The sequence below is a fragment of the Vibrio sp. EJY3 genome (assembly GCF_000241385.1).
Taxonomy (GTDB): domain Bacteria; phylum Pseudomonadota; class Gammaproteobacteria; order Enterobacterales; family Vibrionaceae; genus Vibrio; species Vibrio natriegens.
This window is the reverse complement of record NC_016613.1, coordinates 2,076,173-2,191,515: the sequence shown is the minus strand read 5'-3', so window position 1 is coordinate 2,191,515 and position 115,343 is coordinate 2,076,173. Positions and strand designations below refer to the sequence as shown.

The 115,343-nt window shown below is 43.9% G+C and carries 108 protein-coding genes and 10 pseudogenes (1 of these 118 cut by a window edge); 83 read left to right on the top strand and 35 right to left on the bottom strand.

What is annotated here, in order from left to right; all coding sequences use genetic code 11:
- From VEJY3_RS09935 to VEJY3_RS09880, 12 genes are all read right to left on the bottom strand, one after another.
- Window positions 1-46, bottom strand: partial view of a site-specific integrase gene (locus tag VEJY3_RS09935; protein WP_014232339.1) — the 5' end (the start) only. It extends 1,190 nt beyond the left edge of the window; the window shows 46 of its 1,236 coding nt (coding positions 1-46); it begins with the start codon at window positions 44-46; its stop codon lies beyond the left edge, outside the window.
- Window positions 46-276, bottom strand: coding sequence for an excisionase family protein (gene xisR, locus VEJY3_RS09930; protein ID WP_014232338.1), 231 nt, complete (start codon window positions 274-276; stop codon window positions 46-48). The genes VEJY3_RS09935 and xisR overlap by 1 nt, the downstream gene beginning before the upstream one ends.
- Before the next feature lie 102 nt (window positions 277-378).
- On the bottom strand, window positions 379-594 hold the full coding sequence (locus VEJY3_RS09925) for a hypothetical protein (RefSeq protein WP_014232337.1): 216 nt from the start codon (window positions 592-594) through the stop codon (window positions 379-381).
- The gene (locus VEJY3_RS09920) at window positions 587-799 is read right to left on the bottom strand and encodes a hypothetical protein (RefSeq protein WP_014232336.1); all 213 of its coding nucleotides are present in this window, start codon (window positions 797-799) and stop codon (window positions 587-589) included. The genes VEJY3_RS09925 and VEJY3_RS09920 overlap by 8 nt, the downstream gene beginning before the upstream one ends.
- Window position 800: 1 nt before the next feature.
- Window positions 801-1,178, bottom strand: a complete 378-nt coding sequence (locus VEJY3_RS09915; protein ID WP_014232335.1) for a hypothetical protein — start codon at window positions 1,176-1,178, stop codon at window positions 801-803.
- Entirely contained in the window at window positions 1,175-1,783 is a 609-nt protein-coding gene (locus tag VEJY3_RS24485; protein WP_148263133.1) for an HNH endonuclease signature motif containing protein, read from the bottom strand. The genes VEJY3_RS09915 and VEJY3_RS24485 overlap by 4 nt, the downstream gene beginning before the upstream one ends.
- Entirely contained in the window at window positions 1,762-1,998 is a 237-nt protein-coding gene (locus VEJY3_RS09905) for a hypothetical protein (protein WP_014232333.1), read from the bottom strand. Before VEJY3_RS09905 ends, VEJY3_RS24485 begins: the two co-directional genes overlap by 22 nt.
- Window positions 1,995-2,369, bottom strand: coding sequence for a hypothetical protein (locus VEJY3_RS09900; RefSeq protein ID WP_014232332.1), 375 nt, complete (start codon window positions 2,367-2,369; stop codon window positions 1,995-1,997). Before VEJY3_RS09900 ends, VEJY3_RS09905 begins: the two co-directional genes overlap by 4 nt.
- A gap of 60 nt (window positions 2,370-2,429) precedes the next feature.
- A complete protein-coding gene (locus VEJY3_RS09895) occupies window positions 2,430-3,248 on the bottom strand; it encodes a DUF2303 family protein (protein WP_014232331.1) in 819 nt (272 codons plus the stop codon).
- A gap of 40 nt (window positions 3,249-3,288) precedes the next feature.
- Complete coding sequence (locus tag VEJY3_RS09890) at window positions 3,289-3,681, bottom strand: hypothetical protein (protein ID WP_014232330.1); 393 nt, start codon at window positions 3,679-3,681, stop codon at window positions 3,289-3,291.
- A gap of 343 nt (window positions 3,682-4,024) precedes the next feature.
- The gene (gene bamE / locus VEJY3_RS09885; RefSeq protein WP_014232329.1) at window positions 4,025-4,408 is read right to left on the bottom strand and encodes an outer membrane protein assembly factor BamE; all 384 of its coding nucleotides are present in this window, start codon (window positions 4,406-4,408) and stop codon (window positions 4,025-4,027) included.
- A gap of 165 nt (window positions 4,409-4,573) precedes the next feature.
- A complete protein-coding gene (locus VEJY3_RS09880; protein WP_014232328.1) occupies window positions 4,574-5,374 on the bottom strand; it encodes a helix-turn-helix transcriptional regulator in 801 nt (266 codons plus the stop codon).
- A 35-nt stretch (window positions 5,375-5,409) separates the two neighbouring features.
- Here VEJY3_RS09880 and VEJY3_RS24780 point away from each other — a divergent pair, with 35 nt between their 5' ends.
- The 14 genes from VEJY3_RS24780 to VEJY3_RS09825 all read left to right on the top strand — a co-directional run bounded on the left by VEJY3_RS24780 (window position 5,410) and on the right by VEJY3_RS09825 (window position 13,270).
- A complete protein-coding gene (locus VEJY3_RS24780; RefSeq protein ID WP_020335501.1) occupies window positions 5,410-5,622 on the top strand; it encodes a hypothetical protein in 213 nt (70 codons plus the stop codon).
- A 31-nt stretch (window positions 5,623-5,653) separates the two neighbouring features.
- A complete protein-coding gene (locus tag VEJY3_RS09875; RefSeq protein WP_014232327.1) occupies window positions 5,654-6,163 on the top strand; it encodes a phage regulatory CII family protein in 510 nt (169 codons plus the stop codon).
- The gene (locus VEJY3_RS25725) at window positions 6,160-6,333 is read left to right on the top strand and encodes a hypothetical protein (RefSeq protein ID WP_158308260.1); all 174 of its coding nucleotides are present in this window, start codon (window positions 6,160-6,162) and stop codon (window positions 6,331-6,333) included. Before VEJY3_RS09875 ends, VEJY3_RS25725 begins: the two co-directional genes overlap by 4 nt.
- Before the next feature lie 197 nt (window positions 6,334-6,530).
- Window positions 6,531-6,704, top strand: coding sequence for a hypothetical protein (locus VEJY3_RS25720; protein WP_086027146.1), 174 nt, complete (start codon window positions 6,531-6,533; stop codon window positions 6,702-6,704).
- On the top strand, window positions 6,704-6,910 hold the full coding sequence (locus VEJY3_RS09870) for a hypothetical protein (RefSeq protein WP_014232326.1): 207 nt from the start codon (window positions 6,704-6,706) through the stop codon (window positions 6,908-6,910). The genes VEJY3_RS25720 and VEJY3_RS09870 overlap by 1 nt, the downstream gene beginning before the upstream one ends.
- Window positions 6,901-7,887, top strand: a complete 987-nt coding sequence (locus VEJY3_RS09865; RefSeq protein ID WP_014232325.1) for a helix-turn-helix domain-containing protein — start codon at window positions 6,901-6,903, stop codon at window positions 7,885-7,887. Before VEJY3_RS09870 ends, VEJY3_RS09865 begins: the two co-directional genes overlap by 10 nt.
- A 166-nt stretch (window positions 7,888-8,053) precedes the next feature.
- Complete coding sequence (locus tag VEJY3_RS09860; RefSeq protein ID WP_014232324.1) at window positions 8,054-8,752, top strand: phage antirepressor KilAC domain-containing protein; 699 nt, start codon at window positions 8,054-8,056, stop codon at window positions 8,750-8,752.
- Complete coding sequence (locus VEJY3_RS09855) at window positions 8,749-8,937, top strand: hypothetical protein (protein WP_014232323.1); 189 nt, start codon at window positions 8,749-8,751, stop codon at window positions 8,935-8,937. Before VEJY3_RS09860 ends, VEJY3_RS09855 begins: the two co-directional genes overlap by 4 nt.
- Window positions 8,934-9,242 (top strand): hypothetical protein, encoded by a 309-nt coding sequence (locus VEJY3_RS09850; protein ID WP_014232322.1) that lies wholly within the window; start codon window positions 8,934-8,936, stop codon window positions 9,240-9,242. The genes VEJY3_RS09855 and VEJY3_RS09850 overlap by 4 nt, the downstream gene beginning before the upstream one ends.
- Window positions 9,239-9,544, top strand: coding sequence for a DUF4406 domain-containing protein (locus VEJY3_RS09845; RefSeq protein ID WP_014232321.1), 306 nt, complete (start codon window positions 9,239-9,241; stop codon window positions 9,542-9,544). Before VEJY3_RS09850 ends, VEJY3_RS09845 begins: the two co-directional genes overlap by 4 nt.
- A gap of 10 nt (window positions 9,545-9,554) precedes the next feature.
- Window positions 9,555-10,526 carry a DUF968 domain-containing protein gene (locus VEJY3_RS09840; protein WP_014232320.1) on the top strand — a complete coding sequence of 324 codons (972 nt, stop codon included), beginning with the start codon at window positions 9,555-9,557 and terminating at the stop codon, window positions 10,524-10,526.
- A gap of 330 nt (window positions 10,527-10,856) precedes the next feature.
- Window positions 10,857-11,705 (top strand): TIGR04255 family protein, encoded by an 849-nt coding sequence (locus tag VEJY3_RS09835; protein WP_014232319.1) that lies wholly within the window; start codon window positions 10,857-10,859, stop codon window positions 11,703-11,705.
- Window positions 11,706-11,716: 11 nt separating this feature from the next.
- Complete coding sequence (locus VEJY3_RS09830; RefSeq protein ID WP_014232318.1) at window positions 11,717-12,370, top strand: hypothetical protein; 654 nt, start codon at window positions 11,717-11,719, stop codon at window positions 12,368-12,370.
- A 9-nt stretch (window positions 12,371-12,379) separates the two neighbouring features.
- Window positions 12,380-13,270, top strand: a complete 891-nt coding sequence (locus VEJY3_RS09825) for a hypothetical protein (RefSeq protein WP_014232317.1) — start codon at window positions 12,380-12,382, stop codon at window positions 13,268-13,270.
- Between the two features lie 25 nt (window positions 13,271-13,295).
- Here the strand turns inward: VEJY3_RS09825 and VEJY3_RS09820 are convergent, their stop codons facing one another.
- Window positions 13,296-13,670: a hypothetical protein gene (locus tag VEJY3_RS09820; RefSeq protein WP_041170240.1), complete on the bottom strand. Its 375-nt coding sequence runs from the start codon at window positions 13,668-13,670 to the stop codon at window positions 13,296-13,298.
- A gap of 105 nt (window positions 13,671-13,775) precedes the next feature.
- Here VEJY3_RS09820 and VEJY3_RS09815 point away from each other — a divergent pair, with 105 nt between their 5' ends.
- From VEJY3_RS09815 to VEJY3_RS09705, 23 genes are all read left to right on the top strand, one after another.
- Window positions 13,776-14,465 (top strand): hypothetical protein, encoded by a 690-nt coding sequence (locus VEJY3_RS09815; protein WP_014232315.1) that lies wholly within the window; start codon window positions 13,776-13,778, stop codon window positions 14,463-14,465.
- Between the two features lie 70 nt (window positions 14,466-14,535).
- On the top strand, window positions 14,536-14,826 hold the full coding sequence (locus VEJY3_RS09810; RefSeq protein WP_014232314.1) for a hypothetical protein: 291 nt from the start codon (window positions 14,536-14,538) through the stop codon (window positions 14,824-14,826).
- Between the two features lie 52 nt (window positions 14,827-14,878).
- The gene (locus VEJY3_RS09805; protein WP_158308259.1) at window positions 14,879-15,166 is read left to right on the top strand and encodes a D-Ala-D-Ala carboxypeptidase family metallohydrolase; all 288 of its coding nucleotides are present in this window, start codon (window positions 14,879-14,881) and stop codon (window positions 15,164-15,166) included.
- A 40-nt stretch (window positions 15,167-15,206) separates the two neighbouring features.
- On the top strand, window positions 15,207-15,470 hold the full coding sequence (locus tag VEJY3_RS09800; protein ID WP_014232312.1) for a hypothetical protein: 264 nt from the start codon (window positions 15,207-15,209) through the stop codon (window positions 15,468-15,470).
- A 111-nt stretch (window positions 15,471-15,581) separates the two neighbouring features.
- Window positions 15,582-15,824: a hypothetical protein gene (locus VEJY3_RS09795; RefSeq protein ID WP_014232310.1), complete on the top strand. Its 243-nt coding sequence runs from the start codon at window positions 15,582-15,584 to the stop codon at window positions 15,822-15,824.
- Between the two features lie 465 nt (window positions 15,825-16,289).
- Window positions 16,290-16,835, top strand: coding sequence for a terminase small subunit (locus tag VEJY3_RS09790; protein WP_014232309.1), 546 nt, complete (start codon window positions 16,290-16,292; stop codon window positions 16,833-16,835).
- The gene (locus VEJY3_RS09785) at window positions 16,810-18,807 is read left to right on the top strand and encodes a phage terminase large subunit family protein (RefSeq protein ID WP_014232308.1); all 1,998 of its coding nucleotides are present in this window, start codon (window positions 16,810-16,812) and stop codon (window positions 18,805-18,807) included. The genes VEJY3_RS09790 and VEJY3_RS09785 overlap by 26 nt, the downstream gene beginning before the upstream one ends.
- On the top strand, window positions 18,804-19,016 hold the full coding sequence (locus tag VEJY3_RS09780) for a hypothetical protein (RefSeq protein ID WP_014232307.1): 213 nt from the start codon (window positions 18,804-18,806) through the stop codon (window positions 19,014-19,016). The genes VEJY3_RS09785 and VEJY3_RS09780 overlap by 4 nt, the downstream gene beginning before the upstream one ends.
- Complete coding sequence (locus VEJY3_RS09775; RefSeq protein ID WP_014232306.1) at window positions 19,013-20,539, top strand: phage portal protein; 1,527 nt, start codon at window positions 19,013-19,015, stop codon at window positions 20,537-20,539. Before VEJY3_RS09780 ends, VEJY3_RS09775 begins: the two co-directional genes overlap by 4 nt.
- Window positions 20,502-22,571, top strand: a complete 2,070-nt coding sequence (locus VEJY3_RS09770) for a ClpP-like prohead protease/major capsid protein fusion protein (RefSeq protein ID WP_014232305.1) — start codon at window positions 20,502-20,504, stop codon at window positions 22,569-22,571. The genes VEJY3_RS09775 and VEJY3_RS09770 overlap by 38 nt, the downstream gene beginning before the upstream one ends.
- A 67-nt stretch (window positions 22,572-22,638) precedes the next feature.
- Window positions 22,639-22,983 (top strand): DUF2190 family protein, encoded by a 345-nt coding sequence (locus tag VEJY3_RS09765; protein WP_014232304.1) that lies wholly within the window; start codon window positions 22,639-22,641, stop codon window positions 22,981-22,983.
- Between the two features lie 41 nt (window positions 22,984-23,024).
- Complete coding sequence (locus VEJY3_RS09760) at window positions 23,025-23,288, top strand: hypothetical protein (protein WP_014232303.1); 264 nt, start codon at window positions 23,025-23,027, stop codon at window positions 23,286-23,288.
- Window positions 23,285-23,920, top strand: coding sequence for a phage tail protein (locus tag VEJY3_RS09755; RefSeq protein ID WP_014232302.1), 636 nt, complete (start codon window positions 23,285-23,287; stop codon window positions 23,918-23,920). The genes VEJY3_RS09760 and VEJY3_RS09755 overlap by 4 nt, the downstream gene beginning before the upstream one ends.
- Window positions 23,917-24,339 (top strand): phage tail terminator protein, encoded by a 423-nt coding sequence (gpU, locus tag VEJY3_RS09750; RefSeq protein ID WP_014232301.1) that lies wholly within the window; start codon window positions 23,917-23,919, stop codon window positions 24,337-24,339. The genes VEJY3_RS09755 and gpU overlap by 4 nt, the downstream gene beginning before the upstream one ends.
- A 3-nt stretch (window positions 24,340-24,342) precedes the next feature.
- Window positions 24,343-24,867 carry a phage tail tube protein gene (locus tag VEJY3_RS09745; RefSeq protein WP_014232300.1) on the top strand — a complete coding sequence of 175 codons (525 nt, stop codon included), beginning with the start codon at window positions 24,343-24,345 and terminating at the stop codon, window positions 24,865-24,867.
- 51 nt (window positions 24,868-24,918) lie between these two features.
- Window positions 24,919-25,347 carry a phage minor tail protein domain-containing protein gene (locus VEJY3_RS09740; RefSeq protein ID WP_014232299.1) on the top strand — a complete coding sequence of 143 codons (429 nt, stop codon included), beginning with the start codon at window positions 24,919-24,921 and terminating at the stop codon, window positions 25,345-25,347.
- Window positions 25,348-25,385: 38 nt separating this feature from the next.
- The gene (locus VEJY3_RS09735) at window positions 25,386-25,688 is read left to right on the top strand and encodes a hypothetical protein (RefSeq protein ID WP_237708163.1); all 303 of its coding nucleotides are present in this window, start codon (window positions 25,386-25,388) and stop codon (window positions 25,686-25,688) included.
- A 72-nt stretch (window positions 25,689-25,760) separates the two neighbouring features.
- Complete coding sequence (locus VEJY3_RS09730) at window positions 25,761-28,112, top strand: phage tail length tape measure family protein (RefSeq protein ID WP_014232297.1); 2,352 nt, start codon at window positions 25,761-25,763, stop codon at window positions 28,110-28,112.
- Window positions 28,102-28,575, top strand: a complete 474-nt coding sequence (locus tag VEJY3_RS09725) for a hypothetical protein (RefSeq protein WP_014232296.1) — start codon at window positions 28,102-28,104, stop codon at window positions 28,573-28,575. Before VEJY3_RS09730 ends, VEJY3_RS09725 begins: the two co-directional genes overlap by 11 nt.
- Window positions 28,575-31,160, top strand: a complete 2,586-nt coding sequence (locus VEJY3_RS09720) for a flagellar biosynthesis, cell-distal portion of basal-body rod (protein WP_014232295.1) — start codon at window positions 28,575-28,577, stop codon at window positions 31,158-31,160. The genes VEJY3_RS09725 and VEJY3_RS09720 overlap by 1 nt, the downstream gene beginning before the upstream one ends.
- A gap of 13 nt (window positions 31,161-31,173) precedes the next feature.
- Window positions 31,174-31,662, top strand: a complete 489-nt coding sequence (locus VEJY3_RS09715; protein ID WP_014232294.1) for a DUF1833 family protein — start codon at window positions 31,174-31,176, stop codon at window positions 31,660-31,662.
- Between the two features lie 18 nt (window positions 31,663-31,680).
- Window positions 31,681-32,103: an NlpC/P60 family protein gene (locus VEJY3_RS09710; RefSeq protein WP_014232293.1), complete on the top strand. Its 423-nt coding sequence runs from the start codon at window positions 31,681-31,683 to the stop codon at window positions 32,101-32,103.
- Window positions 32,078-34,960: a host specificity factor TipJ family phage tail protein gene (locus tag VEJY3_RS09705; protein WP_014232292.1), complete on the top strand. Its 2,883-nt coding sequence runs from the start codon at window positions 32,078-32,080 to the stop codon at window positions 34,958-34,960. The genes VEJY3_RS09710 and VEJY3_RS09705 overlap by 26 nt, the downstream gene beginning before the upstream one ends.
- Window positions 34,961-35,234: 274 nt before the next feature.
- Here VEJY3_RS09705 and VEJY3_RS09700 read toward each other — a convergent pair whose 3' ends face one another.
- Both VEJY3_RS09700 and VEJY3_RS09695 read right to left on the bottom strand, forming a co-directional pair.
- Window positions 35,235-37,142: an acyltransferase family protein gene (locus VEJY3_RS09700; RefSeq protein WP_014232291.1), complete on the bottom strand. Its 1,908-nt coding sequence runs from the start codon at window positions 37,140-37,142 to the stop codon at window positions 35,235-35,237.
- A gap of 294 nt (window positions 37,143-37,436) precedes the next feature.
- The gene (locus VEJY3_RS09695) at window positions 37,437-38,381 is read right to left on the bottom strand and encodes an integron integrase (protein ID WP_041170239.1); all 945 of its coding nucleotides are present in this window, start codon (window positions 38,379-38,381) and stop codon (window positions 37,437-37,439) included.
- Between the two features lie 784 nt (window positions 38,382-39,165).
- Between VEJY3_RS09695 and VEJY3_RS09685 the strand changes: the two genes are divergently transcribed.
- The 9 genes from VEJY3_RS09685 to VEJY3_RS09645 all read left to right on the top strand — a co-directional run bounded on the left by VEJY3_RS09685 (window position 39,166) and on the right by VEJY3_RS09645 (window position 46,464).
- Window positions 39,166-39,546 carry a GFA family protein gene (locus tag VEJY3_RS09685; RefSeq protein WP_014232288.1) on the top strand — a complete coding sequence of 127 codons (381 nt, stop codon included), beginning with the start codon at window positions 39,166-39,168 and terminating at the stop codon, window positions 39,544-39,546.
- Between the two features lie 619 nt (window positions 39,547-40,165).
- Window positions 40,166-40,612, top strand: a complete 447-nt coding sequence (locus VEJY3_RS09680) for a hypothetical protein (RefSeq protein ID WP_014232287.1) — start codon at window positions 40,166-40,168, stop codon at window positions 40,610-40,612.
- Window positions 40,613-41,233: 621 nt separating this feature from the next.
- Window positions 41,234-41,728 carry a DUF695 domain-containing protein gene (locus VEJY3_RS09675; RefSeq protein WP_014232286.1) on the top strand — a complete coding sequence of 165 codons (495 nt, stop codon included), beginning with the start codon at window positions 41,234-41,236 and terminating at the stop codon, window positions 41,726-41,728.
- A 151-nt stretch (window positions 41,729-41,879) separates the two neighbouring features.
- Entirely contained in the window at window positions 41,880-42,239 is a 360-nt protein-coding gene (locus VEJY3_RS09670) for a hypothetical protein (protein ID WP_014232284.1), read from the top strand.
- Window positions 42,240-42,379: 140 nt separating this feature from the next.
- A complete protein-coding gene (locus VEJY3_RS09665; RefSeq protein WP_014232283.1) occupies window positions 42,380-42,934 on the top strand; it encodes a hypothetical protein in 555 nt (184 codons plus the stop codon).
- A 139-nt stretch (window positions 42,935-43,073) separates the two neighbouring features.
- On the top strand, window positions 43,074-43,736 hold the full coding sequence (locus VEJY3_RS09660; protein ID WP_014232282.1) for a hypothetical protein: 663 nt from the start codon (window positions 43,074-43,076) through the stop codon (window positions 43,734-43,736).
- A gap of 195 nt (window positions 43,737-43,931) precedes the next feature.
- The gene (locus tag VEJY3_RS09655) at window positions 43,932-44,174 is read left to right on the top strand and encodes a hypothetical protein (protein WP_014232280.1); all 243 of its coding nucleotides are present in this window, start codon (window positions 43,932-43,934) and stop codon (window positions 44,172-44,174) included.
- Between the two features lie 222 nt (window positions 44,175-44,396).
- Window positions 44,397-45,011 carry a zinc ribbon domain-containing protein gene (locus tag VEJY3_RS09650; RefSeq protein ID WP_014232278.1) on the top strand — a complete coding sequence of 205 codons (615 nt, stop codon included), beginning with the start codon at window positions 44,397-44,399 and terminating at the stop codon, window positions 45,009-45,011.
- A gap of 148 nt (window positions 45,012-45,159) precedes the next feature.
- On the top strand, window positions 45,160-46,464 hold the full coding sequence (locus VEJY3_RS09645; protein ID WP_014232277.1) for an SIR2 family protein: 1,305 nt from the start codon (window positions 45,160-45,162) through the stop codon (window positions 46,462-46,464).
- Window positions 46,465-47,696: 1,232 nt separating this feature from the next.
- Here the strand turns inward: VEJY3_RS09645 and VEJY3_RS09640 are convergent.
- Window positions 47,697-48,551 (bottom strand): YafY family protein, encoded by an 855-nt coding sequence (locus VEJY3_RS09640; RefSeq protein ID WP_014232275.1) that lies wholly within the window; start codon window positions 48,549-48,551, stop codon window positions 47,697-47,699.
- A 116-nt stretch (window positions 48,552-48,667) separates the two neighbouring features.
- Here VEJY3_RS09640 and VEJY3_RS09635 point away from each other — a divergent pair, with 116 nt between their 5' ends.
- From VEJY3_RS09635 to VEJY3_RS09590, 11 genes and pseudogenes are all read left to right on the top strand, one after another.
- Window positions 48,668-52,240, top strand: a complete 3,573-nt coding sequence (locus VEJY3_RS09635; RefSeq protein ID WP_014232274.1) for a hypothetical protein — start codon at window positions 48,668-48,670, stop codon at window positions 52,238-52,240.
- Complete coding sequence (locus VEJY3_RS09630) at window positions 52,222-54,285, top strand: hypothetical protein (RefSeq protein WP_014232273.1); 2,064 nt, start codon at window positions 52,222-52,224, stop codon at window positions 54,283-54,285. Before VEJY3_RS09635 ends, VEJY3_RS09630 begins: the two co-directional genes overlap by 19 nt.
- Before the next feature lie 144 nt (window positions 54,286-54,429).
- Window positions 54,430-54,606 (top strand): annotated as a pseudogene (locus VEJY3_RS25985) (type I restriction-modification system subunit M N-terminal domain-containing protein); the annotation flags it as partial.
- Between the two features lie 477 nt (window positions 54,607-55,083).
- A complete protein-coding gene (locus VEJY3_RS09625; RefSeq protein WP_014232272.1) occupies window positions 55,084-55,860 on the top strand; it encodes an IS110 family transposase in 777 nt (258 codons plus the stop codon).
- A gap of 896 nt (window positions 55,861-56,756) precedes the next feature.
- Window positions 56,757-57,579, top strand: a pseudogene (locus tag VEJY3_RS09620) (IS5 family transposase).
- A gap of 335 nt (window positions 57,580-57,914) precedes the next feature.
- A complete protein-coding gene (locus VEJY3_RS09615) occupies window positions 57,915-60,533 on the top strand; it encodes a hypothetical protein (protein ID WP_014232269.1) in 2,619 nt (872 codons plus the stop codon).
- Window positions 60,534-60,561: 28 nt separating this feature from the next.
- The gene (locus tag VEJY3_RS09610) at window positions 60,562-60,795 is read left to right on the top strand and encodes a hypothetical protein (protein ID WP_014232268.1); all 234 of its coding nucleotides are present in this window, start codon (window positions 60,562-60,564) and stop codon (window positions 60,793-60,795) included.
- A gap of 386 nt (window positions 60,796-61,181) precedes the next feature.
- Window positions 61,182-61,514: a hypothetical protein gene (locus tag VEJY3_RS09605; protein WP_014232267.1), complete on the top strand. Its 333-nt coding sequence runs from the start codon at window positions 61,182-61,184 to the stop codon at window positions 61,512-61,514.
- A gap of 56 nt (window positions 61,515-61,570) precedes the next feature.
- Window positions 61,571-61,831 (top strand): hypothetical protein, encoded by a 261-nt coding sequence (locus tag VEJY3_RS09600; protein WP_041170353.1) that lies wholly within the window; start codon window positions 61,571-61,573, stop codon window positions 61,829-61,831.
- 227 nt (window positions 61,832-62,058) lie between these two features.
- Complete coding sequence (locus VEJY3_RS09595; protein WP_014232265.1) at window positions 62,059-62,499, top strand: hypothetical protein; 441 nt, start codon at window positions 62,059-62,061, stop codon at window positions 62,497-62,499.
- A gap of 409 nt (window positions 62,500-62,908) precedes the next feature.
- A complete protein-coding gene (locus VEJY3_RS09590; RefSeq protein ID WP_014232264.1) occupies window positions 62,909-64,438 on the top strand; it encodes a DUF4041 domain-containing protein in 1,530 nt (509 codons plus the stop codon).
- Window positions 64,439-64,684: 246 nt separating this feature from the next.
- On the opposite strand, the gene VEJY3_RS09585 is transcribed toward VEJY3_RS09590, so the two are convergent.
- Entirely contained in the window at window positions 64,685-65,764 is a 1,080-nt protein-coding gene (locus VEJY3_RS09585; protein WP_041170351.1) for a LacI family DNA-binding transcriptional regulator, read from the bottom strand.
- A gap of 248 nt (window positions 65,765-66,012) precedes the next feature.
- On the opposite strand from VEJY3_RS09585, the gene VEJY3_RS09580 reads away from it, so the two are divergent.
- Together VEJY3_RS09580 and VEJY3_RS09575 are read left to right on the top strand one after the other, a co-directional pair.
- A complete protein-coding gene (locus tag VEJY3_RS09580; RefSeq protein ID WP_014232262.1) occupies window positions 66,013-68,115 on the top strand; it encodes an alpha-galactosidase in 2,103 nt (700 codons plus the stop codon).
- Between the two features lie 115 nt (window positions 68,116-68,230).
- Window positions 68,231-70,000 carry a solute:sodium symporter family transporter gene (locus VEJY3_RS09575; protein WP_014232261.1) on the top strand — a complete coding sequence of 590 codons (1,770 nt, stop codon included), beginning with the start codon at window positions 68,231-68,233 and terminating at the stop codon, window positions 69,998-70,000.
- A gap of 365 nt (window positions 70,001-70,365) precedes the next feature.
- Here the strand turns inward: VEJY3_RS09575 and VEJY3_RS09570 are convergent, their stop codons facing one another.
- The 4 genes from VEJY3_RS09570 to VEJY3_RS09555 all read right to left on the bottom strand — a co-directional run bounded on the left by VEJY3_RS09570 (window position 70,366) and on the right by VEJY3_RS09555 (window position 73,598).
- Window positions 70,366-70,620 carry a helix-turn-helix domain-containing protein gene (locus tag VEJY3_RS09570; RefSeq protein ID WP_014232260.1) on the bottom strand — a complete coding sequence of 85 codons (255 nt, stop codon included), beginning with the start codon at window positions 70,618-70,620 and terminating at the stop codon, window positions 70,366-70,368.
- A 117-nt stretch (window positions 70,621-70,737) separates the two neighbouring features.
- Entirely contained in the window at window positions 70,738-71,016 is a 279-nt protein-coding gene (locus VEJY3_RS25980; RefSeq protein WP_014232259.1) for a hypothetical protein, read from the bottom strand.
- 235 nt (window positions 71,017-71,251) lie between these two features.
- Window positions 71,252-72,757 (bottom strand): relaxase/mobilization nuclease domain-containing protein, encoded by a 1,506-nt coding sequence (locus tag VEJY3_RS09560; RefSeq protein ID WP_014232258.1) that lies wholly within the window; start codon window positions 72,755-72,757, stop codon window positions 71,252-71,254.
- An 88-nt stretch (window positions 72,758-72,845) separates the two neighbouring features.
- A complete protein-coding gene (locus tag VEJY3_RS09555; protein ID WP_014232257.1) occupies window positions 72,846-73,598 on the bottom strand; it encodes a hypothetical protein in 753 nt (250 codons plus the stop codon).
- 797 nt (window positions 73,599-74,395) lie between these two features.
- Between VEJY3_RS09555 and VEJY3_RS09550 the strand changes: the two genes are divergently transcribed.
- From VEJY3_RS09550 to VEJY3_RS09535, 4 genes are all read left to right on the top strand, one after another.
- Window positions 74,396-74,686, top strand: coding sequence for an AlpA family transcriptional regulator (locus VEJY3_RS09550; protein ID WP_014232256.1), 291 nt, complete (start codon window positions 74,396-74,398; stop codon window positions 74,684-74,686).
- A gap of 283 nt (window positions 74,687-74,969) precedes the next feature.
- On the top strand, window positions 74,970-75,617 hold the full coding sequence (locus VEJY3_RS09545) for a hypothetical protein (protein WP_014232255.1): 648 nt from the start codon (window positions 74,970-74,972) through the stop codon (window positions 75,615-75,617).
- Window positions 75,618-75,628: 11 nt separating this feature from the next.
- Complete coding sequence (locus VEJY3_RS09540; protein WP_014232254.1) at window positions 75,629-76,336, top strand: hypothetical protein; 708 nt, start codon at window positions 75,629-75,631, stop codon at window positions 76,334-76,336.
- 379 nt (window positions 76,337-76,715) lie between these two features.
- A complete protein-coding gene (locus tag VEJY3_RS09535; RefSeq protein ID WP_014232253.1) occupies window positions 76,716-77,216 on the top strand; it encodes a hypothetical protein in 501 nt (166 codons plus the stop codon).
- 269 nt (window positions 77,217-77,485) lie between these two features.
- On the opposite strand, the gene VEJY3_RS26195 is transcribed toward VEJY3_RS09535, so the two are convergent.
- Window positions 77,486-77,719, bottom strand: coding sequence for an HD domain-containing phosphohydrolase (locus tag VEJY3_RS26195; protein ID WP_374953216.1), 234 nt, complete (start codon window positions 77,717-77,719; stop codon window positions 77,486-77,488).
- 1,355 nt (window positions 77,720-79,074) lie between these two features.
- Window positions 79,075-79,476: an IS110 family transposase gene (locus VEJY3_RS24730; protein WP_014232251.1), complete on the bottom strand. Its 402-nt coding sequence runs from the start codon at window positions 79,474-79,476 to the stop codon at window positions 79,075-79,077.
- A gap of 815 nt (window positions 79,477-80,291) precedes the next feature.
- On the opposite strand from VEJY3_RS24730, the gene galE reads away from it, so the two are divergent.
- The 4 genes from galE (at window position 80,292) to galM (ending at window position 84,768) form a co-directional block, all read left to right on the top strand.
- Entirely contained in the window at window positions 80,292-81,302 is a 1,011-nt protein-coding gene (galE, locus tag VEJY3_RS09515; RefSeq protein ID WP_014232250.1) for a UDP-glucose 4-epimerase GalE, read from the top strand.
- A 55-nt stretch (window positions 81,303-81,357) separates the two neighbouring features.
- Complete coding sequence (locus VEJY3_RS09510; protein ID WP_041170237.1) at window positions 81,358-82,410, top strand: UDP-glucose--hexose-1-phosphate uridylyltransferase; 1,053 nt, start codon at window positions 81,358-81,360, stop codon at window positions 82,408-82,410.
- A gap of 123 nt (window positions 82,411-82,533) precedes the next feature.
- A complete protein-coding gene (gene galK, locus VEJY3_RS09505) occupies window positions 82,534-83,694 on the top strand; it encodes a galactokinase (protein WP_014232249.1) in 1,161 nt (386 codons plus the stop codon).
- A 9-nt stretch (window positions 83,695-83,703) separates the two neighbouring features.
- Window positions 83,704-84,768: a galactose-1-epimerase gene (gene galM / locus VEJY3_RS09500; protein WP_014232248.1), complete on the top strand. Its 1,065-nt coding sequence runs from the start codon at window positions 83,704-83,706 to the stop codon at window positions 84,766-84,768.
- A 64-nt stretch (window positions 84,769-84,832) separates the two neighbouring features.
- Here galM and VEJY3_RS09495 read toward each other — a convergent pair.
- Window positions 84,833-85,057: pseudogene (locus tag VEJY3_RS09495) on the bottom strand (substrate-binding domain-containing protein); the annotation flags it as partial.
- Between the two features lie 10 nt (window positions 85,058-85,067).
- Here VEJY3_RS09495 and VEJY3_RS25975 point away from each other — a divergent pair.
- Window positions 85,068-85,217 (top strand): annotated as a pseudogene (locus VEJY3_RS25975) (IS3 family transposase); the annotation flags it as partial.
- A 361-nt stretch (window positions 85,218-85,578) separates the two neighbouring features.
- Here VEJY3_RS25975 and VEJY3_RS24725 read toward each other — a convergent pair.
- Window positions 85,579-86,469: pseudogene (locus VEJY3_RS24725) on the bottom strand (DDE-type integrase/transposase/recombinase).
- 384 nt (window positions 86,470-86,853) lie between these two features.
- Here VEJY3_RS24725 and VEJY3_RS09480 point away from each other — a divergent pair.
- Window positions 86,854-87,126 (top strand): annotated as a pseudogene (locus tag VEJY3_RS09480) (putative signal transducing protein); the annotation flags it as partial.
- Between the two features lie 11 nt (window positions 87,127-87,137).
- A pseudogene (locus VEJY3_RS09475) lies at window positions 87,138-87,475 on the top strand (DDE-type integrase/transposase/recombinase); the annotation flags it as partial.
- A 482-nt stretch (window positions 87,476-87,957) separates the two neighbouring features.
- On the opposite strand, the gene VEJY3_RS09470 reads toward VEJY3_RS09475, so the two are convergent.
- Entirely contained in the window at window positions 87,958-90,192 is a 2,235-nt protein-coding gene (locus VEJY3_RS09470) for a beta-galactosidase (RefSeq protein WP_014232242.1), read from the bottom strand.
- Between the two features lie 302 nt (window positions 90,193-90,494).
- Between VEJY3_RS09470 and VEJY3_RS09465 the strand changes: the two genes are divergently transcribed.
- Complete coding sequence (locus tag VEJY3_RS09465; protein ID WP_014232241.1) at window positions 90,495-91,250, top strand: FCD domain-containing protein; 756 nt, start codon at window positions 90,495-90,497, stop codon at window positions 91,248-91,250.
- Window positions 91,251-91,623: 373 nt separating this feature from the next.
- The gene (locus tag VEJY3_RS09460; protein ID WP_014232240.1) at window positions 91,624-92,094 is read left to right on the top strand and encodes a YhcH/YjgK/YiaL family protein; all 471 of its coding nucleotides are present in this window, start codon (window positions 91,624-91,626) and stop codon (window positions 92,092-92,094) included.
- Between the two features lie 204 nt (window positions 92,095-92,298).
- On the opposite strand, the pseudogene VEJY3_RS24720 reads toward VEJY3_RS09460, so the two are convergent.
- The 5 genes and pseudogenes from VEJY3_RS24720 to VEJY3_RS09435 form a co-directional block, all read right to left on the bottom strand.
- Window positions 92,299-93,424: pseudogene (locus VEJY3_RS24720) on the bottom strand (IS3 family transposase).
- A gap of 185 nt (window positions 93,425-93,609) precedes the next feature.
- On the bottom strand, window positions 93,610-95,394 hold the full coding sequence (locus tag VEJY3_RS09450) for a methyl-accepting chemotaxis protein (RefSeq protein WP_014232237.1): 1,785 nt from the start codon (window positions 95,392-95,394) through the stop codon (window positions 93,610-93,612).
- A 192-nt stretch (window positions 95,395-95,586) separates the two neighbouring features.
- Window positions 95,587-96,594, bottom strand: coding sequence for an Ldh family oxidoreductase (locus tag VEJY3_RS09445; RefSeq protein ID WP_014232236.1), 1,008 nt, complete (start codon window positions 96,592-96,594; stop codon window positions 95,587-95,589).
- A gap of 18 nt (window positions 96,595-96,612) precedes the next feature.
- On the bottom strand, window positions 96,613-97,629 hold the full coding sequence (locus VEJY3_RS09440; RefSeq protein WP_014232235.1) for a zinc-binding alcohol dehydrogenase family protein: 1,017 nt from the start codon (window positions 97,627-97,629) through the stop codon (window positions 96,613-96,615).
- A 22-nt stretch (window positions 97,630-97,651) separates the two neighbouring features.
- Entirely contained in the window at window positions 97,652-99,112 is a 1,461-nt protein-coding gene (locus tag VEJY3_RS09435) for a mannitol dehydrogenase family protein (RefSeq protein WP_014232234.1), read from the bottom strand.
- A gap of 375 nt (window positions 99,113-99,487) precedes the next feature.
- Here VEJY3_RS09435 and VEJY3_RS09430 point away from each other — a divergent pair, with 375 nt between their 5' ends.
- The 5 genes and pseudogenes from VEJY3_RS09430 (at window position 99,488) to VEJY3_RS09410 (ending at window position 103,740) form a co-directional block, all read left to right on the top strand.
- Window positions 99,488-100,453, top strand: a complete 966-nt coding sequence (locus VEJY3_RS09430; RefSeq protein ID WP_014232233.1) for a sugar kinase — start codon at window positions 99,488-99,490, stop codon at window positions 100,451-100,453.
- Between the two features lie 11 nt (window positions 100,454-100,464).
- A complete protein-coding gene (locus VEJY3_RS09425; protein WP_014232232.1) occupies window positions 100,465-101,085 on the top strand; it encodes a bifunctional 4-hydroxy-2-oxoglutarate aldolase/2-dehydro-3-deoxy-phosphogluconate aldolase in 621 nt (206 codons plus the stop codon).
- A 14-nt stretch (window positions 101,086-101,099) separates the two neighbouring features.
- Window positions 101,100-102,188 (top strand): 3,6-anhydro-alpha-L-galactonate cycloisomerase, encoded by a 1,089-nt coding sequence (locus VEJY3_RS09420; protein ID WP_014232231.1) that lies wholly within the window; start codon window positions 101,100-101,102, stop codon window positions 102,186-102,188.
- 81 nt (window positions 102,189-102,269) lie between these two features.
- Window positions 102,270-102,656: pseudogene (locus VEJY3_RS09415) on the top strand (VOC family protein).
- 163 nt (window positions 102,657-102,819) lie between these two features.
- Entirely contained in the window at window positions 102,820-103,740 is a 921-nt protein-coding gene (locus VEJY3_RS09410) for a DUF4382 domain-containing protein (RefSeq protein ID WP_014232229.1), read from the top strand.
- Window positions 103,741-103,792: 52 nt separating this feature from the next.
- On the opposite strand, the gene VEJY3_RS09405 is transcribed toward VEJY3_RS09410, so the two are convergent.
- The 4 genes and pseudogenes from VEJY3_RS09405 to VEJY3_RS09390 form a co-directional block, all read right to left on the bottom strand.
- On the bottom strand, window positions 103,793-104,239 hold the full coding sequence (locus tag VEJY3_RS09405; protein ID WP_014232228.1) for an RICIN domain-containing protein: 447 nt from the start codon (window positions 104,237-104,239) through the stop codon (window positions 103,793-103,795).
- A gap of 158 nt (window positions 104,240-104,397) precedes the next feature.
- A pseudogene (locus VEJY3_RS09400) lies at window positions 104,398-104,931 on the bottom strand (dihydrofolate reductase family protein).
- A 103-nt stretch (window positions 104,932-105,034) separates the two neighbouring features.
- Window positions 105,035-106,387: an MATE family efflux transporter gene (locus tag VEJY3_RS09395; RefSeq protein WP_014232226.1), complete on the bottom strand. Its 1,353-nt coding sequence runs from the start codon at window positions 106,385-106,387 to the stop codon at window positions 105,035-105,037.
- 142 nt (window positions 106,388-106,529) lie between these two features.
- Complete coding sequence (locus tag VEJY3_RS09390) at window positions 106,530-107,384, bottom strand: AraC family transcriptional regulator (RefSeq protein ID WP_014232225.1); 855 nt, start codon at window positions 107,382-107,384, stop codon at window positions 106,530-106,532.
- A gap of 187 nt (window positions 107,385-107,571) precedes the next feature.
- On the opposite strand from VEJY3_RS09390, the gene VEJY3_RS09385 reads away from it, so the two are divergent.
- The 6 genes from VEJY3_RS09385 (at window position 107,572) to VEJY3_RS09360 (ending at window position 115,339) form a co-directional block, all read left to right on the top strand.
- Window positions 107,572-109,080 carry an L-fucose/L-arabinose isomerase family protein gene (locus tag VEJY3_RS09385; protein WP_014232224.1) on the top strand — a complete coding sequence of 503 codons (1,509 nt, stop codon included), beginning with the start codon at window positions 107,572-107,574 and terminating at the stop codon, window positions 109,078-109,080.
- Window positions 109,080-110,024: a carbohydrate kinase family protein gene (locus VEJY3_RS09380; protein WP_014232223.1), complete on the top strand. Its 945-nt coding sequence runs from the start codon at window positions 109,080-109,082 to the stop codon at window positions 110,022-110,024. Before VEJY3_RS09385 ends, VEJY3_RS09380 begins: the two co-directional genes overlap by 1 nt.
- A complete protein-coding gene (locus tag VEJY3_RS09375) occupies window positions 110,008-110,826 on the top strand; it encodes a class II fructose-bisphosphate aldolase (RefSeq protein ID WP_014232222.1) in 819 nt (272 codons plus the stop codon). The genes VEJY3_RS09380 and VEJY3_RS09375 overlap by 17 nt, the downstream gene beginning before the upstream one ends.
- Before the next feature lie 130 nt (window positions 110,827-110,956).
- Window positions 110,957-112,552 carry a solute:sodium symporter family transporter gene (locus tag VEJY3_RS09370; protein WP_014232221.1) on the top strand — a complete coding sequence of 532 codons (1,596 nt, stop codon included), beginning with the start codon at window positions 110,957-110,959 and terminating at the stop codon, window positions 112,550-112,552.
- An 80-nt stretch (window positions 112,553-112,632) separates the two neighbouring features.
- A complete protein-coding gene (locus VEJY3_RS09365) occupies window positions 112,633-113,835 on the top strand; it encodes a hypothetical protein (protein ID WP_014232220.1) in 1,203 nt (400 codons plus the stop codon).
- Window positions 113,836-113,860: 25 nt separating this feature from the next.
- Complete coding sequence (locus tag VEJY3_RS09360) at window positions 113,861-115,339, top strand: aldehyde dehydrogenase (RefSeq protein WP_014232219.1); 1,479 nt, start codon at window positions 113,861-113,863, stop codon at window positions 115,337-115,339.
- Window positions 115,340-115,343 lie beyond the last annotated feature (4 nt).

Sequence of the window (115,343 nt, the reverse complement as noted above, 5' to 3'; positions counted from 1 at the left end):
TGCGGATAGACTTACCGCGGATCTCTACACCTTCTGGTGTGTTCATTACGCAACCCTTTCTCTTGCTGAAAACTCATCAATGGCAACACGGTCATACTTAAAACTTTTGCCACCACCACTACTCTTACCGGATGCTTTTTTAAAGTGAACGCCTTCAACCCAACGAAACTGACGATAGTCTTTGATTTCATTGGTAGACATACCCGTCAAATCCATCAAAAGATCTTCTTTCACCCAGCGGCTAGGCTCTAATTGAATCACCGTAAATGTTCTCATCGGTAAACCTCCAATAAATAATGAAAATAAAAGTCCTGCAATGCCCCGTTATCAAGTGATGGGGCATAGGCGAATTACATAAATGAACTAAGGGACGAGAAGTTAGAGCAGGTCTATGGATTGCTCTGCAAAGTCGGTCATAAACTCGGGTGATAGGCTGATATCACTCGGGAACTCTTTACATACCCCGTAGCCGTTGGCTTCGTTCTCTGGTTTGATGAAGGTCAGTTGAATAACTTCACGACCTTGAATAAAGCTGAAGTAGGGGCCTTTTGCTGTCACCGCGCCCAGTTCGGTTTGAAAAGTTGCATTAGCCATGGGTAAGCTCTCCTTTAACGTATTGCAGTGCATGGTTAACACAGCATTGGATGGTGTTTGCTTTGTCGTAAGTACCGTAGTGGTAGTACTGAATGCCACGTTCGATGGCTTCATCCAGCTGGTGGCCAGAGATGCCTTGTGCTTGGAGCTTGTTGGTTAAGTGACGTTTAACAAAGTGTTCGTTTGGCTTTTTGGTTTCTGACATCTCACGCTCTCCACTGCGGTAATAAAACATTCGGCTTGAACGGATGGGCTTTTTTGACAAAGCGGAAGCCTTCGCAATTAGAATCGCCTCTTACAGACGTTTTCTTGTTTGGCACCTTGTCTTTCTCATCCATGGTTAGTTCGTAGTAAGGATAAATAGAGCGAGGTTCAGATTTGATTTTCAGCCCCTTACCACGCAGGTAGTAGATGGCCTTACAAATCAGTTGAGGTTTAACCCCCAAATCACTACTAATCTGATAGGTTGAGTTTCTGCCTGGATGTTCAAGCAAGTACTTTCCCACCGCTTTTGATCTTCCATTACCCTGTATTGAACCAACGATGCGTTGTGCTTCTATATATTGTTCTTTGGTTAGACTCATGCTTGCAGTCCTTGCTTATCTAAAATCTCCTGCTCAAGCCTGGCGATTAAAACCTTGGTTTCTCTTATGCTGAGTGGTGTATTTTTCCAGTCCATTTTGTTTAACCTGGCGTGAACCGCACGGCCAACAATGAACAAGTTTTCTATCGTTGGTGATTTTATTTTTTCAGGCGAATTGTCGTAAAACCGGATCACATGACCATCGGGTATTTTCCCGTGAACGCTCTCCCACAAAACACGATGAGCTAATTCATAGGCATTCGTTCCCATTCTTACTTTCACTAGCAAGTAGCCGTCTTTTACGTCAACACGAGTTGAGCCCAATGGTTTTTCATCGTCTTTCTTGTTGCTGCGAACTCCACCAAATTGAGTCTCAATTGATTTGCCTCTTGCTGGCATGGGCTTGCCTTTGTTGTGCGGCTGTTGGCCTTTAACAAAGTAACCAGTGCGGCCTGCTTTGAATTGATATCGTTTTAGCGAGCCATACATAGTCTTTTTGTTTACTGAGCAATTGAATTTATTGTTGAACTCATCAAGCCAATCCTTTATCGGAGCGTTAGCATAATGCTCCGCCATGAATGCCTTCATTTCTTCTGAGTAATACACAACTGCTCCGGTATCTCTGCGTGACGAAAATCGGTTTTGAATTTTGCAGCATCAAGCATCAATTGAGCGTTGGAAGTGATGTCTTTAGCGATACTTGATAAAGCCTTGGCGCGCCCAACTTCCTCTTTAAGGCGGTCGCCAACTATCTCTTCATCACTTAGCCGTTCTAGCTGAGCAAATAGGTGATCGTTTAAGTCAGTTAACTTGTTCTTCATTCTGTAAACTCCTGGTCGTTGTAGCACTCATCACAAATAAACATGTATTCGCCCGTTTCATCCCATGTGAGCTCAGCTTCTTTTCCGCACTTCTCGCAGTTCTCACACACTTCACAATCGAGTACCTTTCCGATTTCTTTTGCTGCTGCTTCCGGCAGAGTGCAAAGGGTCAGGTCACCTAATGTCAATGTGTAGAATTTCTCACCTGGCACGGTTAACTGCTCGAGATGGATGCTAATAGAGATTGGGTTAGTGGCGGCAAACGTTAAATCACCAGCTTGTAGCCGAACGAATAGGTGCATTGGTCTGCTCTCAGAACTGAGTCGATAACTCGTATCACCCATTTCCCATGTGCACTGTTGTTTTTTCATTACGTCACCTTATTTGATCAACTGAAAAACTGGCGGCAACGTTCGCCACCGCCAACATGATTAGCTGGAGAACGAACCGATAAAGGTATCAATCTCGATCTCGCCTTCTTTAAAGCAAGCTTGAAGTTTGGTTTGGAACTCTTCGCCCATCTCTTCTTCGTGTTGCTCAAGCTTCTTGATGCGTAGAACTAGGATCTCGTTACCGATGGTGCTCATGCGCATTTCAAAGGTGCGTTCTGCTAAACCTAAGTACGGAATACAGGTGAACTTAAACACCGCAGGCATCGGGAACTCTTCTTTAGTACGAACGGCAATGGACTCGTACTCAGATTGGTGATGGCTAAAATCATCCACGTTTGATTCACGGCCAGCTTTCGCTTCGAATTTCATGTTACGAATCGCAGCTGAAGCCACAGAGTTTTCGATTAGCTCACCAGTTGTAGAGAACACCTGAACAAATTCGCTGTAGTCTTCGACCCATTCAGCCAGTTGTTTTTGGTTGTTCTTTTTCTCATCCATATTGATGAGCGCTTTAAATGCAGCCGTTTGGCGCAACACCAATTTTGCTTGGTGCTTACAGTGACCAGGAACAGTTTGAGTACCAAGATCAAAGATAGTGACTGCGGCCATTTGGTCAGCATCAATAAAGCATTGGTTACCTTCGGTTTGGTAGTGCTCGTGATAGCGCACGAACTCGTCGATGTTAGCTGTACGCATTGTGCCGCGGAAATAATTGCGGTTTGGCATGTACTCTTCTAAATCATGCAGATTGAAAGACTGAGGCAGAGCCGCGACAGGGAAACCTGCCTTCTGTAACTGTTCTAAGAACTGTGGGGCATTCGCTGATTCTTGAATCTGTTGGATTGCTGATTTATCCATTTATCTGTTCTCTCTTTAGAGTGATTGCTGGTGGACTGGGTTAGCCGCGTACTTCGCGAAGCTGACCTTCTTCAATAACTGCTTGGCCGTGAATGTCTTCTTTTGGTCGGTCGTAGGTGAGTTTTCCGCCTTTGCCGACGTAGGCGATAGAGGTGTACTGAAAGTCCTCACTCTTGGCACCAAAGCCCGTTTTAGGTTCTTTCACTGACATATTTGCCGTGATTTCTACCATTTCGTTGTTGGTACCCATTGGCTTGAGCTTTAGGTTCAGCTTTACTTCGCCTTGCTTATCGCTGTAAGAAACAGCGCGTGAAACGTTAGAGAGTGCAAGGCCAATAACGTTGGAGATAACGCCGCCATCTAGCTCTTGCATCAATTTAGGAAAGTTGGTTGTACGGTCTTCTATGCTTAGGTTGCCTGCTTCTTGGCTCATGATTTGTTCCTCAAGATTGGTTATCCACACCCTAAAACCCTTGATCTGAAAGGCTTTAGGTTGTGCCCTTAGTAAGGGCATTCCCGTTCCCATCCTTGGATAGTCACTTCCGGTCACCGTTTCACTTTTCGTCGTAAGACAGACATAGGCAGAGACGCTCCGGTGCAGTGGTTATTCGCCCCACCAGCTGCTGGGGTAAGTCGTTGGAATGAGCCAAATGTACCATAAGTACATATTAAGTAAAGAACCAAAAGTACATTTATTTGTATTGGGTACAAAAAAACCGCCCGAAGGCGGCTATCTAAAAAGAGGATTTCTCTAGTGAGTGAACTTATAGTGTTATTTATTCTGACTTTATAGTGACTTCGGTTTTTATAGGGTTACTGTATAATTTTTGTTGCTGCTCGTAGATCTCTTCCATGTCTGGACCCAGGTTTGACTTACCCCATTTTGCCACTTCCCCATCTTTGAACGTCACCACGAGACTGTCACTAGATAGCAATTCATTGTCGAAGGTAGTAAAACCATAGGTTTCAGGATTCCAGTAGACCCAACGTGTGCGACTTTCGGTTACATCGGTTCGTTTCGGCTCGCCAAGAATATTTACCACTTCTTGTTTTGACATGCCAAGCTCAAGCTGAAGTGAGGCTTTGCCGTAATCAACTTTATTTTGTGCGCAGCCAGTAATTAATAAAGCAGCAATAACACTAAAAATTATATTTTTCATATGTATACCGATATCCTAACTATCCAAATTAATTCTCAATAAAAATAGAACTTTAGTATCTCAATATATGCACAAAGATCATCAGGTTTTTGATGCATATGTGATAGTGCTCAACACCAAGAAAGCTATTGTTGCAGATACAAAAAACCGCCCGTAGGCGGTTAGTTACAACATGACTGAATACCAAAAGACTCTTCCGAGTACGACAATATCTGTCGCTTCGTCCTGTGAGTAGCGTTCCTCGGGGTGTTCTTCGGCGTTGTAGCTACGAACCCTTAATCCACCACCTGGTGTTTTGTACAAGAGCTTCACGCGAAGTTCACCTGAGTGATTAATGGCGTACATTTTTCCATCCACGACTCCAGTGCTAGAAGTATCAATCCCGACAGTTGAACCGTCCGGTAATACGGGTTCCATGCTATTTCCCGTTGCTTTTACACATACAGCACACTCTGGCGGAACGTTGTAGCGGCGTAATGTCGATTTAGCAAAACGCAGTTTAAGACCAGTATGTTCACGTTCGGCTACTTCACCGCTGCCAGCTGAAAGGCGAATATCTGCAAAAAATGGCACTTCTACCTCATCATCTGAAAGTGGGGTTTTACGATCCCATGCGTCAATTTCTCCTAAAATTTCCGCATTGGCTTCCGTTGGTTGTTGAGGTTCGTTGGGGTTGGAACCGCTGTGTTGTTTTCCGTACTGCAGCCAGAACAGATCAACTTTGAGGAGGTTCGCTAATTCTTCCATTTTATTTTGGCGCGGCATTGACTCTGCGTTAAGCCATTTGCTTACAGCTTTTGGCGTCACTTTAAGTGCCTTAGCTAAAATAACGCCTCTTCCATGATCTTCTATCCCAGCTTTTGTACAGGCCTGTGCAAGCCTTTGGGCGAAGTTTGAACGCACATTTTCACTATGAACCATAGGTTCAATAGTAAAACTTCTTGATTGTACTTTCAGTTCCGTCATAATATGTACTTATAGTTCATTGTAAGGGCGAAATTATGCTAAAACAGGTTATTACTCAGATAGGTGTACCAAAAGTAGCGCTAGCTTGCTGCGTTAGTAATAGAGCTGTTTATAAATGGTGTGAGAGAGGTGTACTTCCTAGAACGGATTTCACTGGTGAAACCAATTACGCCTCGATCATTTCGGAATTATCTCAAGTGACAGAAACACCCGTCACTAAAGAAGAACTTCTCAACATTCCACGATAGAACAATCTACAGATTGCCAAGGAGGTACTCCATGACCCACACACAAGGCAGGGGGAAATTCCCTCGCTTCTATGAAGGCGTTATTCGTTTTAAGAAACACCATAGCCTGCGCGCTATTGCGTTAAGGCTTGGTTACACAGAAGTGGATTACAGCAACCGACTAAAGAAACGCTTTAACACCAATCAACCGGAATCAAAGTTGTTTGTTGATGATGTTATTGCGTTCACCAAAGAGTCTGGGGACTACAGCATGATCGACGGACTATGCAAAGAAGTAGGGCTGTGCACACCTATGCCGTTTAACTACAACTCCCAGGCAAATCTAAATACCGAGTTTTTGGTTGCTACTAAGGCACTTGGTGAGATGGCCGAGCAACTTAACGTAAACAAGCTTTCTGCCAATGGGGTCAGCCGTTTGTCTTCATCCATTCATACGCTGGTGGCTTCGGCCATGACGATTGGCTATGCCGCTGAAAGCCGCTTTGGTGGTATCAGCATGGCCATGATGTTTGGCGATATGTCTTCGGGAGTCTTGTCATGAATGTGATGGAAACGCTCAACACCATAGAGCAGTTGGTAGAGATCTATCGCAGTTCTATTGCGCTGGAGCAGAACGCCGCAGTTAAGAAACAACTGGAAAAGGAAGCGCTCAAGGCGATTAACGCAAAGACCCAAAGATATTTAGAGCATCTGGAAATGGAAAAGCCCTAACAAGCTGCAACTTGTTAGGGCTGTGAATCAGCAAACGAAGGTCGATTCAATGGAAAGAGTAACACAACAGCGCCATCGCGCAAGAATTAAGGCCGTCTTAGTTTTTGATAACTACGTCTATTTCGTAGCAATTAAACCAGGCGATTGGAGATGGGTAAGTAAACGAACTGTAAGCCGAATGACACAGGAGCAGGGCTATGGAATTAAGTGAGCGTTTAAAGCAGGTTGATCACCTCCGTCGCGCTGCGATGGGGAACGCCAAGTTTAAGGCGAGTGCCAAGCAGCATGAGTCGGCATTAAAACCAAAGTCACGATCTCTGGCAAAGAGCAAACCACGCAGTTCGTTTGCCGACTGGGCAGGGGGTAAGTGATGTCTTTTTCTGCTGCGTATTTTGACTTATCCGGTCGGCAGCTCAGCAGTGGGGAGTTCTCACTGCTGACCAAATCAATCGACACGGCTATTGAAGATGCTATCGCATTAAGTGGTTTTGATGTGGTTTCGTCATCCACCTCGTTTGCTGTGTTGGGTCAAGGTAATAAACGTTTGGTAGTAGGGAAGGCAGAAGCATGTCAGTAAAGGTAATGAGCTACGTTTGGGACATTCCGAGTTTTAAAGGTTCTGATAAGTTGGTAATGCTTTGCCTAGCTGACCATTCGGACGATAGCGGTCTGTGTTGGCCGTCTATCGATACTATTGCTCGTAAGTCTGGTGTTTCACCTACCACAGTAAAATCCACTCTTAAGAAACTGGAAAAGGGTGGATGGCTATTCAAAAAGAACCAATTCAAAAAGGCGGATACAGGTCGCTTAGTCCGTTCGAATAACCAGTACCAATTGCCTGTAATGCTGTTGAAAAAGAAAGCAGATGAACAGACGGATTTTGAACAGTCGAATTTCGTCTGTTCAAAAGTCGAACGTTCGAAACTCGAACAGACGAAACAACCAGAGGGGGTAGGTCAAATTCCGGCTGGGGGTAGGTCGGAATCCGGCTATAAACCACCAATAGATCCACCAATAGAACCATCAAGTAAAGATCTTGCTCCGAGCGAACCGCTCGAAGCAGAACCAGCGTTGTTTGAAATTCCTTTGAACAGGAAAGGGGAGTTTCATGGAGTAACTCAACCGGACATCGACCGCTATTCGGATTTGTTCGGTGCAGTGAATGTTCGTGCTGAACTGAAAAAAATGATCGGTTGGTGCGATGCCAATCCCCGTAAGCGAAAAACCAAACAGGGTATCGAGAAGTTTATTCAAGGTTGGCTTGGCCGTGAGCAAGACAAGGGGCGTTACTTGCCGCCAGAGCAGCAACCGCAGCAAGCCAAATCGGACGGTGACGAGATCAAATCTAAGGTTCGTCAGCTTGAGATGGACATCGACAACGAGAACCAGCACCTGCTGCGCGTGATGAACTATGGCGGGGCTGAACAGGCGATTCAAGCCAGTAAGAACAAAATCAAGCGTCTGTCGGACGAACGCAGGGAATTGTTAGATCAGCTAGCGGAGGTGGATTCAGATGGTGGAGAAGTTAGTTGGCGTGATGGTTTCGCGGCCTAAGGTTTGGGTACCTGGAGAGCTTTGCAGGGAGTTAGGGATTTCTGCTTTGGAGTTAACTCAGTTGATCACCAAGGCTCGCAAGCAGGGTGTGGAAATACATCGGATGTCGGACACGAGAACTGGCAGCACAAACAAGATTTGGATAAGGGCCTAGGGAGACAGGCAAATGTTTGAATTAAGCACAAATACAGAGATGACGATGAGCAGTCGAGAGATTGCTGAGTTGACGGGAAGTCGTCACGATAACGTGAAAATTTCCATGGAAAGAATGAGAAGATCAGGAGTTATATCGTTTACTGCAATGCAGGAACCGACCGTTGGAGGTGGAAAGCCAGCAACCGTTTATCGTGTCGACAAGCGTGATAGCTATGTTGTGGTGGCTCAGTTATCACCTGAGTTTACTGCGGCACTGGTCGATCGCTGGCATGAGCTAGAAAAGCAAACTCAGCTTCAAGTTCCCCAATCATTTGCTGAAGCACTGCAGTTAGCGGCTAACCAAGCCAAGGAACTGGAAGAAAAGAACCAGGCATTAGCTATCGCAGCACCAAAAGCAGAATTTGCTGATGCGATTGCCGGAGCGGATAAAGGCGTGAAGCTTGGTCAGTTTGCAAAAACGGTAGGTTTAGGACCTGTCACTATTTTCCGTGTACTACGAGAGTTAAAGATCTTCATGAGCCGTGGAGACTCTTACAACTTGCCGTATCAAGACTATGTCGAGCGTGGTTACTTTACGGTGAAGCAGGGCACTTACGAAACTAACTCCCAAACCAGAATAAGCCACACAGCATTGATCACCGGAAAGGGTGAGATCTGGCTGCGTAAAAAGCTTCTTGAAACAGGTCATTTAAAGGCGGTGGCAGCGTGAAGATCATTCGAGTATTACCCAATAGCAAAGCGGTCGATGCCTTGTGTATTTGCTATGAGAACAAGCGGGTTTATACCCATGATGGCAAACCGTATTTCGTCACTGATTTGGAGGTGGAAGGCAGAGGCCGTTCTACTCGCTTAATGGCAAAGCTAGAGCCGGTATTTGGAGAGGCAACGGCATGAGCGCATTAGAGCAAACGCTTCTTCTCCAAATCAAAGCATTGGGGTTAGATCTCCCCGAGAAGGAATACCGATTCCATGAGACAAGACGTTGGCGTTTTGATTTTGCTTACCCAGAGCAGCAACTGGCGGTGGAAGTGGAAGGCGGTACCTGGACGGGAGGTCGTCACACTCGCGGCAGTGGTTATGAGAAAGATTGCGAGAAATACAACGAAGCAGCATTACGAGGTTGGTCAGTTCTACGATTCACCGGAAGTATGATCAAAAGCGGCAAGGCAGTACAGACATTAAAGGAAGCGTTATCGTGAAGAAGGTTTACATTGCAGGCCCAATGACGGGATTACCAGAGTTTAACAAGCCAGCGTTCTTTGCGATGGAAGATGAGTTGAAACGCCGTGGGTGTATTGTCATGAACCCCGCTATTCTGCCGGATGGTTTTGAGTGGGAAGAGTACATGCACATTTGTATTCCAATGTTGGCCTGCTGCGACACGGTAGTGTTTTTGGATGGCTGGCAGCTTTCGAAAGGGGCTCGTTTGGAATACGACAAAGCGGTCGAGATGGGTAAGCAGCTGGTTACCAAGCCGTTGCTTGAATCGAAAGTCGCTTAAGGTAGGGAAGATGCTAAAAGTCAGCTTGGATGTGGTCCCGACACTGAATGCCGCGCTCATTCCGCTAAGCCCAAACAAAGAGGCGATTCAACGCTTGCTGGTGGACGGTAAGATCGGGTTAGTTTCTCCCAATCAACGTTTGGCCACAAAGACCGCTGGAGGGTTGTCTTCGGATGACCTCTCTTTGGTGGCGTTCTTCGCTAATGAAGACGTGCAACTGCTTATCGGTAGCACGGCTAAGTATGTTGATACGATTTCAGAGTGTCAGCTAAAGGATGAAGGCTACTGCAATCATAATCTGAAAACTCGAGTAACCGGTGAGGGGGCGATTCGTTTGTGTTGGCATCACGACAACATGGCCGACGACAGTCACCAGGCATTCTCGATAGCCCGAAAGAATACGGTTCGTCACGGTCTGATGGTTGTCTCTCGCCAGCTGCATGGTGAAGTAAGGCGCATCACGGATGTTGATTTATGCTGGTGGGCCGTTCGCAATGACGTGTATTCGCTATTGCCGCAGTCTGTTCTCGATCGTCAGTTCAAACGAGAAGAGGGCAGCAAGCGAGTTGGTGTGCTGGGAAACGTGGATACAGATGCCCGGTATGTATTCGAAGGTCAGCTAGAGCAACTACAACGATTAGCAAAGCCGGTACTGAAACTGGTCATAGATGACGATCCACCAGCCATGTACCTAAGAAAGCCTAAGCCAATCCGTTGGGAGAGCGAGAAATACCTTTCGTTCGTGCGCAAGTTACCTTGCCGAGTGTGTGGCAAGACTGCAGGTATCGCCCATCACCTAATAGGCCATGGAGAAGGAAAGATGGGAAGTAAGGCCTCGGATATGTTCACCATCCCGCTTTGTCATGATCATCACCAAGAGCTACACCGCAATGTGAACGCCTGGGAACGTCAACACGGCGATCAGCTCTGGCATGTGAAGGAGACTATTAACCGAGCGTTGATGGTTGGGGCGTTGGGGTGAGAAGATGCTTCAAACCTGGCATTGACGCCGTTATTTGTTAGTCCCTAGATAGCTGGTCGATACTCTTTAATAATTTTCGGAATCACTCTCGGTTTGAGTTCGTTTAATTCGATTCCACGCAGTCTTCGGGTTTGTCTTTGTATATCAACTCGTAATTACAGATATGCTCCTAAAGCTTGGAGATACAGTTGGATGGTGGTGACTGTTTTCGGTCCTATAGTTGCGTTGCTTTACAAAAAATTTGACATATTTCGTGTTAAAACTTCGTCACTTGGTCTAAGATGACTAAACTTTAAACATGTAAAAAAAATTGTAAAGCGAGTTCGTTTAATGAGTGGATACTTTGAGAAAGCACCGTTAGTTTATGTAGTTGCGAAAATAACGGTAACTGAACTCCCAACCCTACTAGCTGAGCAAATTGTACAGCTTGAGCAGGCTATGTTCGAATGTGACTTGATTCATAAGGCTTATCTCAACACCCCCAAAATAGTTATAGAACAGTCGTCAGTTCGAGAACAAAACCCTGTTAATCGAAAATGTTACATGTCGTCTTCTCGCAGTGAGTCTTTGGTTATTTCAGACGAAACTATAGAGTGGCGAGTAGCTGACTATAAGGACTATAGTTCCTTTAAAACGAGACTCTCAACTGTTCTAGATAAGCTCATTGAAGTAATGAGACCATGGCATAACGTTAGAGTCAGAGAGATTTCATTATCATATGTAGATGTTGTAATTCCTATATCTCACAAATTATCAGATTATTTCTCTGAACTTGTATCATTACCTTTAACATCTCAGAAGTCTTCTCTTGAAACTGATGTCTTGCAACTTGGAAAGTTGGAGTGGCAAAGAGTGGTCAACGAAAGGTTAAAAGTTGAGGTGTCGGTAGAACAATTATCTAAAAAAGTGCGTAAGTATATACCTGATAGTTTGGTTGAACCTTCACAACAGTTTGCTCAACCGTTGAGTTTAAATGGAAATATAGAGCAGTGCACAGATTCACATTATGCTGTGTTGATGACTCAAACCTCGACAATACCGGAAGTAGAAACTAAATTCGAAAGTCTAACTTTAGATATTCTGGATAAAGTACACACTTATGATCGCAGTACATTCAAGTCTATGATTAATCTTCCGTTGTGCAAGGAAGAGTGGGGGTATCGGGAGTTTACGGCTTAGAGATTAACATTATGAATAATTCTTACATGAATACTAGCAATAGCTTTGACGATATCATTGCCAGGAATACTTATCAGACTGAGTTTGAAGATGGGCTAAAAAAGACAGATACGAATACAGTGCAAGTTATTTCAATCGATCAATTTCGTGGTGATTACTTAACGGAGTTTAGGCGTTCAGGCTTCTTTAAAAAATGTGAAGTTATCACAATTAAATGTGAAGGCTATGCTCTTGCTGAATCCGAAAGATTGGAAGAACTTACAAGTTCTTTTCAAGATGTTTTAAGTGTTCGTGACATGATTGAGACAATCAAGTCATCGCTGGGTATAAATTACTCTCAGATGGCTAATATTCTCAAAGTTTCGCGTGTTACGGTATACAACCATTTAAAGGGTGATGGTCCTGTCGAACTATATGAATCTCTTTACGAAGTTGCTAAGGTGGCAGAGGAAAAATATGGTTCAATCTCCCATATTTTGAAAGCTGTCAAGATTGAGGGAAAAACCTTATTAAAGCATTTTGAAGCTGAAGGACCAAATATCAACTTACAAAGATTTTGCTCGCTTATTAAGTTAGCTATGGATAGTCGACCTAATAAGAAAGAAGTAAGAGTATCTCACAAACAACAAGTTGAACGACACATATCAAACACTCGAATTAGGTAGAAAAAGTATATGTCAAATGCAGGCAGCGAGTTGATCATGAAAGGCTTTCGCCAAGGAGTTCATTTTTATGGCAGTAGTCTAACTGCAGATGCGCGAAAGCTTTTGATGGATAGTCGCTCCGAAGCAAGGAAGAGAACTAAGCCTGTTTTAGACAAACAGTTACTACTATTGATTTCGCAAGATTGTGATATCAATAGTGGTTCTGTTAGTAGTGTTGAACTTCTCGTTGGTCGACTCCTTAGACCTCGAGAAATTGGTGACAGTAAATTTTATAACGGCAGAAACTTTCAAAAGCTATATTTACGCATAAATGATCAGCACTGGTGCTTTGAGCTAGCTTTACAAACCACAATTGAAAAAGATGAGTTGTTAACAGGATTTGTGTCAGATGCAGATGGCGACCTCCAAGCTTTAGATGAAGTCAATCAACAGATACTGCTTACTTGGTTAGCTGCGAAGTACACTCGAGCTCCTTTCCCTCATGGGTTTAATACACGTTTCTTACCGTATCTAAGAAATGAAGAACCAAACAACCTGTTTGCTTTGTGTCTAGAAAAAAACGCTTCACATGTTTTAGATTTATTTGCATACGTATCCCCGGAAGATGATGAAGCGGAGTCTTATGAAGTTATATTAGTTTTGGCACTTAAACTAGATGTCCCTGAAATTGTATATACTGAATTAGATCAAGTGATGAGTTCTTTTGTTGAATCACTACATGCTAAATTTTATCCAGCCTTAATAATGAAACAAATTGAAGATACTGCTGGAGAAATTCTAGACAATGTTGAATACGTTCAGAGACCTGAAGATTTCGTAAAGTCAGACGAGCTTAAAATGAGCTCGCTAACATTAAATTACTTATGTTGGCCAGATCAGGGTTCTGAAAATTGTCAGTAAGCAGTAGGTTTATAGGTTTGATTATCTATAGCCAAACCACATTATTCTTGGTGTCTTGGTCAGCGTTCTTGTCCAGGTAGTGCTTTACCTCCCCATCATAAAGCAGGATAAAGCACTTTCCGTTTAGGTACGTTCCTACCAGGTAGTGGTATCTAGGGATGGTATAAACAACTTCGTACCCGTCAACATCAGAGCAGAGTGCAGATACATCCATGATCTTCAGTCGTCTTACACCCACAACGTTGCCCACTTCCATAAAGCCACCAAAAGGGATTGTCTTCCAGTCTCCACTGGCCATTAACACCGATACATTATCTTCGGTGCTGTTGTAGCCGCATGGGCCATCAGGTCCAATTCTGTATATGCGGTGTCCTACCAGGCGTTGAATCGTCTTGTACATTTCAAAAAGGGATTACCATTTAACTGTATATATATACAGTTTATCATTGGTGGTTGAGCTGTCCAATTTGATTGATTCAACATTGTGGTGAGGGGAAATAATATTATGGGTTTGTGTGTAAACATCGAAAAGTGGCAGATGTCAGCGGCGATTGGAATGGCGACGGAGGCTATCCGTGCTAAGTACAACGAAGGTGCTGGTGGCGGTGGTTTTGGCATGGCTGATATTGAAATGGGCTCTAAACTGGATGCCGGTAAGGTGCTTTCTACATTGGAGCAGATTAAGACGGTACACCCTCACTTATCTGATTGGGCGTTCTTTGCCTACGCTTCGCCACTTTGGAACTCTCAAAGTCTGACTCATCGCTTTATTGAGCACCTGCTGAATGATTGGCTCGTGGAGTGCTGTTTTACAGGTATTACTCTACAAGCAAAGGTGGTGAAACGTATCGAAGCTATTCTTCCTTTGGTCGCTGGTGGATTTGCGCTCGAGCAAATGGCTGGTGCTGACGTTCAGTTCGTGGCGGGTGAGGGGCACTATAAGCCAGTAGCGAGTCGAACCGCTATCATCAATGCGCTGGTGGAACATGATTGTGTGGCTAACCAGGTTAACTCCGAAACGTACAAGAAAAAACGCAAGCGTTACTACCAATCTAATTTTGATGTTATCCAACCTCACATTGAGTCCATCAGAACGATATTGTTGGGCTATGACTCATTGTGTCAAAAACTCTTTAGGATTGGGGTTGAAAAACAGAATCTGTCAAATTACTATGCAAATATCCAGTATGGATAAATACACATGAATTCTGAAAGCCGCCTTTTTGGCGGTTTTTTTATGCCTGAAATTTGAGTCGAGAGAGCTGATGTCATTCTGTTTTTCTGAAGTGTGGCTCAAGCTGCACGACTTCAAAGGCCGTTTAATTGCTTACGGTGGAGGCGGTGGCGTTAGCTTTTTCAGTAATGAAGTGGCAGCAAAAGCCCAACAAGCTGCAGAAACGGCTACATCCACACCAGATATTACCCTCGCAAACTTAATCTCTTTGGGGGGCTTAGCTCTGATAGCTGCTCGTTTTATCTTTGATGTTTATGTCTACTTCGACAAGAAACGCGCCAAAGGAGGTGCTCGTGGCACTTGCTCAAACCAAGAACTTTAACCCCAAAACGGATATCAAGTTGAACTGCTCCTGTGGATGTGGGAGCAACAAGGTGAGCCAATCAGCATTAGACCAACTGCAGAAGGTTCGTGATGAGTTTGGTAAGGCTATGGTCGTTCGCTCTGGATTTAGATGTGAAAAGCATCCGAGTGAAGCGCGTAAAGAGAAGCCCGGGCAACACTTCAACGGCGTGGCCTTTGATATCGCTTGCAATAACGGCTTTGATCGACTTCGTCTTGTAGAGATTGCCCGCAAGCATGGCGCGAGAGGGATTGGGATTGCAAAAACCTTTGTTCATCTGGATTGGCGGGAAGGGTTACCCGTAATGTGGACTTACTAACAAGCGGCCAGAACGGTCGCTTTTTTAATGGAGAAAGGAAATGAAAAAACTGTATCAGTTTACGGTCGCAGTGGTGGCTCTGCTGTTTGCGTCTTTCGCTCTGGCGAGTTCGGGAATGATGGAGCCTGACACACCAGCTTGGGCGGTAGCTGCATTTGGCTTTGTCGCAACAGTCGTCGGGGTTGTTGCTCAGATTGATGCGCAAGTGTCTGAAGAGTTCAAACGAAAGTGGCCGTGGTGGTTGCACTTGGTTTGGAATCTGGCCGCAGGCAACTATAAGCACTCACAGAATATCGGCAGTTAGTCGTGGGCTGGGCATCATCCGTCCCGATCCTTGGAGCGCTAATCCTTAAAGTCATTGAGGTTTGGGAGCGTGTTCAACGTGCTAAGGAAATTGAGCATCAGGAGCAAGAATATGAAGATATCAAGCAAGATGCTAAAAGCCGCCATGCTCAGCGGTTTGGTCCTAGTAGTGGGCGGATGCGCGACAAGCCGTGATGTGTTTGCCCCTTCATGCAAGCCAGTCGCCCCTGTTCTTGAGTGGTACGAGCCTGACCAAGGCGGGATTTATTACCCAGAGCGCAGCGTCACTAACCTAATGTTGTACATCGAGCAGCTCAACGACTGCATTGACTACTACCAAGTTAATCCTGGTTAGTTCAACTATCCGGTAATTCCGGATAGTTGCCGAGTGTTCTTACTGGCTGCACTTGTTATCAGTTAAGCCAGCATGTGATAGCGACGAATCCCGCATGCATCCAATAGGAAGGGATAAGGATCGGTTAGCGCCCGATAGTGCATAAGTAGCTAAAAGAATTAGTGACCCAAGGCTACTGGCTGCCTTAAAGCCAGAAACCAACCGGCGCTCCGGCCAACAACCAAACGGCAACTCCAACGCGAAAGCGACTATCGCCACCTAGCCGAGCGCCGACCATCATCCTGTGCCCATTGGAAAGCGGGCCTCCGCGTTAGCTTTCCTATGTGTATCGCGATGATTTCACCAATCACCCTCAATGCATGGCCAAAACCAAAAGGTACTCCCGAGACCCCTCCCCACTACGGGTATGCGGCCTCGCGGTTTTTCACTACATACGAGGATCTTCTGAGTGAGGTTGTTGTTTAAATGTCACTACCAAAAAATGCACCGCGGCCAGAACCACATTGGCTGAAAAAATCCGACATGGCCGCAAGTCTTGGAATTAGTTTCCAAGCCTTTGATAAATGGGGCGTGAAGCCAGTTGCCAAGGTCGGGCGATCGGTCTATTACACGGTGGCCGATGTGGTGCATAACCGCGTCAGTCACGAGATCGAAAAGTATCAACCAAAGATCCTCGAAACCAATTCCGATGATTTTGACGGTAAATCCATCGAATACGAGCGCTTGAGATTAACCAAAGCACAGGCGGATGGCCAAGAGCTCAAGAATGCCAAAGAGCGCCGTGAGGTGATTGAGGCCGAGTTCAATATTTTCTGTTTGTCCAAGGTCTCAGCAGAAGTCGCCAGTATTCTCGATACGGTTCCACTGTCATTCAAACGGCGCTTTCCAGAGTTGGAAGCCAAACACATCGAGCACTTGCGGCGCGACTTAGTCAAGGCTCAGAACATTGCGGCCGATCTGGATTGCCGCATACCGGAATATCTCGATGAATATCTTGCCAGCTCAGATTGATAACCTACGGTCCGCCTTTCGCGCTGGCTTGCGACCGTTGTTTCGTCCGCCGCCAATGACGGCCGTGGAGTGGGCAAACGAAAACTTCTACCTATCCAGCGAATCCTCGTATCAGGAAGGGCGCTGGGAAACGTTGCCGTTTCAGGCCGCGATCATGAACGCGATGGGCAACGATGAGATCCGTACCGTCGATTTCGTCAAGAGTGCCCGTGTTGGTTACTCCAAGATGCTGTTGGCCGTGGCGGGGTATCAGTCCGAACACAAGAAACGCAATATCCTGTTGTATCAGCCGACCGACAGTGCGGCGCAGCGCTTCATGAAGAAGCAGGTTGAAACCGCGATTCGTGACGTCCCGCTTTGGCATAAGCTGGCGCCCTGGTTGGGGAAAAAGCATCGCGACAACACCATTGATGCGAAACGCTTCACACACGGCAAGCAGTTGTGGTGTTTTGGTGGTACCGCGGCCAATAACTATCGTGAGCACTCCGCTGATACGGTCATTTACGATGAGTTGGCGGCGTTCCCGCCGGATGTTGAAGCGGAAGGTTCCCCCACGTTCTTGGGCGATAAGCGTATCGAAGGCGCTGTGTTTCCCAAGTCCATTCGAGGCTCAACGCCAAAAATCAAAGGCGAGTGTCAGATTGAGCGTGCGGCTCAAGAGTCGCCTCACTATCTGCGCTTTCATCTCAAGTGCCCGCATTGCGGCGAGGAGCAATACCTCAAATGGGGCGGACCCGAGGAGCCCTTTGGTATCAAGTGGGACAAGGGGGAACCGACCACGGCTTACTACCAGTGTGAGCACAATGGCTGCGTGATCAGAAACCAAGACCTGATGGATATGCAGGAGTCGTCAGGAGTGTGGCGCTGTGAACGCACCTCCATCTGGACGGTGGATGGCATCGAATGGCATGACGAAACCAACCATGTTATCGATGTTCCAGAGCATGTCAGTTTCCATATCTGGACGGCCTACAGTCCGTTTACCACCTGGCACCGTATTGTTCTTGATTTCCTGAAAGCCAAAGACGATGTGGGCAAGCTGAAAACCTTTGTCAACACTACGTTGGGTGAAACATGGGACAACGAAGTCGGTGAAAAGCTGGAGTGGGAAGACCTGCACCGCCGCCGCGAGTTATACCCCGATGGCAAGATGCCAAATGGCGTGGTGTATGTGACGGGCGGCATTGATACCCAAGACGATCGCTATGAAGGGTATGTCTATGGTTATGGGGCGCATGAAGAGAGTTGGCTGGTTGACCGCTGGATCTTGCATGGTGACCCCGCCAGTGACGAACTGAAAAAGAAAGTCGCCGAGAAAATCCGGCAGCAATACACCCGCTTTGATGGCTGCGTAATGAACGTTAGCCGTTGGTGCTGGGACTCCGGTGGTCACTATACCGATGAAGTCTACAGCATGAGCCGTAAGCTCGGCGCATCCTATGTCATTCCAACCAAAGGCGCGAGTGTTTACGGCAAGCCGATCGCCGATTTCCCGCGAACCCCGTCGAAGAAAGGTGCATCAAAAGGGTGTTATCTGACGATAGTTGGCGCCGACAACGCCAAAGAGCTGATCGTGAATCGATTGCGTGTCGAACCGCAACCTGGTGTTGCGGTGCCTGGCTGCATTCACCTTCCGATGGACGATGAGTTGTGTGGTGAAGCGGAGCTCAAGCAGCTTACCGCCGAGCGCAAAGTGCTCAAGTACAAGAACGGTCGCAAGTCGTATCTGTGGGATGCAGGTAAGCGCCGTAATGAAGCGCTGGACTGTACCGTGCTGGCTCTAGCCGCTTTGCGAATTTCTCAGCAGCGCTTTGGTATCAACCTCGACATCTTAACCGGTGGTCATGGTTCTGCCCCAACAGAGCCTGCACCACCGAAACCAAAACCACCAACGTCCACCACAACGCCACCGACCTCCTCGGCGGGCAACAATTGGCTGGGCGATGTCAATAAACAAGGGGGCTGGTTATGACACTAGCGCAAGTTCAGGCGTTAATTGATGCCTATTACCAAGCCGAAATGGATCTGCTGGCAGGAAAAACCGTCACCTTTCAAGGTCGAACGGTTAGCAGTGAAAACCTCAGCGAAATCCGCAAAGGGCGACATGAGATGGAGCAGCGCAAACAAAGCCTGCTGTCTGGTCAAACTCGCCTGTCACCAAGTCTGGCGAGGTTTGAATGAGTTGGATTGAAAAACTGATCAGCCCGTTCTCGCCAGCATGGGCACTGCAGCGGGTCAAAAGCCGTCAGGAGCTTAATGCCCGATTTTCGGTGATGGGTTATGAAGCCGCCACCAAAGACCGGCTACACAGTGCCAAACGCCAGACTCAATCAGCCAACCAGTCGGTAGCCATGGGCGGGGTGTCACTTAGGGAGCAGGCACGTAAGCTCGATGAAGACCACGATTTGGTGATCGGTATCTTCGACAAGTTGGAAGAGCGCGTCGTCGGGGCGAACGGGATCATGGTAGAGCCTCAGCCAAGGGATACCAATGGCGAGGTGCTGGACTCCTTGGCCAAAGAAATTCGACGCCGCTGGGCTGCGTGGTCATTGAAACCCGAAGTCACCGGTACCTATACCCGCCCCGAGCTCGAACGGATGTTATTTCGCACCGCTGCTCGTGATGGGGAAGTTTTTACCCAGTTGGTTCGTGGCTCAGTCCCCGGGCTGAACCATCCCAATCCGAATGGCACCCCGTTCAGTCTTGAAGCGCTTGAGCCGGATTTCGTGCCGTTTCACATGAATGAGGTAGCAAAGCGGATCATTCAGGGCATTGAGGTGAATCAGTGGCGTCAGCCTCTGGCGTACCACGTGTTTTATGACCATCCGTCTGACAGCTTCGGTATCACCGCCAAAACCAAGCGGGTACTGAAAGAGAACATGCTGCATTTGGCTCACCGCAAGAGACTTCATCAACTACGTGGCATCACGTTGTTGCATGGGGTGATCAAGCGTTTGGGTGATTTGAAGGATTACGAAGAGTCCGAACGGGTGGCGGCCCGTATCGCTGCGGCACTGGCGTTCTTCATCAAGAAGGGCACGCCGGACTTGTATGTGGCACCGCAGGAGCAAACCGCTCCGCGTCAAATTCCGTTTGCCCCAGGGGTCTGCTTTGACGATCTGCAGGCAGGGGAAGAGGTCGGCATGATTGAGTCGAACCGCCCGAACACCCATCTGGCCGAGTTTCGCAATGGCCAGCTGCGCATGGTCGCCAGTGGTACTCGCGGCGCCTATTCGTCGATCGCTCGCGATTACAACGGCACGTACAGTGCCCAGCGTCAGGAGCTGGTTGAAGGCTGGGAGTCGTTTGCCGTACTGCAGCAGTGGTTTGTCGCTCAGCAAGCCCGCCCTGTTTTTCGTGCCTGGCTTGAAATGGAGCTGCTGCGCACCACTGACCCGCTCGATATTCCTGCCAATCTGGATCGCCGCACTTTGTATGATGCGGTCTATTTGGCCCCGGTGATGCCGTGGATTGATCCGAAGAAAGAAACCGACGCCTGGAAAGAACGCATCAAAGGAGGCAACGCCACGGAAGCCATGTGGGTCCGTGCAAGTGGCCACAATCCAGAAGAGGTGAAACGCGCCCGCGTTAAGGAGATTGAAGAAAACCGCAAACAGGGATTGGTGTTTGACACTGATCCGTCAAACAACCAAGGAGCTCAAAGTAATGAACCCCAAACCCCTCAACCTGATGATGATGCCTAAAGCGTCGCTGTCAGCCAGCGCGGCCCCGTCAGAATCGTGGTTCAGTATCAAGGCTGCTGTATCTGGTCATCCCGCTGAGATCTTCATTTATGACGAGATTGGCGGCTGGGGCATGACCGCCCAGCGTTTTTCCGAAGAGCTGCAAGCCAATGAGATTTTTACCGGTGTTGATGTCGATCTGTATCTGCACAGTGGCGGCGGTAACGTTCTGGATGGCTTTGCGATTTACAACATGCTGCGAGGCATTACTGGCTCGCTGAACATTTACATTCAGGGCGTGGCGGCGTCGATTGCCTCCGTCATTGCCTGTGTCCCTAACGCGACCGTGCATATTCCAGAGAATGGTTGGTTTTACCTCCATAACGCTTGGGGTGGGCAGGTTGGCGAAGCCGAAGACATGATCGAGTATGCCGAGTTTCTGGAGCGCAATGTCACTAACATGGTGGCCGCGTACCGAGAGAAATCAGGTTTGTCTGAGGATGACATCCGAGCACTGATGAAAAAGCCAGGTACTTGGCTCGATGGTCAACAAGCTGTTGAGCAGGGCTTTGCAGATGTGCTTACTGAACCGCTGCAGGCTGCAGCATCTATCAATTCTAATCGTCAAAAGGAACTCTTAAATATGCCTAAAAGTCTAAAGGGCTTAATGAAACCGCAGGCGAACACGCCAACGCCTACCACACCTGCGCAGCCGCCAGCGGACCCAACCCCAGCGTCTCCGTCAGCATCGGTACCAAACCCACCTCCTGCTGCGCCATCACCATCCGCAGCGGACATTATGGCGCAGTTCCGTGCTGATGAAACCACCCGCCGAGAAGGCATTCAAAACGTGTTTGCGTTTGCGCCTGGTCGCTTCCCTGACATTGAAGCGTCGTGTATTGCTGACATGAACTGCACCGTGGAGCAAGCCAAAGATAAACTGCTTGAAGCCATGGGCCGCAACACTACACCAAGTGCGGGTATCCACATTCACGCGGACAACGGCAACATTGTCGGTGATTCGGTTTCCAATGCAATTCTCGCGCGTTCGGGCCTTGGTGAACTTGAGCAAGACAACTGCTACAACGGCATGCGTCTCGATGCCTTAGCACGTGCCTCTCTGGTTGATCGCGGCATTGGCATCACAGGCATGAACAACCGCGACATTGTGGGTCTGGCGTTCACGCACTCAAGCAGTGACTTTGGCAATATCCTGATGAACATCGCCAATAAGGCGGTACTAAAAGGCTGGGAAGAGGCGCCGGAGACGTTCCAACGCTGGACACAAAAAGGCACCCTGACCGATTTCCGCTCAACCAAGCGTGTGGGTCTGAACACCTTTGGCAGCCTAGATAAAGTGGATGAGGGCAGCGAGTACAAATACGGCACTATTGGTGACCGTGGTGAAGACATTGTGCTGGCCACGTACGGCAAACTGCTGACGCTGTCTCGTCAGGCAATCATCAACGATGATATGCAGATGCTGACGCGCATTCCGCAGTTAATGGGTCGCTCGGCTCGTCGCACCATCGGTGATCTGGTTTACGCCATTCTGACTGGAACTTACACAATGTCGGACGGCAAGGCGCTGTTCCATGAGGATCACAACAACATCGTCAATTCGTCACTGCCAGATGTCACGACCTTATCAAAAGGTAAGACGTTGATGCGCACCCAGAAAGACGATAAAGCCTCGCTCAACATCATGCCTGGCTTTGTACTGTCGCCAGTGGCGTTGGAAGATAAGCTGAACCAGACCATTCGTTCAACGTCGGTTGAAGGCGCTGGCGCAGATGTGATCAACCCGATCGCGAACTTTGCCGAAGTCATTGGCGAACCGCGTCTGGATGAAAAGAGCGCGAGCACTTTCTACCAGGTGGCGGCGATGGCCTTTGATACGATTGAAGTGGCCTACCTTGATGGTATCGAAGAACCGTACGTTGAGCAGCAATCGGGCTTCACCGTGGATGGCGTGGCGACCAAAGTGCGCATTGATGCCGGTGTGGCGCCATTAGATTTCCGCACGTTCGTGAAACACGACCCAGCAGCATAATTGCTCATCCCTCTCACAAGGTCACCATTCGGTGGCCTTTTCTTTTACTCATGATATGGAAACTCTCATGGCGAAAAATTATATCCAAGATGGTGAGACCATCAAATTTGTGGCCGCGGCTGACGTGCAATCGGGCGATGTGGTTGTTATCGGTGATTTGGTCGCCGTGTCCATCAATGATGTGGCCACCGGTGAAGAGGGTATCGCGCATACCTCAGGCGTGTGGTCATTGCCAAAAGCGACCGCCACTACGTTTGACCAAGGCGTGTCGGTGTATCTGAAGGACGGTGAAATCGGCATTGATGATACTGGCACTTACGCAGGGAAAGCGTGGGCCGCTGGCGTAAATGGTGAGCTGACCGCTGAGGTTAAGCTTGGTGTTGGTAATGTTACCGTTACGGCTGCTGCGTAATGTCTCGCTGGAGCAGAGCGCAATCCCGACTGGATAGGGCTTTGTTTGGCAATGATGGCTTGGCTCAGCCTGCCACGATCGCCGGCATTCCTGTGTCGGTGATCGTCAATGAGGGTGAACTGGTCTTTGATGGGGCGGTGCAAGGCAATCGCCGCACGGTCTCACTCACCAAATCCGACGCCCTCGCCGCTGGCTTAACGCCATCTCGTGGTCAAATGGTGCTGGTGCCTGGCGAGTCGCTGGAGAGTCGGATTGCTCACCCTCCTATTGTCGAACATGGCTTATACATTTTGGTGCTCGAATGACAACCATCAAACCCACGTCTCGGCTTGATCAGGATTTGAAGCAGGCCATCAAGAATCTTGATTCGCTGAACAAGAAAATGGTCCCTGCCGCGTCGGCGATGGCCGTCAACAGAGTAGGGCAAAAAGCAGAATCCCGCGCGGTTCGTCAGGCATCCAAAGAGGTCAAAGTCACCGCCAAAGTGGTGCGTCCTCGCGTGACAGTGGTTAAGCGGGCAAACCCACGGCGTCCCTATCGCGTGGTGCGTATTCGACGTTATGACATCCCTGCGATTTCGATTGGCGAGGTGCGCACTCAAATCCGGCGTAAAAACGGAGGCTATCTGGTGTCGGCCGCTTCTCGTGATCAGCAGGGGCGCTATACCAAGCGGGAGCACAGCGGCAATACCTCGATCCGAGTCGGGCGCCACACGTTCCAAAATGCGTTTGTTAATCAGGTTAAAAGTGGCAACTGGCATGTGATGTATCGCGTCGGTGAAAGTCGCTATCCCATCGGGGTGGCCGCGGTACCCATCAAGGAAAATATCACCAAGGCGATGGAGTACCACACGCGTCAGCTGCTCAATTTTGACATGCCGAAAGAAATGGAGCGCGCCTTGGCGCAGAAGTTCAGACAGGAGTTTAAGCGGCGATGAAAAAGAACTCAGCTATTCGCCATGCGATAGCGGACCATCTCCGAGCCAATATCCCTGACCAGCCGGCACCGGACGGCTCTGGGGTTTGGGTGAAATCGGTCTTTCCGACCTTTTTGGTTTTGGATGACAAAAAGGAAACACCGGCGATTCTGGTGTATTTCGACGATGGCACCCGAGATGACCGTTATTCCGACATGCCAGAGCGGTATGAAGGGAATTTGTTTGTGTCGGTTTATCTCGATGGCACCGCCAGTGATGACGACATCGATGACATTGGCGAGGCAGTCAAAGAGCTTTTGCCGGTAGGAATTCGGTTTCCTGACATTGTCACGTTGTCACGTTCTGGCTTTACCTATGAACGCAGCCCGGACAACAGTTACAGGGCACTGCATATTAATCATCAATATTATTGGGAGTAACCAATGGCAGCAACACATGGCATGATCCCCGTTGCGGGTAAAGGCAATTCGGTCTGGATCTTAAAACAGGGTTCAACGATTGAAGATGCACTTCTGGCAGGTGAGGAAGACGATACCAACTGGGACTTGGCAGGGTATTTGTCCGGTATTACGCCCGTCAATATGACCAAAGAAGTCAATACCGAAATTTACCTGGATAGCACTGACGGCTATGCGAAAAAGTCTACCGGCATGAAAGACGCTGGCGACTTCAGTTTTCAGCTCGGCTATGCCCCTGGCCTTACCGTACAAAAGCGCATTGTTGATATTTACGATGTCGCCAACGGTGAAGCTGAAAAAACGTATTTCCGCGTTAAGTCACCAACGGAAGTGCAGGACAAGTTTGCGGTGAACATCTATTACGGCCCTATCAGCAGCTTGGGTGTGCCAAGTTCTATCGAGAACTCGACCGACATGAAGCGTGACATTACCGTCGCGGTGGAAGGACGCCCGAACCTGGCGGAAGACTTCCTGCACGCAGTAGTTTAATTCCTTACTAGCCGATACGCCGCCCTTTAGTGGCGGCCTATAGGAGACCCAATGAGCTTTCTAAACACCTTGCCACTTTCTATTGGCAAAACCACTTTTTTCATCAGTGAGTTCACCGCCCTCGATCGATTGCATGATCTAGAGTACACGGTAGACCAACCCGAAGAAGAGGCGCCAGGGGAAGACGCCTCAGATAAAGAGAAAATGGCTTACGGCCTGCGTCGTGAGCAAATCATACTTGATCAGGTGTCGCACTCTATTGCGTTATCACTAGCTCATCATCATCGCAGTGAAGATAACAACGTTCATGAATACGCTCATGTTTTAGAGTTGCAAAACACAGTGAAATCACAGTGGCCTAACCGAAAGGTTAACGAGGCTTACGAATTACTCAAAAAGCTCAACGACCCAAACTTTGAGCCAGATGAAGATAGCGAATCGCAAGAACCGCAAGAGCAACCAACGCCGGAAAAGTCTTAGCCGCCGCCTGGGACTTTGCGTTTGACCTAGCCACTGAAATGAAACACTCCAGCCCAACCCGTATGCTGGCTGAGATGCCGCTCTCAGATTACTGGCGCTGGCTTGATCGTCGCAGTAAAGCCGGACTGACTTTTCGTAATGCTGAGATGTTACTGCAGCAACTGAATGCCAGCGTATTGAACGCGTCTGGTCGTTACCAGAATACATTTTCCGCGGCGGACTTTAACCTGCATCCGCGTCAAGAGAAAAGTCAAACACCAATATGTGAGCAATCTGTGTTAAATCAGATTCTTAGTGAACAATCCTCGCTGTCATTTCCTCCTGTTGAACCACATCAATGACAATCCAGGCTATTAACATTTACTAATTGATTATAAAAACCACGTTTCGTCGTGGTTTTTTATGGGAGTAGTATGGCTACAGCACACGTCGCCGATCTTGTCACCACGATGCGTGCTGACACGGCCAAATTCGACAAAGATGTAGAAAACACCAAGAAGCGCCTACGGGGATATACCTCCGAAGCGAAGAAAAGCACCAAGCAAAACAGTTCGCTGTCTGACAGTTTTAAACATGCCTCTGGACAGGCGGCACAGTTACCTGGTCCGCTCGGTTCGATAAGTGGTCAGGTCGACGGCATGATTGGCACGGTGACCAGTTTGGGGTTTGCCTGGACTGCAGCGGGAACGGCTGTGGCCGCGGCTATCGGTGCTTTTGCTGCAGGGTTGCCAACCTTGGCTGAAACTGAACGTCGCATGTTGCAACAAGAACAGCTCATCAAAGCGACCGGATATTCAAGTGGCTATACCGCAACACAGCTTGATGAGCTGGCCCGTTCGGTGGCGATGTCTACTCTGACCAGTACGCAAGAAGCCAGTAAAGCCATTGGCGTGATGTTAACGTTCCGTTCGGTGATGAACGACCAAAACAACACCTTTGAGCGTGCCATCTATATCGCTCAGGACATGGCCAGTGTCATGGGTGGGGATATTACCAGCGCCGCCAAACAGCTGGGTAAAGCGTTAGAGATGCCGTCGACGGGCATGACGGCTCTGAGAGAATCCGGCGTTTCATTTAGTCAGGCTCAAATCGACATGGTGAAGGCCATGGAGGAGTCAGGGCGAGTGGCTGAGGCGCAGGCGTTTATCCTGGATGAGCTCGACAATCAAATCGGTGGCGCTGCAGGCGCGGAAGCCGGTGGTTTGATTGGCACGGTTGACACCTTTGGCCAGCGCGTTGAGGAAGCGTTTGAAGCCTTTGGTACCTGGACGGAAATGAAACCCGTTGTTCAGGACGTGATCAGCGAAATCAATGAGGGCTTAAAAGTCGTTAAAGATTTCTTTGCGCCCACGACGACCGATGAAGCGTTAGACCTGATGTCTGAGCGCGTCAAAATCATGCACGAGATGAACAAGGCCACCAAAGAAGCCGGTGGCCAACAGAATCTTGGCAGTTATTTTGGCTACACCAAAAGCGATTGGTTTAATGACCAGCGCCGACTAACCGAAATCGATGCACGCTTAAAGGAACTGTCAGACGCTCGTGACAAGCGATTAAAAGAAGAGAAAGAGGCACAAGACAAAGCCGAGCAAGCCGCCGCAGAACGTCAGAAACAACGTGACGCCGAAAAAGCCGCGCGTGAGAAGAAACTCGCGGATGAAAAAGCCGAGCGTGAAAGTCAGCGCCGTAAGGCGAAAGAGGACGCCGAAAAAGAGGCGGATGAGAAAGAGCGAGACCGAAAGCAGGCGCAAACTGACAGTTGGTTGGATCAGCTCAACCGCCGAATCCTGAGCGAACAAGACGCCTTAAAAGCGGCGAGGATGGATGAGGTTGACCGTCTCAATGAAGCCTATGAAGAGAAGCTGATCAGCGCTGAAGAGCATGAAGAAGGGATGAATGCGATCAGGCAGCACTATTCCGAGCAGCGCCAAGAAATCATCAAGAAAGAGTTGGAAGAGCAGGAAGAAGCGCAAAAAGGCTTTTGGGATCGCTACTACGAATCCATGCAGGAGTCGGCTTACAACACCGACGAACTGTGGCGACAGACCTTCGACAACTTCACCACCGGCTTTGGTAATGCGTTTGCCTCCGCGATCATGGACAGCCAAAACGCCGGCGATGCGTTTAAGAATATGGCTAAGGGTATGGCGCAATCCATGCTTGCCGCACTCGGTAAGATCATGGCGCAGCGCCTGGTCATGTGGGCACTGGAAAAAACGCTGATGAAAGGCGAGGCTGCAGGCGAGGTCGCTCGTGTCGCATCTGAAGGTTCCTCTGCCTCTATCTTGTCCGGTATTCATGCCTACAGTTCCACGGCTGCCATTCCAATCGTTGGTCCTGCTTTAGCACCAGCGGCAGCGACAGCAGCCGTGGCCGCCACGGCGCCAATGGTTGGCTCTGCCGTTGCCGCTGCCTCTGCTGGCTTTGCTGGCGCGTTTGATAACGGTGGTTATATCCCAGCGGGTCAATGGGGTGTGACGGGCGAATACGGCCCAGAAATCACCCTCGGCCCCAGTCATATCATGGGGCGTAAGCAGACCATGTCGATGCTGCAGGATGCCCGCCAAGGCGACAGTAATTCAGGGCCGGCCAGTGTGGTGGTCAACCTGATTGAAGACGCCAGCCGCGCCGGAACCGTGGAGCAATCGAACGATGGTGACCTGGTTACCTTAGATATTAAGGTTGCCAAGATCCTGCAGTCGTCATCCACGCAAACCTCGCAGGTCATGCAAACCCGATACAGGAATCAACAGTATGGCAGTTAAATTTACTTACCCCAGTATGTTGCCGGTGCCGTTGTTGTCTGGGTATAGCCTCAACCAGCAGTCCAGCGTGATTGCGACCGAGTTCAGCACTGGTCGCACCCGCGCTCGGCAGTTAAAAGACCGCCCGAGCACCATGAAAGCGACCTGGCGCATTGATGAGTCAATGGCCGAGATGTTTGAAAGCGCGCTCGAAAATTGGCTGTTAGGCCGTTGGTTCCTGATCAAAATCAGGCTTCCACGAAGCGAACGCATGCAGGAAGTGGAAGCGCTGATCACCAAAGACCCCAGGGAGAACCGAAAGCCAACCAGTAACCACCTTACCCGCTGGGATTACACCGGCGAATTACTCATTAAACCGTTGCCCCAAATGGATGAAGGCAAATTGCTGGATGCCATGTATGCACCGAAAACCTTTGCTGAGCTGATTGCTCAACTAGAAACCACCATGATGGAGTTACCTTAATGTCTGATTTCCCTGATTTACTTAGTGCTTTTGGAGAAGCTGTTGACGCATTAAAGGTCAAGCTCAGCACTGATTCCGGCACCCGTACCACTTATAATGGCGAAGAAATCAAGTCTATTGCTGCCGATATTGATGCTCAGTACGCCGAGATTAAAGGCACTCTGAATGCATTGACAGAAAACCAGCAATCAGGCGTGGTCATATTTCAAACTTACGCGTTATTGACTGATCATACACCAACCAGTGAACAGGAAACCGGCTCATTTAAAGTGGTCAATGACCCTGATAGCTCGTTAAATGGTTATTACACCTGGGTAAGTGAAACCACGTATACAAAAGATGCCGATTTGGTTACAAATGAGGTTAATGAAGCCAATACCAGTGATGCTGTGAGCGGAAGCGCTGTGGTTAATTACACAGCCAGCATTCGTGCATCGATCCTCGCGCTAAAAGAGGAACAGCTCCAGCGGCTCGGAGTGGATATTGATATAGATCTGGCGGCTGGCAGTGCTCCATCAGCCGGATATTGGGCGTTCAACGAGGTCGCCTCTGGGGACGGTTCGTTAGAAGGGCTAGAGGTTTACGTGTCTGGCGCAGGAACAATCAATATAAGGGTTTATTCAGATACTGATGGACTTTTCACAAAGGTGAGTGAGGTGATCGGCGTAGCCGTACTTGATGGGTTAAACACGCTAACTCCGAGCGACTTTGGTGATATTAGCATTGCAGAAGGGCAATATATAGCAGTCCAAAGTGGTACCGCAACCCTTCAATATTCGAGTGACACCTATTATTCAGGTGGACTGCTCAACTTAGGAATTAATGACAGTATTACCAACACTATCCCTGTTAACGAGATCTATATTCAGGCGAAGTTCACATTGAGCAATATTGTTCAATCCGTTACGTCTGACGCGTTATCTAGCCTAAAAAATTCCGTCAATGAGTTTAGTGGGGAGGCCGGTTCTATATCTCTATCATCAAATCTCGATAAGATATTGATTGTTAGTAACAGTTATAACCAAACTTCCGGGCTAAAAGGAAAATCGCCAACCGCAGTAGCGTCATCTTTGTCTGATTATAATTTCGCTAACATGTCAACCAATGGTGCAACAATGAACCGCAACTCCCAGTGGGTGAGAGAAGACACGGCTGTTAGGGGAGATACCTTTTCTATGTACAATCCAAGTCATGCCATTATTGTTGAGAACCAAAACACAAAAACAACCCAGACAGATGATGAATATATTGAATCGACACAGGAGCTGATAGACGTACTGCTAAGCAGGGGAGTTATTCCTATTATTGTAAGTGAGTGGGCGGCATCAACACAGGCTGGTGTAATGGTTGATGGCGAGGTTAGAAATGTAAGAGCACTAAAGGCATTGGCAGAGAAAAACGGTCTGCTTTTTGTTGATGGCACTACTAAACAATGGTTACTAACTCCTACTACGTATGATGATTTCTGGTATTCCGCTCACCCTAAAACCAGAACCCAATTCATGATTGCGGATGCATTTAGAAACGTGACCAAGCAACTACCATCTCCACGACAAACAATGAAAATTTTCAGAGCCAGGAACTCACCATCATCAATATCTGAGCTGATTTACAGTACCACAGGTGAAAGACACCGATTATTCAAGGAGCTAATGACCAGCCATGAAGCTATTGCCGATATTGATGCGGCAATGTTTGACACTGATGGCGGTAACGGAGCGAGTCTGCAGGTTGTATATGATGAATATGTACGACTTGAGCAAAGCGAAGTGATTGATTCTATGACGGAATATTCCCTAATAGAGAGCACGCTGCCTGTAGTAACGAATAGTGTGTCGTTAACGATAAATGACACGTCAGCAACAGTCTACGTCAGAGTTAAAAGTGACAGTGATGTGTGGTGGGAAGAGTGCTTCTTAGTTAATGGGGTATTTAAAACGCCTAACATTGTTGGTGTAGTTGATTATGATAAGGTGGCCTTCTTGCTGTATAAGTCAGGAGGGGTAGATCTGACAGAAAGTCCCGTTATATCTTGGACAGACGGTGTAACTAAATCGGCAAGAAAGTCATACACGATGATTGCTACAGTTGGAGAGGAGATGTTAACGCAGCCGTTTGTGGTTGATGCTGGTTCGGTGGCATCTAGCTGGATAAATAACGGCTCTCTGCAAGTTGTGATCCCAGACGATGGGCAACTTCCAACCGATTGCTCGGGGTGCGTAGAAGTGACCTCCGTGGCGGCTATTTCTCAGGCGTTCAGTTATACACAACTAGAAGATAGTGTGGATGTTACCATCCGTGTTTGGGCGCGACTGTGGAAGGCACAACACCCGAGCACGTCTAATTTTTCGGAATCAGAAATAAATTATGAAACACCAGACACTGGGACAATTGTTGTTAGACTGAGCGGTACAAGCAGCCCATTGGCCGCCAGCTCGATAATGACAGATGAGGTAGGTCTTCATTGGTGTGAATTAGAATTTCTTGGTTGTTTAAGCGGTCTTACTACGTCCGCGATGGTCACGGTTCAATCAGATAATGATGACATCCAAATAGCTAAAGTATCTGTAAAAAGACGGAATTAGTGTAGGAGTATTTATGTCTCAAGCACTACAACAATACCATGCCAGTGCCGGACCCGACGACAAGCTGATCACCCTGCAACTATCCTCGACCGCCTTTGCTACCCGCTATCTTGTCTCAGCGTTTGAGGATGTCACTGCCGCCCTCGAAGACACCACTATGGTGACTTTCGAGGCGTATGGGTTGTCAGTAAACTTACCTAAGTCTGCCTCCGGCGCTGAAATGGAGCTGCAATTTGGTCTCGATAACGTCACCGGTGAAGCGCGTCAGATGATAGAGGCGGCGCGCCAAGCTGGCGCGGATGTGTATATTACCTTGCGCGAGTACATGGCTTCGGACCTAACGGCGCCCGCTTCCAAACCGATAAAATTCAAAGCCACCAAAGCGGCGACTACGCGCACCAATTGCTCGGTTTCCGCTGGTATCGGCTATCTCAGCAACAGCGCCTGGCCGCGTCCTCGATTTACCGTCGAGTACGCCCCTGGTCTGGCGACCATCTCGTAACGAATCAAAAGGTTTTCTATGAAACCAGAGGAAATTATCAGCACAGCGCTTCGCGTCCCTTATGTGCCCGGTGGTCGCGATCTGGAGGGGTGGGATTGCTATGGCTCTGTGCGTTGGCTCTATCACCAATACACCGGCATCTTAATGCCTGAGTTCCCCGCGATCAGCCACAAAGAGTCCATGAGTACCCAGCGTGCGGCGTGGGCGGTGCATGACCATGTCGAAGAATGTGAATTTCAGCCATTAGCCCTGGCGGCGCAATACAAAGGGCGTCGCTGGGTCCATATTGGTTTGGTGTTGCCTGATCGCCGTATCATCCACGCCTTTGACGACATTAACAAAACTACCACCCATCGCCGCCGTGCGTTCGAAATGCTAGCGCCGGTGACCAAGTATTACCAATGGAAAGATCCCGATGGCCACACTGATTGTTTATCCTGATGCTGCCGATGTGACAGTTCGAGAAGAAAACCAGATTAACGAACCCACATTTAAAGCCTATCTCGACCGTCATGTCCCTGGCTGGGATAAAGGGCCAACGGGACACAAGTTAAAAACGCCTCGCTTTGTGGCCACGATTAATGGCCAGGCATTTAACCTGAAAGACTGGGGCGACAGGGTGTTGATGGGCAGTGACACCATTGATGTTGTGATTCCACCCAAAGGACTGGATCCGGTCTCATGGGCGTTTATCGCCGTCGCGGCGCTGACCGCGGCCTACTCCATTTACACCATGAACAACATGAACCAGCTTGGCTCCAATTCCAGTACGGTACCCACCGGAAAAAACATCTATGACATTAACGTCCAGGTGAATAAAGCGGAATTAATGGGCGTCAGACCAGAGTGGTTTGGCCGTCACCAGTCCGTGCCGAGCTATCTTTGCAGTCCATATAAGTATTACAACGATGACAATGAGCAAGTTCTTGCTCTGATGCTGCATGTCGGGGAAGGGCATTATCAGATCTCATCAACCGGATTAACGATTGCCGGAACGCCCATCAGTCGTTTGAGTGACGATGCGAACTGGCAGATTTTTGAACCTGGCGAGGATGTCACGATTCATGAGGCCCATAGAAATATCTACACGGCGGAAGAGGTCGGCGGGACGGACAGCACCAGCGGTCTGGATTTTATCGGCCCTAGCACATCGGTTTCCTTTGGATCCGAAGATGCCAACATGGCGTTGATACTGAGTGACGACACCGTGCTTGTTCAGTTGCTCATTACACGCACCGTTTATAATGGTGGCGACCGTGATAATGAGACGAGGTCCTACTGGCAAAATAAAAACCTCAGCTGGGCAGATGGCACGACGTTTACCATCACCGGCATTTCATCCACATCAGTATTGGTTGATGACATTGTCGAGATCGTCGACAGCGGTAATGATGAAACGACCGGTGACCCACTGCCAGATAAAATTGTCGGCAAAGGCTTTAGCGTCCTTAGTGTGGGTCAGGAAATCCAGCTTTCCGGCGCTGGCTCGAACGATTCCACCTATACAGTCGCGACCGTCTCCGATACGGAATTAACATTGAAAGACACGGATGGTAATGACGTGACCGGCCTGACGCCAGCGCCAAGTGTAACGGTTAAGATAACGACCACGTCCACGGATGATGGCCTGTACCAGATTGTTTCAACCGATTCTGATTATAAGATGACCGTCATTCGCGTTGGGGATGAGGACTGGACTGGTTTTATTGGCGGTACGTATAGCAACTCGATTTCATTGGATGTAACCAGCGACACGCTGCCAGATTTCCAGTTGGGTCCTTATGTTGGATGCCCAGAGGGTTATTCCACTGATTATATTGAAATTGACATGCTGCGCAGCTCTGGGTGGGGCCACTACGACAGCAAGGGCCGTTTGCAAGATCACACTGTCGATTGGGAAGTTTGGGTCCGTGATGCCGATTTAGGCGAGCTCGATACCTGGCAGGTGTTTCCGTTCACCTATACCGATAAGAGTTTCGATCAGGTTGGCCAAACTCACCCGATCACGCTACCAAGCGCGATACGCCCAGAGGTGATGCTGGTCAGGAAAACCAAATCGTATGATGACACCAAGTACCTGGATAAACTGCAGTGGATGCGTTTAAAGAGTAAACTGCCAACGGCGAGCAGCTACGAGACCAGCACCACTCTGGCCATCTCGATTCGTTCCGATTCCAACCTTTCCTCATCGGCCACTAATAAGTTCAAGGTATTGCAAACCCGAAAACTGCCGGTACCTGATGGGGCGGGCGGCTGGACCGAAGAGCTATACGCTACCCGAGATATTGCCCCTGCAGTGCGCTATATCGTGCACCAGTCTGGCGGATCGGATGATGACATCGATATGGATGAGCTGTTGTGGATGCACGACAACGTCTGGGCACCCAATGAGGAGTATTTCGACGGCGGCTTTGTTGATGACGGCACCATCTACTCGGCATTAAAAACTGTCCTGCAGTCTGGTATGGCTGAGTTTTGTTTCGATATCGGCAAGATCCTGCCTAAGCGCCTGTTTGAGAAAACTGGTGCTGGTCATATCTACACGCCAGACGTCATGCAGGGTGACGGTTTAACCATCACCACTACACTGTATGACCCCGACCAGAACGAGGGCTTGATTGTGTATTACATGGACCCTACCGACTGGACAACCAGCAGCGTCAAGTGCTGGTTAGGCGATAAGAACGCGATCAGTAAATGGGGAGAATTGGAGCTGACCAAAGGCGTCACCTCAAGAACGCGCGCCTGGCGCATTGGCATGCGCATGCTGCGCCGCACTCATGGCGAAAAAATCAATTACTCGTTCACGACGGAAATGGACGCGCTCAACAGTACCTATCTGGACTATGCCGAGTTGTGTGATGACTTGCCGAACTTTGGCCAGTTTGGCGAGGTCGTCGACTGGCAGGTGGTCAGCAATAGCAACGATGAGTTAGTGGCTCAAATTACCGTGGATCGGGATTTAGAATGGACTGTGGGTGAAGCTCACTATATGACCGTCCGACGTCATGATGGCACGGGCAACGGGCCTTTTGTCGCGACGAAAGTGAGTAGCCGCGTGGTCATGCTCAGTGGCCAGCTGGACTTTATCCCCAACCTGACCGGAAAAATAGAGCCGCCGCTTTGGTTGTTTGGTGATGCGACCCGCTATTCAGAGCCAGCGGTGATCACCTCGATAACACCAAGCGCCACTAAAGACACCACCAAATGCAGCGTTAAGGCGACGAACTACGTGGCTGATATGTTTAAAGACGATAACAACCTACCGCCAGCCCCTGGGATTATGTGGTGGGAGTAGCTATCAAGTGAGAAAAGCGCTCCAAAGGGGCGCTTCTTCTTTTAAGTTTATATGTGTGCATAAACAGTAAAATGGAAAATATTGCCCCAGAAAAAGACCCCATATGAAAACTTTCCTTCAGCTAACGCCTCAAAAATCGCCAGAGACTTTTTCTTTTTCACTACCCCAATATTACTTTTGCCTACTTCTCTATTAGAGTGAAAACTGATTCACGGTTGTGATGTTAACTACTCAGAAGTATTTATGACTCACCCACTTATGCTGTTACTCACAGTTAACGTTTATTAGTTATCAAAGAATATAAGTCTAGTTCCTGACCTAAATACTTAGCACCTTCATAAGAAAGGTGACCAGAGTCCCGATAAATGTATTTTCCATTAAAAGATGTCATGCACGTATTTTTTTTGCATAAGAATTCTTCTAATTTAATTAAATTATAATCTTGTTTTAGAGTGTCTAACCATGAATATATTTTCTTTTGATCTTCACTGATATCTTTAAATTGAAAATCACACTGATTTAAACTAATACCTTTAAAGTTGTTTTTCGATAAGCATTTTCCAAAATCATTACCTGTAGCTGGAGGAGGTGTAACTATAACAGGTGTAATATTTAAACTTTTAATAAAATCTAAACCTGAGCGAAAATATTTATCCACATCTTCTTGATTGAATATTACAACTTCGTGGTTAGATAGTATTACACTTCTTCCTGAACCATAGTGGTAACTAAATGGAGAAGACATTACAACGTATTCTATTGATGTATGGTTTTTTTTAATCCAGTTTTTAACTTCGTCATTAAACTCCAAACAACCATCAGAAAAAGAATTATCTTTTCTATTAGGGGAAACACCAAAAAAAGGACCACAAGTACTTTTTGTCATTTGAATTATAGATGCTTTGGGATTTGATGCTATTATTCCCGGTACAAGGTGCATAGCAAATGAATCTCCCCATACTAATATCTTTGGCTCATCTGAAGTTCTACAATCTTGAGAAAGATTAAACTTACCTTCACAAGAACCACTCAATCCAAGGTTAGGAACTAACCTATCTTTTTCCAATTGGTATGAATATTCTTCATTAATACTCCTAATATCAAGTCCATTATTAATATAAACTAACAAAGAAAATGAGGCGGAAAGTAATAGATAGTAAGTATATTTCAGCTTAAGTAAATCAATAGTCCCATTAACTTTAATTAATTTATTGCTCTCAATAAATTTATAGCTGATAAAACCAAATATAACAGAAGAAATTACTCCAAAAATCCACATGCTATTTAAATCTTCAATATAAAGAAGTACGACAATAGGCCAGTGCCATAAATAGATAGAATAAGACCACTTACCTAGGTATTGGAACACTGAGTTATTTGTAATAAAACTTGATTGATGATTAGCTACAATTATCAAGTAAGCACCTAAGACGGGAACTAAAGCAAAGTGACCAGGCCAAGGAACCTCACTTGAAATAAAAATGTATGATGCAAGAATTAACAACAGACCTAGAATCTCAGCGAGTTTCTTTTTCGATCCTGAAATATTCCAAGGGTAAAGAAAAGCCACGCCACCCGCCATCATCTCCCACGCTCTTGTCGGTAGAAGGTAGTAAGCTGGGTTAGTCCACTTCATTGTTGCTATAACACTAAAAAAGAAGCCTATAAGAGTGCCTATAACAACAAGTCGCTTTAAGTACTCTAATGACAAAAAACGTTGTAGTGCCAACAATATAATTGGATAAATGATGTAGAACTGCCACTCAACGGAGAGAGACCACGTATGTAGTAGCCACTTTTCATGAGAAACAGCATCAAAGTATCCAGACTCTCTCCAATAGATAATATTGGAAAGAAAACCTATACTGCTCGCTACGTGTTTACCTAATGCCTTGTAATCTAATGGTATGAGATAAAACCAACCATAAACTAAAAGAACTAAGCATAAAGCCACAAGCGCAGGAATGATTCGGTTAGCTCGGGCTATATAGAACTTAAATAGGTTGAAATCATTATTTTCCAACCCTCTAAAAATTATTCCTGTCATCAAGAAACCAGAAATAACAAAAAACACATCAACTCCAGCAAAACCACCAGGAACCCACTCTGGGTTAAAGTGGAAAAGAACAACAGCAATAACGGCTATCGCTCTCAGACCATTTATGTCATATCTAAAATTCATTACAACCTCTCAAAGCTAAAACTGCGAGTATTGTAAAGATCATGTAAATCAAAGCAATACATGATAGGGATAAATAAGGCTTGTTTTTGAGATGTTCGAAATTAGGTACACGGTGATTATCTAGTCTAGTCGCGATAAATGGGGCAAGTTTGGGGCAATAATGGGGCGAATTAAGGATGAAATTTTGAATATTTAGGGTTGGTTTTGATCAGGTAAGAATTGAGAAGAAGTACTTCTACATGGCGGGGGTTATTTAATGTATTGATTTTAAATGGTTTATTTTAGCTTTACTAATTACAGTTTAATTTTGTGGTTGACACGATGAATCGCAGTATAAATTTGTGTGGTTTTTACATCTGAGTGCCCTAACTGCTCCTGAACTGTTCTGATATCGGCACCTGATTCGAGTAGATGCGTGGCAAAGCTATGTCTTAGCGTATGGCACGTTACCGATTTTTCGATTCCCGCGTCTTTCGCTGAGCGTTTGACGGCTCTTTGTAGAGCACTCTCGTTGATATGATGTCTTCTTAACTGTCCCATTTCTGGGTCAACACTTAGTTTTGCTGACGGAAATAGAAAGTGCCAGTTAAAGTCCAACTGCGCGTTTGGGTATTTACGTTGTAAACCCTCTGAAATATAAACACCTGCGTAGCCAGGCATGTGGCAATCTTTTTGATAATAACTTCGAGCAAGATCCACTTGTGCTTTTAGGGGAGAATGTAGCTCTTTTGCTAATGTCACCGTACGGTTCTTTCCTCCTTTACCTTGCCAGACACGGATTGCACCATAATCATAATCAATGTCCTGAATTCTTAATCTTAGGCACTCCATCAAGCGAAGCCCGGAACCATAGAGTAGAAGTGTTTGAAGCTTGTATTTGGGATCGATATGTTGAATAAATCGACGAATCTCGTCTCGTGTTAACACGACAGGAAGTTTTCTCTCAGTTAGTGACTTTTGAAATCGCATTTCGAGTGAGAGCGGTGTCTGAAAGAAATCTCGGTACAGAAATGCAATTGAACAAAGCGCTAAAGCTTGAGTTTTTACTGCGACTTTATCTTTGACGGCAATGTGACTAAGAAACTGAACTACATGTTCTTCTGACAACTTAGATGGATGTGCAAACTGATGAAAAACGATATAACGTTTGATCCAAAATAGGTAACTTTCAATCGTTTTATTTGAGTAATGGCGCATTAGCATATGCTCTTTTACACTAAGTAAAAATTGGGATTTCATAACGAAATATAACCTGTCTATTTATACAGGTTTGTTAATTTAGCATCACTCAGTTAACTAACCTGCTTTTTGCCGTCTAATTGCGCGCTCGAGCACTCATATTCATACCTCGTTTCTATATTTTTCATAAAGATAAGTGCTAATATTCATAAATATGCTTAAGAGAAATAAGGCGTTGTTACGTCTGAAAGGCTGCAAAAAGCCGTATAGAAAGCGTTAGTACTGGATGGGCATCAACGGTAAAATTTTCGGAGTTTATCGGTTTCTTTTCCTTGTTTTACACCTGGTCAAATGTGCCTTTCACGTTCTTTCCGGTGGCACTATATGTGTTGTGCTTGCTTTGACTTCACCGTTTACGGTTTCTAACTTTCGGGCTATTTCTTTAGTGTGGTTTCTTTGGTGCTGGTAAATTTTCGTCAACACGGAGTTTCTTTGGCGCTGTCGTTTAGTTCTAAAGCCCGTATCCTTTGTTAATTTGAAAACGGCGAAAATAGGGCAGTTAAGCAAGTTTTTGTTCTCGCCAACTTGCATTTTGAGATTGAGTTCTAGTTTAGCAGTTGTCCCTTTAGCTTCAGCGTTTTAAGCCAGAATTTTCGTGCTATATTTCAATATCTTGGCGCGTGCCAAAGGCTTTAGGGGCAGCGTACTAACAAACAATTCAAGAGGGATTCGTAACGCGTGGCATTTTTGCTATGCGTCAGTTTTAGTGATTAAGGCGGTTTGCAGTGGCATCGGTGTTGCGTTACTCACCCCTTAATTGGGCGTTATGTACTAAGGAGGCAGGATGCCAAAAACGTATTCCGGTTCATGTCACTGTGGTCTCATTCAATTCGAAGTTTTAGCCGATATTGACCATCTTCGAGAGTGTAATTGTTCCATCTGTATCCGTAGAGGTGCGCTAAATTTTAGAGTGCCAGCAGAGAATTTGACGGTTCTAACTCCCCTAGAAAATGCAGTTTTATACCAATGGGGTAGTGAGACCGCAGAAGACTACTTTTGCCCTAAATGCGGTATTCTGCCGTTTCGTAAACCTAGCCAATTGACCAAAGCTGAAATCGAGGAAGGCAAAATCCCATTTACTGGTTGGGCTGTAAATGCTCGTTGTCTTAGTGGGTTAAATATCAGTGAAATTCCAATCCTTAAAATAGATGGAGCATCCCTTTGAATACGTACATAACAAGCAATTTAAGAGGGATTCTCAACGCTTGGCACTTTGGCTTCTACTTCAAATTTAGTGGTTACGGTACAATGCGTTAGGTTAGGTGGTGGCGTTGTTCACCCCTTAATTGGGCGTTATGTTTAATTACGTAAAATCAGTTGCTTGCACTCTTTTTTGTTCACGCAGCTTTCAAGTTTTTCCCTTGTCGGCAAGCTAAATTCAGTGGTCGCTGTTTTCAGGACTCCTATTCGTGGGCGCGAAAAATTCAGAGAATTGCCTCATTTAAATCCAGTGTGTTGGCGAGGTGAGTGAAGTGTTCTCAATTTCAATGTTAGAGTTCCAGTTTTCTGTTTTTCACGCTAAAACTCAATGTTAGTAAAATCAAATTTATGAGCTAATTCAGTTTTTTAGCTCCTGATTTTGGTTTTCAAAGCTAAGTCGAGTTAAGCTCTTGGTGTTGTGAAACTTAACCCTTTGAGTCTTAAACATAACAAGGCGTTCAAGTGGGATTCATGCCGCGTGGCATTTTTGGTTTGCAGTGAGTTTTAGTGTGAAAGAGGTCTGCTGAAACTTGGTTTAGGCGGCATTCACCCCTTAACGCAGCGTTAGGCTTACAGAGGAAACTATGAAAATACTGTATTCAGGCGGTCTACAAGTTCGCTCTCACGATGCACAAGAACGCGTGTTAAATGTTAATACCTTCTTAGAGGGTGAATTTGCTTTCCACAACTTGTATCGAGAAGTTAAAGAAAGCGATTTTCCTATTGCTCAGGATTGCTTTGGCGACCAATTCCTTATTCGAGATAATTTGGTAGTTAAGTTGAATGCTGAAACTGGTGAGATTGATGAATTTGGTTGTACCTGGGAGCAATTTTTGGCTTGGGTAGACGAGGACCCAATTGAAAGATTGAATATTCCAAGCGATTTGGAGCTAAAGGTTGGTCAGCTGCTATTCGCTTATCCGCCTTTTTGTACTGTTGAAGGCAACAATGCATCAATAAAAGCAATTGATGGTATTGAGCTAATCAGCTTTCACGCAGATTTTGCAAGGCAGATAAATGGTGAAAGTTAAGCCTAACAAAGCGTTTAAGAGGGATTCTCAACGCTTGGCATTTTTAGTTTGAATCGGTTTAAGTGATTACGGCACAATGGTTTAGGTTAGGTGGTTGGCGTTGTTCACCCCTTAACGCGGCGTTATGCTTAATCACGTAAAATCAGTGGTTTATGATTTTTCTTTGTTCCCCAGGCTTGTTTGTTTCGAGTTTTTCGGCAAGTTGGCTTCAGTGGGCGCTGTTTTCCGGACACTTATTCTTTGGCGCTAAAAACTCTGAGAATTGCCTCAATCAATTCTCGGGCAAGCGCGAGGTTAGGGCGGTTGGCTCAATCAGAAATCCATTTCTAGGTTTTCAAACTTCAAACCAGGTTTGCCAAAATTCCGAGCCTGATTATCAAAACTATGATTCATTTCGGTTTTCTACTTTTTGGCTTTTGTGTGTAAATCAAAGTCGAGTTAATCTTGGTTCTGGTCAAACGTAACCCATTGAAGCTTAAGCATAACAAGGCGTTTAAGCGGGATTCATGCCGCGTGGCATTTTTGGTTTGCAGTGAGTTTTGGTGGTGAAAGTGGCTTGCGGAAGGTTGGTTTATGCGGCATTCACCCCTTAACGCAGCGTTATGTTCTAGGAGGAGTTTCATGTTCGGGAAAATATTTGGCAGGAATAAAGATAAAGCACTGAAAGAAAACGAAGTCCGGATAGTTCTTCCTGAAGAATCTTATACTTTACTTGAGTGGAAAAAAGATGACTTACCATGCGTAGGCATGTTGAACTCTGGACTCAATGGTTTTGAGCATCGCGAAATTTTTGGCTGGCATCTTTCTGTAATAATCGATTTTAATGACTTAACCGAGCATGGAATGCCTTCGGAAAATGAGCAAGCTATCGTTGACCCATTTTGTGATCAATTGGACGAAGAGATTAAAGCGGGTGGTAACGCGATCTTTCTTGTGAGAGAAACATGGAATAACACTCGTCGCGTAGTATGGCGAGTATATGACCCTGAAATTGCGCATCAACACCTTCAGTACATAGTTGACCATTATCGTTATCCACGACAATTTGATTGGCACATGGAACAAGATCTAAAGTGGGAGCAAGCTGATTGGTACTTCAAGCAGTTACGAACATAACAAACTGTTTAAGAGTGATTCGCAACGCGTGGCATTTTTGCTATGCGTTGCGTCTAGTGTTTAAGGTGGCATGCAGGAGCATCGGTATTGCGTTGCTCACACCTTAACAGGGCGTTATGTATCTTCGTGCAACTGAGTAAGGTAATTGGTAATGGATATTTCTCACCTTGATAAGGTTTTGAGCAACAACGGGTATGAATTTGATTTAAGTAATGACAAATTTGTCGTTAAATTAGGTGGCTTCGCCAATAAAGTAAAAATTTCTTGGGACATTAGTCGACAGAGTTATTGTTATTCTTACAGCCAAAAGATTACCCCTTTTCTTGCAACATTTTTTGGTGCATTTACGGTATATAACGTAATGGAGGGGGACCAGATAGGCGCTATACTGAAAGCCGCTATAAGCATTATGTTCTTTCTAATGACGGTGATTACTGAGTTGAAGGTTATTGAGTTGAGAAACTTGGTAAGGAAATCTCATTTGGAGACAATTGAAAGATCCGATACATAACAAACTGTTCAAGAGGGATTCGCAACGCGTGGCATTTTTACTTTGCGTTGGTTTAAGTGTTTAAGGTGGTATGCGGCGACTTTGGTACTGCGTTGCTCACCCCTTAACAGGGCGTTATATTGCTAAAGGAGTATTTAGAAATGGATGTAGATCTAATAATAAAAATAGCGATGCCTATCGTAACTCTGTTCCTTGGCATAGTGATAAATAGGTTTCTGGAAAACAGGGAGAAGTTAATAACTCATCTTGGCTATATTGCCTCACATAAGTTAGCTCCCAAAGAAGATGGTCAAGAGCCAACTATTGTAAACACACACTCTGTAATCCTGCGAAATAGTGGAAATAAAGCCGCGAAAAATGTCCGTGTGGGGCACAATTTCTTACCCGACTTCAATGTATACCCTGACATTGAATATTCGGTAAATGATTTACCTGGAGGCAGCAAAGAACTATTGTTCCCTACGTTAAGCCCTAAAAAAGAAATTACCATTTCATACTTATATTTCCCGCCAGATACATGGGCAGGAATAAACACACACATCGAATCCGATGAGGGTAAAGCTAAAGTTGTTCATGTTTTGCTACAACCACAACCTAAACCAATAGTTTTGAAAGTCATTTGGTTATTAATTATCGTGGGCTTGGTAGCCACAGTTTATGGTGTGGTAGAGCTAATAAAGCAGTTCGCAATATAACAAACGTTTTAAGACGGATTCGCAACGCTCGGCGGTTTTGGTTTGATTTAGCTTTTGTGTTTACGGTGCAATAATTGAGAATTTTGGTAGCGTTGCTCACCACTTAAGCGGGCGTTAAGCATATCTAGAGGATTACGAAATGTATAAACCTGAATTCCTAGAAGAATTACAGTCGACGAAGAGAAATTATTATATTGAATGTCACAATCTAATTAACGAGCTGATTGATATTTCAGAGAAAGTAGGCGGGGATGCTGGAGAGCATCTTAAATTTGGAGTGTCACGTCGACTCAGCATCCTAGCTGAAAGCCTAAATGCATTGTTTGAACTCACCCCACCAGATTTATCTGAATTAGCTGAAAGAGAAAAGCGGAATTTGGCTGACGCACATTTACATGCATTTTTAATTAATGTTAGCGGAATTATAGATAATATGGCATGGTCTATAGTCTACCACTACAAACTTGATGCAGTCGCTAAAAGAAAGCATGAAGTAGGGCTATTCCATACTAAGTTTAAAACTCACCTGCCTCAATTGACCAAGGGCAAGGTTGCTGAATTTAAAGAGTGGTATGACTTCTTAGTAAGCCAGCGGCATCCAACTGCCCATAGGATTCCACCTTATATAATTCCTTACATCGAAACGACAGAAGATGCTGCAAGAGATTTTACACCAATGTATATCCATTCACACAAGGATGGAAAAATAGTTTTCCTCCACTCTCAGTTGATATGTGATCTAGGAGCTGTTTTAGAGCTAACAAAGGTACTGATTTCTGACATACGCGAATCATATGCTTAACAATCTGTTTAAGAGTGATTCGCAACGCGCGGCATTTTTACTATGCGTTGGTTTTAGTGTTTAAGGTGGTATGCGGCGGCTTTGGTATTGCGTTACTCACACCTTAACAGGGCGTTAGCTCTCTTATGAATTTCATCACAAAATCAAAGAGCGTTGTGGGTTACGTTCTCTGTAGCAATCGATTCAGGAGGCATTATGAACACTAGGTTTTGCGAAAAATGTGGGAAGGACACTGAACACAAAGAAACAATGAAGCAAAAACCATCGAAATACGGCAAGTCCAAAAAAGAACAGTTCAAAGCGTTTTTAGATGGCTTCTTTAGTGGTTCCGCCGCTTCTTTACCTGGAGGTGCTTCTTTAGAGTTAACTGATAGGTATGTTGTTTGTACGATTTGTGGCAAAGCAACCATAGAAAATCATGGTCAAGAGTTTCAATAGCTTATGCGACATACAGAGAGCTAACAAAATGTTCAAGAGGGATTCGCAACGCGTGGCATTTTCGCTATGCGTTGGTTTTTGTGTTTAAGGTGGTTTGCAGCAACATCGGTATAGCATTGCTCACCCCTTAACATGGCGTTAAGTGCCAAGTGGCGTATAAACTTTGAAATCTCAATGCAACTGTGTTTATATACAGTTGGTGACTTGAGGTGGAGATTTGGTATGCATTGCTCAAACTGCGGATTGGAACATAGTGAAGAAAGTAATTTTTGTTCCAATTGTGGAACGAAATTAAAAAATGATGATGGAATCAATATCAATACAGGTGATAGCTCCGTTAATGTCGGGCTAAACAGTTCCATAGACAACAGTACGATTAATGTCTATTCGCCTTCACAAGTGGATCAAAAAGAAGTCGCTTATATTGAGCGAAAAAGTGTCAAACCTTTAAGTATCTTTGGGCTTCACTTAAAAACTACGTGGCTCATATATAGCGGAGCAATTTCTTTAGTCGGAAGCTTCGCAAGTATTTTTAGTTTCTGGGGGATAGGCAGTCATTGGATGATGCTGTTGATGCCCTTGGGAGGCTTTGCCTTTATTATGGGGCTCATGTTAAGTCGCCAGAAATTTGCCCATTTTTGGTCGTTTTTAAATTTAGAGTCGGGTGCTGACAAAAGAATTTATAGAACTGTAGTTGAGGGGGATTGCCCAAAATGTACAGGGAAATTGAAACTACGCAGTATTGGCCCAGAAAACAACAAGACTACAGTTGTCCGCTGTACTAGAAATCCTGACCATGTTTGGGGCTTTGATCCTACCGTTTTAGACGATCTATAAGGCACTTAACAAAGCGTTTAAGACAGATTCCCAACGCATGGCATTTTTCATTCCATCGTTGGGTTTTGTGTTTAAGGTGGTAAGGTTTAGGTTCAGTGGTGGCGTTGCTCACTACTTAACGCGGCGTTAGAAAACTATAGGAAGTACAGTGGAACCATATTTTGAATTAGCATTTGCTTTAGAATCGAAATCATTAAGCTTTTTTGTAGGTACTGGGTTTTCTATGTACCTTACTGATGGGGCAGCTCCGAGTTGGCTGAGCCTCTTGAAAGATTGTGCTAAACAAATTGATGGCGGTGATGAGTTAATTGAACAGCTATTTCCTGATAATAAGCCGATTATGCCTTTAGAAGAGTGTGCAAGCATTATACAAGCTAAGATGCACACTAAAGGACTTTGCTTGCATGCAGAGATCGCTAAGGTCATTGATACTATCAAAATTTCAAATTTTGATAAGCCTGCAATAGAGTTTATAAAAAATAATGATGGCTTGAAATTTATGACAACAAATTATGATTTGTTGTTAGAAAAACAAGTTTTAGATGGACTTCCTGTTACATCATATGCAATAGGTTATCCTATTCATAGACAGCCAAAAGGAACGCAGGTTTATCATGTTCATGGTTCAGTTAAGTATCCTAAAAAAATGATAGTAACAGCAGATGATTACTATCGTTTTATCAATAGACCCGATTATTTTTCACATAAAGTTGAAACACTATTTGAAGAAAATACAGTAGTAATAATTGGGTATTCATTGGGTGATATTAACTTTAAATCAATATTGAACAAGTTACGTAGCAATCGTCAACACGACATAAATAGACAACACTTATTTTATTTGTCGAGAAGTGTTGTAGATCAACATATCAAAGATTACTACGACCGTTCATATGGTTTAAGGGTAATAGATGGTGTTGAAGTCGATGAGTTCTTTACGGCACTATCTGAAAAACACAGTGAGATTAGTCCGCGAGTTGATAAATACGAATCACTGTTACTACCGGTATTGGAGAAAAAGAAAAAATTTACTGATGCTTACCTTAAGAAAAGCGACTCGTTTTTTGAAATTCTTGCGCTTTTATCATCGAACGGAATCATTGTCTCACACCAGAGTGTGATGGAAGTTTTACTTGATGTACTTGAGAGAAAGCGAGGATTCACGACAGAATCAGGAGCATGGGAGCAATACGTTCACTTAGCAAAATGGCTTATTCACCTTGGTTCTATCATGGATATATCAGGTACTCCACTTGAGGAGACATACTTAAAAGCTGTAGAACGTTCTTTCAATAATATGTCTAAAAAACGAACTCTAGGTTTGTCGTGGCATGCGTTTAAGGCTTGGAAAAATCATTGGTGTGATTTGACCTATGATAATCGTGTTATGGTCTACAACTATATGATTAAAAAGGGTGTAAACTCTGACGGCAGTGAAGTAATCGAACAATAGTTTCTAACAAAGCGTTTAAGGCAGATTCCCAACGCATGGCATTTTTCATTCCATCGTTGGGTTTTGTGTTTACGGTGATATGGTTAGGTTTCGTGGTGGCGTTGCTCACTACTTAACGCGGCGTTAGTACTGGATTGGCATCAATGGTAAAATTTTCGGAGTTTATCAGTTTCTTTTCCTTGCTTACACCTGGTCAAATGTGCCTTTCACGTTCTTTCCGGTGGCACTGTATGAGTTGTGTTCGCGTTGATTTCACCGTTTACGGTTTCTAACTTTCGGGCTATTTCTCTGGTGCGGGTTCTTTGGTGTGGTTGGTTTTATGAGTCAGAAATGCTTTTCACTGGCGCAGTTGTTTAATCCTGAAGCCCGTATCCTTTGCTAATTTGAAAGCGGTGAAAATAGGTTAGTTAAGCAAGTTTTTCTTCTAGCCAATTTGCGTTTTGAGGTTGAGCTGTAGTTTGGCAGTTGCCCCTTTAGCTTCAGCGTTTTAAGCCAGAAGTTTCGTGCGATATTTCAATATCTTGGTGTATGCCAAAGGCTTTAAGGGCAGCGTACTAACAAACAATTCAAGAGGGATTCGTAACGCGTGGCATTTTTACTATGCGTTAATTTTAGTGATTAAGGCACCGTGCGGTGGCATCGGTGTTGCGTTACTCACCCCTTAATTGGGCGTTAGTTGCCAACGAGGAAAACGCAGCTAAAGCAGAATGTTTAGGGTTAATGTCCTTGTGTTTTTGGTTAGGTTTTCGCATTTCAATTTCTAGTTATTTGGGTTTGTGAAAATCGTGCTTTGGTTCCTTGTGCGGTTTGGGTTTTCTGTTTCAGAAGCCGATTAGTTTGTTGAAAGTCTGCTCTGTTGCATAGTCGTTCCAAAGGTTTATTTTGTGTTCAAAGTCCGTTTTCTACGGCGTTGTAAATTCCAAGTGGTTTCAGTGACAGGCGCTTTGAAACTGCGCCTGATTTGAGTTTTACAAAATACGTAAAGGTCGTGTTGGCAAAGTGCTCATAAACTTCAAATTAAAGCCTTGGATCTGGCAACTAACAAACTGTTCAAGAGGGATTTTTAATTTCCACCTAAGTTTTTGTTTCTTAACGCTTTATGTTTCTTTTGCCACTCGTTGGGGGACATTTAGGGGAACTGCAAAAAATAACTTTAAAATGAGATCTGAATCACGTGTTGTGTCAATAAGTTCGCTCTATTTGTTATCTGAATACAGATAAATTTTTCTTTATCATAGGTAATTTGTTAGCTCAGATAAATTACCTAATACAATTTGTTGACCTTGAGGATTAGACTTCTGCGTGTGTATATCGATGCTATAAGCATCTAGAACATACCGTATTAATGATGCATTTGTAGCGATGCTAAGAACGCCGTCACTCATGGCATAGTCTTTTTCAATTACCTTTTTCTGTTGCTCGTTCAAACGCGGGTCAGGCACAATATCAACATTCACTTTAGTGCTCCAAAGCTTGTCAGCGTGTTTGTCGTAAGTGGCTTGATCGTTAATATCCGGTATCCCATGAATACGGCTTAGCACAAAGTCGCGAAAGCCACCAGCATGTTCACAATAAGCGCGAACATGCCAGCGTAGTGGGGTACAAACTAAGTTATGAGGGGAAATTATGCGCCCCGAGCACTCACCATCTTTTAACGATGTGTAGCAAATGTCGACACGTTGTTTCTCTCGTATCGCCTGTACCAAAGGACGTAATACTTGTGGTGAAATGTTGCGTGTGACTGGGCGTACCATGGTTGTGTTTTCAAAGCCCATATTGAGATCAGCAAATGTTACTGTCATGTCTTCATTACGAGAAAGAATGTGCAGATACTCATCCGCATGACCACTTGTTAACTTGGGAACAAAGCTATCGCTCGGCTTGTAGCCTTTAAGCTGTTTGTCGTAAATCAGGTTGCCAGGTGCTATATCAACTAAGTAAGTATTGATGTCTTTGGAGGCTTGCTGCCGACCAATGCCAAAGCTCTGTATTAAGTGGTTGGTATTTAATCTTCCTTCCCACAAAGCAACAATTTCAATCATTCGGTATCGAAACAGTAGATCCCATCGAATTGGCCATTTAGTCATTTTAGATTCCTGTCTAGTTATTCGACATGTTTATGTATTCAGTATTTACCTGTCGCTAATGACGTCATACTATGGTCTGGTTAATAAAACATCAAGGCCTGCGGGGGTAATGTTGTATGAACGTGTCGATAGAAGAGTTTACTCATTTTGATTTTCAGCTCGTTCCCGATCCATCGCCGCTTGATCTTGTCATTACTGAATCACTCGAAAATTACACTAAACTTAATGGCGCTAAATCTGGTGCTTTGCTTCCATTACCGTTTCAGACCGGAATCGGGAAAACATACACGGCATTAAACTTTTTGCTCCAGCAGATGCTCGTTCAAGTGCAAAATGAATTACAGGAAGAAAAGAGCGGTAGTAGATCCAAGCGTTTACTCTATTACGTTACAGATTCAGTAGATAACGTCGTAAGTGCGAAAGCAGAATTGTTGAAGTTAATTGAGGAACAAACAGTCAAGGGTGAGCCTCGCTTCACTTTAGAACAACAAGACTACCTTAAAGCACAAATAGTCCACCTACCTAACCAGTCAGAGCAGTTGTTGCAATGTTCTGATGCTGTCTTGAATCAAGTATTAGTTGGATTTGACTTGAACGCCGAGCGCGATGTTAAAGCAGAATGGAGCGCTATATCGGGCCTAAGGCATCATGCGAGCAAGCCAGAAGTTAAAGTTTCTTTAAGTCGTCAAGCCGGTTACTTTTACCGCAATTTAGTTGCCCGCTTGCAAAAGAAACAAAAAGGGGCCGATAGAATCTCGCTGAATGGCTCGTTACTGACCTCTGTTGAAGCACTTCTGCCGGGAGAAAAAATCCGCAATGGAAGCGCTCATGTTGTTTTCTTAACGACGAGCAAGTTTCTGAAAGGCTTCCACAATACCCGCTCGCGCTACAGTCCATTACGCGATTTAAGTGGTGCGGTGCTTATCATTGATGAAATTGACAAGCAAAATCAAGTCATCCTTTCCGAACTGTGTAAACAACAAGCGCAGGACTTAATTTGGGCTATAAGAACTCTGAGAGCAAACTTTCGAGATCACCAACTTGAGAGTTCGCCTCGCTACGACAAGATTGAAGACCTGTTTGAACCACTGCGTGAGCGACTCGAAGAGTTTGGCACCAAGTGGAACCTAGCGTTTGCGTTTAATACGGAAGGACCTAACTTGAATGAACGACCTGTTCGGTTGTTTTCAGATAGAAGCTTCACGCATGTAAGCAGTGCCACTCATAAGCTGTCATTAAAATCAGATCTATTGAGGCAGAAAAATCTCATATTTAGTGATGAGAAAGTGGAAGGTTCTCTCATTGAAAAAAATGGGCTTTTAACCCGCTTTGTCAATGAAGCGGATGTTATATACCAGTGGTTTCTTGGCACTATGCGTAAAGCCGTATTTCAGTACTGGGAGAACGTTCGTAGCCTTGAAATTGAAGGGCGCGAAAATAGAAGCCTAGAAGGAACGTTTCAAGAAGCCGTTCAATCCCTGCTGACTCACTTTAACCTACAAGAATTTGAGTCTGCTGTTTACGAGTCTTTTGATACTAGGGGGCTGCGGCAATCAGCAGGTGGACAAGCGAGCAAGTTGAGTTCTAGCAAGAGCTACCATCATACCGGAATGAAACTTGTTGAAGTCGCCCATAATCAGGGGACTCGCGATACCGTAAATTGTAAAGCGTCATTCTTAAATCTTTCACCATCGGGTGTCTTGGCGGATATGGTTGATGCCGGAGCTGTTATTCTCGGTATAAGTGCAACAGCGAGAGCTGATACCGTAATACATAACTTTGATTTTAAGTACTTGAATGAGCGTTTAGGTAAAAAGCTTTTGTCTTTGTCGAGAGAGCAAAAGCAGCGGGTAAATGATTATTATCATAGTAAGCGCAACTATAAAGATAATGGTGTGGTTTTAAAGGTTAAGTATCTTAATAGTCGAGATGCGTTTCTTGATACTTTGTTAGAAGAATATAAGCCGGAGGCTCGCTCAAGCCACTTTACCCTAAATCACCATCTGGGTATTGTTGAGTCAGAGCAGGCATTTGTTCGGAGCTGGCTGTCTAAGCTCTTAGCGAGTATTAAAGCGTTTATGTCAGTTCCTGATAATCGTTATATGCTGTCGCTGTTAAACCGTACTCTTGATACAACACGTCAGGATATTAATGAATTCATCCAGTTTTGCTGTGATAAATGGGCGATAGAATTTAATGTTCCAACCAAGACATATTTTGGCGTGAACGCTGATTGGATGAGGTTAGTTGGCTATGATGAAATTTCCAATCACCTAAACACAGAATCAGGGAAAGTCGTTGTGTTCAGTACATATGCTTCAATGGGTGCTGGTAAAAACCCTGATTATGCAGTCAATTTAGCGTTGGAAGGTGGAAGCCTAATATCCGTTGCCGATGTCACTTATAGCACCCAGCAGCGAAGCGATATAGACAGTATATATCTTGAAAAACCTACTCAGCTAATGTTGTCAGATGATTATTCGCATACTGCTAACCAGCTTTGTCAGTTTCACCAAATCTTATCTTTGCAAGAGAACGGAGAGTTGTCGCCGAAAAGTGCTGAAAGCTGGTGTCGTCAGCAACTTATGGGCATGAGCAGAGAGCGCTCTTTACAACAATATTACCAAACAAGTGACTACCAAAGCGCGGTAAGGAAATACATTGAACAAGCGGTAGGAAGAGCCGGGAGAACGTCTTTGAAACGAAAACAAATTCTCTTGTTTGCTGATTCCGGTTTGAAGGAAATTCTGGCGGAAGAGAGTAGAGAGCCAAGCTTGTTTTCGCACGAATATGTTGCTTTGGTTGATAAAGCGCAATCAGCGAACAAGGCGAAAGTTGAGGATCGAGCTATTCGTCGTTTGTTTAATCTTGCTCAACGAAACAACAAAGACGGTATGCGGTCAATCAAAGCACTAGTTCGTCGTCTACATAATCAACCTGCATCTGATAATGATATTCAAGAGTGGCAAGACATTAGAACTCAGTTACTTCGCTATCCGACGATCGTCTCTCAACCGGAGCGATTTAATCGATTGTACTTACAGTCTATGACCAACGGTTACTACCGTTATCTGGGTAACTTAGATGGTGATCCGAATGCCTTCGAGTTCTTTGATAGAGTGCCTACTGGCGATATGGTTTCTGAGGAAGCATGCAACCTAGCTACGTTAGTTCAGAACCAATATGTGAGGCCGTGGTTTGAACACAAAGGTTTTGCCTGTTCGTGGCAAAAAGAAGCGTATGTGATGACGCCAGTTATGTTTACCAACATTTATAAGGGAGCATTGGGCGAGCAAGCGGTAGAGGCGGTGCTAACAGCATTCGATTTTATCTTTGAAGAAGTTCCACATTCTATTTACGAGCGATTTGATAATAGAGTCAAATTTGCAGGGGTTGAGCAACCGATCTGGCTAGACAGCAAATACTGGAAGCATGAAGGTAATGAAATCAGCGAAGATTACAGTTCGAAAATTTCATTGGTAGAAGAAGAGTTTGGACCTTCGAAGTTTATTTACGTGAATGCGTTAGGGGATACCTCAAAGTCGATTAGATATTTGGACTCGTGCTTCGTAGAAACCTCACCACAGTTAGCTAAAGTTATTGAAATTCCTGCACTAATTAATGATAGCAATGCCGATACCAACCTAACCGCAGTACAGGAGTTGATAAAATGGTTACACAACAGCTAGAGCCTTCCTCACACGGTCCTTTATCAACCTTAGTGGAACAAATATCCATTGACACTGATTGGGTTGATAGAAGCTTCGCAATTTACTGTGTCAGTTATAAAGGAATAGACTTCTCAGAACGACCTAAGCGTTTAGTAACATTAGCGTCTGAAATCTATAAGTCAGGAAGTGTTTATTGCTTAGTCAAAGGTGCCAATAAAGAAGCGTGTTATTGGGTGCTGTTACCAAAGGACGCCAAATTAGACCTCAAAGACACGTCTTTGGCTATCAAACCAGTTAACGCTGCCGAGCTACCTACATGGCAATTGGCCCGTTTACTGATTAAAGCGATACCAAAAGTATTGAGTGGCGCTACGCCAGAGATAAAGCGCTTTGAAAGTGAAGGTTTATATTATCTAGTCAAAAGCAAAAAGTTACCGAAAGGTCACTCAGGCTATGAATTAACGACCGTGGAAATCGATTTAGCGCCATGTGCAGCGCTTGGATTCAAACAAACACTGTCAATGAGTGCCAAAACGTTTTCTCCTTTGTCTTGGTTTACGTTAGAGAACGGAGAGATACAGAAAAAGGCAAAGTTTGCTACACGTTATCAACTTGATGATGTGGGGATGTTGGTTAGCAAATCCATAAAGGGAGACTACATCAAGAAGCCGCTTTACTCTAATGCGAAAAATCGAATTCAGGCGATTGATATAACCAAAGAATCTTATAGTGGTTTTCAACTATCTAAGGTCGGTATTCTTGAGCAGTTCATGCAAGATCTTAAGCAAGCTTATGGCGATTCAGTTTCAGTGAAGTTGCAGCGGATTCCCGGAGAAAAGCACAGGTTTGTTTCAGATACGATTGTCAAAAATCACTATGTAGGGCTGTTTGATACGTTGAAAGAGCATCGTTTGGTGATCTGTGATTTAACCAAAAACAAAGATACTGATGCTGCACTAACCTTGCTTCATGGTATCGAGCATCTTGATATAGACGCAGAAATAGCTGAAGTTCCGATTCGTGGGGCACTGAATATCCTAATTGTTGGCAATAAAGACACCTATAAGTCTGCTGAAGAAGACCCGTATCAGGGTTATCGTAGAAAGTACCAAAACACAGTTTTCCAGTCGTGTTACCCAGAGCGCTTATGGAACCGTCAAGGCCAGCCAAACCGACACGTGGTGGAAGTGCTGTTAAAAGAACTGCTTATCAAGCTAGAAGTCCATACAAGAAAGCATTTGATTGAGTACCCAAGCGGGCCTGAAGGATGTATATATTACATGCCTCAGCGACCGAAAAGCGAGTCTTCAGAGGTCCGAGATGGGCCGTGGCCAGTGTATGCGTCTAAGTTAGTTGGTGGTGAATGGCAATATACACAAGCGACTCAAGAGGAACTTGAAGATATTGAACTCGATTTAGGTAATGATAAATGGCAAGTATTTCAAGGATTTCAACGTCCCCCTTTTATTTATTGGCCGGAGACGGGGGACTATGCCATTTTTATTGATACTGGTATTCAAATGCTGCCGGAATTTGAAGCTGTTGCAGAGCGGTTACGTGAACTTAAAGAAGGGCGATCACAAGATGTCCCGGTTGCATTGTTGACTCAGTTCATTGAAGAAAACCCAGAGAGTAAAGTTGTAACCAAATTGGGAGCGATATTGTCAGAGTGGGATGACACAGCCCCTCTAACGTTTGATGAGTTTTCGACAATCGCATACAAAAGCAGTGATGAAAAACAATTTTATGATTGGTTGCGTGAACAAGGATTCTTTTTTAAAACATCGATGAGAGGGCAAAGTGAGGGATTCTTTAATGCATCTTTAGGTTTCTTCTATAATCGAGAGCAGGGGATGTACTTTGCTGGTGGTAAAGGCAGTCCACAGAGCAAGATCGAAACTTTTAGTCATTTATACCTGATAAAACATTCGTTTGATGCACTACCTGAAGAGGTAGAGAACTTGTTTGACGTTTATCATTTAAGACATCGTCTACCAACCGTAACGCCTTATCCATTTAAGCATTTACGTGAGCATATTGAGATGCAGTGTTTTAAATCTTGATATGTAGACCAAACCACGGAGCTAGTAGCGAGCAGAAACGCATGTTTTATTCGCTACTAGTGCCAAAAGTCAATAAAATCCTGTCCACTTATCCCTATTATTATTGTTTGAACTTCAAGCAACTATCGCTTTGGGACGAAAATTATGGACTACTCAGTACATAACAAACTCATTTCATTTATTTGGTCAATTACCGACGACTGTCTTCGTAATATTTATGTTCGTGTTTAATACTGCGGCGTTATCTTACCTATGGTGGTGCTGCGCCGTCTGGATACGCTTTTAGAGCCATCAAAAGAAGCGGTATTGGAAGAGGTTCGAACAGTGACTCGGTTCCGCTTCCATAGAAGTTAATTCATATTTTACTAAATTAAAAAGATAACTCGAATTGCCCTTATTCCGTGCTGGCAACTAGGAAGGAATCCTTCGCAGTTGCTTAAATCACCTTCGGCCTTTGTTGAGTAGACGACATCTGTTACCAAGTGTCGTCCCTCTAAGGTGTATGGACTCCCTCTCTCCAAGGAGCTACGGTTGAAGTTGATCAAAACCTAACCAAGAGTCCATACAATGCAGAAATATAACGTTATAGCGATTGATTTGGCAAAAATGTCTTTCAGGCTTGTAAATTAAGCCCACAGGGAAAAGTTATATACAATCGAGAAATAAACAGAACGAAGCTCAAAGAACTTCTAATTAAAGAGAAGCTTTCATTAGTGGTAATGGAATCGTGTTCTAGTGCTCATTATTGGGCGAGATATGCTAAAGCCGCTGGTCATCAAGTCAAAGTGATCAATACTCGTGCGGTTAAGGGATTTCAAACAAAAAACAGATAAGAACGATGCTCTTGCAATTGACACCGCAGCATCTCTTGAGCATATCCATAGCGTTCGAGTTCAATCTGTGGATGATCAAGCAATGCAAGGAATGGAACGAGGCAGAAATTTAGCTCTCACTCACCAGATAGCTCAAAGTAATCATATTCGTGGATTACTGCCAGAATTGGGGGGCATTCTACCCCGAGGGTTAACTTCGTTAAGAGAAGGGATTCCATTTGTTCTTGAAGATGCGGAAAATGGATTACCTGATCAGTTCAGAGCCGTGCTTCTTCGGTTGTGGGAACATTTGCTTATTCAGATAGAACATCTGGATGATCTGACTAAACAGCTAGAGATGGAAATTAAAGACAATGATGTCTGTCAGAAGCTAATAAAACTTGAAGGAATTGGTCCTATAGGGACTTTAGGTCTTGCTCTGCGATTAGGGAAAGGCGAGAACTTCTCAAATGGGAGAAGTGCATCAGCCAGCATAGGCTTAACACCAAAGCAGCATAGCTCTGGCGGTAAAGAACGTATTGGGCATATATCAAAGAAAAGTGCCGACATGCGATTACGTTCAACTCTTTTTCAAGGAGCGCTTTCGGTCATTAGCATGGTAGTGAATCGCCCAGCTAGAACAAATAAAGAACAATGGTTAAAAGCATTAATAGAGAGACGTGGGAAGAAAGTTACTGCGATTGCGTTAGCAAATAAAACCGTACGAACAGCTTACGCTCTTTTAAAGAATGATTCAGCGTAACGGCTAGATAAATTAGCTTGATATACCGAGCATAATCAACACAGAGCTATGGTAAAACATGTAAGACCGACCAATAGAAGCTAGTTGGGTTCTAAGGCACAATGAAGCCGTTCCTAAGAAAACTTAGCCTATTGGTGCGACTACATTTTAGGATGAGGTAGCTCCTCAAGAAAGCCCGTATATAAGAGCGCATCTATACTTATTTTTATTTTTTGTTGATTTGCCGAAGGAGGCCATATAAAAAACCAGCGTGCAACTTTCATCGCACTAGGCTCAATCCTTCACGAAGGCGCCGATTGGCACCCAGCAATTTATAAAGCAGCAGAATCAGGTTCATTCCAAGAGTAACGGCATTGCCCAGGGCTACCACATGAGTAGATTTTTTTGTAAACGGTAAGTGTTATCTTTGTAGGATTTCCTGTCGTGGTTAAGGAAGTGTAAAAAGTAACATTAATTCAACTCATGCGTTCGCCCTGCACCGGTATGTGTTCCCATCCCACCTTTTTCTAGTGTTTTTAAGTTGTTCTAAAAAGTGTAAGTGTGGAAGTGCTCTCAGTCCTTGTGCTGTAAGGCTTCAGGTGCGACAGGAAAAATATTATTTCATATAGAAAAAAGAGAAAAAGTTGTCGCACCCAAAAGAGGAGTGAATAGAAGTGTTAACTGTAAAGCAGTTAACTTTTCCTATTCTGTTTGTTCTCTTTGTCTTGAGTAACTAATCATAAATAGTTCATATTTATTTTTAATGAGTTTAGGAAATGGCTTTTATCCATTTTTAAGCATTAATTTGCCTTTAAGCCTTGTAATGTAATGACTGAGGGGCTTTGATGCGTAAATCGATGAAACTAAACCAACAGCTTACGACCTGATCGGCTACATTCATTCAAGTCTGTAGTTTCATGCCAAAACCACTTTACAAAATAAGCAACTGGAAACAATACAACCAATCTCTGATCAACCGTGACCTTCTGATGTTGTGGATTGACGAAGAAGCGATAAGTTCGAGGAAGCAAGAGAAACAGAACAAGTCAGTGATTTAGCCATCGCAACCGCTTTCATGGTAAAGTGTATTTTTTCAATGCCACTTCACGCTTCACAAGGATTTATTGATTCCGTTTTTCGACTTGCTCTGGTTCCACTGTGTTCCCCATACTACAGCTGTATCAGCCGCCGAGCCAAAGAGGTTGATGTGAGTTTTAAAACGAAAACCAAAGGACCGCAGCACCTCGCTATCGATGCTAAAGGTCTCAAGGTTTATGGTGAGGGCGAGTAGGAGGTCAAAAAACATGGCACCGATGGCAAACGCAGAGTGTGGCGCAAGTTACATATTGTAGTGGATACAAGTAGTCACGAAATTATTGCCGCCGAACTGAGTTTGTCAACGGTCACTGATGCAGAAGTATTGCCACGCGGCAATCCGTATTAAGCGAGTCGTTGCTCTTATCCCTCCAAGAGAGGAAGCGGCATTCTGGGAACGAGGCCATCCAAGAAACTTAGCGGTTGGTTGTCAAAAGTTATACGGTTCGAACAAGCATTGGAAAGAGCGATGGCTATCACAAACGCTCGCTATCTGAAACAGCGATGTATCGCGTGAAGCAGTTACTTGGAGGACGATTAAGCCTACGAAATTACAACGCACAAGTTGGTGAAACCTACTCAATGGTCAAAGTGTTGAATAAGCTTACTGGGCTTGGTATGCCTAAAACTTGTCGTGTTGGTTGATGCTCACCTGAAATAGGACGATTCAGCTTCAAAAGTGAATTACGCAACATAGCTCATTTCTTTACGTGAATAAAAACAAAAGAAAAAACACAGATAATGGCAAGCAAACATGCAAAGCATTTTGCACTTAATATAACAAACTAATGCTAGATATAAATATATAAAAAACTAATGCTAGATATAAATATATTAAAAGCTTTGAGGAAAATAATATTACCCACATGGTTTTCACTAAATATAAAAAATCAAATAGTATTATAACCTTGTTGTAATGCGAACTTTGTTCGTGCTAAATTATAAAAATAAAGATAATTATAAATATACAAAGGCTTAATATGTACATTCCATTAAAAAATAATGATGATACTATCGTTACTATTATAGTGACAGATAATGCAAATCAAGATGCTGTAGACAGCATTATAAAAAACACAAATCACAAGCTGGTCAGTACAAGCTCAGAGTGCTTATCATCAACAGTAGCTACGATGAAATCAGCCAAGTTAAAGGTAGCTTTAGTTGCTTTTGATTTTTCAATGATGAATGTGCAAAGTGTTGTTGAAACATGTATGTATAATAAAGTTGAGATCAAAGATGTAAACAGCAACAGGATTATAAAAAGAAAAGAAGATGGTATTTTATCTGATGTTCATCTTCTTGCAGATTTCTACGATGAATTCTCAACTGACAAAAACCTTAGCATTCTTGCTAATGCTGTTCGTTCTCTAGTTCCTGTTCATGCTTCAGTTGATGAAGCAATATCTATGCTTTCTTCCATTGCTGATGTTCCATTACAAATCGCAGAAAAAAAACTTAATGCATCAATTTCTACGATTCGCAATGTGGTTAACTCAACAACAAATCTTAACTACTCAACCAAGCTTTCTTCAAAAGAAGAGATGTACGTGAAGGTGTTCAATCGTGCGAATGAACGCGTTGATACTATCGAGTTAATCAAAGCCCAGACTGGTGCTAACAAAACCACTTACGCACAAAAGCTGTGTCGGCTCGCGTACAACAAACAAGTGAAGAGCTGTTCTATAACAACACTAAGAAGTGTTGCTGAACAGTACGCACCTAAAAAAGCTAAGACAGTAGTCGCTCACAGCGAAAAGAGCATCTCTGCATTCGAACAAGCTGATCACTTTAGCTGTACTATGCACTCTCTTCTAAAAGACCATGTTTTCGAATTCGTTAAAAATTGCGGCTACTTCATCTTTGACGAGTGTGAGAAAAACATTCAAGCGCTATTTGAAGAAAGTAATAGTGCTGAAGTTGAGTTTTTGAACCAGAAGCAAAAAGAAACTATTCGTACGCGCTTAAGTGAACTTTTCGAAAAGAAGCAAGCCAGAGTCGTTGCGATGGACGCAGATGCTAGCGATGCCATTTCGCTTCGTTTTCTCAGATCATTTGGTAAAAAGGTCAACGCTTACGATTTAAACTACAGTGAGCCGACTCCTCCTTCGCATGCAAAAACAAGCAAAGGTTCTGAATCTGCATTACAACTTGTAGAACGGGCAAGACCGTTCATTAAGTCAGCAGGCACTTGTCAGCAAAATCCATATTCATCAATCACAACACAAATCGATGACATTGACATGATGGAAGCACGTCTAATTGAGAAAAAGCTAATTGATGATAACGAAAACATGTTTATTGCTTCAGATAATAAAAGGGAAGCCATCAACATGTTGAAAGATTCTGGGTACGTAAAGAAATCTGGTTTCGTTGATGAAAAGGCGGCGCTAAAAGCGAGAATTCTTTTAGTTCATGCTGACAACAAGGGGCAGCCTGAGCAGAAGGCATTTCTTAAAAATCCAAGCGCTGAAATTGTGAAATACAAAACAGTGATCGTAACCCCGTGTGTTCGCGAAGGATTCAACATAACTGCTAACTACTGCAACACTGTTATCGTTCTATGTCATGGGATCTTGCTTCCGATGCCCCTGGTACAAATAAGCAGAAGACTACGCACAGCAACCAACATCATTTTTGCTCTTGATACAGGCAGAAAACCGTCGTTCGGATTTTCGAATTATTTAGAAGATGCAGTAACACTTGAAGAAAGGCTAGAGTCTGAGTTTGCGAAAAGAAGAGATGTATTGCTAAGTGATTTAGCTTTATCTCTTACGCTAACTCTAGAAAACCTCGGCTTTAATCATCAAGCTCCAACTCGTTACAGCGAAGATGAAAAAGCACTGATTAAGAAAGAGCAGAACTCTGTTAAAAAAGCTAACAAGAAGTTCATGCAAGAAGCAATTGCTAGTGCTGAATGTATTGACAGTGAAGCAACTAAGAGATTAGAGCAAAGCACATGTAAATCTGAAGAAACTACTATGTCAGTAGAAAAGAAAAAGGTTGCTGACAAGCTAGCTATTGATGTCAAAGATGTAGATGTCAAAGCAGTTAAGTTCGCTGAGAAATTCAAGAAAGACCATGCAGTTAAAGTTGCTGAAATCATTGCTGACAAGGTTACTGTCAAAGCGAAGCATGATGTTAAACAAACTGTAAAGCAAAAGAATATCGCAGAAGCAATGCAAATCTTTATAGATGCATTGAAGGGCAATATCATTGATGTTGAAGGTAATGAAATCGAACTAGATTTAACGACAGAGTTTGTAATCGCTGATGCAGTTGAAGTGTACAGCTATCTTCATGCTAACAAAGCTAAGTTCAATAAAGCATTTTCTCAGAAAGACAAGATGCGAATCACTGAATCAAAAGTAAAAGCTAATGATAAAGCCACTGCTGAAAAGCGCTTGAGAGCTTTGCTTAAAGCGCTCGGTATAGACAGCCCTCGCTTTGGAAGTACTAACAATAAGCGTTACAAGCACTGTTTACATCCACTTGCAGTACCTTCTCTGAAAGCGCTGGGTTTGCTTGAGAAAGAACAGTCAAGCGAGTTCAAAAGTCTTGAGCAATACGAAGAAGTACTAGTAGATCTATATAAATAAAATAATAATAAAAATAGGAATTAATAAAATGAGAAAAGTAAACGAACTAATGAAAACTCCCCTGTTGACGGGGGAGGATGTATCAAAAATAATGATCGATGAGGGCATGGTTTATCGTGACAGAGCATCTACAACAATGCTCAGCAAGTTGCTCTATTGTACTCCGCGCAACGCGCAGAAAATAATTAGACATGGTTTTAAAGACAGCGGAACTCAAGCTTTATTCTATCTGCAAATGAAAATAGCATGTTCGGATAAATAATTCTCAAAATAACCTTACAATGTCTTGGTTTTACTATATAATCATAGACAAGCAATTAAGTTTTCTTGTTTATAGTTATCTTATCAACCCCAGTAACAACTGGGGTCTTTTTCTGACCTGACCTTATCACTACTCGTCGGGGAATTTTTTATCTTAAATAAATTATCTATTTTAGTTGCATGAGTTTAAGTGAATTAAAAAATGATGATTGACATCAAATCGCCACTTCCCCCTTTTTGTCTTCTTAGTGCATTATTTTAAGTAAAATAAAAACAATCATTAAAAATGCGATATATTATAATTTTCTATTTGAAATTATAATATAATCATATAGTGAGGGAGAATGCTTAAACACCAAAAATTAATAATGAAAATGGGAAATAAAAATGAAAAATTTCAAAGAAACAGAAATCAAAGTTGAAAGCGAAAAAGAACTACTTCTATCTCTTATGTCTAAAGCTGTTGCTGCTCAAAGAGAAAAGCTTCTGCCAAGCGAGTGGGATGTCGATTTCATGGAAGGAGAAAGCGGTTCCGTCAGAAAATTCTTCGAACAGTTAGTGTTTGGTGACGAAGATGTATGTGAGCTAGTTCTAAACGAGTTCATCGATATTCACGAGTTGGACGAGAAGTTTGAACTAACTGATTGCAGCTTCATCGACAAAGCAAGAGACATGCAGCATGATTTGATTAATGAACGGGTCGGGTGCTACTGTTCATAACCCTCCAAGAAGCCCCTCACAGGGGCTTTAATAAAAGAATAATAATAAGGCACAACATGCAACACACTCACGAAGCAATTGAATTTTCAGACAAGTGTCTGTTCAAAGAAAGACATGGATACAACAACTCAGTCATCAACCCTGTCAGCAGTATGATGAAACTGACTGGACTGTCTAGGAACACTGTTCAGCAAGCATTTGCGGGTAAGAAATGCAGTAAACTACAAGTTAAAGTTCTCGAACTTCTTGAAATCATCGTTACTGATGACCAGAAAAAAATTAGAGAGCTTCGAGATATAGCAAGAAAAAACCAGTAACACAAAACTTAAGCCAAAATCCCCATCGGGGCTTTTTCGTTTTCTCGAATTTTATAATCATCAAAGCAGGCAATCTGACAAAATCTTTATTTTATGTATAAGTTAAAATAAAAGCACAAATTAAATTAAAATAATATATTTTATTTGGTTGCTTATATTTAAGATTACAAAATAAACTCTTATAATATAAAATGAATAAATAAAATAATAACAAAAAGGTTTAGGTTATGGTTTACGAAGCAATAGATTTACTTTACAAACAACAAGTTGAATTACAAGCGCAACAGCAAGCTCAGCTAGATAGAATTGAAGTATTAACTAATACTTTTGACGACAAGTTTAAAGTAGAGATGGACGTTGGAAAAGTTCATGTATGGGGCGGTTCGAACAGAAATATAGATATAAAAGTGAGGTCATTAAAGACGGGTGAAATATTAGCTGTTGCTTCTGTGAATGCAGTGAGAGATGACTATAGAGAGCCATTTAGCTGTCCTAAAAATACTGACAGATTACTGATGGGTGGTTTAAGCAGACACGCACCAAAAATCATGCATGATTTTAATGAGTACATGAAAGAGAAAAATATGAACATAGCTTTTAAAAAGTACCTGCTCAACAAAACTGATGAGTACTTGGCAAAGAAGCACAATGAAAAATTCATGCGCTAATAAAAATAAGAAGTGAGAAAGCACTCAAACTTAAAGCTATAATAAAAAGAGAATTTAAAACATGGAAAAACTAATTGAATTTTTAATAGACAGAAAACTAGTAATTCATGAGTTACTAAATTAGAAAAATGGCTAAACTCAGGTTTGTCTAGAGGCTTTCTGATGGGGCATGAAACACGAAAATGCCCCAGTTTCAGTTAGAGTAGGAATTCATTCAACTCCTGCTCATCTGGCTTTTCCATACAAATATTAATAGAAAGCCTAGAAGCATGTTGGCACATGAAGTCAGGATGATTGACTCACATTTTCCGCACACAAATATTTCTATTGTGACATTTGCTTGGTTACACGAGAGTAGATATTAGTTATCTTATCAGTTTCATATTTAATGAGACGGTAGGGGCGGTAAATGGAACAAATTTCACTAACTTACATGCTAATAGGAGCTATAGTAATCTTGCTTGTTGTCGGGCTTTTTTGGGTAAGAAAGTCTTCAAAGCTGAGTCAGAAACTGGCAGTTACAGAAACTCAATTATCAGAGGCAGCAACAACAATCGATGAGTATAAAGAAAAATACTCTCAGATATTTGATATTGAAGCTGAGTGCGAACAAATCAAGGATCAGCTGAAAATTGACAAGAATGAGATAGAAGAAAAAGCGCGTCAAGCCTTACGCGAAATCGAATCCAAGAGAGACGAGGCAATTACGAAACGTCAATCTGTTGAAGAGCAGATCAGTGAACTTCAGGTCGACTACAAAAGTAAGAAAATAACTTATGACTCTTTAACTAAGCAAATCGCCATATTCAGCGAAGATATTGAGCTTATCGAACTCGGATTCTATGAGCCAAAATTCGATTTTGATGCATCTGAAACATTCAAAGAAGAGATCAAGAAATGCAAAGAGTGCCAGAAAACCTTGTTGAGAGAGAAGTCTTCCAGTGGAGCGATACACTGCTACCGTGAATGGACTGTCGACGGTTCTCGAAGCGAAGGCAAGAGAATGACCAACAAGAGTATTCGTCTCACCGCAAGAGCCTTCAATAACGAATGTGAGGCCGCTATTGCCAACTGTACGTGGAAAAACGTTACAAAGATGGAAGAACGTATAAAGAAAGCGTTCGCCGCAATCAATCAGCTAAATGAACCGAATGCTATATCTATTACAGAGCGTTATCTCAAAGAAAAGTTAAAAGAACTCCAATTGACTTACGAATATCGTGAAAAGAAACAACGCGAGAAAGAAGAACAGGCGGAAATCAAAGCACAAATGCGTGAAGAAGCAAGAATAGAGGCAGAGATAAAAAAAGCAGAAGCGGAGGCTATAAAAGAAGAAAAACGTTATCACAAAGCTTTGGATGCTGCGAGAAAAGAGCTTGAAAAAGCTAGCGACGAAATGAAATCAGAACTAGAAAAACAGATTGCACAGTTACAGGCAAACTTAGAGGAAGCAGAGCGCAAGCACCAACGCGCTCAATCAATGGCGGAGCAAACTAAGCAAGGTCATGTTTATGTTATTTCTAACATTGGATCGTTTGGGGAAAATGTCTACAAGATAGGCATGACCCGTCGATTAGAACCAATGGATAGAGTGAAAGAGCTTGGAGATGCTTCAGTACCGTTTACCTTTGATGTACATGCAATGATTCATACTGATGATGCTCCAACTCTAGAGAAGAAGCTTCACGATAAGTTTGATACTCACCGATTGAATATGATTAATCGCCGTAAAGAGTTTTTCAGTGTCTCGCTGGAAGAGATCAAACATGCGGTAAGTGACTTTACCGATCAGTCTGTGGAGTTCATTGAAACAGCGATTGCACAGGACTATTACGAAACACAAGCGATGAACAAACAGCGCCTAGCAAGAGAAGGAAAGTTAGAAGGAGAAGAGTTATCGTCTTCCAGTGTTCTCCCCAAATTTGCTGATGTCTTGTAGAGCGCCTTATAGATTTTACTGAAAGGGGTATACAGTAATTTGAAATGTCCCACTTGGTGACAGCATCTTCAATCTGGCACGATTATGCCCCATTGTTACTTAGAGTAAATACTCATTCATCATACGTTAATGCTTTTTCGCAATAAATTTTCTCATTAAAGTGATCTATTATTGGGCTTAACTGTTGTCAATCCTATATATTAAGAATATACGCTTATTGCGATCTAGGTAGCCTTTCACGTTATTCTAATCATCAAGTAATGATTCGACTTTTCTTAGTAGTTGTTTGATTTTTAGCTTGTTATTTTGATCCATTCTTTTACTCTCAGTACTACTACGACGAACGATAAGCTCAACAGGGATATTTATCTGCCTTAATCGCTGATTATTAGGAGAATGTTGATCTTTTAGGTTGATAGCCTCAATGACGGCTTGTTTGCCAATTGCGGTGAAGTCCTGCTTCACCGTCGTAAGGGGAGGAGTAAAATAAGCACTATCAGTAATGCCATCAAATCCAACAACGGCAACTTGATCAGGAACATCTAGCTGTAATTCATCAAGTGCTCGTAATGCGCCTAGCGCCATCTGGTCACTCGCAACTATCACTGCATCAAACGCAACTTGTTTACCAATTGCCTCTCTTACCGCTAGATAACCGCTGCTCGCCATCCAGTCACCTTGATACTGATAACTTACCACTTTGTTTGCGGCATTTATTTCATGTAGCCAAGTATTGAGTCTGATATTTGAAGCGCTAGACTCCTGAGGTCCGGTAATGAGTAAGAATTGTTCGCGTCCACTCTGGACTAAATGTTTTACTACTTCTGCTGATCCGTGCCTATGCTCGCAGTGAACATAATGAACCGAAGTACCTTCTGGTACGTCAATAAATACTAAATGTAAACTCGGAAATTGCTCGACCAGGAGTTCTGCTTCTTCAGCTGTCAGTGGAACATTAAGAATAATGCAATCAACCTGCTGAGCAATAAGCTCACGCATTGACGTTTGTACATGATTCAGTCCAGATCCTGCAACAACAGAAAATGCCGTCCCGAGACTTAACTCGTTAGCTTTTCTTCTTACACCATTGGCAATAAGTGCGGCACCATGGAGAGCCATATCAAGCGTGATAAGGCCAATATTGGTTGACTTAGCACGGCTTAACATTTGCGCACCCTTGTTCGGTACGTAACCCAGCTGTTTAATCGCTTGGTTTACTTTTGCGCGTGTTTTTTCTGCGACATTATCAGATCCGTTGGTGACACGAGAAACGGTTTGAGTTGATACGCCTGCAAGTTTGGCGACATCTTTAAAAGTTACGTTCACAATCATATCCAGCCATTCAAAACTACTCGCAACATCATAATGAAGTTATCGCTGAGTATCTGTGCGGTTACTCAAAAATGTTTCCGAAAACACTAAATTGTGTTCTCGAAAACAGTAGATCTAAAACAAATTTTAGCGCATTAGAACTGTGTTTTGATCACATTTACTCGCCAGTTTTCTATTAAATTTGTACTTATAGAGCAATATAAGAGTCAAGTAATGTTTACGAAAACAATATTGGGCTTGCTATGAATAATTTTGTACATCTGCAAAGTAAGAAACACAGTTTAATCATTAAAACAGACAGAGTTCCGGAGCTCCTTCACTGGGGAGCAAAGATTGCACAGATTGATGAAGATCTCCTGCTGGCAACAGAACGTCCGATCTCACAAGCACGTTTAGATGTGGATGTGCCGTTGTCGCTTTGCCCTGAATTGGGTAGCGGTCACTTTAATGCGCCTGGCATTGAAGGACATCGTGATGGCTATGACTGGGCTCCGGTATTCAGACTCACTTCGACGCTAGTAAAAGACAATCAAGTGACATTCATGATGAGTGATGATGTTGCTAAGTTGGAACTTGTTGTTGAGTTGAAACTAGATTACGACACGGATGTTGTCCAAAAACGTGTCACAGTAAAAAATATCGGTGACAGAAAATATTATCTTGGGAAGTTGTCGTCAACATTACCGTTACCAAATCATGCAAATGAGTTAATGACTTTCCATGGCCGTTGGTGTCATGAGTTTCAAACGCAACGTCAGCGCTTTGAACACGGTGGATTCATGCAAGAAAACCGTCGTGGACGAACATCTCATGAGAATTTCCCTGGGTTATTTGTCGGTACGAATGGATTTAGTGAGCAGGTTGGTCAGGTGTGGGGATTCCACCTTGCCTGGAGTGGTAATCACCAAATGCGAGCGGACGTGCGTAGTGATGGACGTCGTTTTGTTCAAGCGGGCGAGCTTCTACTCTCCGGGGAATCAATTCTTGAAACGGGTAACGAGTATCAAACGCCTTGGCTGTATGGTTGTTACAGTAATTCCGGTTTGAATGGAATCTCACAACGTTTCCAGCAATTTGTCCGTAACAATATTGTTAAGTTTCCTGTAAAGAAACCACGCCCGGTCCATCTGAATACTTGGGAAGGCATCTACTTTGAGCACAAGCCAGAGTACATCATGCAAATGGCAACGGAAGCGGCTGAAATGGGTGTTGAACGCTTCATTATTGACGACGGTTGGTTTGTTGGGCGTGATGGTGAGCGCGCTGCTCTGGGGGATTGGTACTTAGACGAGCGCAAATACCCAAATGGTCTGGAGCCTGTGATTGAGCATGTTAACCAACAAGGTATGGAATTTGGGCTTTGGGTTGAGCCAGAAATGGTCAGCGAAGATTCTAACCTTTACCGTAATCACCCAGATTGGGTGCTCGGTCTTCAAGGTTATCATCAGCCATCTGGCCGCTGGCAGTATGTTTTGGATCTACAAAATGAAGATTGCTTTAACTACCTGTTTGAGCGTCTTAATGATCTTCTCACCCGATACAACATTACTTACCTGAAGTGGGATATGAACCGTGAACTTGTGCAGCCGGGTCATCAAGGTCGTCCTGCGGTACATGGTCAGACTCAAGCTCTGTACCGTTTAGTGGATGAGCTTAATAAGGCTCATCCGGAAGTAGAGATTGAGTCTTGTTCATCTGGTGGTGGTCGTATTGACTTTGAAATCCTCAAGCGCACACAGCGATTTTGGGCATCAGATTGTAATGATGCGCTGGAGCGTCAAGCTATTCAGAAGGGCATGGGCTACTTCTTCCCGCCAGAAGTAATGGGAGCGCACATTGGCCCTGCTGAGTGCCATTCAACAAATCGACGTCACGCTATCAATATGCGCGGTGTAACGGCTTTGAGTGGCCATATGGGCGTAGAACTCGATCCAGTAAAAGAGCCGAAAGCCGAAAAAGAAGCCTTTTCACGGTATATCGCTCTTCACAAGGAGTACCGTCATCTTCTTCACAGTGGCCGTAGCTTCCGAATCGATCCCGCGGATAAGAATCAGAACATCTATGGGGTCGAGAATGAAAACGAAATGCTCATCACGGTTTGTCAGTTGGCAATGCCAGATCACGCACTGCCTTCTCCTCTTCGTATCAGCTGCTCAGATGTGAATGCAAAGTATCTCGTCAAGCTGGTTGAGATGCCCCAAACCAGTTTCCAATTAATGAAGCAACGTCCTAAATGGTTGGACAAAACTCTAACGCTAGGTGGCGATAACTTGAAAGAAATTGGTTTGAACCTGCCAATTTTAGACCCTGAATCTGCACTGATTGTTCATTTACAAAAAATATAACAAGTGAACAGTAAAACTTAAAAACTATCGGGCAAGGGGGCTGTTACTGGCTAACCTGCACCTTTGCCCTGCGAAGCAATAACATTTAAAATCCGAATAGATTAAGGACAACATTATGCCAATGACAATCCTACTGTCGTTCTTTTTCTTCACAGGCTTTGTGGTGTTTTACACCTGGTCACGTGTGAAGAATCAGAAGAATGACTCAAAAGACGGCTTTTTCCTTGGAGGACGGAGCTTAACGGGTGGGCTTATCGCGAGCTCCCTGATTCTGACAAACCTTTCTGCAACGAGTTTTGTAGGGATGAGCGCCTTATCGTTCAAAGGAAATATGTCTGTGATGGGCTACGAAGTAGCGTCTGGTATTACACTGATCATCATCGCTCTGTTCCTTGTACCACGCTACCTGAAACAAGGCATCACGACGATTCCTGATTTTCTGGAGTCTCGTTATGACCTTTCTGTAAAGCAGTTTGTGACGGTGCTATTCCTATTAAGCTACATCATCAATCTACTACCAAATACCCTTTACGCTGGGGCAATGGTTATTGGCGGTATCTTCGATGTTGAAACAATGTTAGGCATCAATCGCTTCCAGGCTATCCTTCTTATTGCATCTATTATCGGTGTGCTGGGTTTGTTCTATGCAATCTACGGTGGTCTAAAAGCAGTAGTAATTGCAGACACATTAAACGGCGTGGGTCTAATTGTAGGTGGCTTGATGATCCCAATCTTTGGACTGATCGTGCTTGGTGACGGCAGTTTTATGGAAGGATTGGAAGTTATCACAACTAACGCGACAGACAAGCTCCAGGCAGTTGGCGCTGAAGATGATCCAAACGTACCTTTCTCAACCATGTTCACTGGTTTACTTCTCGTCAACCTTTACTACTGGGGGACTGACCAGGCCATCATTCAACGTGCGCTTGGGGCTAAGAACCTTAAAGAGGGCCAAAAAGGTGTGATCTTTGCGGGTGCAATCAAAGTTGTTACACCTTTGTTTTTAATCATTCCGGGTATCATCGCATTCCATATGTTTGGTACTGCGGACGCAGCGGGTCAGAGCTATGAAGCTGATACGATGTACACTCGCTTAGTTAACGAGGTGCTACCTAAACCACTCGTTGGCTTCTTCCTAGCGGCCATGTTTGGTGCCATCTTGTCTACCTTTAATGGTGTACTGAACTCATCTACAACATTATTTACGCTCAATGTTTACAAACCGTTGTTTGATAAAGAGAACAAGCTTTCTGACGAACAGTTAGTAAATAAAGGCCGAGTATTTGGTCTATTCATTGCAATCTTATCGGTTGGTATTGCGCCGTTTATTATGTTTGCGCCAAACGGACTGTTCGATCTGTTACAACGTCTAGCGGGCCTGTTCAGTGTGCCAATTTTCACTATCGTGTTCATGGGATATCTCACTAAGCGTGTGCCGGCAATCGCAGCCAAAGTTTCTCTTGCAGTATTTGTCGTGACTTACGGTATTGTCCAGTTTACTCCGGCAACAATGCACGACAGCCTAGGGCCACTAAAGCCATTGGCAGAGTTACACTTCTTCCATCAGTTAGCGGTACTGTTTGTTATCTGCTGTGCGATTATGTATATCATTGGTAAAATTCGTCCACGTGACACAGACTACGTTCTGCCAGTGAATGAAGCTATGGATATTAAACCTTGGGAGTTCCGCTTCGAAGCCTCTGCGGTAATTCTCTACATGGTACTTGGTGCATACATTACGTTCTCTGACCTGGGGTTGGTAGCCGGAGATACGTCGTTTATGGTGACGTATGCACTATGTGGCATTGTAATTCTGGGCGGAATTTTTGCTCGCATCAAAAAGAAGCAAGCTAAATTGGCGCAATTAGACCCGACACAAGTTTAATGTAGGTAAGTAAAGATTAATTATGTAATAAAAGAGTAGAGTTTAGCTCTTAAGCAACTCTGCTCTTTTTATTAAGTCATTTATGGCAGAGTTGTTTTAGTCTAATTTGGGGTTATTTAAGAATCAAAACACACTTTTCAAAATCAGTTGAAATGTATCTTATGCTAAAGAGCATATCCATCAACGCTGGGCATTAGATGCAAGATTTTGCAATACCTTTAGTAATCCGTATTTTGCTAATTTAGAATAACCACTGACTCATTTTTGTCCAGAGGTGTGCCAGCGCCGATCTCGGCAAACCAGCAGCACTCGATTTCGTTAAGCATGTGACTTCGGTGGATTCCCATGCGTGGGAATGACTTGACTCACCATTTCTCTTCGCCATCATCAACTTTCGAGTAGATGCTTTCGCCTTTCTGAACAATATGCATTTCAAGGTTTAGCGAAGATAAGATGCGAAATAGCGTCTGAATCCTTGTAGTTTCAGGATTAACCTCAAACTTAGAAATGGTGTCCTGTTTAAGACCAACGGGGTCGGCAACTTTTGCTTGCGACAGATTCTTGTGTTTTCTTTCGTCACGCAGATGTATTGCTAACTGCCTTGGTGATGTTATCAACATAACAATTCCTCGTATTTACCCTTTATGGAGGGTAAATACGGTTTTACCCTCGGTCAAGGGTAAAAGGCAACTTTAGCGTGTGAGAATAAGAAAACAGCCCCGATTGGGCTGTTGGTTCTAGTTTATGTTTGCTTCTGCTTTCGCTAAGTATGCAATTAGCTTTTGGGCATCTTCTCCTGCTTTTTTCGGTTTGGGCTTGTAATCGAAAGGCGTTAAAGTACTTGCGTGTGGTGTAAATCTTTTTATGCTCGATGCATCAGAGACTGATGAAATTGCTTTTCTTTTTCCTTTTATAGCTTGTAATTTGTTGCTATCGTCAGGGCTGAACACATAGTCATTGAACAAGACCGCTGGGAACTTGGCGGCATCTAGTCTCGTCTTTATTCTGTATAACACTTGATGTAGCTCTTGCGCTTCTTCAGTGCCATATTTGGCAATGAGGTGTTTTATAGATCGCGGAGAGGGCAGTGCTCGGTAGCTTTATTAATGTTACATGTGTCGCGTTGTTGCTATCATTTATTAACTCAGGGCCTCGGACAATAATGTAAAGCATCTTGTCACTTTTGTTTTTTGAAATCGCGGTAGAGGGGATTTTTTCTGCTTTTGTAGGAACTGTAACGTTATCAGTTAATTAATATGTATTTTCAGCGATATCTTTTGATTTCTTCTTGATGTTACGTCTTCTATTCCGCTTTTTGTTGTCAGTAAAAATACCTTCGTTTTCATAAGCTTTTTCTATTTGTTCAATGGCTTGGTTAATTACTAGCTCCTGATCTTCATGTGTCGCAACAGGGGTTGCTTTCAATTCCCAGTGGTTCTGCTTGCTTAGTTCAAACAAGATTAGAAGCAGATGATAGAAGAATTTACTTAGCGTTTTAGATGCTGAGTATATGCCTTTCTCTTGTTCGTAAATTGCGTGAACGAAAGCTTTGTCGCGTTTGTTGATGCGTTTTCCATGATAAAGCCAAAAGTCGATAGCATCCTCTACCTCTTTTTGATATTGCTTTCTACATGAGATAATGAAGCAGTTAAGCATGTGCTTATCCCATTCCTCGGCTTGCTTCTTTACTTTGTCAGCATGTGTTTCAGCATCTCTTCTTACTGTTTCAAATCTTTGCTCTGCAAAATCTTTCTGCGATTCAAACATTTCTCTAAGGTCATAATTTTCGACTTGTGATTCGTCATAGCTACTTATAATGTTTGCATCACTTTTCAGAACACCAGATTTTATCAAGCCGCCGAGGGTGAACTTGTTACCGCTTCTGAGCTTAGAAGCGGGTATGATGAAGTCATTGTATCTGTACACAATCCCAACGAACTTTTCGTTGCTTCTGTCTTCTTTAAGTATTATTTCGACGCCATTTCTTAGTAGCGCAATTTGATAAAGAGCTAAGCTCGCTTGAGTGGTGTGCTCATCGTTTACGTCCAGTTTCTTTAGCATGTTTGCCCTAGCTTGCACTAGCGCTGGTAGCTCTTTGATGCTTGATTCAACTAAGCGTCTTACCATCAGCTTGACTGAGTGAGAGTACTTGTCAGAAACGACCGCTTCGCCCCTTGCTAGTATCTCTGATGAGTTTTCTAGTTGTCTTAAACCGAATTCCTTTTCTTGTTCACGCATGATTTCTTGTGCAGCTTCAACAGCCATCCAATTGCTGATGACTTTGTTTGTTTCTAGGTCTTGTGTTGATGCTGTTATGTGTACGTGCTGTGAATCAGTATCTGCGTGTCTAAACGCGATGTAGCGTGCGTTTTCGTAACCTAGGTGATTCATAGTCTTTCTTACTGTTTTACGCCACTGCTTGTCTGTGAGGTACTCTCCTTCGTCTATAGAGATGACAAAGTGGCGGAAAGGGTGCTTGACTGTCGGGTTGTGCTTATAGCTGCTTTGCAGTTCAGTGATAGCATCGTGCCAGTCCGCACCTGTAGCCAGCTCACCCATACTAACTGGAATGGATTCGATTTCGTTAGCACAGATGAAGAATGAGTGACCCTCCGATGCAGGAGCATGTTTTGTTTTACCTGCACCGTATTTAATCAGGTTATCTGCGTCTTTTTGTTTAGCGCCGTACTCGATGAGGTTCTGTGCGTCTTTGGCTGTCTGTTGACTTCTTGTGCATTCTAATTCTGTAAATATCATTTTATTGTCTCTTTATTATTATTGTGAGTGAGAAAGTAATAAGTAATGTAGATAAGCCCTCCTTATATTTAAGGAGGGAATTCAGGCTTTATAATTCAGCTTCTTCTAGTATCTTTTGTTTGCATAGCTCATCCAATTGACGCGAAGATAAGTATTTTAAAGCTAGTACTTTAGCTGTTGCTGATGAATGAGAGTCTATTGCTAGCTTGCGCGTAGTATCAATGCTTTCCTTAAGTTCTTTAATGCATTTGCTTAGTTTAACTATCTTAGCGCTGTCAGCATCTTCAATGTCTTCTGCAAGCACCTGAAGTGATTTTGATAGCTCTTTGGTTTCTTTAAAGTACTTCAAATAATCTTCGTCATTGTTCGGACGTGGTTCTACTTGGTTCAAGGCTACATCTCTAAGAAAAGCAGCGTTAGAGCGATAGTTGTGACTTTTCTTGCTGGTTATGAAACGTTTGTACTGCTCTACAGTTATGTGTGTTTTTAATGCAATATTGTATAAGTCTTTAGTTTTTTTACGCTCTTCTTTGAAGCCGTTTTCTACAGCGTCCAGGATGCGAAGTGATTCAGTAACAACATCATCGTTAAAGCTATCTGCATTATTTTTAGCGTAAATACTTTTTACAATGCAATTACAAAAACGCGCATGAGAACTTAGCGTAATTTTAGATGTGCTTGAAAATTGCGGAAGTAGGGAAGGTACAACAACTTGTAATTCTTCTAAGCTGTAATCTGTTTTCTCAATAAGCGCTCTTAGTTTATCTTTATTTTCTCTTTTAGTTTCGATTACTATTTCTCTTATTGTGTTATTTAATTCTTCTTTTAATGATAAGTTCATTTTATTATTTCTCTTTTTATTATTATTATTTTATTTTTATTATTTTATTTTTATTATTTCTCTTTTTATTATTATTTTATTTTTATTATCTTATTTATCTAGTAAGCAACAGCGTGCGACTTAGCGATAACTGCGAAGCATGTTAGCGCAACCGACTGAAGGGGAGGCTAAAGCTACAAACGAACCATTTGGAACAAATAGGGAAGAGCAGTATCCGCTTGTTACTGTTTTTGTTCTATTTGTTTTGATTATAACAATATAATTTATGATATTAAATGTGTTTATTTAAAATAAGCGAAATATATTATTGTATAATACAGAGTTCAACAGAGGAATATGATAAGGAATTTGTCGCATGCGACAGGGAAAGTGCGCGTTACAACATCGAAAATGCCGTTTGCGACAAGGAATTTGCGCCGCACTCTCACTACGTCTCAGCCGCTTTCATCCGCTTTCACTTCGTATCACTGATAGTTAGTAAGTAGTTTTTGGGACAAATGTTATATGGATTAAGTTAAGAAACAATAGCAGAATAAAGTGTGTTCGTGATGGTGGAGTCAAATATAAATAAAGGGTGTACTTATCATGTCTTTATTTTTATCACTTCGACTGATTATATTGTGTGATATTTAATATATGGTATATGTATATTTTGATCGTTGTTAAATATATAGAGTTTGTATATTCCATTTCGTAAAATAAATTCGAAAAAGTGATTGCTTTTGACTTCTAAATACGAATATTATATTTGCAACGGCTCTTGTAGTCATAAGAATAAGAATAAACGGAGGCGTCCAATGGCGCTTATACACCCAATTAATCAACTGAAAATAGAAAAGAAAGTCGATGTATTAAAACGCGTTGGTTTATCCCAAGCCACGCTTCACAGACGTATAAACGATGGCACATTTCCGCCCGCAGTACAACTGGGTCCCAAGGCTGTGGGATTCATGTCGCATGAAGTCGATGCGTTTCTTATTGCATGCGCTTTGGGAGAAGATAAAAAGCGTGTGGTCGCTGAGCTTCTCGCGCAGCGACAAGCGCTAAAGCAAGCGAATCCTTTATTGGAGTACATGAACTTTAACTAATTTATCTTTTAGTTCTGTGCATACGTTGCACAGAGCTTGCTCAACTTCAGTGGTAATTGCAAGATTCCCAACGACTTTGCGCTCAAACCGAGGAGGATAAAAAAACTCTTGACATTAAAGTACAGACTAAGCTAGCTTGATAAAGCTTCCAAATCGCTCTGCTCTTTGAAAGCTCTGAATAATAATATAACAGCAAAAATAATAACGATAAAAACAAGATAAGTGGCTGAAAGCCATCAATAAAAGTTATTACGTTGTCACTCATTATTACTTCGGAGGAAACATGAAAGAGTTTAACGTCTTAAAGAAAAATCGAAAGTATTTTGCTGCATCGCTTGACGGCTACAAGTGCAGAATCTTAATCGATGAACTATCTCAGAATCTCTCAATCGGTACGCAACTGCTGGATGTCGAAGACATCTCCGTTCGTTCAAAGTATGGAACCGACCTAATATTCAAACTTAAATCCTCGGTTGAGGAACAAAATGAGTCTGGTTTTATTACTTTAACCAGTACTTACAATACCTATCTCGTTGATAAATGCCGCGCTCTTGGTGGGCAATGGGATAAGTCCAGCGAGTGTTGGGTGTTTAGTGGCCTTATCGAAGAAAAGGTTGATGAGCTGGCTTGTGTTTTCAATTCTCATCTAGTGCCTGTCGAAGTTACGATTAATGATGACTACGATGTGTACGAAGAAAAGGGGACACTTTGTTGCCTTGGCTACCCAATCGCACGCGCATTTGGGCGTGATTCAGGAGCAAGAGTCGAAGAGGGGGTAGGTGTCGTAGCGGGCGGCTTCACAAGCTGTGGTAGTAAGAAAAATTGGGTGACTCAAGCCAAATCTGGGACAGTGTTTCGCATTGAGGTGGCGGAGAAAGTGCTCACCCATTTTGCTGAAAAAGAGCCTCATTACCACTTTAAAGCTATCTGAAGGTAAGTGATATGAAATGGTTTCCACCGCATCTTGATGACACTGAAGCCATACTCAACAATGCTATTCTTTATAATAACGTTGTTTTGTTGCCAAACACCCCATGGAATGCCGCAACCGCATTTGTCTTGTATGACATATCACAATATGCGGCAACGTTAGGGGTTACCCTTGTTCGTTTACCCTCGATTGACGAGGGGGACGTACCAAGTTTTTGTGATGTAGTTTGGCAAAGGTTTGAGAGAAACACGTGTATCGTAGAGCAGTTTTTGGCAGCGCAGTCCACGCATCGACGAGAGAGTTTAAAAGCACTATTAATTGACAGCAAATTGAATAACGCTTTGGACCTGGGGCTATTTGACGCCTTTCAATTAATCTCTCTATCAAAACAAACCTTACTGTTCCTATTGGAAAGTATTGATGCACTTTTCGTCCCTCAGAATGTCACGTTGTTATCAGGGTTTGAATACTTTTTAATGCAGTCATCCAATACTCGATTGATAAGTGTATACCATGAGAACTTGTTAACCTCATCTCAGTTCACACATCATCAAGATGGTGTTTATCGACTGAATAACTTCAATAATAAAGATCTGGTTAGGCATGCATTAAAGTTTGTCTGTCGTGTCAGTCCACATTTCGAAGTGGTAGAAAGCACGTTAAAAGCACCTCTCAAACAATATCCTAGCTTTGAGGCATTTTTTTCAGCTGTTCAGTAAATGGTTTCGCACCAATGTAAGACGATTGAATAAAGAAGTCCGTGTTGTGTATTTATATCTTCAAAGGGTTTTGTTGATTAAATCAGCTTGAAGAAAAACAAAGCCATATATGTGTATATGACTAAATAAGCGTTTCTAATGGAGCTACACCTTGTTGAAAGCCCCTTGATTAAGAGAGTATGTGTATATCGTTAAACCCCCTGTACTACGGGCGTGAAACATAATTGCGTTAAACTGCTCGACTTCAAGGAAAAATCAGCTTAGTGACCTGCATTTAGGAACCGCTATTTAGATTATAAATAAGCTGAAAAGTAAAATGTCAGTTAAATTAATGTAAACGAATATTTGTTATTTTTTTAAAGAAAACAGGAGTAAGATCATGCCTAACCATATTTATAATATCATCGAGTTTCGTACTAAAGATAAATGCTATGCTAATTCTATTCGCGATTCGATCAGGAATGAAAGTAATGATATGGATTTTAATAAGCTACTTTCCAACTCTTTGAAATCAAATTCTTTTGAAGGGGAAAACAGTGTTATTCATGGTAATGTGGATTGGAATCTTAAAAATTGGGGAACAAAGTGGAATGCATGGGATAGCCAATGTTGCCTCGAAGAAAGAGGTGAATATATTTACGGAAGAATTACATTTTTTACTGCGAATACTACTCCGTACCCAATATTTATTGCATTATCAAAGATGTACCATAAAATCAGATTTAAGGTAAGGTTTGCTGACCAGTATGCTTTTGGCTGCGATTGTGGTTTCCTAGTTTTCCAGAATGGACAGGAGATTGACCGTCATATCTCCCCAAATGAATTTGGTTCAGATGAGCAATACTCGTACTGGGTAGATATAGCAATGAGTGTTTATTAATTTTCCAGCTCAACAGTTGGAAAGCAACCCCCATAATATTTAGAGGTTGCTTACCTCTGTAATTAGATCAAATTGCCAAGCAATACGCAACCCGCCTAGCTCGCTAATGGTAAGTGGCCGATGGTGATGTCAATGAAGTGATCAATATTTCAATGGTGGGGCCGCACACTGGATAATGTTGTAACGGGATCCTCTCGTCTGAGTGCAATATAATATGATAAAATTGACTGCCCCTTCCTAAGTGGATGAAAGTCGAACCTAATTCTGTATCAAATTGTGTCCCCAAATGTGTTTGAAGGATGTCTAATGCTCTCTTTACTCATATGATCGCGATAAGGGCGTTGGTTGGGCATCGCATTAAGCGCGTCACAAAGAGAAACCAGTTTGACCTGTTTGGAGGCTGCGCTGTTGTCTAACCCTTCAGGGTAGCCCTGACCATCGACACGTTCATGATGGAGCAAAATGGAGTCAGCCACAAAATGTGAAAAAGGGTTCTCTTTAATGAGTTCGTAGTCCTGTTTGGGATGGCGTTGAATTGATCTGAACTAATAGCTTTGGACACCTTACTAAGTGAATTATAATCAACTAGTGAGGTAAACATGAGTAACAAGAAAAAGAGTATCGTTCATACGGCAGAATTCAAAACAGAAGCATTAAAGTTAACAGAACGTGTTGGAGTATCGACCGCAGGAAAGTAACTAAACCTCTCACCCTCCCAAATCTATACATGGCGTTGGAAGGTCAATAATACATCTTACAATAGCAAGCGTGAAGCATAAATGGCTGCTGAGATTGCTAAGTTGAAAAGACAACTCGCAGAGCAAGCCGAAGAGCTAGGAATAGTAAAAAAATGTATGGTCTGCTCAGTTTTGCAAGTTAAAGATCATTGTAAGAAGGCGTTTGCATCAATGTATCCGGCCTGTTTGTGAACTGTCTTGTGCTCTAGCCTTGATGGGATCCGCACGGTGTTGTCCTAATAAAGCGCACAGTCATAACAAACTGCTTTTTAGCCAGGCTTCAACATCGTGGGTTTAACGTTTCTGTCATCAGCTCGTTTCTCGCAAAATCTATGGAAAAAGTCGTTATGTTAACGCGGTTATGACGAACCTAAGGCGGGATAAGGCCGATATTCCTGACGAGATACAAAACCTTCCAGCAAATCCTCACGATCTTGTAAGCTAAAGCAGTAAGAACAACATGATAGCAATGTGTCGCTTCGAGTTTTGCTATCCATTGGCCAAGTGCTGACTTGTCTCGCTTCATGTGTATCTTTACTGCCTTAGCTCCTTGTATCACCTGTCGTCGCAGATAGACGTTCCCCCCTTTTGGCTGATACCACCGAGGTTACTCTTCCCTCAGTTGAGTATTGTCTGGGAACCCAACCTAACTATGACGACATATCTCTGCCTCGTTTAAATTGTGTACCAGAACCAACAGCGGCAATTAATCCAGCAGCAACAATAGGACCGATGACTGGATCACTTGGCGATCCATAGCGACAATGAGAAACCTGTTTTTTCCTAAGTCGATACCGTAGATATATACCTCTAAGTTTAACATGGGTGCTCTCCTTGGTTTTGGCTTTCCTTGCTGAGTATAGATATCAGAGGGAGGAGCAGACCATCCCACTAGGCCGCAACCTACTTCGTATATGGAATCCACGGGTTTTACAAGACAAAAATGTGCAATGGATAAGATGCGGTTGTATATTCGGTTTCTTATTGAAGGAGCTATCCTCTAACCTTTGATGTATGCGCACCTACAGTCCTTGTCGCGAAAGAAGCTTTTAATAGTATTACGAAGTAGTTAGGGCCTCAGTAGGCTGGTCTAACCATTGAACATTATTATTTGTAATCTGTTAATTCATATAGCTAAATAGTAATGGCTTTGGCTGATATTCTGTTTCATAGTGGAGCATTGTCCAAGCAGTCCTCATAGTCTTGTTAGCTAAGGCGATACAGGCTCTTTTGAAGTCAACCCTATCGACTATCTTGATAAGCCGTGCCTGCTTCTGGTTTTTTGCGAGTCGGGCAGTCGGTAAATATATGCCATGGCACCAAGGTATAGCATTGAACGGAGGCAAATTGACACCGCCAAATTTATCTATGCCCAGCATCATCACTTTACCGTCTGAACTGTATTGTTTCGGTGTTAGCACAACAAACGCTGAAGCTTGCCGTCCATTGGTAAATTGCGTTCCGTTACCTAAAGTAGCGTAGAGCATGGAAGCTGTTGTTTCACCCACACCTTCCAGTACCATGAACCTTTTACAACGTTCTATTTGCCGAGTTGGAGAGTTCATGGATTTCTGGAGCTTGCTTAATTCATCTTTCAGGTTACGGTATTGCTACCTTAGTATTGACAAGGTTGTGGCCAAGTTTGCTGGCAGAACATCGCTTTCATAGAGTGTCGAAGTGACCAATGCAGCCAGTCCTTTAGTACCGAAACCAGCACGCAAGTTTAAGTGTACAACCGAGAGTAAAAAGTTCTTTCGGCTTCGTCTGCATATTTCACGATTGTGTATAATTTTTTCCTTGTGGGCCTAATTTACAGGTCTGAAAGACATTTTTGCCAAACCGATCGCTATAACATTATATTTCTGCATTGTATGGACTCTTAGTTAGGTTTTGGTCAACTTAAACCGTAGTTCCTCGAGGGGAGGGAGTCCGTACATCTTAGGAGGGTGGCACTCGGTAACGAGTGCTACCGATCCGACAAAGTTATGTTACAAGTACATAACTTTTGATGTTTATAAAGAATATATTTTATGGTAACGGTTACAAATTTAATGGTTGTTTTGTAAGTCACATTTTACCAAACGGAATGATTACTGTTTAATTCTGGTGGTTGAGGATATTTATGTCCGTTGTGTCTACAAATTATCTAAAGTAATTCTATTTTATTTAGTGGAAACGTTTACACTAATTTGAGTTTGATCACGGATCTAAATCGGTTTTGGTTGATAGAATTTTAACCAGTGAAGAATTGGGCGTATCGACTTGGTGTGTATAACGCTGGCTCAGTGAGCATCAGGTCCGGTACCGAGCAGGAAGTAGCAATAGCGGAGAAGCAAAAGTGAAAGTTCTTGTCACAGGTGGTATGGGTTACATCGGTAGTCACACATGCGTTCAGATGATTGAGGCTGGTATGGAGCCCATCATTGTCGATAACTTGTGTAATGCCAAAACAGAAGTATTGAGCCGTATTGAAGCGCTAACTGGAAAACAGCCAGCGTTCTACCAAGGCGATATTCGTGATGAAGTATTTTTGGACTCAGTATTCGCTAAGCATGACATTCAAGCGGTGATCCACTTTGCTGGCCTGAAAGCGGTAGGTGAGTCAGTCGTCAAGCCATTGGAATATTACGATAACAACGTCAATGGTTCATTGGTGTTGGCGCGCAGTATGCGTAAAGCGGGTGTGAAGAGCATCATATTCAGCTCTTCTGCAACCGTCTACGGCGATCCAGAAATCGTTCCGATCACAGAAAACTCATCAACAGGCGCAACCACAAACCCATATGGGCGCAGTAAATACATGGTGGAAGAGTGTTTGAGTGATTTGTTCAATGCAGAAAGGGATTGGAGCATCACTTTGCTGCGTTACTTCAATCCTGTTGGCGCGCATCCATCGGGCACAATGGGCGAAGACCCACAAGGTATTCCAAACAACTTGATGCCGTTCATCGCACAAGTCGCGGTTGGCCGTCGTGAAAAACTCTCGGTATTTGGTAACGACTACCAAACGCCAGACGGTACAGGGGTGCGTGATTACGTCCACGTAATGGACTTGGCTGATGGTCATATTGCGGCATTGAAATCAGTGGGTGAGAAAGAGGGGTTGCACATTTACAACCTAGGTACAGGTAAAGGCTCTAGCGTAATTGAAATGCTGGAAGCTTTCGGTGCTGCTTGCGGTAAACCTGTACCTTACGAGCTATGCCCACGTCGTCCGGGTGATATTGCGGAATGTTGGGCGAGCACAGATAAGGCAGAGCGAGAGCTGGGTTGGAAAGCAATTCGCAGCATTTCTGAAATGACTGCCGATGCTTGGAGTTGGCAATCTAAGAACCCACAAGGTTACTAATTTAAATCCGGTGCAGCGCGTCGGACTAGCAAGAATATTAAGTTGAGTAAGTAAAATGTCGAACGTTGAATTTAACCCAGTGGATCATCCACACCGTCGTTACAACCCACTAACGGGTCAATGGATTTTAGTTTCACCACATCGTGCAAAACGTCCTTGGAGTGGCGCGGATGAGAAAGCTGCGATAGATGAGCTACCAAGCTACGATGAGAACTGCTTCCTGTGCCCGACAAATGAGCGTATTTCTGGCGATGTTAACCCAGATTATCAAGGTACGTACGTGTTCAATAATGATTTTGCTGCTCTGATGGTGGATTCACCAGATGCGCCAGAATCAGAAAGCTCACTATTTAAAACCCAAGGTGTGCGCGGTTTAAGCCGAGTGATTTGTTTCTCTCCAGACCACAGCAAAACCCTACCTGAACTACCCGTGGACAAAATTCGTGGTGTGATTGACACGTGGAACGAGCAAATTGAAGAGCTAGGCAAAGAGTACGTTTGGGTTCAAGCATTTGAGAACAAGGGTGAAACTATGGGCTGTTCTCAACCGCATCCACACGGTCAAATTTGGGCGAACAGCTTCTTACCAAACGAGATTGAACGCAAAGAGCAGAACCTAAAAGCTTACTACCAAGAAAACGGCACTAACCTGCTGGTGGACTATGTGCAGGCAGAGATAAAAGACGGCTCCCGCGTCGTGGTAGAAACCGAACATTGGGTTGCGGTTGTCCCTTATTGGGCGGCGTGGCCATTCGAAACCATGCTGCTACCGAAAACACACATCCGCCGTATGAGCGAGTTAAGTAATGAGCAGCGTGACGACTTGGCTGTCGCTATTAAAAAGCTGACCAGCCGTTATGACAATTTATTCCAATGTTCTTTCCCTTACTCAATGGGTTGGCACTACGCCCCTTTCTTTGAACAGGGCACAGACATCGACCATTGGCAGCTTCACGCACTGTTCTACCCGCCACTATTACGTAGTGCGACAGTACGTAAGTTTATGGTGGGTTACGAAATGCTGGCTGAAAGCCAACGCGACTTAACCGCAGAGCAGGCGGCACAGCGTCTGCGTGATGTAAGTGATTTGCATTACAAAGAACAGTGATTTGGGCGGTTCTAGGATCCTAGGTCCTAGAACCTAAAAACAGAAAATCAAATAAGTGGTTCACGATCGCGAATGAACAAAGGGTTCGGGGATCTAAATTCAATTTGAAACCGAGATTTAACTATGTCTGATTTAATCCAAAATGTGAAAGCGTCTTTTGAGAACGTGTTGGGCTATGCGCCAAGCCATATTATCCAAGCGCCTGGTCGTGTAAACCTGATTGGTGAACACACCGACTACAACGATGGTTTTGTACTGCCATGTGCAATTAACTATCAAACGGTTGTTGCGGCAGCAAAGCGTGAAGACAACCTAGTACGCGTGGTATCGGTTGATTACGATAACGCGGTTGATGAATTCGATATCACTCAAGAAATCACGTTCCAAGAAGACAAAATGTGGGCAAACTACATTCGCGGTGTCGTGAAGTGTCTGTTGGCTCGTGGCTACCAGTTTACCGGTGCTGATATCTCTGTCAGCGGCAATGTTCCTCAAGGTGCGGGGTTGAGCTCATCAGCGGCACTGGAAGTCGTGATTGGTCAGACGTTCAAAGTGCTCTTCAACCTGGAAATTAGCCAGGCGGAAATCGCATTAAATGGACAGCAAGCCGAGAACGAATTTGTTGGTTGTAACTGCGGCATCATGGATCAAATGATTTCGGCAGAAGGCCGTGAAAACCACGCCATGTTATTGGACTGCCGTAGTCTGGAAACAGAAGCCGTTTCTATGCCAGAGGACATGGCTGTCGTGATCATTAACTCGAATAAAAAACGTGGTCTGGTTGACAGCGAATACAATACTCGTCGTGAACAGTGTGAAGAAGCGGCACGAATCTTTGGTGTTAAAGCTCTACGCGATGTCACCATTGAGCAGTTCAACGAGAAAGTTTCTGAGTTGGATGAATTGGTGGCAAAACGTGCGCGTCATGTGATCACCGAAAACGACCGCACAGTCGAAGCGGCAAAAGCGCTCCGTTCGCATGATATTAAACGCATGGGTGAACTGATGGCTCAGTCGCATACATCAATGCGTGATGATTTCGAAATTACCGTCAAAGAAATCGACACCTTAGTTGAGATGGTGAAAGAGGTGATTGGCGAAGAAGGAGGTGTGCGCATGACCGGCGGTGGCTTCGGTGGTTGTATTGTGACGTTGGTTCCACCTGCATTAGTGGATGAAGTGAAATCGACGGTAGAAGCTAAATATGAAGCTGCGACAGGTTTAACAGCGTCGATTTATGTTTGTAAAGCCCAGGATGGCGCAGGTCTGATCGAAGCGTTGTAAGGGCAGGCGATGAAAGAATATTTTGAACAATTAGAACAAGCGATGATGCAAACGCCATCGTTTGACGGTCAAGCGGCGAATCTGCTCCAGCTTACTAATGCAAATGGTATGACGGCATCGTTTATGGATATTGGTGCGACTTGGTTGAGTTGCACGCTGCCGTTAGATGGTGAACACCGTGAAGTGCTATTGCGCTCGCCAAATATGGCAGAACACATGAAGCAAGACGCCTATTTTGGTGCCATCGTCGGTCGTTTTGCCAACCGTATTGCAAACGGTCAATTTGCGATCGATGGAGAGCATTATCAACTTGGTGTTAACAATGGTGAAAACTCGCTCCACGGTGGCTTAGATGGGTTCGATAAACGCCGCTGGAAGATTGCCGAACAAAGTGATCGACAAGTTGTTTTTACGCTTCGATCGCCTGATGGTGACCAAGGTTATCCTGGCAATCTCGATGTCAAAGTCACATACACGTTAACCGATGAGAATGAACTCGTTATTGCCTATGAAGCGAATACCGATAAAACCTCTCCGGTGAATTTAACTAACCACGCTTACTTTAACTTGGCGGGCGAGGCGAGCAACGCGAAAAGTTTGGACCATACGTTGCAGCTTAGTGCAGAGCATTACTTGCCAACGGATGCGGGTTTAATTCCTACGGGTGAACAAAAACCTGTCTCTGGTACCAGTTTTGATTTCACTGAGCCAAAACTTATTGGCCAGGCATTTCTTAGCGAGCAGGATCAGAAAAACGCGGGTGGCTACGATCACGCCTTTGTGTTGAAGCCTGAAGTGACCGATTGTGTGTCTGTTGCCGCGGTTCTTATTGCACCGAAAGAAGATGTGGTGATGAAGGTCAAAACCACTAAACCAGCCATCCAGTTCTATTCCGGAAACTTTTTAGCAGGTGTGCCGGGCGCAAGCAAAACTTACGCGCTTTATGACGGCCTTGCATTGGAAACTCAATACTTTCCTGATGGACCAAATAAACCAGAATGGGGACTCAACAGTGGGGTGTTGAGCTCAGGGGATTGCTATCAGCATCGAACCGTGTATCAGTTTGAATTTTAGATAGCATTTTTGGTGGGCTCTATGCCCACCTTTTTTTGATTCCTAGTCAATCGGATACAGATAATCAACAACGCTCAACAGAATTTCTGCGCACTAATGTTGGGCTGAAAATAATAGTTTCATCTTCATCTTCATCTTGTTCGTTACGAGACAGTGTCAAAGCCAATCGAGTGGCACGTTCAATCATTATATCTATTGTATAGCGCACTGCAGTTAAACGAGGATGAACAAAGTGTGCAATTAAGCCATCATCAAATCCTACCATTGATACTTTAGCTGGTACCTTAATGTCCTGAGCAGAGGTTGTACAATATGAGCCTATAATGACAACGGATTAGAGATGTTAAACGATCTTCGAATACATCGAGATTAATTATAATCGAACCAGAAGGTATGGTGTTCTGTGGTATCTAAGGTCGGTTAACCTTAAACAGCAAAATGTCGCTTAATAGAGTATCCAATCTGGCTGAAGCAGATCATTGATGCAAAACTAACGGTCATTAATTTCATAGTCGAAGTTACCGCCGTATACCCAGAAATACCTACCATTTCATCCTAATGACCTAATCCCAGATGAAGCTACCTTTATATGTGAATAAACTCACGGAACGCATCCTAGTACTCGTTAAAGTTCATTAAAGAGATGCGTCCAATTCGAATGATGATACCGAATTCGGATACTATTTGTTAAAAAGTGGTTTATCCTCTAAACCTTATGAGTTGTATCATACGGTAAATTGACAATAGTATGATCTTTTGCTGGGGAGATTTCGGCGTTTTTCAAGACAGTTGTCACTACATGCTTAACTATTAAGCAGCTTCTTTTTCTGGATTTAGGTAAACCTCTCCGATCGGCTCGCAGTTCCTGATATTCCGCGACCAGCTCTCTGGTTATTGTCTTTTAAGCTCCATCAGCACTTCTGCTCGATGACTTAAAATCGCTGCATCTTGATCACTGTGACGTTCTGATGGGGTAACGTAGTTCAAACGGCAGTGCTTATGCTCAGTGTTATACCAAGCAACGAAGGTCTCTACCCATTTGCGGCTTGCTTCAAGACTATTGAGTTATCATCACTAACTCTTGGACGGCTATAGGAAGGCGTGATACCCAGCTCTTCCGTTTTGGCTTTAAGCGTCAACGACTACATTGGTCCGCCGTTATCTGAGTGCAGAACCAGAGGCTGATTGAAGCACTGCTCACGCATCAGTGTGCGTTGCAGTAACTGCGCAGCCAGTTCGCCACACTCTCGGTCATGCACCTCATAAACCACGATTTTCCTGCGGTAGATATCTTCTATCACGTACAGATAACAGTGCTGACCTCGCTCTCCTGACGGCAGATAGGTAATATCCCAAGTGAAGACTTGGTTCGGACCTTTTGCCGTATAACTTGTTGGTTTAGATGCCTTTTGCCAACTGCTCTGTATACAACCCTTTCTCACGGCAGTACTGGCTCAGTTCATTCTCGGTCATGGAATAAGTTTCTGCGACAACTGCCAGTGTGGTTTGAGCTGACCACTGCTCGGAAGAAGTATTACTGTCTGGCACAACGGCTCCTGATTCTCTTAGCGCTTTTCGCCAATTGTACAGGGTTGCTTCATGGATTCCTTCTTCTTTTGCGACCTCCGCTACTGAGCGAGAGTATGGTGGTAACAACTTCTTTAGTACTGCTTCTTTTCTTTCCTGCGAATAACGAGACATTCTTTACTCTGCTACCGCCCCAAACTTGTTAAATTTTAACAGTGACAACTATCCTCCCAGAGGGGGATTTACGGAAACGATGTCTTTAATCTCCATAAATTGCTCGCGAGTTTGCCCTGTCATTAGTATTAATCCATACTAGAATTTATACTCTTAGGTCTTACAATTGCTAAGGAAAACTATAGATTATTAGTATGAGTGGTGGACTTATCTAGGATAATAATTTTTTGAATCAAAAGCATAGATGCAAAAGTTGTTGACTAAGTAGAAACTGGATGAATGGGACCATCGAACATGGTGTCTACAGTTTAAATAATTACCATACTAGTGTTGTCGATTTACGGGAGAGGGTATACCACTCGTCTCAACCACAAGGAGAAATATATGATTGTAGTAGCGAAGTTTTCTTTTGCTCATGAAGCTCATATTGTGAAAGCGAGTCTACAAAGTGCAGGGATAGAAAGTCATATCCCTGACGAAGACGCGGTAAATACTCAGTGGCTTTACACGATCACCATGGGTGGTGTTCGCCTGATGGTGTCTGAGAGTGATATCGAGAAAGCGATACAAATACTTAGTGGTGAGTTATCAGAGTCATTGGATAGCGAAGCTGTGGTGGATGAAGAAAAATGTGTTTGCAAAAACTGTGGTAGTGCATAGATATCTGAGCAACAAAGCTTATGAGAACTCTTGGTTTAGTGAGTTGCCAAGAGCCAAAGCTCCACTACAGAAAGGCTTAACAAGAACATATTGAAGTTCCAAATCACTTAGGTCGTCAGTTAGACGTTACCGCCCCAAATGAGGTATGGGCTGGTGATGTCACGTATATTTGGACGGGTAATCGGTGGATGTTCTTAGCGGTTGTTATCGATCTTTTGCTCGCAAATTGATTGGTTGGTCGATGACTCTATCACCTGATTCTAAGCTAACAGGCAAAGCTCTTTTGATTGCTTATGAGTCTCGTGGTAAGCCTAAAGGTGTTATTTTTCTTAGTGACAGCAATAATGTGTTGGCTAGATTTCATCGTGCTCTAACTAGGAATATTGGTTCATGCATGAAAGATGGTACCAATAATGTACTGAGCCTCCTGACCCATATAGCGATCGACCTTATGTATACTGCCTTGGCTCTGTCGATTGCTTATTATCGCTATTTGGTGAGGGTTGTCTCGCCAATATTTTTGACTCAAGAAGGGCATGACGCCTGTCTCATTACTGTCTTGTCCAAGTATTTGGTTGTGTGGCCGTCCATTTGACATTTCAAAACCGTAGTCTGTCATTTTGTCGAAAAATATCTATATATTTTTCAGTTTCTCAAGCAAATATAGTCTCTACTTCGCACAATATGCTCCCTGTCACAAAAATATGGCTATAAATCAAAATCATAGCTAGTTTTAAGATTTTCGTACCGAACATTATGCATGGTTCTAAACTTCAGACCGATTAAAGGCCCATGAGAATAGTTAGTATGGGCCTGATGAATATATGATTACTTATAACGCCGTTTATACATACAGCTATGGAGACGCTTGGCGGCTTTAATCATAGGTTTGTATGGTATATCCGCTATGGATACAAAGCCAACGTTGTAATTTTCTCCATCGTAGGAGCGACCGGTGATAGGTGAGTCGACATATTGGAACCAATGAGCACCAACGAAGTACGGGTTGTCGATGACGGAATGCAAGTACGCCTCGAACATTTCTCCACGTTCTTGTTGGTTACCTGCCGTGACTAGGCCTGGGTGATAAAGCCCCGTGTCTTTAGAACCAATATGGAATTCACCAATGATACTCGGCATATCTACTTCGGCTAAGAACTGCCAAGCCTGTGGATGTAAACCTTCTTTATAGTAATTGTAACTTATCACATCACAGTATTTAGCAGCAGCACGAACAACATTTGGCGTCATACCCCAGTCAGCAAATCGACACCCTAGGTAAAGGTGATTTGGAAGTTCGCTTTTCAGTGCTTCACGAACGACTTTGAAGTACTGAGAGGCATATGTTTCAAGCAGTAAACAGTAATCTTCAAGTTGAGCTTCGTTGTGCTTTAACCCATTAACTCCGGAACTTAACGCATCCCAAGAGGCGATATCTGTATTCCAACAGATGTTTAGAGCTTCAATACTCAAATACTTTTTTTTCAGTACTTTCATGAACTCAGCTTTTGTTGGTGATTCTTGTGCATCACGACTTAAGGTATGGATGGCAATTCCGTGTTGGCCTTGAATTGTTCCCATACGACCCCAGCTCTTTTCATTGTCGATAAAGATACCTACACACCAAGGCGTGTCTTTAATTTCGGCTCTGACTTGTTTCACTGTCGCAATAGCGCGCTCTTTAAATATTGGATCGAATGGATCAGGCAGTGGTGACCAGAAATCATCGCCGCTGCTAACCGTTTTAAACTCACCAATGATCCACCCATTGGCGAAAAAAGGCACTTTTTCATTTGAATAAAACTCAGGAGCGGTCCAGTTACCAAGTGATGTAAAGCCCCAGTTGAGCATACGATCCAGTGTGACTTCACGCCATTTCTGCATGTAGTCTTTACCATACTTGCGTTGTAAGTTTGCAGCGTAGAAACTAAAGGTTTCACCTTGTTCAAGTGCTCCTTCAAAGTTTTCACGCATGTATGCATAGTGCTCGCCTAAATCTTCTTGATAACTCGGTAGCCATTGGAAGCAATTACGACGTACAGTACTGCCAACGAAGGCGGTCTTCTTGGCTTCCATTGACACTTCAAATTTCTCGATAGAGTCTTCAGGGGTCGTGTCATCTGGGGACCGCTGCTCCACTTTTGAATGATCATAGTCGATACCGGTTTGAGTATATGAGTTGGCTAGGCGGATGACATCGATACCTGTTGCAAAGTAGAGGTAGCCTTCTGGATCAATAAGTGACCATTTCCCATCAACTTTTTCAGTACGATAGAAACCAGTGGCTTCATAACGTTTACCTTGGATATAACCACCAAAGCGTGAACGGCCAGCCATTGCTCCTTGTTTTAAATCCTGAAGTTCGCGCTCAGTAAACAGTTTGAGTTCTTCATCATTGTACACTTTTTCTGGATATTCGCAGTTAGCGTTTTGCCCGTAGCAATCAATAATTTGAGATAAATAATTTGGATTGTACTCTGGGCTGAGCATTAATCGGAAATTAGATAATTCTAGCTTATGATCAATGAGTGTACCATGAATACTCAGCTCGATTTGTACTATGTCCGACAAGTCAATATTCATTACTCCCCACATCCATGTAGCATAGACAAACGGACTGTCCCATGGAGCAGGGGGGGAACGAAAACCAGAATAGTGATTTGTATTGCCCTTTAAGTAATCTCCTTTAAGTTCAATTAAATAAGAGTTACTTGTGTTACCTGTGACATTAACGCAGCGGCTGTGCATTTGTCCTTTTGAATCAAAGATGTTGATAAAAACTTGTGTCGATCGCGAACCAAGGTTTTTAGCTTCAAATGCAAAGCAAAAATTTGGCATTTGGCTCCAGTCCCATTTGTCACCATCTACAGGTTCTATTAAAACTGATGTATACATGTTTTCAGCGCTGTGGCAATGAATTTTCAATTTGCTTTCTAATGTCATAGATGCATCTATGTTGTTAAAGCGGAATTCAGCAGGTATATCTTGTGTGGAAAAATCAAATAAAGAGATGGAACTATCGTGCTCTGAGTGTCTAACCACATCATTTATAGTTGGTGTCATTGTTGTATTCTCCTGTAAAGGGTCTTTTTAAATTTTAAGTTTTAAATTTTCATTTGTTAACCAATATTATCTTTGGTAAGACCAATAATTGATCGTAATCGCACTATTTACAGGATCGCTACCAATTACTACTCTTTGAGCTATTACGTTATAACTATATATTCCCTATCTTGTCTTACAGATAGGGAACCAAAATGCGACCTATCGGTCTTTGCGCGCTATTGGTAGACTGGTACAATAGAATAAACAAACAATAACGCCAGGTAGACCGTTGGGCTGGCATTCAGGTTAGGATATAAATGATGAAAACAACAAAGCGCCGTTACTACGACATTGGTCTACAGATTGAAGAGTTGCTCTACTCAGGTGTGTTCAAAGCAGGAGAGAGACTTCCTTCTGAACGTGATCTGAGTGAACGTTTTGACACCAGTCGTGCTACTATACGAGAAGCTATAATCATGTTGGAGTTGAAAGGTTTGGTTGTAGTTCGCCAAGGAGCAGGTATCTACTTTATTGATTCTCCAGATAAAGTTGCTTCTTGCACCATTGTTCCACACAATGATATTGGCCCATTTGAACTCCTTCAAGCGCGACAAATTATCGAGAGTAATATTGCGGGATTTGCTGCTACCCAGATTAAAATTAATGAGTTACGAGAACTTAAGCGAGTGCTCTTAGAGCAAGAGAAGGAACTGAACGGGGACAGTGAGCGTTTTGAAGAGCTTGACCGTAAATTCCACATTCTAATTGCTGACTCGACACAGAACCGTGTTCTTATTAATCAAGCAAGCGAGATGTGGCGCAGTGTTCGTACTCAGAATCCTTTGTGGAAAGCTCTAAATGACAAGTACTTGCATGAAGAAGTACTAAAAGAAGTTTGGTTGGAGGACCATAAGAAAATCTTCATGGCTTTACAAAAACGTAACCCTGAGGAAGCAAAGCAAGCTGTATGGAATCACATCGAAAATAGTAAGCAAGAGCTATTGAAAATAGCCAGTGCTGAAAGCGTAGAAGCGGATCTGGATGATTACTTCTTTACAATGGACTTAGAAATATAATCGATCTTTTAATTTTTTTGGCTTTGCGCAGCAAAGCCTTTGTTCTCTTCAGCCTTTCTATCTATTAGTGTGAACAACCTCACGCAAATCAATAAATAAATTAAAAAACACATAATCTCTGTGTTTTTTTGGTTAACCAGTGGTTATATTGGTTTTCCGCTTTGGTCTGTTGAGCTTTTGTTTTAGTGTAATTGATGAACAACAATTTTGACTGACTCTAATTGTATTGCAACGGGTATTCTTAGTTTAGGTTGCTGCTTCAACATCAATTACAATATCGACATTGAGTTCATAGAAATCATCAAAGCCAGAGACCATGAGGTAAGAGTTGTTGGCAGCTTAGCGACACATTGAGATATTTAGAGGACAAAAAATGTTATTTGGAAATATACACAGATTAGAACTAGTCGGTTATATCCACCCAACAATGAAAGCATTGATTCGAGAAGCTTGGGTTCTCGCGAACGATGAATCTATAGAAGACGGTAAGTATGAGCTTTCACATCAGGGCGCTTTCGTTGTGTTAGTGTCTGCGAATACAGAGCCGTTAGAATCTCGTAAGGCTGAGTATCATAAAGAATATATTGATGTCCAAATCGTTAAATCGGGGGAAGAAAAACTTGGCTATTCGAACCATCTATCGGCGGATAAACTGGCTCTCGTACGTTTGAACAATGATGTGGACTTTCTGCGTGACGTAGAGCAAGAGCAGTTTGTTTCGTTGCGAGCGGGTGACTTTGCGGTGTTTTATCCGAACCAAGTCCATCGCCCCTTATGTGCCGTTGAAGAGCCTTGCAAGGTTGTGAAAGCGATCATCAAGATACCGTATACTTTGCCGGTTTAGCTTTTTCTTTGTAGCACTTTGGTATCACTGCTAGATTAACAAACATTACGTAAAAAGTGGCGTCAGAGACGATGAGCAATATTGGTACAACTAAGCTCTAGTTGGATAGTAGTGATAGCCCATCAAAGTCGACCCCATCGATGACATCTCGTAATCAATAACCTGTGTAAGACCTGTAATATGGCAGTGACCTACCCCCAAGAACTATTCCAAAACTTTGTTAGTGGTTCTTGTTAAATTACCACTGTTTCGTGCCGTTCTTGTGGTCGCTGCAAACTCAGACGGTGTCAGGTAACGCAGAGCTGAGTGGGGGCGATTTTCATTGTAATCCAATCGCCAGAGGCTGATTAGGTCACGAGCATGACTCAAATCCCTAAACCAGTGCTCGTTTAAACATTTATCTCTGAACTTACCATTAAAACTTTCAATATAAGCATTTTGTGTCGGTTTCCATGCCTGGATTAATTTTAAAATCACACCATGCTGATAAGCCCATTGGTCGAGCGCTTTCCCTGTAAATTCTGGGCCTTGATCCGTTCGAATCGCTTCTGGATAACCTCGAAAAGTAGGGATAGACTCCAGTGTGGTCATAACTTCATCCCCGAGATCCCTGTAGCACCAGGAATATCTAGGCAGTCCTTTGTATAGTCATCCACAATCGTCAGGCGTTTAATCCGTCTGCCGTTACTGAGCGCATCCATCACAAAGTCCATAGAGCAATAGAGCAAGTGTGATTTGGTACTGAAGGAAGCAAGAGAGGCTCTCGCACAACACTCTGTGATTTTCTACTGGTCGTTAATCCTAATTCGCAGTACAAGCGATAAAATCGCTTATGGTTAACATCAAAACCTTCTCGCCTAAGAAGGCGATGGATTCGACTATAACCAAATCGACGTCGTTCCAATGCCACCTCCTTTATACGAGCCTGAAGCTTATCATCCTCGCGGTAAGCTTGAGGTTGATATCGCATTGACGCGCGTTGAATACCGACGAGCAGACAGGCTCTTCGTTCTGAAAGCTGGGTGCCTTTCTGAATGACTTTGACAGCCTTGCGTTTGTCCTAGACGGTCAGTACTTTTGGCTGAGAGCTATTTTCAGTGCTTCTGAGTCCAGCAGCGTTTCAGCCAGCAGCTTTTTGAGCCGAGCGTTCTCGTCTTCCAGCGCCTTAAGGCTGCGGGTTTCAGAGATATCCAGTCCTGCGTATTTTTACGCCATGTATAGAAAGTCGCATCCGGTATCCCATGTTTGCGGCAAAGCGCTCTGGCGGGGATACCTACTTCCGCTTTATTTAAAATGGCAGGATTTATTGTTCATTGAATCGTTTTTTCATGTTCATCATCTCCTTAGTTGGATGCACATTACTAAGTATAGACTGGACTAGAATAAGGGGATCTGGTTAGTACCGATTAAACCTCATATTACAAAACTCTTCACGCCACAAATATTAGGCTATAAATCAATGTCTTTAATTGCTCGGTTTTATGATGTTTATAGACACTTATTAAGTCATTATCATTAATGGAGTTTGAATCGCTTAACTATGTTTTCCAGTGATTGATTGGTCGCGGCTAATTGCTCCATGTTAACGGTTGCTTGCTGAGAGTTCGTATCCAAAACCTGAACCATTTGGTTCATCGAAGTCATATTTGAATCAATCTCACTACTGACTTTAGTTTGTTCGGCAGCAGCTTGAGCGATCTGTTCACTGGTTTCACCAATGGCATTGATGGCATTGATCACCTCTTCGAGTGATTGTGTTATCTGTGTTGTTGACGCCGAAGTTTCTCTGCAGCGCTGTTGAGTGTCATTCAGTGAAGTGACGACCGTTTCGCTACTGGAGTGCAAAGAGTTCAACATCTCATTGATCTGGCTAGTACTGTCTTGAGTTCTTGCCGCTAAAGCGCGAACTTCATCAGCGACAACAGCGAAGCCGCGGCCTTGTTCGCCCGCCCGCGCAGCTTCAATTGCAGCATTGAGTGCAAGTAAGTTAGTTTGCTCGGCAATCCCGCCAATCACACCCAGCACAGAATGAATTTGTTCTACGTCCGACACCATCGAGTTAATTGAGCTCGACATCACTTCAAACTCTTGATTGAGCGCGTCAACGCTTGCTACCGCAGAGTGAACGACATTATCGCTTTGTTGTGCATGAGTAATGGCTTGCTGAGTAAGTTTGGCAGAGTGGGAGGCACTTTGTGAGACTAGCTCGGCCGTTGCACTCATTTCTGTCACTGCCGTTGCCGCTCGTTCCATCTCTTCGTTATGCTGTTGTACCATTTCTTTGTTTGACACTGTTTGCGTATGGAGTTGATGGATTTCGGTTGTAGAGTGACCACTAAGCCCTTGAACCTCTCGAAGCATGGTATTGAGTTGTCGAATGAACTCGTTGATGCTTTTCGCGATATTGCCTAAATCGTCATCGCTTTTAACGATGAGTTGTTGGGTTAAATCACCTTCACCATTGGCTAGTTCACCAACTAACGTTCTTAACTCTACAATTGGTTTGTAGGCAAAGTGAATGATTGTCATGCCAATGGCGACTAGGAGCACAGCTGCGAACAATGTGGTCAAGAGGATCTTTTGGTTGAGCGCTGAGGTGTGTGCGTCGATGTAATCACTGTCAACGTGCCCGATCACCTGCCATTGCTGTTGATCGAATTGAATCGGTAGGGTAATGCTATGAGTGTTTGACGAGTCTTTGTTCGTGAACAGCATTTGAGCGTTGTTATCGATGAGTTCAATGAAACTGCCTTCGCGATTCAGCATCGAAAGGTTATCTAGTGATGGTTGCAAGTTAATTTCGAAGATATCGATGCCACCGCTACTGTCTATAGATGGGTGTGCAATGGCAATGATAGGTAAACCATCTACGTGCTCGATAGAGCCAATGTAGTCGTTTGTCTCAGCAAACTTAGCTATTTGGCGGTATCGCGCCTCTTGAGTTGCGTCTAACTCCAAAAAGGTTGGAGGATTGTTCTCTACAAACGGAATGGACGGGTCTGGGCTGAAAACCGAACCATACATCACTTTTGTGATGCGGTGGAAGCTTGATGATTCGAGTACTTGTGCTACATTTGATAGGTTGACGGGAATGCTGTTAGCCAATTGGATATAGTATGAAAACTGATTTTCAAGTTGTTGGCTTATCAGCGATATTTGAGTTTGTACAGCTCGAGTGTCTGATTCAACAAACTCATCTTGAATAAAATATCGAGAGCTCATGAACGAGACAGTGATTGAAGCAAGCAACAGTGTGAGAATGACGGTAAATATTGTTGTTTTGAAAGATAACCGTTTCATACCTTTTCCTAGAAGTTTCACGCGTTAAAAGTAGTGACAAGTGCTTTATTTGAGTTTGGTGTGCATGGTATTTGCGTTGGGTTATGCAATTAAAAAAGGCTACACCCCGTGACTATCGAAGGGAATGCAGCCAAAAATTAACTAACAATGAAGAAGTTAGCTAAAGAGTAGGACCTAAATCCAAAAGCAAAGTTAGCTAATAAGGTAGTCATATACACTTTGCGCAACTGGGATGCCCTGCTCTTCACACTGTGCCTTGTACTCGACCTGAGGGTCATTGGGGGCGCGAACTTTATCTACTCCAGGAACTGGGCGAACCTCACGTAATTCTCGCATCATTACCGCCATAGTGGCGGAGAAGAGCGGTGTGCCCAGGCGAGTTGGGTCGATAATGATGACAAGGCTAGCTAGTTTACGCATCTTGTCGTATTCACCGTACATGCGAGTGATGTGGTTGCCGAAGTTAGCACCCATCAAAACACCTGTTAGTGCGTCAATTGCCAATGCGATACCTGAACCTTTGTGGCCTCCAAATGGGAGTAGGTTTTCTACCTCGTGAGGGTTGGTTGTTTCGTTACCTTCTTTGTCGATAGCCAAACCTTTACCAATCTTTTGTCCCGTTTCTTTGGCATGCAGCAGCTTACCAAATGCCGTTGCGCTGGTGGCCATATCAACGATCATTGGGTGAGAGCCTTCAACCGGGAACCCAAAGGCAATAGGGTTAGTACCCAAGAAGCGCTCTGCGCCGCCATGAGGTGCAACACAAGTATCGGTTTGAGTCATTGCAATCGCAATCATGCCTTGTGATGTTGCTTGTTCCATGAAGTAAGACAGTGCACCGCAGTGAGACGTGTTTTTCACGGTCACAAAACCTAGACCTGTCTCGGCTGCCATTTCAATACCGTGCTCAGTTGCTGCAATGAGTGCAGAGTGACCCATGCCATCATCAGAGTCTAGTATCGCGACTGATGGAGACACTTGTTCGATACTGAATTTCGCTTGTTTGTTTAAGCCACCAGCCGCTAGGCGAGTGCAGTAATGTTCTACGCGCATTACACCATGAGAGTGAACACCCGTTTTGTCAGCGTGCACCAACACATCAGTAACTTCTTGTGCAGTTGCAGCATCTAGCCCAGCCGCAGTCAGCTTGCTAAGGGCCAGTTCACGAAGCTGTCCTTCATTAACACGTACAGTTGTCATAATTTAATCCTTAATTCCTTAAAAGTTGATAACGCCTTTAACCAATTCGCGGTTTTCTACGACATCTTCGTTGTAGCGTTCGCCGAACGTTTGAAAGTCGTACTCTTTGTTTTTCATAATGTTTTGAGAAACCTTGCCATCGGCCATGAGCTCAATCACTTTTTCGAAATCTTGACGAGTCGCATTACGGCTGCTCAGCAATGTGGTTTCTTTTTTGTGGAACGTTGGATCATCTAGAACCAAATCACCTATATAGAGACCGATAAAAACGATCTTACCGCCGTGGCGAATCAGCTCTACGCTTCGACTCATCGAGCCTTTGTTGCCTGTAGCGTCAAGGACGGTGCAGGGTAAGCGACCGTTAAACGCGTCTTTGAGCGCTGCTTCGTAGTTATCTTCAAGAGGGTTTAGTGCTAGCACACCTAGGTTTACCTCAACGTGTTCACGGCGACCTGCATCGACATCAGCAACCGCAACCGTTGCGCCTTCTGCTTTTGCAATTGCTGCGGCAGCAAGACCAATTGGACCTGAGCCAACAACAAGAACATTGTTACCTTGACGTACTTCAGCACGGCGCACTGCATGAGCACTGATAGCAAAGCACTCAACCAACGAACCTTCAGATGCGGATACATTTTCTGGAAGCTTAACCAGGTTATCTTCGTATACCGCTAAGAACTCAGAGAAACCTCCATCTTGGTGTACACCGTACAGCGAAACGTTTTCACAACAGTTCGTTTTGCCTTCTTCACAAGCTGCACAAGTGCCACATGGAATACACGGAATAACAGAGAAGCGTTCACCAACTTTTGCACTCTTACAAGCCGCACCGACTTTTTCGGCAGTGCCACAGATTTCATGACCTAATACACGAGGGTAAGAGAAGAACGGCTGACGACCTGCATAAGCGTGAATGTCAGTGCCACAGATACCAACCGCATTGATTTTAAGAAGTACCTCGTTGTCTTGTATTTCTGGAATATCACGTTCAATGTACTCGATTGAGTGAGGTTCGTTACAGATTAGCGTTTTCATGTTAATACCTTAATTTTTTGAATTAGTGAGTAAGCTCAGCGAACATCGCTTTGATGCCATTCTCTTCGATGAATTCGAAGGCGCTTAGAATTTGTTGTTTGAATAACTTGTGTTGCTCTGCGTTGTCACCGAAAACTTTTTCTACTTTCAGCAGCGTTTCAGCGATTTGTAGTTTGTCATTAGCTCGAGAGGCAATGTCGGTGAACTCTTCTGCCAATGGGTCAGCTAGAGCTTCACCTGACTTAATCGTGTTGATGACGTAGTGCATCCATCCGGCGATGAGAACAGGCAAGCAGCGCGTTGCGATTCCGCGATCGTACAATGTGAGGAAAGGATCAACCGCTCGTTGTGGAAGTTTTTGCGAACCGTCCATCGCGATTTGTCCGGTCTTGTGCTTGATGTTCTGGTTACTAAATCGTGCGACTAGCAGTTCGGCATACTGTTCTAGATCGACACTTAGGCTTGGGCTAAGTGATTTGGCTTGCTCTTCTCTCATTAGAGTCAGAGTGACTTGGCGCAACTCTTCGTCTTGCATACATTGATAGATGTATTCATAGCCCGCTAACGTGCCGTTATATGCAAGGAATGAGTGGCTACCATTGAGCATGCGGAGCTTCATCTCCTCATACGGAAGCACGTCTTCTACCAACATTGCGCCTGCTGCTGTCCAGTCAGGTCGACCTGCGACAAAGTTGTCTTCAACAACCCATTGACGAAAGTCTTCACACACTACGCCACAAGGGTCGCGATACCCTGTTTCTTGTTCAATTACATCAAATTGGTCAGGAGTCATAGCGGGGACAATGCGGTCGACCATCGTGCTTGGGAACGATGCGTTCTCTTCGATCCATGCACAAAGTTCTGGGTTACAAAGTTCTGCGAAGTCCAGTACTGCATTACGAGTGAGATGTCCATTTTCAGGAATGTTGTCACAGGACATAACACTAAATGCAGGTAGACCGAGTGCTTTGCGCTGCTTAAGAGCCTCGGTGATCAGACCAATCGCAGATTGTGGTTGAGTCGGGTTATCAAGGTCATGAGCAATCAGTGGGTTTGTGGTGTCAAGAACACGTGATTGTGGTTCAACACAGTAACCTTTCTCTGTAATTGTCAAAGAGACAATCTTAACCTGTGGCTCAATCAACTTGTTTATTGCAGTAGCGATGCCAGTATCTGGTGTATGGATTTGCTCAGTGATCGTGCGCACTAGACGGGTTTCTGTTTTGGTCGCAGATTTCTCGACCACAGTAAATAAACCGTTTTGCGTTTTCAAATCATCGATCAGTGCAGAAGGTCCAAACATGTTTATTTCACAAATGCCCCAACGAGAGCCTGTTATGTCATTTGTTAAGTCGTTATAAACAGCTTGATGTCCGCGGTGAAAAGCACCAAAACCAATATGCACAATGTTTGTTGCAAGTTCTTCACGAGCATACGTAGTTTTCGTTGTGTATCTCGCTTTCTCAATATTTAAACCGTTCATGTTCAACCTTTGTAGTTAATTGATTAACCAATGCGTCATTTATACTGTGGAGAAGTGGTTATTTCAGTGATAAAAGTCACAGATAGCATACCAAATAATTTTTATTGGTCAACCATAATGGGGCTGTATCTGTTTTTGTGATTTAATTAACGTTATATGTGATGTTTTTGAGTGGTTTCATAAAATCTTTGGACCTTATTTTTGGCCCTTATGAGGGTTAAAACAAGAACTGTGATCTTAGTTGGTAAATCAAAAGTTTGATTGGTTGACCATGTGGCGTCTCTAACTTAATATCTTTTACATTCCTTTGCTGGAGCGTATTTCAGCAAATATATTTGGTTTCAAGATTAAGATTAAGATTAAGGTTGAATGACAATGAGTTTGGAAATAAAACAAGATACGGAGTCTAGCTATAGCGATATTCTTAGCTTTGGTGAGCCAATGTTTGAGTTTAGCCAAGTTGGACAAGCAGGTTCAGGCCAGCCTGATTTCTTGAGTGGTTTTGGTGGTGATGCTTCGAACTTTGCTATCGCAGCAGCAAGACAAGGCGCATCAGTTGGAATGTTGACACAACTTGGCGACGATGAATTCGGTAAGCGTTTTGTTGAGCTGTGGGAACAGCAGGGTGTTAGCAGTTCAGCTGTGTGTATACTACCAAATAAAGCAACGGGCGTTTATTTTATTACGCACGATGATGAGGGACACCATTTTTCTTTCTTGCGTAAGAACTCTGCGGCCAGTTTAATGACACCGCAAGACTTACCATCAGATGCGATTGCCAATGCTAAGCTTCTTCATATCACTGCTATTACTCAGGCGATTAGTGATTCAAGTTGTGACTCAGTGTTTGCAGCAATTGAAACAGCGAAAGCGCACGGCACTCAAGTGTCCTATGACACCAACTTGCGCTTAAAGCTATGGTCACTGCAACGCGCTCGCGCCATCATTAATGAAACCGCGTCACTAGTCGATGTCTGCTTCCCTAGTATTGACGAAGCACGCTTGGTGACTGGCCTTGAACATGCTGACGATATCATCGATTTTTACCTAAAAGCAGGCGCGAAAGTTGTCGTACTTAAACAGGGTGGTGACGGTGCGACAGTGGCTAATGAGCATATTAGGCATTTCATCCTTCCGCATAAAGTGACACCTGTTGATGCGACCGCTGCTGGTGATTCATTTGCAGGCTCATTCTGTACGCATTATGTCAACGGAGAGTCTTTAGAGCAGTGTCTTGCGTATGCAAATGCCACCGCGTCTATCACGATTACTGGTTTTGGTGCAGTTGCCCCTTTACCGACATTTGAGCAAGTGCTTGAGAAAATCAACGAATCTAAATAGGGAGCAAAGAAATGGATCTCAATCAACGTTTAGCTAAGCTCAAAGTTGTGCCTGTGATTGCTGTAGATAATGCGCAAGATATTTTGCCTTTAGGTAAGGCGCTGGTAGAGAATGGTTTACCAGTCGCAGAAATTACCTTTCGCTCTGACGCGGCGACTGAAGCCATTCGTTTACTTCGTACTACTTATCCAGACATCTTGATTGGTGCGGGTACGGTATTGAACGAAGCTCAAGTAATTGAGGCAAAAGAGGCGGGTGCTGACTTTATTGTTTCTCCAGGCTTGAACCCAATCACAGTAAAAGCATGTCAAAAACATAAAATAACCATCGTCCCTGGTGTAAACAGCCCATCGTTGGTTGAGCAAGCTCTTGAGCTTGGTGTTGATACTGTTAAATTTTTCCCAGCAGAAGCGTCGGGCGGTCTAGCGATGTTGAAGTCGTTGCTTGGCCCTTATCAACAAATCAAAGTGATGCCTACAGGTGGTATCAATCAAAACAACATTCATGATTATCTGGCTCTTCCTGCTGTACTTGCTTGTGGTGGTACGTGGATGGTGGATAAATCACTGGTACATAAAGGTGCTTGGGATGAAATTGGCCGATTGGTCAGAGAAATTGTCGCCGCAGTATAGAACAGGTATGAGTAATGAAAACAACAATCAAAGACATCAAAACGAGACTGTTTAAGATTCCGTTAAAGGAAATTTTATCTGATGCAAAACATGGTGATCATGACCACTTTGAGCTGATCACTACAACGGTCACGTTAGAAGATGGTTCGCAGGGAACCGGCTATACTTATACTGGTGGCAAAGGCGGTTACTCGATCAAAGCGATGCTAGAGTATGATATTCAGCCTGCGCTAATCGGCAAAGACGCGACGCAAATTGAAGAGATCTATGACTTTATGGAGTGGCATATTCACTATGTCGGTCGTGGCGGTATCTCTACATTTGCGATGTCTGCGGTAGACATTGCGCTTTGGGATCTAAAAGGTAAACGAGAAGGCTTGCCGTTATGGAAAATGGCTGGTGGAAAAAACAATACCTGTAAAGCGTACTGTGGTGGCATTGACCTTCAGTTTCCACTTGAGAAATTGCTCAACAATATTTGTGGTTATTTAGAAAGTGGCTTCAATGCCGTTAAGATCAAGATTGGTCGCGAAAATATGCAAGAAGATATTGACCGCATTAAGGCGGTTCGCGAGCTGATTGGGCCAGATATCACCTTTATGATCGATGCCAACTATTCGTTGACAGTAGAACAAGCGATCAAACTGTCAAAAGCGGTAGAGCAATATGACATCACGTGGTTTGAAGAGCCAACATTGCCAGATGACTACAAAGGTTTTGCTGAGATTGCTGACAATACAGCGATTCCGTTGGCCATGGGGGAAAACCTTCACACCATTCATGAGTTTGGTTATGCAATGGACCAAGCAAAGCTTGGCTACTGCCAACCAGATGCCTCAAACTGTGGTGGCATTACCGGTTGGTTGAAAGCGGCGGACTTGATTACAGAACATAATATCCCAGTGTGTACTCACGGTATGCAAGAGCTACACGTAAGTCTTGTTTCAGCGTTTGATACAGGTTGGCTAGAGGTGCACAGCTTCCCGATTGATGAATACACCAAGCGTCCTTTGGTTGTAGAAAACTTCCGCGCTGTGGCGTCCAATGAGCCGGGTATCGGGGTCGAGTTCGATTGGGACAAAATTGCTCAGTACGAAGTGTAAACATGTAGACTTTGAATCCAAACCCCTCTTTTGAGGGGTTTTGTGTTTTAATCAGACGATAACTTATTTGAAGTTGAAACTATGAAATTATTAGGCATCCATCACGCGGCGATAATCTGTTCTGACTACGTAAAATCTAAATCGTTCTATTGTGATGTGCTTGGGTTAAAGGTACTGGCTGAACATTACCGTCAAGAACGCGACTCTTATAAGCTAGATTTGCAGTTACCTGACGGTTCACAGATTGAACTGTTCTCATGTCCTAACCCGTCAGCCAGAGTGAGTGGCCCTGAAGCGTAAGGGGTACGTCATCTGGCTTTTCGCGTTCATTCTGTTGAGCAATACGCTGAATACTTAAAGGGCAGAGGATTAGAGGTCGAAGCCATTCGTGTCGATGAATACACCGGGAAACACTTCACCTTTTTCAAAGACCCAGATGATTTGCCTCTAGAGCTCTATCAAGTGTGATGTTCATTCCACGGGCTACTTGTTGATTGGAAAAGATCAATCATCGCATACCCTAATGACGGATTTCTGGCATTGAATAGATAGACTGCGCGGCGTTTATCCTTATCCAATGGAAATATAATAAATGAATACAAAACTTGTAGCAGTGGGCTGAGCTATTGTCTTGCTTGCGGGCTGTAATGATAGCAACTCAGACAACCCAACCAATTCAAACGAAACTGCGTTGGTCTCTTTTGCTGTCTCAGATGCACCAGTTGATGATGCAACTGAAGTTGTCGTGGCATTTGATGCACTTGAACTAACTCATGAAAGTGGCCAGCGCTACTACCTTAACGTTGTTGATACAGATGAAGACAATGATTACCAGCGAATCAATTTACTCGATTATCAAGGAAATGATTCTCGTGTAATTCTGTCCGATGAACGCATTGCGATCGGAAACTACAGAGAATTGATTGTCCATACCAAGTCAAATCAATCTCTTCAATGGGTTGAGGCAAATGGCAATCACAATCTGAAAGTGCCTAGTAATAAGTTAAAGCTAGGTGGATTTGAAGTCGACACTGAAACCGTACAAGCATTTACAATTGAATTTGATCTGCGCCAATCTCTGGTTTTACGTGGGAATAATAGCAACAACAATGGATACAACCTGAAGCCATATGGAGTAAAGATTGTTGATAATGGTGCTGCGTCTTCATTATCTGGTCATGTTGACCCTGCTTTGTTCACTGAGGGGGACGCGTGTACGGCTAACGGAGGAAATTTTGTTTACTTATACCGAGGTCATGACCATGAAGAGGGTACATTAGTCGACAATATCGATACTCAAGATGAAGATTATCTTGATGACTTTGAATTACCAGAAAACTATTCTGCTCCATATGTATTAACAGAGGTTTCTGATGAAGGGGAGTACTCCTTCGGCTTTATTCCTTCAGGAGACTACACAGTGGCGTTTACTTGTGGTGCTTATATTGATGACCCTGTTCAATACGATCAGATAAAGATTGCGAACCCTACTGAACAAGTAAAAGAAGTGACACTGGAGTCGACCAAAGAACACGTTGTTGATTTCAAATAAAATTTAGTTGAAATCAATTAAAATAGGGAGCCTAGCGCTTTCCTATGTGTTTCTATCTAGTCGTCCAAACCTGAAATATCTCTTTAGCCTCACTGCATTTATGCAAAGTCAGGGCTTTTCTTTGATGATCTGACGTACCTCCTCGGCCACGTTTCGTTTCCAGCCCTGCGGTAAGACATAATTGCGTATCGAATGCAGAACGAATGGTGCCATCGGGCTTAAAATCAAAGCGCTGTAACTCAGAATCACTACATTCAGCAAGCTCCACGGGTGAGTGACTGTCTAGCTCGGTGGCTTGAACGCACACATTGAACTTAGAAAGATAGAGCCGATGTTCAGCGAATTTAATATCGTCAAAGGCTTGGTCATCACCGATAGAGCCTTGATAGCGATAGCACGTGTGTACTAGAAGGCCTTTATCTGGGGTAATGTGGTTTCCCTTACCAACAATATCGAGACAATAGCCATCCAAATAACCATCAAGGTTATCTGCTATCATGATCTCAACATCTTTGGCGTTCAATTAGTGAGAGAGGGCAGATGTTACAAGTATGACGAGAGCGTGTATCTTGATCATGGAAACTCATCCTATTTTTGTTCGTTCCGGTACGGTAATAACAGTATAGAAAACAAGATGAATTTGGCTGGGAAAAGTGCCTATGGTGTTCTGATGCAATGATTTTGTACGATACAGTCGAGCAATCTTTTCGCTTTGACGTGCTTGAACTTTAAAGGCTGTGCAAGATCACCAAAGAGCGGAATGCCGCCACCGAGAAGTACAGGAATAGTTGTGATAATCATTTCATCAATTAAATCTTCTTTGAGGAATATTTGTACCGTTTTCCCACCGTCGATGTAGAGATTATTTAGGACTTTTGCATTGAGGTCTGAAATGACCAGCTTAAGCTCTCCTTTGACGAGAAATACTTTATCTTCGTAACCTGTCGGCACTTGCGTCATGGTATTACTCAGAACATAAACAGGCTTACTGTAGGGCCAATCAATATCAAAGCCCAGAACAATATCTAGTGTGTTTCTTCCCATGATTAAAGCGTCAATGGTTTCCATAAACTCAGCGAAACCCATATCTGATCCGTCAGGGTTTGGGAGGTCGTGCAGTCAATCAAGATTGTTCTCTTTATCTGCAATATACCCATCAAGGCTAGTGGCGATATAAATGATGTTTGACATAAATTGTTCCGTATTCAAGACCGGTCTAAGGGACGAGCATTATCGTTAACTCGATAGTTTGTGCAAGGTGTATTACGACGCTTTTAATTTATGCTCTTCTGGGTTAAGACGTCGGCACTAACGAGAAACGCTTCCAGTGCATTGAACGCCAGCGAACAAACATGATACTGCTACGAACCCACTCATCTGCGGCAATGGCCAACCATACTCCGAGAACGCCAATACCCCAATGTAGCCCTAATAAGTAGCCTAATGAAACCGACACACCCCACATGACAAGTATGGCAATTTTTACGGTAAAGTTAATATCGCCCGCCCCTTTTAGTGCAGAAATAAAAATGAGATTGCCAACACGACCAGCTTCAATAAGCAAAGAGGCGATGAGTAGCGTAGCTAACAAAGCGGTAATTTCTGGATCTTCAGTAAAGAGACGAATAATGGGTTCTTTTAACAGTATGACCAAACTGATCGCGGCTAAAGAGGTGGCGAGCCCAACAAAGTAGTATTTGTGTACCCGAGTGAAAATATTATCGAGCCATTGCTTACCTACGAAGTAGCTGGTTTGAATTTGTGTCGCTTGGCCTAACGCAAGTGCAAAAGTGAAAGTCACACGCGTGATATTTTGCGCATAGGTATAGGCGGCAAGTGAAGATGTTCCTAGTTGCACTACGATATAGACTAAAACGATCTGCGATAGGTTGTAAGAGAGAATCTCGCCACCATTCATTACGCCAATTCGGAATATCTGACGATAAATAGATTTCGGAATTCGCAGCCAATCTTTATAAGGAAAGTGAATATCACTGCGCTTTAGAATTACTATCAATAGGAGTGTGGTGACGATTTGACTAAACACTGTAGCGATAGCGACACCAGTGATACCGTAGACCGGTAGCCCAAAAGGCTGGTAAAGGGCAATATAGTTACCAATGATATTGAGAATACCAGCAATCAGGTTTATCACCATCGGTGAGCGAGAATAGCCATGGCTGCGTAAAATGGTGGTTAATACAACACTAAAAGTTAAGTTAAAGGTGAAGACTCCGCTGATAATAAAATAATCGAACCCCACCTGTGCAACGGCAGGTTCAAGGCCAAACACGCCAACAATAGCTTCGGCGCTAAAAAACATCATTAGACTCAATACTATCCCAACACTTAACCCTAGAATCATGCTAGCTAGCCCGACTTGGGACGACTTTTCATGTTGCTGGGCACCATTATATTGTGCAATTAGAATCCCTGTTCCGCTGCTGACCATCAAAGAGATGACAATCAAGAAGAAGACAATTTGTGACACCACACCGACGGCAGACACGGCTAAATCTGAATAGCCAGAGAGCATGAATACATCTGTGATACCAAGAGCACTTCGTAGCAGTGTTTCTATGAATATCGGCCAAGTAAGAGCGACAATATTCATTCTCCCATCAAGAGATTGAGACTTTAACGACATGTTTAGCTTCCTGCGAGATAGAATCAGGTCAACCGAGAAATGAAGATCAGACTTAGTGGTCAACCAATTACGCTCTATTGTGGTTTAAATAATGAGCAAAATCTTTGCGCTAATCCACAAAAGTTTGAAGTTTAAACAATTATTAATCAGCAAAAATAGCGGTCATCTTTCGATATGCACTCGGCGATGTGCCGTGATATTGCCTAAAGTTTCGGTTGAAACTGGACACCGTAGAAAAACCGACTCGAAAACCGATATCAGCAACACCTAATTTTGTTTCTAGTAAGAGTTTTGCCGCGGCCTCGGAGCGAATTTGCGTTATGTAACTCATTGGTGACTGGCCAGTGTGGTTTTTAAAGGCGCGACAGAAAGCGTTTTTATTCATACTGGTTCGCGTAGCAATCGCTTCAAGGTCAAACTCACGGTGGTAGTTGTTCTGCATCCAGTCAATTGATGCTGAAATTTTCGTGCTGGGTTGGACTTCGATTTGCGTATCGGTATGGTTTGCGAGGTATTCACATTGGCCTAGCTTACTGATTTCAGAGAGCAAAGAGAGAAACTGAATAACAGAGGAGACGCCCTGACTTTCTATTAGGCTTTTTATACTCTCGAATAGGTAAGTTGGTGCAGAGCGTATGACTAATCCGTGACGCGAATCTGAGATCATTTGAGCGATACGCGACAGTTCAGGGGTATCCACAAACAAGCTGCCGAAACAATCAGGGGTAAACTGCAAAACGTAAGAACAAAGAGGGTGTTTAGCATTCGCACTGTATGAGGTAAATCGGTGAGGTACATCTGCACCAATCAAGAAAATATCGCCCTCACAAAAGTTTGCAGTACTGTTTCCAACTAAGACTTTACCGTGTCCTTTGGTGATAAACACCAATTCTGTTTCGTGATGAAAGTGGTAGGGGTGCTCAAATTCAGCCGATTCAAATTGGTAAGCAGTAAACGAGCGCTCTCTTCGTGTAATGGTTTCTGCAGTGGCTTTCACTTGAGGCTCTCTCGTTTTGTTGCTCTTAAGGTGGGTATAGAATAAAGGCTAAAAATCAATAGGGTAAGTGATCCATTTCACGAATTTAAGTGATGCTAATTTCTGATCATTATGCGCAAATATCTGCGCAGATTGGTTTACCATAACGCTCTATGCTAGTCACCATAATCGAAATGGAGACAGATAGATGATTAAATCTGAAATATCGTTAGAGGGTGTTGCAACTGATTTTATTGCTTCACTGATTCCTGCTGAGAAACCTCGCAAAAAAACGCGCATTGCCTTTGTATCTGTAGCAATTGAGATCCACTTTAATTGGGATTTAGCGCGAGAGACAACATTGTCGGTCGCTGAGTCAATTCGTCAGATGTTGCCAGAAGAGCAGTACGACTTCATTGCCGCTCAAGAGCCTTTTCAAGACCACACCGAACTACAACAGTTTCTTGATGACGCCGCTCATGGTGGCATCGACGGGTTGGTGTTGTGTCATTCAGCTTATACAACAGGCGAGGTCGCTTCACAATTAGGTACATGGCTGTCAAGGCACAAGACCCCAATTTTCAGTCTGGCGATGCCTGAGCCAATGGGCAATGGGCTAAACCTTCAAGCTAATCGTTTGTGTTCTCAGAACTTTGTATTAGGAATTTTGAATTCACTCGATGTGAAATATCAGTGGCTGTTCTGCGCACCGCAAGATGAGCGAGTTGAAGCGGAATTGCAGCGCTTTGCACGAGTTAGCCGTACATTATCACAGCTCAAAGGTCGTAAAGCTCTGATTGCAGGCGCAAGCCGAGTACCTGGATTTTATGATTGCGAAGTGAATGAACTTGAGATTATGAAAAAGCTTGAACTGGGCTTTGATCGAGTGAACCTAGTCGATATTACCTCTCGCATGTCAGAGTTTAAAGACGACGATGTGCAAGAGGTGAAGCGTTTAATCTTGAGTCACCCAGACTGCAAGCTGAATAACGTTCCAGACAAGCAAGTAGAAGACACAATACGTTTGGCATTGGCTCTTATGGTTGTCGCTCGAGAAGGGGATTACCTTGGTGTGAGTTTCAAAAATTGGCCTGAACTATTTGATCACCTCAACGTCGCTGGTGACGGTGCGATGGCATTAATGAACGACCAAGGCATTATCGTAGCGGATGAAGCGGATACGGGAGCAATGATCACTATGTTGCTGTTTAAAGAACTCCGTCATGGCTTATCTCAGCCGATGTTGTCTGATATCTCCTATCTGTCGTCTGATGGTGAGCGCTTAGGAGTTTGGCACAATGGCTCTGCGGCGACTTGTCTGCGCAAACAAGCGGCGGGCTTTGAATGTCGTAAACACGGCATCTTAGAAAACTACGATGAAGAAACCGCTTGGGGCATGTTGTTTGAGTTTTTGGTTGAACCAGGCCCAGTCACTATCGCGAAATACCAAGCACCTTCGATTGATACAGTGTTGGCCTTTGAAGGTGAGATTGTCGAATCAGACATGAAGTTCCGAGGCACATATGGTGAGGTGATTCCGTCAGGTGTCAGTGCGGCGCAAGTCGTCGGAACCATTTTGGATAAGGGGCTTGACCATCACTGGATTGTGGGTCGCGGGCACTTCGCTGAAGACTTAAAAGTACTCAACTACTGGTTAGGTGTCGAAGATATTCCCGTAAGTAATGCCGGAGAAAGCGCAGGGTTTGGAGGTCAATAATGAAAACAGTGGCTTGTGTCGGGATGGCCGTGGCTGACTTGATCGTTGGCCCATTAGACTCCTTCGAATTTCATCACGACGTTACCTTGGTTGATAACGTCAATATTAAACCGGGGGGCGATGCGGCAAATGTGGCTCTCAACCTTGCAGCGATGGGAGTGGATGTCAGTTTGCACTCCAAGTTGGGCGATGATTTGTTTGGCCATCATCTGCGGGACGTGTATCAAAGGCGTGGTATCGATACTCAAACTTTAGCGGTATCTAAGAAAAATCCAACGGCAGTCGCGATCGCTTTAGTACAGCAGGATGGTGAGCGCGTGTTTCTTTATCAAGGTGGTGCAGTAGATGCACTAACAATGGACGATATCGACGTAGCTCAAGTTATGTCGCGAGACATGTTACACACCAGTGGTTTCTATCTGCTGCCCGGGCTTGAAAATAGTGGATTAACTGAGCTTTTTTACACAGCAAAACAGCAGGGAAAAATTACCTCACTTGACGTAGGTTGGGATTCACAAGGGCTTTGGTTGACAAAGATAGCGTCTTTATTGCCTTCACTTACGTACTTCCTGCCCACGTTAAATGAAGCGCAGCAGATCGCCGAAAAAGAGACCATTGAGGAGTGTGCAAACTTTTTCATCGAAAAAGGTGTCAGCGTTGTCGTCATCAAAGCAGGCGCTAAGGGCGCTTACGTGAACGATGGTACTCAGAGCTACTGGGTTGAAAGTGAGCCCGTCAGTAAAGTCGTGGACACAACCGGAGCCGGTGACGGTTTCGTCAGTGGTTTTCTAGCCGCGATCTCTCGTGGTTATGACGTCTATCAAGCGGTAAAAGTTGCTAATCGAGCAGGCGCAACCGTTGTGCAGCAATATGGCAGTAGTGGCGCTATTACTCATTTTGAACAAGTAGATATAACAAGGGAATATTATGAAGAAGTTATCTGAACTGCTGGCTGAATACCATAAAACAGATGAGTGTTTGGTTGGCTATAACTTCAATGATGTCTGGGATGTACAGGCTATATGTGAAGCAGCGGAGCGTAAAAATGTTCCGGTTATGTTGATGGCGTACACCAAGGTGGTGGATGCTCTTGGGTTGGATGTATTGCATGCCATCGTAGGCTGTATGAAAAAGCGTTATTCGGTGCCTGTTTACTTGCATCTTGATCACTGTGATGACATCACCTTGTGCTTACAAGCTGTCGATGTTGGTTTTGATTCAGTGATGTTTGACGGCTCACACATGCCGCTAGAAGATAACATAAAGCTCACCAAGCAAGTGGTTGATTATGCGCATGCTAAGGGTGTGGTTGTTGAGGCTGAGATTGGCAAAATTCGTGGTCGAGGCGTTGATGGTGATGATTACTTAGCGGCGGTCTCTGATGTTGTGCAACTTGCTGAGCAAACGGGCGTGGACATGATTGCAGTAGGGATTGGTACGGCTCATGGTCATTATGAGGGTAAGCCAGAGATCAACTTTGACCGTTTGCTTGAGATCCATAAAGCGGTTGATGTGCCGTTAGTTCTTCATGGCGGAACGGGGATTCCTGAAGAGGATATTCGCCGTTCACTGACTATGGGGATCTGCAAAATTAACGTGGGTACGGCGATTCACACAGCGTATATGCAGAATTTAGGTCAGCAGATACAGCTCGATGGTTTAGATGCGTATCCGCCATTTACGATTAAAAAGATATTGCCGAAAGTAGAAAAAGAAGTGGCTAACTATCTTGAGATGGTGGACTAAATAATAACAACAGAAGCGCCGCTTAAGGTGGCGCTAAATATAACTAGAACCAGTGAAGAGATGATTTTCAACCACTAGTGCTCATAAGAAACGCAGTGGAATCCAATAACGTGAAAACAAAGGAATTACTATGATTATTCCAATCTCATTTGCTTTAGTGACTGGGGCTGTTGCGCTCGGGTCGTGGTATAAAGTTCGAAGTAAAAAACGACAGCAAGAGTCGGCTACGTCCTATTTCTTAGCTGGGAGGGGCTTAACAGGCGTCTTGATTGCATCGTCATTGATGCTAACGAATCTATCAACAGAGCAACTTGTTGGTCTTAACGCACAAGGGTATACCGCAAATATGACGCCGATGGCGTGGGAAGTATGCGCAGCATTAACCCTTGTTGTGGTAGCGCTTTACTTGTTACCCCAATATCTCAGTGGTGGTGTGACAACCATTCCGGAGTTTATTGAAGTCCGTTTTGGCAAGAGCACTATGTTTTTCTGTACGTTCTTATTTTTATTTGGATATGTGCTGAATTTGTTACCCCCAATTCTTTACACCGGCTCAGTGGCACTGGGGGGTATTTTTGATATATCAGGCATTTTTGAGGTCTCTTACTGGGGCAGTATCTGGATCATGGTGGTCTCTATTGGTCTGGTGGGTGCGTGTTATGCCGTATTTGGTGGCCTGAAAGCGATTGCCTATTCAGACACCTTTAACGGTATCGGCTTGCTGGTGGGTGGTGTGGTCTTGATCCCTCTATTTGGTCTATCAGCACTGGGAGAAGGCAGTGTTATCGCGGGTTTTCAATACCTTATGACAGAGCATCCAGAAAAACTCAATGCGATTGGTGGCAAAGATGATCCGGTGCCTTTCTCAACCTTTTTTACTGGAATGTTGATTCTTAACCTCTTCTACTGGGGAACAAACCAGTCCATCATTCAACGCGCTTTGGGCGCACAAAACTTAGCGGAAGGTCAGAAAGGGGTGCTTTGGGCTGGCATGTTAAAGCTACTTGGCCCATTTTTCTTGCTGATCCCTGGAATCATTGCCTACGCAATGTTTGGCCCAGACCTACCAAACGGTGAAGTAGCGTATCCAATGCTCGTACGTGAAGTGTTACCGACACCAATGATTGGCTTCTTCGCTGCCGTTCTTTTTGGTGCCATTTTAAGCTCGTTCAATAGCGTGCTTCACAGTACATCAACGTTGTTCACGCTCAACGTATACAAACCTTTAATCAATAATAACGCTAATGACAGAGATTTGGTTCGTACGGGTAAGATGTTCGGTGCGGTGGTTGGTCTGTTCGCTATCTTTGTCGCTCCATTCATTTACTATGCGCCTAAAGGGTTCTTCCAATACTTCCAAACCATTAATAGCTTCTATATGGCGCCGATGTTTACCGTGATAGTGGTTGGGTTAGTAACCAATCGTGTTCCAGCTATGGCTGCTAATATCGGTATTGTGGTCTTTATGCTGGCTTATGCGCTGACCAGCTTTGTTTTCCAACCGGATATTCACTTCTTGCACTTAACCGGCATTTTGTTTGTAGCAACGTCAATTCTGATGCTCATAATTGGACACTTCTTCCCACAAAAAGAGGTGTATGAGCCGGTAGAGAAAGACGAAGTGGAACTGACACCTTGGAAGCACGCAAAACTGTTTGCTGGTGTGATCTGTATCGGCGTCGTGGCGCTCTATGTGATTTTCTCACCACTGGGTATTGCTCAATAGATAGGTTAGGGCCGGCTTACATAGTGTGATGCGCTGTCAGCCCTTTATTCTCGCATCAGTCATAGCGTTAAGGATGAAGTATGTACGCAGATATTGGCCGTTATTTAGGGCAGGGTGGCGTTTGGTTAAAAAACGATGAAGTGACCCTGTTTGTACAAAAATTTGGCGGAATGACACCTGAGTTTTCGATTCAATTGAATGATGGCTTGTCGTCTCGCAGAGTCAATACACATTGGTTGCCACACTTCAAATCTCCTTTCTCTGGTAAGTTGGATCATCAGTCACAAGAGCAGGTGGACTACTGGTCAGTAGAGCTACTGCGTCAGGCGGCAGGAACATTCTGTTGCGCGCCCGCGTTTGGTGGTGGCAATCAAGAGATACCAACACATGGGGATACTGCGAACCAAGATTGGCAACTGACCTCAGCGCTCTGTATTGATGATGGCACAAGTGAATACAGTCTCGCTCAATGGCAGTTAAAGGGTGGATATAAAGGGCTTGAATACTGTAAAACCGACTACCTAAGAAGTGATGACAATAGCCACTATATGGTATTGGAAGTGACTAATCGTTGTGCAGAGAGCATTCCCATTAACCTAGCTTGGCACACGACTTTAGGCTCACCATTTCTTGAGCGAGGGTGTCGAATATTAGATAACTGTAGCGAGTATCAGGTTGCTCCTTCGGGGACAGAGTTTGACGAAACTACTCAGCTCATACCAGGCAGCCAGTTCTCGCGTCTTAATCAAGCTCCCAGTTCAAGAAACCACAGCATTGATTGCTCAACAATGATGGGCTATTCGGGGCACGCTGACTTTATTACGGCTACCACAACATCTGCTCGCCATATGTGGGCAGCTTGCTACAACCCGTTCATTCAGCTTGTTTATATTTCTGTAATTCCTTTTAATCAATTGGCTAACCAAGTGTCACCTTCGTTTATGAATTACTGGATTCATGCGGGTGGTAGAGGCGCGCAGCCTTGGGCAGATTATACCGGAGGTTGTGACCGTAATTATGCTCTGGGCATGGAGTGCTCTATTGGCGGATCATGCAAAGGGTATGACTGGAGCCTCGAAAATCCGACTGTTTTGGGCAAGCCGACAATGCATCACCTTCCTGCATACTCGTCGGCTGCCTTTCTTTGTATCAATTCACTGATGAAGCTGCCCGCAGAGGCGGCTATCACATTAACTGAAACTGAGCTGGCTTTGCTCATTGAGAGTCACATAGAAACGCTAGACCTATCGTTTCAAGGACTTAAGGCATGCCGCCAAGCTTAATCCAATAACACAAGGAGCGTTTGTTATGACAATCCAATCGTTACACCCTACAACGTTAGCGTTTTTAGAAACAAAACCACTGCCAATGCTCATCAATGGTGAGTGGAAAACTACCAAGCATACGCTGGGAGTAGAAAACCCAGCAACAGGAGCTCAAATAGTACAAGTGTGTTTAGCCGATGCACAAGATGTCGATTCTGCAGTCATGGTGGCAGATAGCGCCTTCCCAGCTTGGGCTGCGCTTTCACCTGTTGAACGCGCTCTCAGGCTAACCAAGTTAGCAGAGCTGATCAATCGAGACACTCAGGTGCTCGCTGAACTTGAATGTATTGATGTCGGTAAACCAGTGTCAGCAGCACTGGGGTTTGATGTTCCGTTTGCTGCACAGTGCTTTGAATATTTTGCTCAGATAGCACAAGAGACAGAGTATGAAATCGAACTTGGTCTTGAAGTTACTGACAGCCAAACCATCAAACGTCCATACGGTGTGGCGGCGTTCGTCTTCCCTTGGAATTTCCCTTTGACGCTGTGTGCATGGGGCATTGCACCAGCACTTGCGGCTGGAAATACTGTGGTAATTAAGCCTGCATCCGAAACCCCACTTTCTACATTATATCTTGCCAAGCTATGTGAAGAGGCAGGGTTTCCTAAAGGTGTCGTAAATATCGTTACAGGGCAGGGGAGTGTCGCGGGTGAGGCGTTAATCAATCATCCTAAGATCAAGCTTATGTCGTTTACAGGTTCGACAGAGGTTGGCAAACATGTGGGCGAGGTGTGTGGACGTAACCTTGTTCCAGCTAAGTTAGAACTCGGCGGAAAAGGGGCCGCTGTAGTGTGTAAAGATGTCGATATTGATGGTGCCGTGGAAGGGCTTACTGGTGCGTTAACTTTGAATGCTGGGCAAGTTTGTTGCACAGCATCTCGCTGGTATATCCATGAATCTATCTATGATGAATTTGTATCTAAAGCAAAAGCCGCGTTTGAAGCGATTTCAATCGGTAACGGATTGGATTCTGACTCGGTTATGGGGCCGATGTGTACTCATAAGCAAATGAGTAAAGTTTTGCAGTGTGTCGCTGAAGCACAATCGGCAGGTGCAGAAATTGTCACAGGTGGTGACAGGGTAACTGGTAGTGAGTTAGTCAAAGGATACTTCATTCTGCCGACATTGCTTGCAGGGAAGGACGATAATCCTTGGGCGCAAGAGGAGATATTTGGTCCAGTCGCATTCTTACTCAAATTTACCGATGAAGATGAAGTGATTGAACGAGCAAATCGCAATCCATATGGGTTGGCAAATAGCGTTTGGACAACAGACTTGCCAAGAGCTAAAGAGATAGCCGTTCGTTTAGTTTCCGGAAACAGTTGGATCAATGCGCACAATGTATTTGAGTATGGCTTGCATTATGGTGCGTGTAACCAGAGTGGTTGTGGCGGTGGTGTAAATAGCCGAGCAACATTCGAAGGCTACTTGCGACATCAGTCGGTCGCTTCAATTCGATAGAGGT

Bases quoted from the DNA above. Each gene is read 5' to 3' on its own strand.
- VEJY3_RS09730 (WP_014232297.1), top strand. From the start codon at position 25,761: ATGGCTACAGCACACGTCGCCGATCTTGTCACCACGATGCGTGCTGAC.
- VEJY3_RS09875 (WP_014232327.1), top strand. From the start codon at position 5,654: ATGACCCACACACAAGGCAGGGGGAAATTCCCTCGCTTCTATGAAGGC.
- VEJY3_RS24730 (WP_014232251.1), bottom strand. From the start codon at position 79,476: ATGGTACTGGAAGGTGTGGGTGAAACAACAGCTTCCATGCTCTACGCT.
- VEJY3_RS09615 (WP_014232269.1), top strand. From the start codon at position 57,915: ATGTACATTCCATTAAAAAATAATGATGATACTATCGTTACTATTATA.
- VEJY3_RS09405 (WP_014232228.1), bottom strand. From the start codon at position 104,239: ATGATAGCAGATAACCTTGATGGTTATTTGGATGGCTATTGTCTCGAT.
- VEJY3_RS09650 (WP_014232278.1), top strand. From the start codon at position 44,397: ATGCATTGCTCAAACTGCGGATTGGAACATAGTGAAGAAAGTAATTTT.
- VEJY3_RS09825 (WP_014232317.1), top strand. From the start codon at position 12,380: ATGTCAAATGCAGGCAGCGAGTTGATCATGAAAGGCTTTCGCCAAGGA.
- VEJY3_RS09785 (WP_014232308.1), top strand. From the start codon at position 16,810: ATGAATATCTTGCCAGCTCAGATTGATAACCTACGGTCCGCCTTTCGC.
- VEJY3_RS09725 (WP_014232296.1), top strand. From the start codon at position 28,102: ATGGCAGTTAAATTTACTTACCCCAGTATGTTGCCGGTGCCGTTGTTG.
- VEJY3_RS09680 (WP_014232287.1), top strand. From the start codon at position 40,166: ATGAAAATACTGTATTCAGGCGGTCTACAAGTTCGCTCTCACGATGCA.
- VEJY3_RS09540 (WP_014232254.1), top strand. From the start codon at position 75,629: ATGAAATGGTTTCCACCGCATCTTGATGACACTGAAGCCATACTCAAC.
- VEJY3_RS09550 (WP_014232256.1), top strand. From the start codon at position 74,396: ATGGCGCTTATACACCCAATTAATCAACTGAAAATAGAAAAGAAAGTC.
- VEJY3_RS09915 (WP_014232335.1), bottom strand. From the start codon at position 1,178: ATGAGTCTAACCAAAGAACAATATATAGAAGCACAACGCATCGTTGGT.
- VEJY3_RS09605 (WP_014232267.1), top strand. From the start codon at position 61,182: ATGAAAAATTTCAAAGAAACAGAAATCAAAGTTGAAAGCGAAAAAGAA.
- VEJY3_RS09380 (WP_014232223.1), top strand. From the start codon at position 109,080: ATGAAAACAGTGGCTTGTGTCGGGATGGCCGTGGCTGACTTGATCGTT.
- VEJY3_RS09555 (WP_014232257.1), bottom strand. From the start codon at position 73,598: ATGAACTTATCATTAAAAGAAGAATTAAATAACACAATAAGAGAAATA.
- VEJY3_RS09595 (WP_014232265.1), top strand. From the start codon at position 62,059: ATGGTTTACGAAGCAATAGATTTACTTTACAAACAACAAGTTGAATTA.
- gpU (WP_014232301.1), top strand. From the start codon at position 23,917: ATGAAAAAGAACTCAGCTATTCGCCATGCGATAGCGGACCATCTCCGA.
- VEJY3_RS09895 (WP_014232331.1), bottom strand. From the start codon at position 3,248: ATGGATAAATCAGCAATCCAACAGATTCAAGAATCAGCGAATGCCCCA.
- VEJY3_RS09780 (WP_014232307.1), top strand. From the start codon at position 18,804: ATGACACTAGCGCAAGTTCAGGCGTTAATTGATGCCTATTACCAAGCC.
- VEJY3_RS25725 (WP_158308260.1), top strand. From the start codon at position 6,160: ATGAATGTGATGGAAACGCTCAACACCATAGAGCAGTTGGTAGAGATC.
- VEJY3_RS09880 (WP_014232328.1), bottom strand. From the start codon at position 5,374: ATGACGGAACTGAAAGTACAATCAAGAAGTTTTACTATTGAACCTATG.
- VEJY3_RS09655 (WP_014232280.1), top strand. From the start codon at position 43,932: ATGAACACTAGGTTTTGCGAAAAATGTGGGAAGGACACTGAACACAAA.
- VEJY3_RS09715 (WP_014232294.1), top strand. From the start codon at position 31,174: ATGTCTCAAGCACTACAACAATACCATGCCAGTGCCGGACCCGACGAC.
- VEJY3_RS09755 (WP_014232302.1), top strand. From the start codon at position 23,285: ATGACAACCATCAAACCCACGTCTCGGCTTGATCAGGATTTGAAGCAG.
- VEJY3_RS09870 (WP_014232326.1), top strand. From the start codon at position 6,704: ATGTCTTTTTCTGCTGCGTATTTTGACTTATCCGGTCGGCAGCTCAGC.
- VEJY3_RS09640 (WP_014232275.1), bottom strand. From the start codon at position 48,551: ATGACTAAATGGCCAATTCGATGGGATCTACTGTTTCGATACCGAATG.
- VEJY3_RS09395 (WP_014232226.1), bottom strand. From the start codon at position 106,387: ATGTCGTTAAAGTCTCAATCTCTTGATGGGAGAATGAATATTGTCGCT.
- VEJY3_RS09370 (WP_014232221.1), top strand. From the start codon at position 110,957: ATGATTATTCCAATCTCATTTGCTTTAGTGACTGGGGCTGTTGCGCTC.
- VEJY3_RS09360 (WP_014232219.1), top strand. From the start codon at position 113,861: ATGACAATCCAATCGTTACACCCTACAACGTTAGCGTTTTTAGAAACA.
- VEJY3_RS09630 (WP_014232273.1), top strand. From the start codon at position 52,222: ATGGTTACACAACAGCTAGAGCCTTCCTCACACGGTCCTTTATCAACC.
- VEJY3_RS09710 (WP_014232293.1), top strand. From the start codon at position 31,681: ATGAAACCAGAGGAAATTATCAGCACAGCGCTTCGCGTCCCTTATGTG.
- VEJY3_RS09770 (WP_014232305.1), top strand. From the start codon at position 20,502: ATGAACCCCAAACCCCTCAACCTGATGATGATGCCTAAAGCGTCGCTG.
- VEJY3_RS09775 (WP_014232306.1), top strand. From the start codon at position 19,013: ATGAGTTGGATTGAAAAACTGATCAGCCCGTTCTCGCCAGCATGGGCA.
- VEJY3_RS09545 (WP_014232255.1), top strand. From the start codon at position 74,970: ATGAAAGAGTTTAACGTCTTAAAGAAAAATCGAAAGTATTTTGCTGCA.
- VEJY3_RS24780 (WP_020335501.1), top strand. From the start codon at position 5,410: ATGCTAAAACAGGTTATTACTCAGATAGGTGTACCAAAAGTAGCGCTA.
- VEJY3_RS09385 (WP_014232224.1), top strand. From the start codon at position 107,572: ATGATTAAATCTGAAATATCGTTAGAGGGTGTTGCAACTGATTTTATT.
- VEJY3_RS09600 (WP_041170353.1), top strand. From the start codon at position 61,571: ATGCAACACACTCACGAAGCAATTGAATTTTCAGACAAGTGTCTGTTC.
- VEJY3_RS09420 (WP_014232231.1), top strand. From the start codon at position 101,100: ATGAAAACAACAATCAAAGACATCAAAACGAGACTGTTTAAGATTCCG.
- VEJY3_RS09745 (WP_014232300.1), top strand. From the start codon at position 24,343: ATGGCAGCAACACATGGCATGATCCCCGTTGCGGGTAAAGGCAATTCG.
- VEJY3_RS09790 (WP_014232309.1), top strand. From the start codon at position 16,290: ATGTCACTACCAAAAAATGCACCGCGGCCAGAACCACATTGGCTGAAA.
- VEJY3_RS09850 (WP_014232322.1), top strand. From the start codon at position 8,934: ATGAGCGCATTAGAGCAAACGCTTCTTCTCCAAATCAAAGCATTGGGG.
- VEJY3_RS09900 (WP_014232332.1), bottom strand. From the start codon at position 2,369: ATGAAAAAACAACAGTGCACATGGGAAATGGGTGATACGAGTTATCGA.
- VEJY3_RS09570 (WP_014232260.1), bottom strand. From the start codon at position 70,620: ATGTTGATAACATCACCAAGGCAGTTAGCAATACATCTGCGTGACGAA.
- VEJY3_RS09580 (WP_014232262.1), top strand. From the start codon at position 66,013: ATGAATAATTTTGTACATCTGCAAAGTAAGAAACACAGTTTAATCATT.
- VEJY3_RS09860 (WP_014232324.1), top strand. From the start codon at position 8,054: ATGTTTGAATTAAGCACAAATACAGAGATGACGATGAGCAGTCGAGAG.
- VEJY3_RS09735 (WP_237708163.1), top strand. From the start codon at position 25,386: ATGAAACACTCCAGCCCAACCCGTATGCTGGCTGAGATGCCGCTCTCA.
- VEJY3_RS09440 (WP_014232235.1), bottom strand. From the start codon at position 97,629: ATGAAAACGCTAATCTGTAACGAACCTCACTCAATCGAGTACATTGAA.
- VEJY3_RS09720 (WP_014232295.1), top strand. From the start codon at position 28,575: ATGTCTGATTTCCCTGATTTACTTAGTGCTTTTGGAGAAGCTGTTGAC.
- galM (WP_014232248.1), top strand. From the start codon at position 83,704: ATGAAAGAATATTTTGAACAATTAGAACAAGCGATGATGCAAACGCCA.
- VEJY3_RS09470 (WP_014232242.1), bottom strand. From the start codon at position 90,192: ATGACACCAACTATAAATGATGTGGTTAGACACTCAGAGCACGATAGT.
- VEJY3_RS09590 (WP_014232264.1), top strand. From the start codon at position 62,909: ATGGAACAAATTTCACTAACTTACATGCTAATAGGAGCTATAGTAATC.
- VEJY3_RS09575 (WP_014232261.1), top strand. From the start codon at position 68,231: ATGCCAATGACAATCCTACTGTCGTTCTTTTTCTTCACAGGCTTTGTG.
- VEJY3_RS09925 (WP_014232337.1), bottom strand. From the start codon at position 594: ATGGCTAATGCAACTTTTCAAACCGAACTGGGCGCGGTGACAGCAAAA.
- VEJY3_RS09675 (WP_014232286.1), top strand. From the start codon at position 41,234: ATGTTCGGGAAAATATTTGGCAGGAATAAAGATAAAGCACTGAAAGAA.
- VEJY3_RS09435 (WP_014232234.1), bottom strand. From the start codon at position 99,112: ATGAACGGTTTAAATATTGAGAAAGCGAGATACACAACGAAAACTACG.
- VEJY3_RS09465 (WP_014232241.1), top strand. From the start codon at position 90,495: ATGAAAACAACAAAGCGCCGTTACTACGACATTGGTCTACAGATTGAA.
- galK (WP_014232249.1), top strand. From the start codon at position 82,534: ATGTCTGATTTAATCCAAAATGTGAAAGCGTCTTTTGAGAACGTGTTG.
- VEJY3_RS09820 (WP_041170240.1), bottom strand. From the start codon at position 13,670: ATGTACAAGACGATTCAACGCCTGGTAGGACACCGCATATACAGAATT.
- VEJY3_RS09705 (WP_014232292.1), top strand. From the start codon at position 32,078: ATGGCCACACTGATTGTTTATCCTGATGCTGCCGATGTGACAGTTCGA.
- VEJY3_RS09810 (WP_014232314.1), top strand. From the start codon at position 14,536: ATGTCATTCTGTTTTTCTGAAGTGTGGCTCAAGCTGCACGACTTCAAA.
- VEJY3_RS09560 (WP_014232258.1), bottom strand. From the start codon at position 72,757: ATGATATTTACAGAATTAGAATGCACAAGAAGTCAACAGACAGCCAAA.
- VEJY3_RS09610 (WP_014232268.1), top strand. From the start codon at position 60,562: ATGAGAAAAGTAAACGAACTAATGAAAACTCCCCTGTTGACGGGGGAG.
- VEJY3_RS09445 (WP_014232236.1), bottom strand. From the start codon at position 96,594: ATGACAACTGTACGTGTTAATGAAGGACAGCTTCGTGAACTGGCCCTT.
- VEJY3_RS09835 (WP_014232319.1), top strand. From the start codon at position 10,857: ATGAGTGGATACTTTGAGAAAGCACCGTTAGTTTATGTAGTTGCGAAA.
- VEJY3_RS09425 (WP_014232232.1), top strand. From the start codon at position 100,465: ATGGATCTCAATCAACGTTTAGCTAAGCTCAAAGTTGTGCCTGTGATT.
- VEJY3_RS09920 (WP_014232336.1), bottom strand. From the start codon at position 799: ATGTCAGAAACCAAAAAGCCAAACGAACACTTTGTTAAACGTCACTTA.
- VEJY3_RS09635 (WP_014232274.1), top strand. From the start codon at position 48,668: ATGAACGTGTCGATAGAAGAGTTTACTCATTTTGATTTTCAGCTCGTT.
- VEJY3_RS09535 (WP_014232253.1), top strand. From the start codon at position 76,716: ATGCCTAACCATATTTATAATATCATCGAGTTTCGTACTAAAGATAAA.
- VEJY3_RS09830 (WP_014232318.1), top strand. From the start codon at position 11,717: ATGAATAATTCTTACATGAATACTAGCAATAGCTTTGACGATATCATT.
- VEJY3_RS09510 (WP_041170237.1), top strand. From the start codon at position 81,358: ATGTCGAACGTTGAATTTAACCCAGTGGATCATCCACACCGTCGTTAC.
- VEJY3_RS25720 (WP_086027146.1), top strand. From the start codon at position 6,531: ATGGAATTAAGTGAGCGTTTAAAGCAGGTTGATCACCTCCGTCGCGCT.
- VEJY3_RS09840 (WP_014232320.1), top strand. From the start codon at position 9,555: ATGCTAAAAGTCAGCTTGGATGTGGTCCCGACACTGAATGCCGCGCTC.
- xisR (WP_014232338.1), bottom strand. From the start codon at position 276: ATGAGAACATTTACGGTGATTCAATTAGAGCCTAGCCGCTGGGTGAAA.
- VEJY3_RS09665 (WP_014232283.1), top strand. From the start codon at position 42,380: ATGGATGTAGATCTAATAATAAAAATAGCGATGCCTATCGTAACTCTG.
- VEJY3_RS09815 (WP_014232315.1), top strand. From the start codon at position 13,776: ATGGGTTTGTGTGTAAACATCGAAAAGTGGCAGATGTCAGCGGCGATT.
- VEJY3_RS09865 (WP_014232325.1), top strand. From the start codon at position 6,901: ATGTCAGTAAAGGTAATGAGCTACGTTTGGGACATTCCGAGTTTTAAA.
- VEJY3_RS09660 (WP_014232282.1), top strand. From the start codon at position 43,074: ATGTATAAACCTGAATTCCTAGAAGAATTACAGTCGACGAAGAGAAAT.
- bamE (WP_014232329.1), bottom strand. From the start codon at position 4,408: ATGAAAAATATAATTTTTAGTGTTATTGCTGCTTTATTAATTACTGGC.
- VEJY3_RS09670 (WP_014232284.1), top strand. From the start codon at position 41,880: ATGGATATTTCTCACCTTGATAAGGTTTTGAGCAACAACGGGTATGAA.
- VEJY3_RS09890 (WP_014232330.1), bottom strand. From the start codon at position 3,681: ATGAGCCAAGAAGCAGGCAACCTAAGCATAGAAGACCGTACAACCAAC.
- VEJY3_RS09430 (WP_014232233.1), top strand. From the start codon at position 99,488: ATGAGTTTGGAAATAAAACAAGATACGGAGTCTAGCTATAGCGATATT.
- VEJY3_RS09375 (WP_014232222.1), top strand. From the start codon at position 110,008: ATGAAGAAGTTATCTGAACTGCTGGCTGAATACCATAAAACAGATGAG.
- VEJY3_RS09460 (WP_014232240.1), top strand. From the start codon at position 91,624: ATGTTATTTGGAAATATACACAGATTAGAACTAGTCGGTTATATCCAC.
- VEJY3_RS09695 (WP_041170239.1), bottom strand. From the start codon at position 38,381: ATGAAATCCCAATTTTTACTTAGTGTAAAAGAGCATATGCTAATGCGC.
- VEJY3_RS09685 (WP_014232288.1), top strand. From the start codon at position 39,166: ATGCCAAAAACGTATTCCGGTTCATGTCACTGTGGTCTCATTCAATTC.
- VEJY3_RS09450 (WP_014232237.1), bottom strand. From the start codon at position 95,394: ATGAAACGGTTATCTTTCAAAACAACAATATTTACCGTCATTCTCACA.
- VEJY3_RS09700 (WP_014232291.1), bottom strand. From the start codon at position 37,142: ATGAATTTTAGATATGACATAAATGGTCTGAGAGCGATAGCCGTTATT.
- VEJY3_RS09365 (WP_014232220.1), top strand. From the start codon at position 112,633: ATGTACGCAGATATTGGCCGTTATTTAGGGCAGGGTGGCGTTTGGTTA.
- VEJY3_RS09795 (WP_014232310.1), top strand. From the start codon at position 15,582: ATGAAGATATCAAGCAAGATGCTAAAAGCCGCCATGCTCAGCGGTTTG.
- VEJY3_RS09800 (WP_014232312.1), top strand. From the start codon at position 15,207: ATGAAAAAACTGTATCAGTTTACGGTCGCAGTGGTGGCTCTGCTGTTT.
- VEJY3_RS09740 (WP_014232299.1), top strand. From the start codon at position 24,919: ATGAGCTTTCTAAACACCTTGCCACTTTCTATTGGCAAAACCACTTTT.
- VEJY3_RS09765 (WP_014232304.1), top strand. From the start codon at position 22,639: ATGGCGAAAAATTATATCCAAGATGGTGAGACCATCAAATTTGTGGCC.
- VEJY3_RS09905 (WP_014232333.1), bottom strand. From the start codon at position 1,998: ATGAAGAACAAGTTAACTGACTTAAACGATCACCTATTTGCTCAGCTA.